General features: G+C 58.2%; 104 protein-coding genes, 4 tRNA genes and 3 pseudogenes (1 of these 111 cut by a window edge). 35 read left to right on the top strand and 76 right to left on the bottom strand.

All coding sequences use genetic code 11. The features are described from left to right. Together ABRP87_RS01435 and polA are read right to left on the bottom strand one after the other, a co-directional pair. Window positions 1-661, bottom strand: partial view of a DNA glycosylase AlkZ-like family protein gene (locus tag ABRP87_RS01435; RefSeq protein WP_349867266.1) — the 5' portion only. The gene continues 278 nt to the left of window position 1, outside the view; only the first 661 of its 939 coding nucleotides appear in the window; its start codon is at window positions 659-661; its stop codon lies off the left edge, out of view. A 4-nt stretch (window positions 662-665) separates the two neighbouring features. Next, on the bottom strand, window positions 666-3,314 hold the full coding sequence (polA, locus tag ABRP87_RS01430; RefSeq protein WP_349867265.1) for a DNA polymerase I: 2,649 nt from the start codon (window positions 3,312-3,314) through the stop codon (window positions 666-668). 144 nt (window positions 3,315-3,458) lie between these two features. Here polA and ABRP87_RS01425 point away from each other — a divergent pair. After that, window positions 3,459-3,532 (top strand) — tRNA-Leu (locus ABRP87_RS01425). A gap of 146 nt (window positions 3,533-3,678) precedes the next feature. Here ABRP87_RS01425 and ABRP87_RS01420 read toward each other — a convergent pair. The 5 genes and pseudogenes from ABRP87_RS01420 to ABRP87_RS01400 form a co-directional block, all read right to left on the bottom strand. Further along, window positions 3,679-4,122: a DDE-type integrase/transposase/recombinase gene (locus tag ABRP87_RS01420; protein WP_349867263.1), complete on the bottom strand. Its 444-nt coding sequence runs from the start codon at window positions 4,120-4,122 to the stop codon at window positions 3,679-3,681. 125 nt (window positions 4,123-4,247) lie between these two features. Further along, window positions 4,248-4,626, bottom strand: a pseudogene (locus ABRP87_RS01415) (transposase). 588 nt (window positions 4,627-5,214) lie between these two features. Further along, window positions 5,215-5,859, bottom strand: coding sequence for a DUF6973 domain-containing protein (locus ABRP87_RS01410; protein ID WP_349867262.1), 645 nt, complete (start codon window positions 5,857-5,859; stop codon window positions 5,215-5,217). 244 nt (window positions 5,860-6,103) lie between these two features. Then, window positions 6,104-6,319, bottom strand: coding sequence for a hypothetical protein (locus tag ABRP87_RS01405; protein WP_349867260.1), 216 nt, complete (start codon window positions 6,317-6,319; stop codon window positions 6,104-6,106). 63 nt (window positions 6,320-6,382) lie between these two features. Beyond that, window positions 6,383-7,577: pseudogene (locus ABRP87_RS01400) on the bottom strand (IS3 family transposase). Between the two features lie 277 nt (window positions 7,578-7,854). Here ABRP87_RS01400 and ABRP87_RS01395 point away from each other — a divergent pair. The 5 genes and pseudogenes from ABRP87_RS01395 (at window position 7,855) to ABRP87_RS01375 (ending at window position 12,953) form a co-directional block, all read left to right on the top strand. Then, a pseudogene (locus tag ABRP87_RS01395) lies at window positions 7,855-9,072 on the top strand (IS3 family transposase). A gap of 447 nt (window positions 9,073-9,519) precedes the next feature. After that, the gene (locus ABRP87_RS01390) at window positions 9,520-10,356 is read left to right on the top strand and encodes a DUF368 domain-containing protein (protein WP_349867258.1); all 837 of its coding nucleotides are present in this window, start codon (window positions 9,520-9,522) and stop codon (window positions 10,354-10,356) included. Then, window positions 10,356-11,243, top strand: coding sequence for an ABC transporter substrate-binding protein (locus ABRP87_RS01385; protein ID WP_349867256.1), 888 nt, complete (start codon window positions 10,356-10,358; stop codon window positions 11,241-11,243). The genes ABRP87_RS01390 and ABRP87_RS01385 overlap by 1 nt, the downstream gene beginning before the upstream one ends. Beyond that, window positions 11,236-12,189 (top strand): amino acid ABC transporter permease, encoded by a 954-nt coding sequence (locus ABRP87_RS01380; protein WP_023026500.1) that lies wholly within the window; start codon window positions 11,236-11,238, stop codon window positions 12,187-12,189. Before ABRP87_RS01385 ends, ABRP87_RS01380 begins: the two co-directional genes overlap by 8 nt. Next, window positions 12,189-12,953 carry an amino acid ABC transporter ATP-binding protein gene (locus ABRP87_RS01375; protein WP_023026498.1) on the top strand — a complete coding sequence of 255 codons (765 nt, stop codon included), beginning with the start codon at window positions 12,189-12,191 and terminating at the stop codon, window positions 12,951-12,953. The genes ABRP87_RS01380 and ABRP87_RS01375 overlap by 1 nt, the downstream gene beginning before the upstream one ends. A gap of 28 nt (window positions 12,954-12,981) precedes the next feature. On the opposite strand, the gene ABRP87_RS01370 is transcribed toward ABRP87_RS01375, so the two are convergent. Genes ABRP87_RS01370 through ABRP87_RS01335 form a run of 8 tightly spaced genes read right to left on the bottom strand, consistent with a single transcriptional unit; the run spans window position 12,982 to window position 20,216 of the window. Beyond that, a complete protein-coding gene (locus ABRP87_RS01370) occupies window positions 12,982-13,728 on the bottom strand; it encodes a TSUP family transporter (RefSeq protein ID WP_349867253.1) in 747 nt (248 codons plus the stop codon). Beyond that, complete coding sequence (coaD, locus tag ABRP87_RS01365) at window positions 13,725-14,198, bottom strand: pantetheine-phosphate adenylyltransferase (protein WP_005280301.1); 474 nt, start codon at window positions 14,196-14,198, stop codon at window positions 13,725-13,727. The genes ABRP87_RS01370 and coaD overlap by 4 nt, the downstream gene beginning before the upstream one ends. Before the next feature lie 15 nt (window positions 14,199-14,213). Next, the gene (rsmD, locus tag ABRP87_RS01360) at window positions 14,214-14,807 is read right to left on the bottom strand and encodes a 16S rRNA (guanine(966)-N(2))-methyltransferase RsmD (protein ID WP_023026493.1); all 594 of its coding nucleotides are present in this window, start codon (window positions 14,805-14,807) and stop codon (window positions 14,214-14,216) included. Further along, window positions 14,808-15,020, bottom strand: a complete 213-nt coding sequence (locus ABRP87_RS01355) for an acyl-CoA carboxylase biotin carboxyl carrier protein subunit (protein WP_023026491.1) — start codon at window positions 15,018-15,020, stop codon at window positions 14,808-14,810. Window positions 15,021-15,039: 19 nt separating this feature from the next. Further along, window positions 15,040-17,172: an ATP-dependent DNA helicase RecG gene (locus ABRP87_RS01350; RefSeq protein WP_349867250.1), complete on the bottom strand. Its 2,133-nt coding sequence runs from the start codon at window positions 17,170-17,172 to the stop codon at window positions 15,040-15,042. A gap of 2 nt (window positions 17,173-17,174) precedes the next feature. Beyond that, on the bottom strand, window positions 17,175-18,527 hold the full coding sequence (locus ABRP87_RS01345) for a DAK2 domain-containing protein (protein ID WP_034659361.1): 1,353 nt from the start codon (window positions 18,525-18,527) through the stop codon (window positions 17,175-17,177). A gap of 10 nt (window positions 18,528-18,537) precedes the next feature. Further along, window positions 18,538-19,176: a uracil-DNA glycosylase gene (locus tag ABRP87_RS01340; protein WP_023026485.1), complete on the bottom strand. Its 639-nt coding sequence runs from the start codon at window positions 19,174-19,176 to the stop codon at window positions 18,538-18,540. Between the two features lie 2 nt (window positions 19,177-19,178). Continuing rightward, complete coding sequence (locus ABRP87_RS01335) at window positions 19,179-20,216, bottom strand: thiamine-phosphate kinase (RefSeq protein WP_034659362.1); 1,038 nt, start codon at window positions 20,214-20,216, stop codon at window positions 19,179-19,181. On the opposite strand from ABRP87_RS01335, the gene ABRP87_RS01330 reads away from it, so the two are divergent. Further along, the gene (locus ABRP87_RS01330; protein WP_349867247.1) at window positions 20,164-21,063 is read left to right on the top strand and encodes a DUF3515 domain-containing protein; all 900 of its coding nucleotides are present in this window, start codon (window positions 20,164-20,166) and stop codon (window positions 21,061-21,063) included. The genes ABRP87_RS01335 and ABRP87_RS01330 overlap by 53 nt on opposite strands. Before the next feature lie 42 nt (window positions 21,064-21,105). Here ABRP87_RS01330 and ABRP87_RS01325 read toward each other — a convergent pair whose 3' ends face one another. Then, window positions 21,106-22,173, bottom strand: coding sequence for a D-alanine--D-alanine ligase family protein (locus ABRP87_RS01325; protein WP_349867245.1), 1,068 nt, complete (start codon window positions 22,171-22,173; stop codon window positions 21,106-21,108). A 22-nt stretch (window positions 22,174-22,195) separates the two neighbouring features. Next, window positions 22,196-23,194, bottom strand: coding sequence for an NAD(P)H-dependent glycerol-3-phosphate dehydrogenase (locus ABRP87_RS01320; RefSeq protein ID WP_023026477.1), 999 nt, complete (start codon window positions 23,192-23,194; stop codon window positions 22,196-22,198). A 149-nt stretch (window positions 23,195-23,343) separates the two neighbouring features. Between ABRP87_RS01320 and ABRP87_RS01315 the strand changes: the two genes are divergently transcribed. Next, window positions 23,344-24,342: an NUDIX hydrolase gene (locus tag ABRP87_RS01315; RefSeq protein ID WP_023026475.1), complete on the top strand. Its 999-nt coding sequence runs from the start codon at window positions 23,344-23,346 to the stop codon at window positions 24,340-24,342. 28 nt (window positions 24,343-24,370) lie between these two features. On the opposite strand, the gene ABRP87_RS01310 is transcribed toward ABRP87_RS01315, so the two are convergent. From ABRP87_RS01310 to leuC, 3 genes are all read right to left on the bottom strand, one after another. Continuing rightward, window positions 24,371-25,159 carry a hypothetical protein gene (locus ABRP87_RS01310; RefSeq protein ID WP_349867243.1) on the bottom strand — a complete coding sequence of 263 codons (789 nt, stop codon included), beginning with the start codon at window positions 25,157-25,159 and terminating at the stop codon, window positions 24,371-24,373. 137 nt (window positions 25,160-25,296) lie between these two features. Next, complete coding sequence (leuD, locus tag ABRP87_RS01305) at window positions 25,297-25,887, bottom strand: 3-isopropylmalate dehydratase small subunit (RefSeq protein WP_349863084.1); 591 nt, start codon at window positions 25,885-25,887, stop codon at window positions 25,297-25,299. 22 nt (window positions 25,888-25,909) lie between these two features. Further along, entirely contained in the window at window positions 25,910-27,331 is a 1,422-nt protein-coding gene (gene leuC / locus ABRP87_RS01300) for a 3-isopropylmalate dehydratase large subunit (RefSeq protein ID WP_284771558.1), read from the bottom strand. Window positions 27,332-27,383: 52 nt separating this feature from the next. On the opposite strand from leuC, the gene ABRP87_RS01295 reads away from it, so the two are divergent. The 4 genes from ABRP87_RS01295 to ABRP87_RS01280 all read left to right on the top strand — a co-directional run bounded on the left by ABRP87_RS01295 (window position 27,384) and on the right by ABRP87_RS01280 (window position 33,667). Next, window positions 27,384-28,067 carry an IclR family transcriptional regulator gene (locus ABRP87_RS01295; RefSeq protein ID WP_349867242.1) on the top strand — a complete coding sequence of 228 codons (684 nt, stop codon included), beginning with the start codon at window positions 27,384-27,386 and terminating at the stop codon, window positions 28,065-28,067. Between the two features lie 214 nt (window positions 28,068-28,281). Next, on the top strand, window positions 28,282-28,575 hold the full coding sequence (locus tag ABRP87_RS01290) for a hypothetical protein (RefSeq protein WP_349867240.1): 294 nt from the start codon (window positions 28,282-28,284) through the stop codon (window positions 28,573-28,575). A gap of 233 nt (window positions 28,576-28,808) precedes the next feature. Further along, the gene (locus ABRP87_RS01285) at window positions 28,809-31,481 is read left to right on the top strand and encodes a YhgE/Pip family protein (RefSeq protein WP_349867238.1); all 2,673 of its coding nucleotides are present in this window, start codon (window positions 28,809-28,811) and stop codon (window positions 31,479-31,481) included. Next, window positions 31,478-33,667: a YhgE/Pip domain-containing protein gene (locus tag ABRP87_RS01280; protein ID WP_349867236.1), complete on the top strand. Its 2,190-nt coding sequence runs from the start codon at window positions 31,478-31,480 to the stop codon at window positions 33,665-33,667. The genes ABRP87_RS01285 and ABRP87_RS01280 overlap by 4 nt, the downstream gene beginning before the upstream one ends. Before the next feature lie 335 nt (window positions 33,668-34,002). Here the strand turns inward: ABRP87_RS01280 and ABRP87_RS01275 are convergent. The 4 genes from ABRP87_RS01275 to gltX form a co-directional block, all read right to left on the bottom strand. Beyond that, window positions 34,003-34,075, bottom strand: a tRNA-Glu gene (locus ABRP87_RS01275). A gap of 225 nt (window positions 34,076-34,300) precedes the next feature. Next, a tRNA-Glu gene (locus ABRP87_RS01270) sits at window positions 34,301-34,373 on the bottom strand. A gap of 38 nt (window positions 34,374-34,411) precedes the next feature. Beyond that, a tRNA-Gln gene (locus tag ABRP87_RS01265) sits at window positions 34,412-34,483 on the bottom strand. A gap of 227 nt (window positions 34,484-34,710) precedes the next feature. Then, on the bottom strand, window positions 34,711-36,204 hold the full coding sequence (gltX, locus tag ABRP87_RS01260; protein ID WP_349867317.1) for a glutamate--tRNA ligase: 1,494 nt from the start codon (window positions 36,202-36,204) through the stop codon (window positions 34,711-34,713). A gap of 233 nt (window positions 36,205-36,437) precedes the next feature. Here gltX and ABRP87_RS01255 point away from each other — a divergent pair, with 233 nt between their 5' ends. From ABRP87_RS01255 to ABRP87_RS01225, 7 genes are read left to right on the top strand one after another with little or no spacing between them, the layout of a single operon-like run. After that, the gene (locus ABRP87_RS01255) at window positions 36,438-38,900 is read left to right on the top strand and encodes a choice-of-anchor M domain-containing protein (protein WP_349867234.1); all 2,463 of its coding nucleotides are present in this window, start codon (window positions 36,438-36,440) and stop codon (window positions 38,898-38,900) included. Between the two features lie 57 nt (window positions 38,901-38,957). Next, window positions 38,958-40,550, top strand: coding sequence for a choice-of-anchor M domain-containing protein (locus ABRP87_RS01250; protein ID WP_349867233.1), 1,593 nt, complete (start codon window positions 38,958-38,960; stop codon window positions 40,548-40,550). Further along, window positions 40,550-42,055, top strand: a complete 1,506-nt coding sequence (locus tag ABRP87_RS01245) for an anchored repeat ABC transporter, substrate-binding protein (RefSeq protein WP_023026430.1) — start codon at window positions 40,550-40,552, stop codon at window positions 42,053-42,055. The genes ABRP87_RS01250 and ABRP87_RS01245 overlap by 1 nt, the downstream gene beginning before the upstream one ends. Beyond that, window positions 42,048-42,938: a choice-of-anchor M domain-containing protein gene (locus ABRP87_RS01240; RefSeq protein WP_349863107.1), complete on the top strand. Its 891-nt coding sequence runs from the start codon at window positions 42,048-42,050 to the stop codon at window positions 42,936-42,938. The genes ABRP87_RS01245 and ABRP87_RS01240 overlap by 8 nt, the downstream gene beginning before the upstream one ends. Further along, window positions 42,925-43,659 carry an anchored repeat-type ABC transporter ATP-binding subunit gene (locus ABRP87_RS01235; protein WP_349863110.1) on the top strand — a complete coding sequence of 245 codons (735 nt, stop codon included), beginning with the start codon at window positions 42,925-42,927 and terminating at the stop codon, window positions 43,657-43,659. Before ABRP87_RS01240 ends, ABRP87_RS01235 begins: the two co-directional genes overlap by 14 nt. Beyond that, window positions 43,656-44,576: an anchored repeat-type ABC transporter permease subunit gene (locus ABRP87_RS01230; RefSeq protein ID WP_349863112.1), complete on the top strand. Its 921-nt coding sequence runs from the start codon at window positions 43,656-43,658 to the stop codon at window positions 44,574-44,576. The genes ABRP87_RS01235 and ABRP87_RS01230 overlap by 4 nt, the downstream gene beginning before the upstream one ends. Further along, window positions 44,573-46,120 carry a choice-of-anchor M domain-containing protein gene (locus ABRP87_RS01225; RefSeq protein WP_349867231.1) on the top strand — a complete coding sequence of 516 codons (1,548 nt, stop codon included), beginning with the start codon at window positions 44,573-44,575 and terminating at the stop codon, window positions 46,118-46,120. The genes ABRP87_RS01230 and ABRP87_RS01225 overlap by 4 nt, the downstream gene beginning before the upstream one ends. Before the next feature lie 24 nt (window positions 46,121-46,144). Here ABRP87_RS01225 and ABRP87_RS01220 read toward each other — a convergent pair whose 3' ends face one another. Continuing rightward, a complete protein-coding gene (locus ABRP87_RS01220; RefSeq protein WP_349867229.1) occupies window positions 46,145-47,251 on the bottom strand; it encodes a CE1 family esterase in 1,107 nt (368 codons plus the stop codon). Window positions 47,252-47,360: 109 nt separating this feature from the next. On the opposite strand from ABRP87_RS01220, the gene ABRP87_RS01215 reads away from it, so the two are divergent. Continuing rightward, window positions 47,361-48,464, top strand: a complete 1,104-nt coding sequence (locus ABRP87_RS01215) for an isochorismate synthase (RefSeq protein WP_349867227.1) — start codon at window positions 47,361-47,363, stop codon at window positions 48,462-48,464. Between the two features lie 10 nt (window positions 48,465-48,474). Here the strand turns inward: ABRP87_RS01215 and ABRP87_RS01210 are convergent, their stop codons facing one another. The 9 genes from ABRP87_RS01210 to ABRP87_RS01170 form a co-directional block, all read right to left on the bottom strand. Continuing rightward, a complete protein-coding gene (locus tag ABRP87_RS01210) occupies window positions 48,475-49,047 on the bottom strand; it encodes a class I SAM-dependent methyltransferase (protein ID WP_502879269.1) in 573 nt (190 codons plus the stop codon). A gap of 52 nt (window positions 49,048-49,099) precedes the next feature. Further along, on the bottom strand, window positions 49,100-49,912 hold the full coding sequence (locus tag ABRP87_RS01205) for a fumarylacetoacetate hydrolase family protein (protein WP_284782948.1): 813 nt from the start codon (window positions 49,910-49,912) through the stop codon (window positions 49,100-49,102). 115 nt (window positions 49,913-50,027) lie between these two features. Continuing rightward, complete coding sequence (locus ABRP87_RS01200) at window positions 50,028-51,047, bottom strand: 3-isopropylmalate dehydrogenase (protein ID WP_349867226.1); 1,020 nt, start codon at window positions 51,045-51,047, stop codon at window positions 50,028-50,030. A 132-nt stretch (window positions 51,048-51,179) separates the two neighbouring features. Next, window positions 51,180-52,766 carry a phosphoglycerate dehydrogenase gene (gene serA, locus ABRP87_RS01195; protein WP_349867224.1) on the bottom strand — a complete coding sequence of 529 codons (1,587 nt, stop codon included), beginning with the start codon at window positions 52,764-52,766 and terminating at the stop codon, window positions 51,180-51,182. A gap of 64 nt (window positions 52,767-52,830) precedes the next feature. After that, complete coding sequence (locus ABRP87_RS01190; RefSeq protein WP_349867222.1) at window positions 52,831-53,742, bottom strand: hypothetical protein; 912 nt, start codon at window positions 53,740-53,742, stop codon at window positions 52,831-52,833. Then, window positions 53,726-55,516, bottom strand: coding sequence for a GmrSD restriction endonuclease domain-containing protein (locus ABRP87_RS01185; RefSeq protein ID WP_349867220.1), 1,791 nt, complete (start codon window positions 55,514-55,516; stop codon window positions 53,726-53,728). Before ABRP87_RS01185 ends, ABRP87_RS01190 begins: the two co-directional genes overlap by 17 nt. 126 nt (window positions 55,517-55,642) lie before the next feature. Further along, on the bottom strand, window positions 55,643-56,656 hold the full coding sequence (gene ilvC / locus ABRP87_RS01180; protein WP_349863125.1) for a ketol-acid reductoisomerase: 1,014 nt from the start codon (window positions 56,654-56,656) through the stop codon (window positions 55,643-55,645). A 102-nt stretch (window positions 56,657-56,758) separates the two neighbouring features. Next, window positions 56,759-57,274, bottom strand: a complete 516-nt coding sequence (ilvN, locus tag ABRP87_RS01175; RefSeq protein ID WP_023026400.1) for an acetolactate synthase small subunit — start codon at window positions 57,272-57,274, stop codon at window positions 56,759-56,761. A gap of 3 nt (window positions 57,275-57,277) precedes the next feature. Next, window positions 57,278-59,128, bottom strand: a complete 1,851-nt coding sequence (locus tag ABRP87_RS01170; RefSeq protein WP_349867218.1) for an acetolactate synthase large subunit — start codon at window positions 59,126-59,128, stop codon at window positions 57,278-57,280. A 303-nt stretch (window positions 59,129-59,431) separates the two neighbouring features. On the opposite strand from ABRP87_RS01170, the gene ABRP87_RS01165 reads away from it, so the two are divergent. From ABRP87_RS01165 to ABRP87_RS01155, 3 genes are all read left to right on the top strand, one after another. Further along, on the top strand, window positions 59,432-59,974 hold the full coding sequence (locus ABRP87_RS01165; RefSeq protein WP_284782927.1) for a PH domain-containing protein: 543 nt from the start codon (window positions 59,432-59,434) through the stop codon (window positions 59,972-59,974). A 51-nt stretch (window positions 59,975-60,025) separates the two neighbouring features. Beyond that, window positions 60,026-61,879: a dihydroxy-acid dehydratase gene (gene ilvD / locus ABRP87_RS01160; RefSeq protein WP_349867216.1), complete on the top strand. Its 1,854-nt coding sequence runs from the start codon at window positions 60,026-60,028 to the stop codon at window positions 61,877-61,879. A 76-nt stretch (window positions 61,880-61,955) separates the two neighbouring features. After that, window positions 61,956-63,227: a glycosyltransferase family 87 protein gene (locus ABRP87_RS01155; RefSeq protein ID WP_349867214.1), complete on the top strand. Its 1,272-nt coding sequence runs from the start codon at window positions 61,956-61,958 to the stop codon at window positions 63,225-63,227. Here ABRP87_RS01155 and ABRP87_RS01150 read toward each other — a convergent pair. From ABRP87_RS01150 to ABRP87_RS01140, 3 genes are all read right to left on the bottom strand, one after another. Next, entirely contained in the window at window positions 63,202-63,519 is a 318-nt protein-coding gene (locus ABRP87_RS01150; protein ID WP_023026394.1) for a transcriptional regulator, read from the bottom strand. The genes ABRP87_RS01155 and ABRP87_RS01150 overlap by 26 nt on opposite strands. Continuing rightward, entirely contained in the window at window positions 63,509-63,964 is a 456-nt protein-coding gene (locus tag ABRP87_RS01145) for a hypothetical protein (RefSeq protein ID WP_023026393.1), read from the bottom strand. Before ABRP87_RS01145 ends, ABRP87_RS01150 begins: the two co-directional genes overlap by 11 nt. Window positions 63,965-64,111: 147 nt before the next feature. Then, on the bottom strand, window positions 64,112-65,002 hold the full coding sequence (locus ABRP87_RS01140; RefSeq protein WP_349867212.1) for a DoxX family protein: 891 nt from the start codon (window positions 65,000-65,002) through the stop codon (window positions 64,112-64,114). 194 nt (window positions 65,003-65,196) lie between these two features. Here ABRP87_RS01140 and ABRP87_RS01135 point away from each other — a divergent pair, with 194 nt between their 5' ends. After that, window positions 65,197-66,294 carry a glutathione S-transferase family protein gene (locus ABRP87_RS01135; RefSeq protein WP_349863138.1) on the top strand — a complete coding sequence of 366 codons (1,098 nt, stop codon included), beginning with the start codon at window positions 65,197-65,199 and terminating at the stop codon, window positions 66,292-66,294. Here the strand turns inward: ABRP87_RS01135 and ABRP87_RS01130 are convergent. Next, entirely contained in the window at window positions 66,263-67,135 is an 873-nt protein-coding gene (locus tag ABRP87_RS01130; protein ID WP_349853145.1) for an ArgP/LysG family DNA-binding transcriptional regulator, read from the bottom strand. The two genes, ABRP87_RS01135 and ABRP87_RS01130, sit on opposite strands and share 32 nt — an antisense overlap. Window positions 67,136-67,204: 69 nt before the next feature. Between ABRP87_RS01130 and ABRP87_RS01125 the strand changes: the two genes are divergently transcribed. Continuing rightward, window positions 67,205-67,930, top strand: a complete 726-nt coding sequence (locus ABRP87_RS01125) for a LysE/ArgO family amino acid transporter (protein ID WP_349867211.1) — start codon at window positions 67,205-67,207, stop codon at window positions 67,928-67,930. A 100-nt stretch (window positions 67,931-68,030) separates the two neighbouring features. On the opposite strand, the gene ABRP87_RS01120 is transcribed toward ABRP87_RS01125, so the two are convergent. The 3 genes from ABRP87_RS01120 to gatB form a co-directional block, all read right to left on the bottom strand. Then, window positions 68,031-69,461, bottom strand: coding sequence for a YkvI family membrane protein (locus ABRP87_RS01120; RefSeq protein WP_349867208.1), 1,431 nt, complete (start codon window positions 69,459-69,461; stop codon window positions 68,031-68,033). Between the two features lie 203 nt (window positions 69,462-69,664). Further along, window positions 69,665-70,717: an NAD(P)-dependent alcohol dehydrogenase gene (locus ABRP87_RS01115; protein WP_349867205.1), complete on the bottom strand. Its 1,053-nt coding sequence runs from the start codon at window positions 70,715-70,717 to the stop codon at window positions 69,665-69,667. A gap of 126 nt (window positions 70,718-70,843) precedes the next feature. Beyond that, window positions 70,844-72,349: an Asp-tRNA(Asn)/Glu-tRNA(Gln) amidotransferase subunit GatB gene (gene gatB, locus ABRP87_RS01110; RefSeq protein ID WP_349867202.1), complete on the bottom strand. Its 1,506-nt coding sequence runs from the start codon at window positions 72,347-72,349 to the stop codon at window positions 70,844-70,846. 57 nt (window positions 72,350-72,406) lie between these two features. On the opposite strand from gatB, the gene ABRP87_RS01105 reads away from it, so the two are divergent. Beyond that, window positions 72,407-73,192 carry a DUF4261 domain-containing protein gene (locus ABRP87_RS01105; RefSeq protein ID WP_239267707.1) on the top strand — a complete coding sequence of 262 codons (786 nt, stop codon included), beginning with the start codon at window positions 72,407-72,409 and terminating at the stop codon, window positions 73,190-73,192. Here the strand turns inward: ABRP87_RS01105 and ABRP87_RS01100 are convergent. The 3 genes from ABRP87_RS01100 to ABRP87_RS01090 all read right to left on the bottom strand — a co-directional run bounded on the left by ABRP87_RS01100 (window position 73,189) and on the right by ABRP87_RS01090 (window position 76,659). After that, window positions 73,189-74,154 carry a bile acid:sodium symporter family protein gene (locus ABRP87_RS01100; protein ID WP_349867199.1) on the bottom strand — a complete coding sequence of 322 codons (966 nt, stop codon included), beginning with the start codon at window positions 74,152-74,154 and terminating at the stop codon, window positions 73,189-73,191. The two genes, ABRP87_RS01105 and ABRP87_RS01100, sit on opposite strands and share 4 nt — an antisense overlap. Window positions 74,155-74,226: 72 nt before the next feature. Then, complete coding sequence (locus tag ABRP87_RS01095; RefSeq protein WP_349867197.1) at window positions 74,227-75,258, bottom strand: ATP-dependent 6-phosphofructokinase; 1,032 nt, start codon at window positions 75,256-75,258, stop codon at window positions 74,227-74,229. A gap of 24 nt (window positions 75,259-75,282) precedes the next feature. Further along, on the bottom strand, window positions 75,283-76,659 hold the full coding sequence (locus ABRP87_RS01090; protein ID WP_349853138.1) for a DHA2 family efflux MFS transporter permease subunit: 1,377 nt from the start codon (window positions 76,657-76,659) through the stop codon (window positions 75,283-75,285). A 47-nt stretch (window positions 76,660-76,706) separates the two neighbouring features. On the opposite strand from ABRP87_RS01090, the gene ABRP87_RS01085 reads away from it, so the two are divergent. After that, window positions 76,707-77,030 carry a hypothetical protein gene (locus ABRP87_RS01085; RefSeq protein WP_349863155.1) on the top strand — a complete coding sequence of 108 codons (324 nt, stop codon included), beginning with the start codon at window positions 76,707-76,709 and terminating at the stop codon, window positions 77,028-77,030. A gap of 77 nt (window positions 77,031-77,107) precedes the next feature. Here ABRP87_RS01085 and ABRP87_RS01080 read toward each other — a convergent pair whose 3' ends face one another. The 3 genes from ABRP87_RS01080 to gatC form a co-directional block, all read right to left on the bottom strand. Then, a complete protein-coding gene (locus ABRP87_RS01080) occupies window positions 77,108-77,641 on the bottom strand; it encodes an META domain-containing protein (RefSeq protein ID WP_349867195.1) in 534 nt (177 codons plus the stop codon). Between the two features lie 104 nt (window positions 77,642-77,745). Then, window positions 77,746-79,233, bottom strand: a complete 1,488-nt coding sequence (gatA, locus tag ABRP87_RS01075; protein WP_349867193.1) for an Asp-tRNA(Asn)/Glu-tRNA(Gln) amidotransferase subunit GatA — start codon at window positions 79,231-79,233, stop codon at window positions 77,746-77,748. Beyond that, window positions 79,234-79,530 carry an Asp-tRNA(Asn)/Glu-tRNA(Gln) amidotransferase subunit GatC gene (gene gatC, locus ABRP87_RS01070; RefSeq protein WP_005280231.1) on the bottom strand — a complete coding sequence of 99 codons (297 nt, stop codon included), beginning with the start codon at window positions 79,528-79,530 and terminating at the stop codon, window positions 79,234-79,236. A gap of 207 nt (window positions 79,531-79,737) precedes the next feature. Here gatC and ABRP87_RS01065 point away from each other — a divergent pair, with 207 nt between their 5' ends. Next, window positions 79,738-80,400, top strand: a complete 663-nt coding sequence (locus ABRP87_RS01065) for an ACT domain-containing protein (protein WP_349867191.1) — start codon at window positions 79,738-79,740, stop codon at window positions 80,398-80,400. Window positions 80,401-80,416: 16 nt separating this feature from the next. Here ABRP87_RS01065 and ligA read toward each other — a convergent pair whose 3' ends face one another. Beyond that, window positions 80,417-82,486, bottom strand: a complete 2,070-nt coding sequence (gene ligA / locus ABRP87_RS01060) for an NAD-dependent DNA ligase LigA (protein ID WP_502879268.1) — start codon at window positions 82,484-82,486, stop codon at window positions 80,417-80,419. Window positions 82,487-82,531: 45 nt separating this feature from the next. Here ligA and ABRP87_RS01055 point away from each other — a divergent pair, with 45 nt between their 5' ends. Genes ABRP87_RS01055 through ABRP87_RS01040 form a run of 4 tightly spaced genes read left to right on the top strand, consistent with a single transcriptional unit; the run spans window position 82,532 to window position 84,738 of the window. After that, on the top strand, window positions 82,532-83,203 hold the full coding sequence (locus ABRP87_RS01055) for a 3'-5' exonuclease (RefSeq protein ID WP_349867186.1): 672 nt from the start codon (window positions 82,532-82,534) through the stop codon (window positions 83,201-83,203). 40 nt (window positions 83,204-83,243) lie between these two features. Beyond that, window positions 83,244-83,741 carry an ArsR/SmtB family transcription factor gene (locus tag ABRP87_RS01050; protein ID WP_349863164.1) on the top strand — a complete coding sequence of 166 codons (498 nt, stop codon included), beginning with the start codon at window positions 83,244-83,246 and terminating at the stop codon, window positions 83,739-83,741. Continuing rightward, window positions 83,741-84,400 carry a serine hydrolase gene (locus ABRP87_RS01045; RefSeq protein ID WP_349867183.1) on the top strand — a complete coding sequence of 220 codons (660 nt, stop codon included), beginning with the start codon at window positions 83,741-83,743 and terminating at the stop codon, window positions 84,398-84,400. Before ABRP87_RS01050 ends, ABRP87_RS01045 begins: the two co-directional genes overlap by 1 nt. Beyond that, complete coding sequence (locus tag ABRP87_RS01040) at window positions 84,286-84,738, top strand: serine hydrolase domain-containing protein (RefSeq protein ID WP_349867181.1); 453 nt, start codon at window positions 84,286-84,288, stop codon at window positions 84,736-84,738. The genes ABRP87_RS01045 and ABRP87_RS01040 overlap by 115 nt, the downstream gene beginning before the upstream one ends. Before the next feature lie 295 nt (window positions 84,739-85,033). On the opposite strand, the gene ABRP87_RS01035 is transcribed toward ABRP87_RS01040, so the two are convergent. Both ABRP87_RS01035 and mnmA read right to left on the bottom strand, forming a co-directional pair. Then, window positions 85,034-85,951, bottom strand: coding sequence for a uroporphyrinogen decarboxylase/cobalamine-independent methonine synthase family protein (locus tag ABRP87_RS01035; protein WP_349867179.1), 918 nt, complete (start codon window positions 85,949-85,951; stop codon window positions 85,034-85,036). Continuing rightward, complete coding sequence (mnmA, locus tag ABRP87_RS01030; RefSeq protein ID WP_349867177.1) at window positions 85,952-87,037, bottom strand: tRNA 2-thiouridine(34) synthase MnmA; 1,086 nt, start codon at window positions 87,035-87,037, stop codon at window positions 85,952-85,954. A 97-nt stretch (window positions 87,038-87,134) separates the two neighbouring features. On the opposite strand from mnmA, the gene ABRP87_RS01025 reads away from it, so the two are divergent. Beyond that, a complete protein-coding gene (locus ABRP87_RS01025) occupies window positions 87,135-87,971 on the top strand; it encodes a spermidine synthase (protein WP_349867176.1) in 837 nt (278 codons plus the stop codon). On the opposite strand, the gene ABRP87_RS01020 is transcribed toward ABRP87_RS01025, so the two are convergent. Continuing rightward, a complete protein-coding gene (locus ABRP87_RS01020) occupies window positions 87,952-89,115 on the bottom strand; it encodes a glycoside hydrolase family 25 protein (RefSeq protein ID WP_349867174.1) in 1,164 nt (387 codons plus the stop codon). The genes ABRP87_RS01025 and ABRP87_RS01020 overlap by 20 nt on opposite strands. A gap of 206 nt (window positions 89,116-89,321) precedes the next feature. Between ABRP87_RS01020 and ABRP87_RS01015 the strand changes: the two genes are divergently transcribed. Continuing rightward, on the top strand, window positions 89,322-90,500 hold the full coding sequence (locus tag ABRP87_RS01015) for an HNH endonuclease signature motif containing protein (RefSeq protein WP_349867172.1): 1,179 nt from the start codon (window positions 89,322-89,324) through the stop codon (window positions 90,498-90,500). Here ABRP87_RS01015 and ABRP87_RS01010 read toward each other — a convergent pair. From ABRP87_RS01010 to rho, 25 genes are all read right to left on the bottom strand, one after another. Further along, complete coding sequence (locus tag ABRP87_RS01010) at window positions 90,497-91,612, bottom strand: cysteine desulfurase family protein (protein ID WP_349867171.1); 1,116 nt, start codon at window positions 91,610-91,612, stop codon at window positions 90,497-90,499. The two genes, ABRP87_RS01015 and ABRP87_RS01010, sit on opposite strands and share 4 nt — an antisense overlap. Further along, window positions 91,612-92,553: an electron transfer flavoprotein subunit alpha/FixB family protein gene (locus ABRP87_RS01005; protein ID WP_349853124.1), complete on the bottom strand. Its 942-nt coding sequence runs from the start codon at window positions 92,551-92,553 to the stop codon at window positions 91,612-91,614. The genes ABRP87_RS01010 and ABRP87_RS01005 overlap by 1 nt, the downstream gene beginning before the upstream one ends. Before the next feature lie 8 nt (window positions 92,554-92,561). Then, a complete protein-coding gene (locus ABRP87_RS01000) occupies window positions 92,562-93,344 on the bottom strand; it encodes an electron transfer flavoprotein subunit beta/FixA family protein (protein WP_349863957.1) in 783 nt (260 codons plus the stop codon). Window positions 93,345-93,370: 26 nt separating this feature from the next. Then, window positions 93,371-94,504, bottom strand: coding sequence for a THUMP-like domain-containing protein (locus ABRP87_RS00995; protein ID WP_349867169.1), 1,134 nt, complete (start codon window positions 94,502-94,504; stop codon window positions 93,371-93,373). Continuing rightward, window positions 94,501-95,328, bottom strand: coding sequence for an NUDIX hydrolase (locus ABRP87_RS00990; RefSeq protein WP_349863952.1), 828 nt, complete (start codon window positions 95,326-95,328; stop codon window positions 94,501-94,503). Before ABRP87_RS00990 ends, ABRP87_RS00995 begins: the two co-directional genes overlap by 4 nt. Then, window positions 95,328-96,146 carry an ABC transporter ATP-binding protein gene (locus tag ABRP87_RS00985; RefSeq protein ID WP_349867167.1) on the bottom strand — a complete coding sequence of 273 codons (819 nt, stop codon included), beginning with the start codon at window positions 96,144-96,146 and terminating at the stop codon, window positions 95,328-95,330. The genes ABRP87_RS00990 and ABRP87_RS00985 overlap by 1 nt, the downstream gene beginning before the upstream one ends. A 50-nt stretch (window positions 96,147-96,196) precedes the next feature. Next, window positions 96,197-97,114: a tetratricopeptide repeat protein gene (locus tag ABRP87_RS00980; RefSeq protein ID WP_349867165.1), complete on the bottom strand. Its 918-nt coding sequence runs from the start codon at window positions 97,112-97,114 to the stop codon at window positions 96,197-96,199. Further along, window positions 97,114-97,422, bottom strand: coding sequence for a thiamine-binding protein (locus ABRP87_RS00975; RefSeq protein WP_034653892.1), 309 nt, complete (start codon window positions 97,420-97,422; stop codon window positions 97,114-97,116). The genes ABRP87_RS00980 and ABRP87_RS00975 overlap by 1 nt, the downstream gene beginning before the upstream one ends. Window positions 97,423-97,432: 10 nt before the next feature. Further along, window positions 97,433-97,717 (bottom strand): Rv1322 family protein, encoded by a 285-nt coding sequence (locus ABRP87_RS00970; RefSeq protein WP_237791990.1) that lies wholly within the window; start codon window positions 97,715-97,717, stop codon window positions 97,433-97,435. Further along, window positions 97,717-98,409, bottom strand: coding sequence for an endonuclease NucS (gene nucS, locus ABRP87_RS00965; protein WP_349853119.1), 693 nt, complete (start codon window positions 98,407-98,409; stop codon window positions 97,717-97,719). Before nucS ends, ABRP87_RS00970 begins: the two co-directional genes overlap by 1 nt. A gap of 21 nt (window positions 98,410-98,430) precedes the next feature. After that, a complete protein-coding gene (locus tag ABRP87_RS00960) occupies window positions 98,431-98,910 on the bottom strand; it encodes a DUF2550 domain-containing protein (RefSeq protein ID WP_005280203.1) in 480 nt (159 codons plus the stop codon). A 182-nt stretch (window positions 98,911-99,092) separates the two neighbouring features. Next, the gene (locus tag ABRP87_RS00955) at window positions 99,093-99,467 is read right to left on the bottom strand and encodes a F0F1 ATP synthase subunit epsilon (protein WP_023026361.1); all 375 of its coding nucleotides are present in this window, start codon (window positions 99,465-99,467) and stop codon (window positions 99,093-99,095) included. A gap of 10 nt (window positions 99,468-99,477) precedes the next feature. Further along, window positions 99,478-100,923 carry a F0F1 ATP synthase subunit beta gene (atpD, locus tag ABRP87_RS00950; protein ID WP_005280201.1) on the bottom strand — a complete coding sequence of 482 codons (1,446 nt, stop codon included), beginning with the start codon at window positions 100,921-100,923 and terminating at the stop codon, window positions 99,478-99,480. Between the two features lie 3 nt (window positions 100,924-100,926). Continuing rightward, window positions 100,927-101,916, bottom strand: a complete 990-nt coding sequence (locus ABRP87_RS00945; protein WP_349867162.1) for a F0F1 ATP synthase subunit gamma — start codon at window positions 101,914-101,916, stop codon at window positions 100,927-100,929. 50 nt (window positions 101,917-101,966) lie between these two features. Beyond that, complete coding sequence (atpA, locus tag ABRP87_RS00940) at window positions 101,967-103,607, bottom strand: F0F1 ATP synthase subunit alpha (protein ID WP_349867316.1); 1,641 nt, start codon at window positions 103,605-103,607, stop codon at window positions 101,967-101,969. A 60-nt stretch (window positions 103,608-103,667) separates the two neighbouring features. Next, a complete protein-coding gene (locus ABRP87_RS00935) occupies window positions 103,668-104,483 on the bottom strand; it encodes a F0F1 ATP synthase subunit delta (RefSeq protein WP_023026358.1) in 816 nt (271 codons plus the stop codon). A gap of 6 nt (window positions 104,484-104,489) precedes the next feature. Continuing rightward, a complete protein-coding gene (locus ABRP87_RS00930) occupies window positions 104,490-105,059 on the bottom strand; it encodes a F0F1 ATP synthase subunit B (RefSeq protein WP_349867160.1) in 570 nt (189 codons plus the stop codon). 43 nt (window positions 105,060-105,102) lie between these two features. Further along, entirely contained in the window at window positions 105,103-105,342 is a 240-nt protein-coding gene (locus tag ABRP87_RS00925; protein WP_005280196.1) for an ATP synthase F0 subunit C, read from the bottom strand. A 104-nt stretch (window positions 105,343-105,446) separates the two neighbouring features. Beyond that, window positions 105,447-106,247 carry a F0F1 ATP synthase subunit A gene (atpB, locus tag ABRP87_RS00920; RefSeq protein WP_349867157.1) on the bottom strand — a complete coding sequence of 267 codons (801 nt, stop codon included), beginning with the start codon at window positions 106,245-106,247 and terminating at the stop codon, window positions 105,447-105,449. Window positions 106,248-106,688: 441 nt separating this feature from the next. Beyond that, window positions 106,689-107,120 carry a Cg1360 family ATP-synthase-associated protein gene (locus ABRP87_RS00915; protein ID WP_023026355.1) on the bottom strand — a complete coding sequence of 144 codons (432 nt, stop codon included), beginning with the start codon at window positions 107,118-107,120 and terminating at the stop codon, window positions 106,689-106,691. A gap of 10 nt (window positions 107,121-107,130) precedes the next feature. Beyond that, complete coding sequence (locus ABRP87_RS00910) at window positions 107,131-108,306, bottom strand: MraY family glycosyltransferase (protein WP_023026354.1); 1,176 nt, start codon at window positions 108,304-108,306, stop codon at window positions 107,131-107,133. 14 nt (window positions 108,307-108,320) lie between these two features. After that, entirely contained in the window at window positions 108,321-108,989 is a 669-nt protein-coding gene (locus ABRP87_RS00905) for an L-threonylcarbamoyladenylate synthase (RefSeq protein ID WP_349867153.1), read from the bottom strand. A gap of 32 nt (window positions 108,990-109,021) precedes the next feature. Continuing rightward, the gene (gene prmC / locus ABRP87_RS00900) at window positions 109,022-109,855 is read right to left on the bottom strand and encodes a peptide chain release factor N(5)-glutamine methyltransferase (protein WP_349867151.1); all 834 of its coding nucleotides are present in this window, start codon (window positions 109,853-109,855) and stop codon (window positions 109,022-109,024) included. A gap of 9 nt (window positions 109,856-109,864) precedes the next feature. Beyond that, the gene (gene prfA / locus ABRP87_RS00895) at window positions 109,865-110,941 is read right to left on the bottom strand and encodes a peptide chain release factor 1 (RefSeq protein ID WP_349867148.1); all 1,077 of its coding nucleotides are present in this window, start codon (window positions 110,939-110,941) and stop codon (window positions 109,865-109,867) included. Next, window positions 110,934-112,802 (bottom strand): transcription termination factor Rho, encoded by a 1,869-nt coding sequence (gene rho / locus ABRP87_RS00890; RefSeq protein ID WP_349867145.1) that lies wholly within the window; start codon window positions 112,800-112,802, stop codon window positions 110,934-110,936. The genes prfA and rho overlap by 8 nt, the downstream gene beginning before the upstream one ends. Before the next feature lie 375 nt (window positions 112,803-113,177). On the opposite strand from rho, the gene ABRP87_RS00885 reads away from it, so the two are divergent. Continuing rightward, window positions 113,178-114,220 (top strand): AMP-binding protein (locus ABRP87_RS00885; RefSeq protein WP_349867143.1); only part of this gene is annotated, 1,043 nt, incomplete at its 3' end.

The raw sequence follows: 114,220 nt of genomic DNA, 5'->3' as shown, positions 1-114,220 counted from the left end.
CCAGCTCCTCGCCTTCCCTACCTATCCGGATGAGGTCATCCGGCAAATTCTCCGCTGCGGGACGAATGAGCTTTTGGGGCAGCTTGGACCACCACGCAAAGTCTTGCAGCGTCGCCGGACCATGGGTGCGAAAATAGCGCGTCATCAATTCCGTCGTGGCGGCCACCGAGTCGCCGTTAAAGAGGGCCTCCAGGCCGTCTAACTCCACCGGAGTAATGAGCTGCTCTTCGCCTGCATAACACGCATGCCCGCTTTCCATGGCGATGCGTACCACGTGCCAGAAAGGTAGCTCGGGCAAGGCCCGGGCGGCGCGTGCTTTCAATTCTGCGCGCGTTAATGGGGCATCGATAAGCTGCAGCACGGCTTCCCGTACCGCTGCATCGCCTTTTCGAGGCTTCGCACATAGCTCGGTTATCCAGCCCATATCCTTGACGGAGGCGGCGAACAGCGTATTGCGCATCGCATAGCCGCGCACGATCTCGGACTTATCCGATTCATCCGTTGCGCGCAGCGCCAAGGACCGGCGCACCGAATGCAGGTCCTGGCCTTGCGTAACGCCAAAGGCGCGAACCGCCTCTGCAGCGGTGTGCCAGCGTTGGGCCGTGAGCCCCTGGGCGGCCAAGCGCATGCGGGCGCGTTCGCGCCGGTTAAGCGTCATCATCGAACTAGTGGGCCGCGGCGTCCCAATCCGTGCCGGCGCCGGCAGAGACTTCGAGTGGCACGTTCAGCTCGATGGCAGAATCCATCTCGCGCTCAAGAATCTCGCGGACTTGATCGGCCTCGCCGGGGGCGACTTCCACCACCAATTCATCGTGTACCTGGAGCAAAACACGAGATTTCATGTCTCGCAACGCACGGTCCACGCGAATCATCGCGACCTTGATGATATCCGCGGCCGTTCCCTGGATCGGGGCGTTGAGCGCAGCGCGCTCCGCGTTTTCACGGGCCAGCCGGTTATCGGAGTTGAGCTCTGGCAGGTAACGGCGGCGGCCAAAGAGCGTGGCCGTATAACCATCCTTGCGGGCTTGCTCCACGACATCATCCAGGTACTTCTTCACGCCGCCAAAGCGCTCGAAGTAGCTTTCCATGATGGACTTGGCTTCGCCCGCCGGGATTCCCAGCTGCTGCGAAAGTCCAAACGCGGACAGACCGTAGACCAAGCCATAAGACATGGCCTTTACCCGGCGGCGCAGCTCAGGGGTCACCTGGTCCACGGGTACATCGAAGACCCTAGAACCAACGAAATTGTGCAGGTCCTCGCCGGCCTTGTAGGCCTCAATCAGCCCGGGATCGGCAGACAGGTGCGCCATCACGCGCATTTCAATCTGCGAGTAGTCCGCGGTCATTAGCTGCTCAAATCCCTCGCCTACGATAAACGCCGAGCGAATCTGGCGGCCGGCCTCCGTGCGCACCGGGATGTTTTGGAGATTGGGCTCCGTCGAGGACAAACGCCCCGTCGAGGTCACCGTCTGGTTAAAGGTGGTGTGAATGCGCCCATCCGGCTGGACGGTCTTGATAAGGCCCTCGAGCGTGGTCTTCATCTTCTGGTACTCGCGGTGGGCCAAGAGGTGGTCCAAGAACGGGTGCGGGTGCTTGATAGCCAGCTGCTCGATTTCCTTCGCGGCCGTGGAATAGCCCGTTTTCGTCTTTTTCGTCTTGGGCATATCGAAGGTCTCAAAGAGCACCTTTTGCAGCTGCTTAGGAGAATTTAGGTTGAGCTTGTCATCGCTAGCAAGTTCCCGCGCGGAACGTTCTTGCTCCGCCACCTGCTCCACAAAGGCATCCTTTTGGGTTTCCAAAATGTCTACATCGACCGCAATGCCCGTAGCCTCCATGCGTGCCAGGATGGTCACCAGCGGCAGTTCCAGGTCGGTGTACAACTCGAACGAGTCGATGTCCTGCAGCTCCGCGGTGAGTTTTTCCGCCAGCTCCATGATTGCCGCCGCCTGTTCTACCAGGGAGGAACTATCGAGCAACGACATCTGCTCCGTGGCGGCGCCGAGGGACTTTTGAAGGTGGCGCTGGTAGACATCGGAAAGCTCGTAGGTGCGCTGGCCTGGGCGCAGGATATACGCCGCCAAGGCCGTATCGTGCGCAAGCCCGTTGAGCTCAATGCCGCGCCCTGCCAGCATGTGGAACGCGGCCTTTGCGGCGTGGAAATACTTAGGGGCCGACGATTCTAGCCACTGGACCAAGGCCTTTTCCTCATCGGCGGAAAGCTCCCCGAGTTCCACCTGCAGGCCATGATGGTTGCGGTCCACAAACGCGATGGCAGAGGCATCGCTTTGGCCCGGGGTACCCTCACCTTGCACATACACGGCTACGTGCTCGCGGTTAGGTAACCATTCGCTCAGGGAGGCGTCATCGATGGTGAGCTCGACATCTGGGGAATCCGCAACTTGCTCAGCGGCCTCAGCGCCATCGTTGGGAATGGCCGCTAAGACACGATCGCGCAGGTTGGTGCCAAACTCTAGCTCATCGAACTTCGCAGCAACATCGGCAACCTTGGCTTCCCTGAATGCCAGATCATCTGGACCGACGTCTAAGTCCATATCTGTAATCATCTGGGTAAGCTTCCGGTTCATCTGCACCTGCTCGATGCGTTCGCGGAAGTTATTTCCCACCACGCCATTGATTTCTTCGGCGTGGTCTACCAATGTAGCCAAGTCTCCGTACTTGACTATCCACTTGGTGGCGGTCTTTTCTCCCACCTTGGGAATGCCGGGGAGGTTATCGGAAGGGTCGCCGCGCAGAGCAGCAAAGTCGGGATACTGCACGGGGGTAAGCCCGTATTTATCCTCGACGGCCTCCGGGGTAAACCGGTGCAGCGTGGATACTCCCTTCATGGGATAGAGCACCGTGGTCGAATCCGTAACCAGCTGCAGATAATCCCGGTCACCGGTGACAATCAGCGTCTCGTAGTCCTGCGCCTGAGTGGCAAGGGTGGCCAAAATATCGTCGGCCTCGTAGTTTTCACGCGAGAGCGTCGTAATACCCAAGGTCTCTAAGGTATCGCGGATAATATCTACTTGGCCCTTAAATTCTTCCGGCGCGGCCTCGCGCTGCGCCTTATACTCCGGGAACATCTCCGTGCGGAAAGTCTTCCGGCCGACGTCAAAGGCAACCGCGATAGCATCCGGCTTTTCCTCAGAGACGATATTGGACAGCATGGATAAAAAGCCATACACGGCATTGGTGTGCTGGCCGCCGGAGGTAGAAAAGTTTTCCACCGGCAGGGCATAAAAGGCACGAAATGCCATCGAATGGCCGTCAATGAGCAAAAGGCGGGTCTTATTGGAAGTCACCTGCCCCATACTAGGCAACACCGTGGACACGGCGATACCCCACCCAACTTCACCGCATTGAGCAGGGCTTTTTACGGGGAGGGGACCCCAATTAGGAATTGCGCCAACCCCTGCGCTAGTATTTCCAACAGTCAAAGGCGCTCGCTTTTGATTGCCCCTGTAGCCCAATTGGCAGAGGCAACGGATTCAAAACCCGTCCAGTGTGAGTTCGAGTCTCACCAGGGGCACATTGCAACCCCGCTTCCTTTCGGATAAAAATCCACGGAGGAAGCGGGGTTTTGCCCGCATATCCGAATTTGTTGAGTTGTGGGGTTCGCGAACTAGACAACATTTAATGTTGGCGCGGTGAGGTTTCCAAGGTTTTCTCTTCTACTTAAACGGAACAGATCCTGGGACACTTCACAATCGCTTGGTTGAGTGCTTGCAGCGGTAATGCCTCGGTGCGCATCGAGTCCGATAATGCCCATCCAACTATCCGTCGGGAGTAAACGTCAGTGACAAACGCGGTGTACACAAAGCCTTTCTTCGTGCGCACGTAGGTAATGTCGGCCACCCACAGCTTATTCGGGCCTTGGGCTTTGAACTCACGCTCGACCAAATCTGGGCGCAGACCCGGCACGTTAGGCTTACGGGTTGTGATTGGTGATCCGCCTTTGCCTGTGCCAGAAACACCGGCCAGGCGCATCAGCCGGGCGGTTTGCTCACGGCCGATATCTATTCCGTCACGGTGAAGCGCGTGCCACATTTTCCGCACGCCGTAGACACCGTAATTATCCCGATGAACAGCACTAATGCGTTCAACTAGAACAACCGTCACGAAGGCGACGAGCGCTTAGCCCACGGGCTTTGGACTGGCGATAACCACGCGAGGTGATGAACCCACCAGCCCGGTTATTTTTCAACGTCTTGCAGATGAACTCGACAGAGAAATGATTCCGGTATTTATCGATTAACCGGATCATTTCCGACGTTTGGGGCCTGGCTCCGACGCGAAAAAGCTGACGCAGCCTTCAGCAACTCATTAGTGTCGCGTAGCTCTTGATTTTTACGGCGTAGCCTGGCATTTTCGGCGGCCAAATCTTCAGGCACTGGTTCTGGGGTGCTTCCTGCACGGCGAGCCTGTTGGGTCCATTGACGAGCTGTGTGCCATGAAACCCCGAGCTTTGGAGCTACTGCCTGGCACGCGGGGTGCATTGACATGTTTTCCGCCAAGATGCGGTCTTCCACGAGACGGACCACGCGGTCCTTTGCATCTTGGTCAAATTTTCTTGGCATGTTCCAGATTTTCCCATCTACTCAAACGGAACAAAACCTGGGACATTTCATTTGGCAACACGTCGTCGATGCGTCTACTTGGTACATCAGCTTGCTCTAGCTTAGCCTCGGCGTGAGCATGGTCGCGGTATTCTGTCCAGTTTAATGGTTACTCTGGCAATGGCTCTGGAACGAATGGAAAGCGTTAGAGAGTCCTTAGCAGTTCCAAAATACGCAGAAACTTAAGTGGAAATAGGTTCTTCTGCGGTTACAGTTAGTCCCTCTAGACTTCAATCTAGAGGGACTAACTGTAATTGGCCTTACAGCGGTTCCATATCTATAGGCTATGCGAAGTTTCCATAGCCAGAAATGGTGCTCACCCATAAGAACGCTGATACGACGAAAGCCGCAGCGAATGTGAAGGCAAAAGCACGCCATGATCGGTCGCTAAGCCGACCCTTTTTCAACATGTAGACAGACATGGCTAATACACCCCACACCACCAATGAAGGTAGAGGTAGCCCATAGAAGACGAAAGGTATTGGAAGCCATGTGGACAGGACCACTCCGCCGTAAAGGGTTGCGACGCCCACGACAATTCCAAAAAGTATTCCCGGAATGATCGTTCTTTCTTTCACAACAAATTCCTTACCAATCAGTTTATCTTGATCAAACCACCGTTTTTAGCCTGCGCATGACATTCATTGATGGCGCCCGCTTCATCTCCTTCGTGTCGCAATCCAATGTCTCGACCAATGGCATTGTTTGTTTGATCCATGTGCCCAGCTTCAGGAGAACCAGGATGGTCTGTTTCGTGGGCATCGCCAATTTTTCGTGCAAAATCTGCGTTAGCCCGGATCGTTGTCAGCGCCTGCCATACACAATGCCTATCAGCGTCCTGAATGTTATCGTTCGTTACTTTGTTTGGAAACGTTTGCGAGGAAATACGTTCCGCGTCCTTGATTGCTGATTTCGCGCGCTTACAATCATAAGGATTGGTCGCGCAGGCTGCCGCTTCATGCCTACCGATGTTGGTTCCATAATTGTCGCCGGAGTCTCGAAGGCCTGTTTTATCCCCTGCAGAGCCGGATTCATTTAAAACTTGCTGTACGATATGGTCTGGAGTCTCAGCCTTCGGATCAATGTGCTCTTTCTCACGCAGTTCAATCGTCGTCTGAGCGATGCGCTCGTAAGAGTCAGTTTCTGCTGGTGTGGCATGTGCTGGCGATGCTGCCAAAGCATTCGCCGTGACGCCAATCGATAGTAGTGCTACTACACCCAAAGCCTTCATAGCCTTCATATTTAGGCCTTTCTCGAATCTTGATGGACTCGGCTAGTGCACCACACCCAAAGCTCCAATACAACCGATAATCATTATTGTTACGGTACCTTTATGTGATTTTATATATCTGTTCACCTTCCACCATCCCGAACTACCTTGGCGAACATGTCAAGCAAACGCAGACCACGAAAGCTCTAGTTTCAATTCAAAAAACGAAACAACCCCGCTGAGTGATACAGCGGGGCTAAATACGTAAGGATTCTTACTTCAAGTCTTGATTGAACCCATTAGGAAGCTTTCGCATGATATTGCTGAACTCATCAGCGTCCTTGGAATCATCCTTGATAGGCGAAAGATCGAGCTTGTAGAGTCCCTCGTCACCTTCAACTCTGAAGTAGAGGTTGTTTGGATTGTTTGGATCGACCGCCACAGCAGTGACATCAGCCTCGTTATTAGGTAGGCCATTAATGCTGATCATATGAGTGATGTCATTACGCCCTCCGGGGGCCTGCCCCCGGAAAGTAGACACGTCGGAGGGTAGCTATGCTACTTGGCTCAATGTAGCTGAATTAAGTGCTTCGAAGTCATCGGGGGCTTGAAAGTTGCACCAGGAGTGTCGTCTGCGCGTGTTGTAGCGTATGCACCACCGGAAGACTTCCTGGCGGCAGCTGATTGGACTTTCGAAGACTTTCCGATCACGCAGGACTTCACGCTTGAAAGCGGCGTTAAACGATTCTGCTAGGGCGTTATCGGCACTTGTACCCACCGCTCCCATGGATTGGCGCACACCAAGCTGGGCGCAGTGGTCCCTAAATGCCTGCGATGTGTAAACACTGCCGTAATCGGAATGGAAAATTGCCCCTGTAAGGCTTCCGCGGACCTTTCCAGCATGAGACAAAGCTTCGATAACCAGCGATACCCGCATGCGATCCGCGAGTGCATGGCCAACGAGCTTGCGCGAGTAGGCGTCGATGACTGTGGCCAGGTACATATTCTTGCCGCCCTTACACGGCAGGTACGTAATGTCGCCTACGTACACGTGGTTGGGCCTGTCCGCAGTGAATTTGCGGCCTACTAAATCTGGCATGGCTCGGTCGCCAGGCTTACGCCGAGTGGTGATGCATCGACGCTGTTTCGAAAAGCCTTTAAGCCCCATGGATTTCATGATGCGTGCGACCTTCTTGTGATTGATTGGGCGAATGCCCGAATCGTTGTTGAGGCTTGCAGCGATGCGTTTAGCACCATAAAGCCCATGCTCATCATCGAAGATGGTCTTTATTCTTGCACCAATAAGACCGTCGGAATGCATCTTTAACCTGCGCTTTTTACGGGTGTGGACCCATTTATAGAACGAGGAACGATTGAGCTTTAACACGTGGCACATCCGTGTGAGGCGAGTACTTTATTCGGTGGTCATCGACGAACTGGAAGCGGATCACCAGTGAGTTGCTTTAAGCAAAATATTTCGCGGCCTTACGCAGAATGTCACGTTCTTCGCGCAGCTTCGCGTTCTCTCTTTCTAACTGACGGATCCGCTCTGAATCAGTCATCACTTGAGCTTCATCGCGCAGGGTCTTCGTGCGGGCACGTTTGCTGGTGCCGTACTGCTTGATCCAAGAATAAAGTGAGGAACGATTGACTCCTAGCTCTGCTGAAGCCACGTGAAGTGAGAGGTCCTCATTATTTTCGTAGAGGGCCACAGCATCACGTTTGAACTGTTCGGAATACCTAGGCATGGTGGAAGATTACCTTTCTTCCCAACCCAACCGGGCTGGATATCAGGTGTCTACCTAACAGGGGTCAGGTCCTTTGCTACTTTTTGCCGCAATGGGGTTCCTTTCTAACTTTGGATGTTTTTATCAGTATTGGTTTTGTGAGATTTTTGGGTATTGGCGTTGTCAAATCGTTGTCGCAAAACGTGACAACATAAATTACTCCCTGGTCAGACCCTTATGAGGTTACCCTGGTTTAGTGGACACCCGATTAGTGCGGATTTTGTGTCCGTAGGAGAGGATGTTCATTGTGAGTCAACAACGCCAGAAATTCACGCCGGAGTACCGGCGTGAAGCCGCGAACCTGGTAATCGAGTCAGAACGCCCGATTGCTCATGTAGCGAAAGAAATTGGTGTCGCACCTGGCCTTTTAGGTCGGTGGGTGAAAAATGAGCGTCAACGCCGAGGATCCTCTGATGGGCTAAGCGAGGCGGATCTTCGTGCTGAGAACGCTCGTCTGCGTCGTGAGCTGGCAGAAGCCAAGATGGATAATGAGTTTTTGTCAAAAGCGACAGCCTTCTTCGCTTTAAGGCAACGCGATCAGAAAAGTTCGAATTAATGCAGCCAGAGAAGGCTAACTACAGCATCAAGCGTATGGCACGCTTGTTGAAGGTGTCTCGGTCTGGATACTACACATGGGCCCATATACAGCAGCAACGCTTATCCGGAAAAGATGATCGGACATCTTTTTACGATGATGTTGATCGCAAGATTCATCAGATCTGAAAAGACTCCGACGAGGTCTATGGTGCCCCGCGAATCACCGCAGAGCTAGGTGAGCGCTACCAGATCAGTGTGAATCGTAAGACTGTGGCTAAGCGGATGCGCCTGATGGGAATTGAAGGGATTTCACCGCGTGCTTTTGTGCCCGTGACAACGATTCAATCTAAACGTAAGTCGAGTCTTCCTGACCTGGTAAAGCGCATGTTTGATACCGGCGAGCTCAACCGGGTATGGATGTCGGACATTACCTACCTGCGCACCGGCGAGGGTTGGTTGTACTTATGCGCAGTTCGCGATGGTCATTCCCGCAGGGTACTGGGCTGGGCTATGGATAGTGTGCAAGACACAAGTTTGGTCGAACGAGAACTGCGGATGGCGCATACGCTGCGTGGTGACGCTCCTGACGGGCTGGTGTTTCACGCCGACCGGGGAACCCAATTCACCAGTGAGAAGCTCTGGGAGGTGTGCCGCAACCTAGGTGTTGCTCAGTCTGTGGGGCGTACCGGGGTGTGCTTCGATAACGCGATGGCCGAGTCGTTCTGGTCGACGCTTAAAACTTAAGTTCTACGACCGGAAGCGCTGGCCAACCCGCGATGCTGCCCGCAAGGCCGTTGCCTACTGGATTGAAGTCGTCTACAACCGTCGGCGCCGGCACTCCGCACTCGGGATGGTCAGCCCCGTCGATTTCGAGAACCACACCAGCCTAACCACCAGCAGAAAAGAAATAGCTGCCTAACCACTAGGTAGCTCCACTACGTGTCCACGATTTGCGGGCAACCCCACTTACATTACGTTAGTTGGTGTGAGTTCGAGTCTCACCAGGGGCACATTTCAACCCCGCTTCCTTCCGGATAAATATCCACGGAGGAAGCGGGGTTTCGTCATGCCACCTTGTTTATCTTGCTGCTGCCTCGATTGTGCGTATATCCTTCCACGAATTGCATATTTACACAACGCTCGAGAAGCATAGCCGTTGCAAAATAACACGTTCTTACCTCGAGACTTTAAGCACAAGCCCATCTCATATAAGGTAGATAACCGTTAAAGTAATGAAAGATATGCAGACTTAAACCACCGCGGGCGATGGTACACCACGCCGTTCGGTCTTGAGCCACGAGTTTTTGGCACCCCGAGTGGCCCGTCAACCGCAGTCATGTCTTATACCCAGGTAGATTTTTAATTTATGCACTATATTTTGAACGCCATTCGTGGCGCCCTCATCGGTATGGCCGAGCTGGTTCCCGGCATTTCCGGCGGAACCGTCGCCCTCATCGTGGGGATTTATGAGCGCGCCGTCCGCAATGCCAATGACCTCATCTCCGGCAACTTCAAAAAGGTCGAGTGGTCCTTTCTGGCCTCCGTCGCCGTCGGCATGCTGATCGCCGTCTTCGGTTTTTCTACGCTCCTGTCTAACTTCGTCGACAACAACGTCTCTGCCTCCAGCGCCCTCTTTTTAGGCATGGTGGTCATTTCCATCATCGTTCCGCTATCCATGTTGTCTAAGGCGGAGCGCACCGCCCCCTCCTCCATCATCGCGTTTATCGCTGCTGCCGTCCTGATTTTCATCGTCACGGGCTTTACCTCCGAGCCGCAAGATGACCCGAGCCTCATCGTGGTCTTCTTTGCCGCGGCGATTGCTGTATGCGCGCTAATCCTGCCGGGCATTTCCGGCTCGCTCATCTTGCTGACCATGGGGCTATACCAGCCGATCATCGGCGCGGTATCGGACCGCGAGTTAGGCACCATGGGCGTTTTTGCGCTGGGTGCCCTGTGTGGTCTCGCCGCCTTCATCAAATTGCTCAACTATTTGCTGAGCACCCACCGCGCGCCCACCCTGGCCGCCATGGCGGGCTTCATGCTGGGATCCCTGCGCGCCCTATGGCCGTGGGGTGCAGACCAGGACGCCTCTTCGGGCGCCATCATTGGGTACTTCATCCTCGGTGCCATTATCGTGTCCATCTTCATCTACGTCGACCGCAGAAACGCGCAAGCCATCGAGGAAAGGACGGCGGAGTATTAATGCCCTGGGCGATTAATCATCGACCACTAACGGCCGCCGTGGTGGCGTGCGTACTCCCCTTGAGCGCGTGCGTGGTCAACGAGGAGGATTCGACTCCAGAGGGGTGGGAGGAGCCAGAAACCAGCGAGGTTCCAGAGATCGCCGCGATGTACCACGACGATGACGGTGTGCTCACGGCAGGTACAAACCCGCCCTATGCCCCATTTCAGCTCAAGGACTCCCACGGCGATCTGCAGGGCGTAGAGCTCGACCTTGCCCGCGCCGTCGCAGGCGTGCTGGGCCTAAAATTCCAGGCCCTAGAGCAAGACTTTTCCATGATCCTGCCCGCGGTCCAATCCGGCCAGATAGACATGGGCGCCTCCGGGTTTACGGATACGGCCGATCGCCGCGATGAGTTCGACTTCGTGGACCACCTCTATGCGGGCATCCAGTGGGCAGAGCTTGTCGATGGCCCCAATAGGGTCGATCCCCAAAACCCTTGCGGTCTGACCGTCGCCGTGCAGCGCACCACCGTGTCAGAGACCGATGATGTGCGCCCCAAGCAAGAAGCATGCGATGGCGATCTCACCGTCTTGTCCTATGACACCGGGGATAACGCCGCGCTCGCCGTCCTTATGGGCCGCGCCGATGCCCTGTCCGCGGACTCGCCGGTGACCGCTTGGGCGGTCAATCGCTCCGAGGGAAAGATGCGCGCTGTAGGCGATATGTTCCAGGCCTCCCCTTACGGCTTCGCGGTCCCGAAGGACTCGGACTTGGCCAAGGCCTCAGCCGCTGCCCTCCAACACCTCATTGATACCGGTGAGTACGCGGAGATCTTGGCCCGCTGGGGAATTGAAGATGGATTAGTAGACCAGGCGATGATTAATGAAAGGCCCATAAATGGTTAACGAGCACAAAGAGGCAGCCGGCCCCACGGCGCAGCAGGAGGCACCAGCCAAGATCGAAGCCCGGCCACTGCGCCACCCCTGGCGGTGGCTCTGCGCAGCCGTGCTACTTATTCTTGGCCTGTGGTTTGTCATTGCCTCCGCGCGCAATGAGGCCTTTGGGTGGGATACGTACTTCCAGTATCTCTTTGATCAGCGCATCGCTATCGCCTCTCTGCACACGATTGCGATCACCATCTTGTCCATGATCATTGGCGTGGTAGGCGGCGCCATCCTCGCCGTGATGCGCATGTCACCCAATCCCATCCTGCGCGCCATTTCCTGGATCTTCTTGTGGATTTTTCGCGGCACCCCGATTTATGTCCAGCTGGTCTTCTGGGGCTTGCTTTCTGCGATTTACCAGTCCATCAACTTGGGCTTTACAGAGATCTCCCTGCAAAGCGTGTTGACCAATGCCTTCTTCTTGGCTGTCATGGGCTTGGGCCTCAATGAGGCCGCCTATATGGCAGAAATCGTGCGATCGGGCATTTCCTCGGTGCCAGAAGGCCAAAAAGAAGCATCAAAGGCCCTCGGCATGTCTTGGTGGATGACCATGCGGCGCACCGTGTTGCCGCAGGCGATGCGCATTATCATCCCGCCGACAGGCAATGAGTTCATTTCCTTGCTCAAGACCTCGTCACTGGTGGTTGCCATTCCCTATACCCACGAGATCTTCGGCCGCGCTACGGACATTTCCGCAGCCCTCTTCCAGCCCATTCCGCTCTTGATGGTCGCTGCCTCGTGGTACTTGGTCATTACTTCCCTGCTCATGGTGGGCCAGTACTTCCTCGAGCGCCACTTTGAGCGCGGCGCCACCCGCGAGCTCACCGGGCGCCAACTTGCCGCGCTTGCCGATGCCGAAGGTACTATCCCCCGCAACGTCTCCGTAATCCAGGAGGGTAAAAACTAATGACTATTCCCATGATCTCCGCGCAAAATGTGCACAAATCCTTCGGTCAATTCGAGGTGCTCAAGGGCATCGACTTAGAGGTCCAGCCCGGCGAGGTTGCCTGCTTGTTGGGTCCATCTGGTTCCGGTAAGTCAACCTTCCTGCGCTGCGTTAACCACCTGGATAAGGCCACGGCAGGCCGCCTTTATGTCGATGGCGAGCTGATTGGTTACCGCGAAAAGAACGGAATCCTGTACGAGATCAGCGAGAAGCAAGCTGCGCAGCAACGCTCCGATATCGGCATGGTATTCCAATCTTTCAACCTCTTTCCCCACCGCACGGTGATTGAAAACATCATTGAAGCACCGATGCAGGTCAAGAAGGTGCCGGAGGATAAGGCCCGGAAGCGTGCCATGGAGCTGTTAGACGAGGTGGGACTTGCGGCCAAGGCCGATAACTTCCCGGTTCAGCTTTCTGGTGGCCAGCAGCAGCGCGTTGCCATCGCCCGCGCCGTGGCGATGGAGCCCAAGCTCATGCTTTTCGATGAACCCACCTCCGCCCTCGATCCCGAGCTCGTTGGCGAGGTTCTCCGCGTCATGAAGGATCTCGCCGCCCTGGGTATGACCATGCTCGTGGTCACCCACGAGATGGGCTTTGCGCGCGAGGTCGCCGATAGAATCTTCTTCATGGACGGCGGAGTAGTCCTTGAATCCGGTACCCCGGCTGAAGTGCTCGACAATCCACAGCAGCCGCGCACCAAAGAGTTCTTGTCCTCGCTTCTTTAGGTAAACCTCGTGCGGTGCCAGCCGCGCCCTAGGCACCGTAGGTGACGATGCCGCGAATCAGTGCGCTGAGAGCGCCGAGGCTAGCGACCGATAGCGACAGTGCGCGCGCGATATCCCTGGACACCGCGTGCGCGATGCGCGATCCCAGCCAGATGCCGATGAACATGCCGGCAATGCCTGCGGGCCAAATGATCCAGGGCAAGCCATCAAATGTCGCGGCACCGAGCGCGGTCTTGGTGATAACGGAAAAGATTCCGCCCACCACAAAGATCGGTTGCAGGGTCGCCGTGTACATGGATTGCGGCCATTTGGCTGCCTGAGCGTAGACGGTAATGACTGGGCCGGCCACTCCCGCCAGAGTATTGGTAAATCCGCCAAGAATGCCCGCGGAGATGGCAGGTCCCTTGCCTTCCATCGGCGGGACGAACCTAGCGCCGTAGGTCACCACTGCCAAGGCGATGAGCAGTGCTGTACCCACCACTATCAATAGCCCTGCGGTATCGATCTTGCTAATCAACGCTGCGGCCGCGAGAGAACCGATAATCATCACTGGCGCGATGAGCCCAAACATTCGCCAGCTAACATTGCGGCGGACAGTCACCGTGGTCAGCAGCGCATTGACCGCTGCCAAGACGTTGATCACGAGGATGCCTTCTACCGGGCCCATCACCAACATGAGAATCGGCCCGCCAATAAGGCCAAGCCCCATGCCGGAGACGCGTTGCAGGGTGGATCCCGCGACAACGACGGCAAAAATAATCAGCGCCAATATCATCGGCGGTATTTTTCCTTCACCGCTTGTACTACCGGATCAGGAAGCATGCCGGTGACCTCGCCGCCAAATTGCGCGACCTGCTTGCACAGGGAAGAGCTGATGTAGCCGTACTTTTCATCGGTTAGCAAAAAGACCGTATCGATGCCGGACAAGCGCCGGTTCATCTGGGCCATCGGCAGCTCGTATTCATAGTCCAGGGAAGAACGCAGTCCCTTGACCAAAACGTCTACGCCGTGCTGCGAGGTATAGTCCACGAGCAGGCCGGACCAATAGTCCACGTTAATGCGCGAATCCACGCTTTGGCGGATGAGATCCATGCGCTCGTGCACGCTAAATAACCCGGAAGGCTTTTCTGGGTTGCCAGTAACAAGCACCGTAACCTCATCAAACATCTGGCTGGCGCGCTCAAAAATATTGACGTGGCCAAGAGTGATGGGGTCAAAAGACCCAGGACATACGGCTGTGGTCATAAAATATCGCTTTCTCTAGTTATCTAAGGTGTCATCGGCATCGTCGGTGCCGGGACGGGTATAGACTGCCATATCCATGCGCGCGATGCCGAAGGTACGCTTCTTTAATTTCTGCCCCGTCGGCACAAACCCTTCTGGCCATTCGGTCTCGGGCGATTCGACGTGGCGTTCAATGACCACCATCGCGCTATCTGTAAGCACTGGCTCTATTGCGGCGATGAGCCCGGCGACATCGTCAAACGCATAAGGCGGATCCGCTAGAACAAGATCGAAGTAGCCGCGCGGGGCACTGGCCAGGTACGTAGATACCTTCCTTTCCTCCACGCGGGCACCAGGATGTTTCACCACGCCAATGTTGTGCTTGATGATGGACACCGCCGCAGGGTTCGATTCCACCAGCACCGCCTCTTCTGCCCCACGGCTTAATGCTTCCAACCCCAAGGCACCGGAACCAGCGAATAGGTCAAGCACCTTGGAACCCTGGAACCCCCAGCGGGCATTCAACGAAGAAAACAGGCCTTCCCTCGCGCGATCGGCGGTCGGGCGCGTACCCTCCGCCGGAACCTTGATGGTCCGCCCCCGCGCTTCGCCTGCAATAATCCGCGTCATTTACGCTTCTCCAATCTCCATAATTAAGTCTCCGCCAATAACATCGCTAAAATCTGCCACCGCTATGCGAGTAATCGTCCCCGGGCCTGGGGACACGACGGGCGATTCCAGCTTCGTCGCCTCAACGGTAGCTAGCTCTTGACCAGTGCTGATCTTCTCGCCTACATCGACATGGCAGCGAACGATGCCCGCGAAGGGGGCGTAGATTTTCATACCTATAGCCTATCCCCTCTTAATTTTTCTCCAAGTATTCCTGCTCGCTTTGACTCAAATTCCGCGTCAACTCTTCGGCCAACTGGGGATTGCGCTGGACCATGGCATACGCATCCGCGTGAGTGCGCTCAACGATATCTTGGTCATCGGCAAGGTTGAGCAACCGCAGCGTCCGGTGCGTACCAGATTGCACCGCACCCAGGATATCGCCCTCATGGCGTTGCCGAAGGTCTAATTCCGCAAGGTCAAACCCAGACGAGGTCTGGGCAATCTGGGTAATGCGCCGATACGAGGCCGAGTTATCCTCCGCTTTCGTATGCATCAGGCAAATGGACGCGTTGCCACCGCGGCCTACGCGCCCGCGCAATTGGTGTAGCTGGGAGACGCCGAAATTCTCCGCCTCGCGGATGAGCATGACCGTGGCGTTGGGAACATCGACGCCCACCTCGATGACCGTGGTGGATACCAAGATATCGATCTCGCCCCGGGCAAATGAGGTCATGACCTCATCCTTATTCGGCATCTTGCCGTGCAAGATATCTACCCTCAGCCCCTTAAACGGGCCAGCAGCAAGCTGTTCCGCCAGTTCAAGCACGCCGCCCTCGCCTTCGATGCGCGGGCAGACGATATAAGCCTGGTGGCCATGCGCCACTTCCTCGCGGATGCGCTCGAGCGCCCGCGCCACCCATATGGGCCGCCACTCCGCCACCACTGCGGATTGAATCGGCTTTCTCCCGCCGGGCAGCTCAGCGAGCGTCGATACCGCGAGATCACCGAAAATCGTCATGGCGATGGTGCGTGGGATGGGGGTTGCCGTCATGACCAAAACGTGGGGGCTTATCCCCTCGCGCGTCTTAGAGCGCAGGCTATCGCGTTGCTCTACGCCAAAGCGGTGCTGCTCATCCACGATCACCAACCCCAAATCGAAGAACTCGACCGATTCTTGAATGATGGCATGCGTGCCGATGACGATATTAGCCTCACCCGAGACGATATCCAGGAGGGCTTGGCGCTTCTCGGCGGTCCGCATGGAGCCGGTTAAGAGCACAACCTTGACGCCTTCTGGCACCGACGTGCCAATAGAGGCCGCGTGCTGGGAAGCCAAAACCTCGGTGGGAGCAAGCAGCGCCGCCTGGCTCCCAGCATCGACGGTCTGCAGCATGGCGCAGGTGGCGATCATCGTTTTCCCCGAGCCCACCTCGCCCTGCAACAAGCGCATCATGGGTAAGGAACCAGACAGGTCATCATCGATCTCAGTGATGACCCGTCGCTGGCCTCGTGTGAGCTCAAAAGGCAGGTGGGTCAATAACTCTTCGCGGAAGCCGCCCAAAATGGCGGGCATCGTCGGCGCCGTGTGCGCGTGCGCATCGCGCTGGCGCAGCGCCATGACCAGGCCAATGGAGAGCGCCTCGTTGTACTTGAGGCGCTGGATCGCGCGCTGCGGGCCAGCCGCGCCGGGCTCATGGATTTCGCGCACCGCTTGATCCAGGCTGATAATCATCTGCTGGTCTAAAGGTTCCCTAATGGTTGGCGTGTGCGCGAGCACGTAGTGGATGGCCCCCATGAGGTACCACGAGGTGATCTTCGCCGTGGCGGGATACACCGGGATCCATTCCCGCTCGAGCAATAATGTATCGAGCCGCCCGAATTGGGACAGGTTGCGCAGGGACCCGGTTGCCTTCTGGGGCTTTCTTTTCCCCGCCGTTGGCGCCTGTTCGCGGTAGGCGGCGAGTTCTCCGTCTGGGCGCCCGAAGGCGTCGATTTCTACGAAGTCCGGCTGCTGCAGCTGGGGCTGCTGGCGGAAATATTTCAATTTTCCGCTCATCATCACCCGCTGCCCACGGTGGAGCATGCGCAAGACGTACATGGCATTAAAAAACGTGGCGATAATATGACCATCGAGCTGGACGTTGATGATGGTCGTCTTGCCCGTATCGCGGGTCGTTATTCCCGTTACGGTTCCGGTTACGGTGACGATATCGCCCTCGGCGGCATCGCCAAGCCCCACGTCTTTATTATGGCGAATATAATCGCGCGGATAGTGCGCCAAGAGTTCCCCGCAGGTCTTATATCCCAGCGCCTTGGTGATCTTCGTGGCGTCTTTTTTATCCAAAACATCGGTCAACGGGCGATCATCTTGCCAGCCAAGCATCGCTATTCCACCCCAATCTCAGTGGGAATATCCGGCACCTGCAGGGCCACAACGTCGACGCCAAGCTCTGCCGCCAATTCTTCCTGCGAGATAGTAAGCGGGCTAATGACCGTGACCTGCTCCCCGCCTGCGGCGAGCAGCTGGCGGCACATCTTAGCGATGGCTTCTTCAGATTCTTCCGCTGGGTGCGCCACCCGCATCGACTGCGCCGCATCGCGCATGGATTCTACTACCGCGGCGGTATCCGCATTATCCGGCTCATAGACGGAGATGGCGGCAAGCCCCGCCGCAAGCGAAGAAATGTCCACGGTATGCGCTGCAGTTGCGTGTTCTTCTAGCCCGCTGGATAAGACGATGTCCTCGCCAGCCGCGTGGATGGTTTCTCCTGGTTCGACCACCGTAACCCCAGCGGACTGCACAAGCTCAGCCACGGGGCCGGCGGGCACTGCGGCATAGACGGTGCGCGTATGACCGGCGCCAGTGTCTCCGCGCGGGGCCGAGGTCTCCGGAAGTGCCTCAAGCCGCAAGTTACTGACCGATCCTGCGGCAAAGGCGGTTTCGATGACCTCACCGGCCTGGGTGGAATGGATATGGATGGAGGCGCTATCCTCTCCTGCCTGCGCGATGACCAGGCTCGTGCCCAAGGGGGCAATCTTCTCCTTCAGTACCGCGCTATCGCCTTCGAAAAAGAAGACCACCTCGAGTTCAGTGACGGTCTCTTCCATGGATTCGGCTGCGTGGCTGGTAGTGCCCTCGATTTCTGCAAGGAGGGCTTCTAAAAGGATGACTAAACCGGCACCGCCTGCATCCACGACCCCGGCTGCACGCAGTTCTGGCAGCTGCGAGGGTGTTTCCGCAAGGGCTTTCTGGGCTGCCGAAATCGTCTCCGCTACGACGCCGTGAAAACTAGATTCGGGTTGCCGCGCGGTGTGCTCCGCCTTTTCTGCCGCACACCGCAATACGGTAATGACCGTGCCTTCCACCGGCTCCGCAATGGCTCGGTCCACGAGCTCTACCGCATGCATAAGCGAAGCCGCAAAGATGGCGCCATCGATGGTGGAATCCACGGTGGCCTCCGCGACCCCGCGCAAGACCTGCGAGAGGACCATTCCGGAATTTCCCCGCGCCCCGCGCACAGCCCCCATGGCTAGCGCGGCCGCAACGTCGCCGCCGCCCTTTTCCACCTCGGCGACGGCGGCTTCCATGGTGTGCGCCATATTCGAGCCGGTATCAGAATCCGGCACCGGAAAAACGTTGAGCGCATTGATTTCGGCGCGCCGATGGGAAAGCTCGCCTACAGCGCGGTGCGCCCAATTGCGCAATCCGTGAGCGTCCAGCGTGCTGGGGTATGACATGCGCAATAGTTTACAAGTCCCACGCGATCTCTCGCGCGCCTTGGTCCCGCAAAAGGGCGTTTGCCCGGGAAAATGGGCGGGACCCAAAGAACCCGCGGCTGGCCGAAAGCGGCGACGGGTGCGGGGAGGTAATGCAGGGCACATCGGGGAGGAAGCGCTCGCAGGTTTGGGCATCGCGGCCCCATAAAATGGCCACCATAGGCGTGCGGTTAAGGGCGCGAATGGCGGCCTCGGTCACCTCTTCCCAGCCGATGCGCCGGTGCGATCCCGCCTGCCCCGGCGCCACGGTCAGCACCCGGTTCAGAAGCAGTACCCCCTGGTCGGCCCAGGCGCTCAGATCGCCGTCTTCGCGCCCGCGAACGCCCACATCGTCATACAGCTCGCGGTAAATATTGACCAAGGACCGCGGGGGTTTAACCCCTGGCTTGGTGGAAAAGGCCATCCCCATCGCGTGGCCGGGGGTGGGATAGGGATCTTGGCCGACGATGAGCACGCGGACATCGTCAAGCGGCATCTGCAATGCCCTGCATACGTCTTCTGCCGGCGGCAGGTAATCCTGATTGTCCAGCGCCTGAGAAATCCGTGGCCACTGCTGCTCCAGCACCGGCGCGAGAACCGGTTCCCACGAGGGATGGTAAGTCGGGTGCATATCTAAAATCCTGCCCACCCTTCTGCATAACGGGGTCGTTGACCATCTACGGTGATGCCGCTGCCGCGCGAGACGGTGCCGATTTCCCGGAACCCCGAAGGCGCCTGCTTTGCGGTGGTTCCAATCAGGGTATGGTCCTCGCCGCCGGCTAGGACCCATTGCCACGGATCGCAGTCAAGGACGGCGGCCGCGGCGTGCAGGAGTGGATCGGGCTGGATGGCATCGGCATCCAAATCAATGTGTACCCCAGAGCGCTGCGCCATGGTTCCGCAGTCTTGGATGAGGCCATCGGAATTATCGGTCATGGCCGTAACCTCAGCGGCGCGGGCGATAACGCCGCGGCCGGGGCTGAGCCACGGGGCGCATTGGGCATCAATGAGCGGGTACAAATCCGCATGCTCTGCCGGCAGGTCGCGGCCAAATCGCTGCAGCAGGGACAAGCCTGCTGCGGCGTGGCCAATCTCGCCGTGGGCCACGACCTTCTGGCCCGCCCGCGCCGCATCAAGGGTCAACGCGGCCCGGCTGCCGCCCAAAAAGCCAATGGCGGTGATATTGATAACCAGCAGGTCCGATTTCGTAATATCCCCGCCCACCAGCTCAGCATTGTAGAAAGAGCAATGCTCGGCGATGCCCTTGGCCACGCCCCTGACGAAACTCACCGGCGTGTCGCTCGGTGCAGCGATGGCTAAAAGGGCCGCCACTGGGCGCGCACCCATGGCTTCGATATCGGCGAAGTTGCGCAGAATGGCCTTTTTGCCAATTTCGCGCGGCGTGGACCATTCCCGCAGGAAGTGCCGGCCATCTACCATCAGATCGGTAGAGGCCACCGTGCGTGAATTAGGTGGTGCCGCGAAAAGCACAGCAGCATCATCGCCATTCAAGCTACTGGGAGCGGCCGCGGTAATTTCTCGAATCACCGCCTGCTCCCCCACGTCCGCGAGAGTCTGACTTAAGTTCACCGGCATCCTTTCGATAAAATGAGCCCCTATGACATCCCAATTTAACCGCACCGCGATCTTCATTTCACTTGGGTTGTCCATAGTGATGGTTCTAGCGGTCCTTTTCGGCGCGAAATACGTATTCACAAACACGGCCAAGTCCCCCGTGGCGGTTTCCCCGGTGGATTCCCCAGAGGCCAACTCGCAGGCGTGCACTGACTTTGTGCACGCGCTTCCCGATGAAGCCATGGGTCAACCGCGCGCCGATGTTGCGGAACCCGTACCCGCCGGCGTTGCCGCCTGGGCCGCCAATTCCCAGGAAAAGGTAACGGCGCGCTGTGGTGTTTCCATGCCCTTCCAGTACACCGATTACTCCACCACGCAAGATATCGATGGTGAGCAGTGGTTCAAGGTAAAGGACGCAACCTCTGGCTCCAACCTTTCTACCTGGTATTCGACCCAGCGCTTTCCCGTCGTGGCGGTAACGACTTTTAATGACGAAGAGCCGAAGGACCTCAACGAGGCCGTTTCTACCCTGGAGAATAAGCCAGCGGAGACCCACCCTGCCCCGTTGCGCGATCTGAAACCGGCCAAAAATGACCGCTGCGCCGCAGTAGAAAAGGCGCTACCGGATGAGATTGCGGATGGCTACCACCGCCGCGATGTAGACGATAAGGACACCTACGTGTGGAGCTCTGAGGGGCACGAGGACATCGTCGCGCGCTGTGGCATCGCCCAGCCGGAAAATTACGAGGCAGGCGTGCAGCTCCAACAGGTCAACGACATTGCGTGGTTTGAGGACACGACCTTGGCGCAAGGCACTACTGCTGGAACCTGGTTTGCGCTAGGCCGCGAGAATTACCTGGCACTGCACGCCCCGCAGGATTCCGCGCAGGCAGCATTGGTGGCCCTCAGCGATATCACCGCGGAGCACATTCCAGAAAGGTAAAACCAGCGTGACTGCCGTACCGCTACGTCACGCGGTACGGGCTTACGCGGTGCGTGCTTGGGCGCGGGCGATGAGCACCTCAAGTAGCGTGGGATAATCCACGCCAGAGGCCGCCAACACCTGCGGGTACATGGAAATCGGGGTAAATCCCGGCAGGGTATTGACCTCATTGATGTACAGGCCTTCTTCGGTGACGAAGAAATCCACGCGGGAAAGGCCGGCGCAGTTGAGCGCCTTAAAGGCCTGAATCGCCATATCGCGCAATTGCTCCGTGAGCTCTTCCGGGAAAGGCGCGGGAATCTGGGCCGTAACCACGTTATCTAGGTACTTGGTCTCAAAGCCATAGAAACCCTCATCGGAATCATCAATGCCCTTGAGCAGGGCCGGCACCGAGGCAATCAGCTCGCCATCCGGGTATTGCAGGACACCGACTTCCACCTCGCGGCCGACGATTTCTGGCTCGACCAAAATTTTGTCATCGTCTTCCAAGGCAATGCGTATGGCTTCTGGGAAATCTGCCCAGTCGCTCACCTTGGATACTCCAATCGAAGAGCCCCCGCGGGCGGGTTTGACGAAGACCGGGAGACCGAGGCTGTCTTTTTCCTCCGCGGTTAATTCCGTACGCCCTTGGACGATAGCCTCTGGTGCCACCGGCAAGCCCGCTGCGGATAGAATCTTCTTGGTAAATTCCTTATCCATCCCCACCGAAGACGCCAATACGCCAGGGCCCACATAAGGGATACCGGAAAGCTCAAAAAACCCCTGCATAGTGCCGTCTTCACCATAGGGACCGTGGAGAATGGGGAAAATAACGTCGACCTGGGCATACAACGATCCATCATTAATCGCGCGGATTTCGCCCTTGCGCGAAGGATCGACAGACAATGCCATTTCCGTGCCGTACTTGACCTCTGGCATGACGCCATCGACGATTTCTAGCCCCTCGGTATCACCGGGCGTCCACGTACCCTCGCGCGTAATGCCAATGGGCACCACCTCGAATTTTTCCGGATCGAGGTGCTTCATAATTGCGCCTGCAGATACGCAGGACACGGAGTGCTCGGTACTGCGGCCACCATAAAGGACGGCCACGCGGGTCTTTTCAGTCATAGGCGATGATTTTACCTTTCTGCTACTCCGACTTCTTGGAGCGACCCATAAGGGCGATAATCATATCGTCTACCGCCATGCCTTGATGGCACACACCGTAGACGGCTTCCGTAATGGGCATCTCTACACCAGCCTGCTGGGCTAAGCGGAAGATGGAATCCGAAGAAAACACACCTTCTGCCACCTGGCCATTGGTGGCCGCCTTCGCTTCTTCTAGGCTGCCGCCTTGACCGAGGCGATAACCGAAGGTTCTGTTGCGCGAGAGCGTAGAGTTACACGTAGCCACCAAATCGCCCAAACCTGCCAAGCCGGAAAAGGTGAAAGGCTCCGCGCCCAATGCCATGCCAAGGCGCGTAATTTCCGCCAGGCCGCGGGTAATCATCGTAGCCATGGTGTTATTGCCCAGCCCCTTGCCTGAGGCCATGCCGCAGGCCAAGGCGATGACGTTTTTGCAAGCACCACCGATTTCGGCGCCGATGACATCGGTATTTGTGTAGGGCCGCAAGTAGGGCGCTGCGATGGCCGCCTGCACCGCCTTGGCACGCTCTTCGTCGGTGCAGGCGATGACCGTGGCCGCAACCTGCCCCTGCGCCACTTCTTTAGCCAAGTTGGGCCCAGAAAGTACCGCCACGCGCTGGGGATCCACGCCCGCCGCATCCACGATGACTTCGCTCATGCGCTTTAGCGTGCTGGTCTCTACGCCCTTGGAAATGGAGACCAGGGTGGAATCTTCAGGCAGTGCGGGCGCCCACCGCTCCACGTTGGCACGCAAGGACTGCGATGGCACGCCGAAGACCACGATATCCGCGCCGGAGAGCGCCTCTGCCTCGTCGTGTGTGGCGCGCAGTGCCGCAGGTAGGTGAATATCCGGCAAATAATCCGGGTTGATGTGCGTTCTATTAATCGCGTCCGCCAATTCGGTCCGTCGCGCCCACAGGGTGACATCATTTCCTGCATCCGCAAATACTTTGGCCAGGGTGGTACCCCAGGAACCAGCACCCATCACCGCTACATTTACCATGGCTTCCTCCAAACGTTTTCCTATTATTTCCACCTTAAGGCATTTATCATTCTGGGCGTGGCAAGGATGCGGCAGGGATCTCCCCCGTGGAACAATGACCATGAGGTTAACGCCAAATTTTCACTTACCGAAGGAAGGCACAAAGAGCTATGCCGAGCGCGAAGAAGATGCACGAGACCGATAAAGATAAAAAGTCCGAAAAATTCATTTCCGGCCGGCATCAAGAAATTCCGGTGGATCCCGCCAAGGAGTTTCCCCGCACTACCCTTGCCGCCGGTGCCGTCGTCTGGCGCGGCGACCCTGCGAACCCAGAAATCGCACTCATCCATCGCCCGCATTATGACGATTGGTCCCTGCCCAAGGGAAAGGTGGACCCAGGCGAATCGCTGCCTACTACCGCGGCGCGGGAAATCGAGGAAGAAACCGGCTTTCACGTGCGCCTTGGCAAGTTGATTGGCAAGGTTACCTACCCTGTACAGGGGCGCACCAAGGTGGTCTATTACTGGGCGGCGTTCTACCTCAACGGCACATATACGCCCAACGATGAGACCGACGAGCTGCGTTGGGTGCCCATTGACCAAGCACAGCAGCTTTTGTCTTATGACGTTGACACCGACGTCGTCGCCAAGGCGCAAAAGCGGCTGCAGCTCGCCCCCACGACGCGCGTATTGTACGTTCGCCACGCTCACGCCCATGACCGTAAGAAGTGGGAAGGCGATGACAACCTGCGACCTTTGGATAAGAAGGGCCGCCGCCAAGCGGAAATGCTCGTGCCTATGCTGGCCGCATACCACCCCACCGCGATCTATTCCGCTCGCCCGCACCGGTGCCAGCAAACCGCCGCGCCGCTTGCCGATGAGCTGGGTAAAGACATTGCCATTAATAAGGACTTTGGCGACGAGGTGTGGGAAAAGAACCCGGCGGCCGCCAAGAAAGCTTTCCGTCGTGTTGTAAACGACGGCGGGGTGCCTGTCATTATCAGCCAGGGACAAACCATCCCCGGCATCATTGAGGACTTAGCGCCGCAATTCCTCAAGAAGCCGCAGGAGGAATTGAAGTTTAAAAAGGCCTCGGTGTGGGTTTTGTCCTTCAATAACGGTGAATTAACTGGCGCCGATTATCTTCCCAGCCCCCTGCCGGTGCGCTAGTCAGACCGGGACGCACGAGCCCCTGCCCCTAGCCGTGCATGCCGAGGTTGCGGCGCACAAAGAGGGTGGGGGTCAAGGCCATGAGTCCCGGCAACACGACGACGCCCACCACGGTTGAGCCCAGCGCCATGTAGAGGATGATGAGCGAGATTCCGACCAGCAAGGTGGTACCGACGTCCCTCTTTGCGATCTCCGCGGAAAACTTAAAGCAGTCCCCTAGGCCTAGGTCAGGGCGTACTGCCTTGACGGCGGGGACCCACCACCAGAAGAACAGGGCGAAAAGTCCGGGAATTACCAGCAGGACTAAGCCGATGCCGATGACCACGCTGGTAACGAGGTAGGCCAGCATGATGCCACCCATGCCCTTGAACGTGAAGAAATCCCTGAATGTTAAATCCTGGCCATTGACCTGCTTATTAGCGGCTTGGTACCAGATTGCATTTGCCCACAGATAGACAATTAACAGGGCTATTACCGCGAGGGCGAGTAACACCACGCCCAGGACGCCGAGGGAACCGTCCAAGGCTGCTCCCTCGGTCGCCGCCTCGATGGAAAGGGAACCGCCACCGGCGGCAAAGACGATGGCAATGATGAGGTATGCGACGAAAAGAACGACCATTTGCACCAGCGGGGCAAAAAGCCACGGTACCCAATTGCGGCCGAAATAGCGGAAACTATCGCCAATAATGCTGACGGTATCAGTATCGCCTGGGCCGGGCGACTCACGAAAATATCCCGGTTGCCCACCTGAGTAGGGCTGTTGGGAGTGGTGGTTGTAGCCATCATGGTCGCGTGATCCGGAATAAGGCGAAGTCATACCGCAGAGAATAATAGATAAACCCAGCTGCACGCTTGCAAAGTTAGTATTGTTATTTGACCGTTACCCCACCACTGCCCCGGATCATGGCGACGGTGGTGTGCGCCCCCGCCAAAGCGTGAGGCGCACCTGCTGGATTAGTCCGCGTGAACCGCAGGTTTGAAGCTGGCGCGGGAGTGCTCGAAGCTCGTGATCGCTTCTTCATTGCGCAGGGTGATGCCGATGTCATCGAGGCCTTCCATCAGGCGCCAGCGCGTATAGTCATCAATATCGAATGAGTAGGTGTTTTCACCAACCTGAACGGTGCGCGCCTCCAGATCGACCGTGACTTGGGTTTCCCCTGCCTCCAACTGCTTCCAAATAAGCTCGATGTCCTCTTGTTCCATCAGCCCTGTTAGCAGACCAGACTTTCCCGAGTTGCCACGGAAGATATCCGCAAAACGCGAGGAGAACACTGCTTTGAAGCCGTATTCGCGCAGGGCCCATACTGCGTGCTCGCGAGAGGAACCGGTGCCAAAGTCGCGCCCTGCAAAGAGAACAGAGCCGTCCTTGAACTGCTCTTGGTTAAGTACGAAGGTGGAATCAGAGCGCCAGTTGGAAAACAGGCCCTCCGCAAAGCCCGTACGCTTGACCGATTTGAGATAGCGCGCGGGAATGATTTGGTCCGTATCCACGTTGGACGCCCGAAGCGGGACTCCGGTGCCGGTATGGGTGATAAATTTCTCCATTATTTCAACCTTTCTCGCGTGCTTATTTCAGGTCAGCCGGGCTGGACAGGTATCCGGTGACGGCGGTAGCGGCAGCAACCTGTGGGGAAACGAGGTGGGTTCTCCCGCCAGGGCCCTGCCGGCCTTCAAAGTTACGATTGGACGTGGATGCAGACCGCTCCCCTGGTTTCAGTTGATCAGGGTTCATGCCCAGACACATGGAGCATCCCGCCGTGCGCCACTCTGCACCGAACTCCTGGAAGATTTGGTCGAGGCCTTCCTTTTCCGCATCGGCTTTAACCACCGCGGAGGAAGGAACCACGATCATCCGCGTATTGGCATCGATGGTGCGGCCCTTGACCACCTCAGCGGCGGCGCGCAGATCCTCGATGCGGGCATTGGTGCACGATCCCACGAAGACGGTATCGATCTTGATATCGCGCAGTGGGGTGCCTGGCTGCAGGTCCATATACTCCAAGGCCTTTTTCACGGTGGCCTTGGAATTGTCATCGCCACAGTCTTCCGGATCCGGTACGGTTTCGCCCAGTGGCAGGCCTTGACCCGGGTTCGTTCCCCACGTCACGAATGGTGTCAACGCTGTTCCGTCGATTTCTACGACGCGATCGAATTCGGCGCCATCGTCAGTAGGCAGCGTCTTCCAGTACTCCACCGCGGCATCCCAGTCGGCGCCCTTAGGAGCGAACTCGCGACCCTTGACGTACTCAAACGTCGTTTCATCGGGCGCAACCATACCGGCACGAGCGCCGGCCTCAATGGACATATTGCAGATGGTCATGCGGGCTTCCATGGACATCTTTCGGATGGCTTCACCGCGGTATTCGATGATGTAGCCTTGGCCGCCACCGGTGCCGATCTTGGCGATGATCGCCAGGATGAGGTCCTTTGCGGAGACGCCTTCCTGCAATTCGCCGGTGACTTCGACGGCCATCGTCTTAAATGGCTTCAAAGATAGCGTCTGGGTAGCCATGACGTGCTCTACCTCTGAGGTGCCGATGCCCATGGCGATGGAGCCGAACGCACCGTGGGTCGAGGTATGCGAATCGCCGCACACAATAGTCATGCCGGGCTGAGTAATGCCCAGTTGTGGGCCAACGGTGTGCACGATTCCTTGCTGCTCATCACCCATCGAGTGCAACCGCACGCCAAATTCTTCGCAGTTCTTGCGCAAGGTAGAAACTTGGGTGCGCGATATCTCATCTTTAATCTCTAAGAGGTTGCCGGATTTAATGCCTTCCGTTGGCACGTTGTGATCCTCGGTTGCCAGGTGCAATTCCGGGTGCCGCATTGTGCGGCCTTGCAGGCGCAGCCCATCGAAGGCCTGCGGACTGGTAACTTCGTGCAAAAGTTGAAAGTCAATATAGATAAGGTCTGGTGCGCCCGCGTCGCCCTGCTGGACAACGTGGTCACGCCATACTTTTTCTGCCAAGGTCAGCTGCTGGTTCATAAACATCACTCCACACTTGAAATCTCATAATTTGGGACGTAGATTTCATTATATGGGAGAGTATAGCGCAGTTTCCGGCATTAAGGTACTAGATCGTGCAATGGCCATCATGATGGCCGCCGCAAACCATCCATCGACCCTTAATGAGTTATGTGAAACCACGGGACTACCTCGGGCAACGACGCACCGACTAGCCACCGCGTTAGAAGCACACCGTATCCTCGTGCGCACCCCTGAAGGAAAGTGGAAGGCAGGTCCAGCACTCCCCGGCAACCGCGATCACATCTTAGAAGTCGCAGGCCCCATCATGGATCAGCTCCTCAACCGCACCGGTGAGTCCATTCAGCTCTATGAGTTCACGGGAACCACCCGCACCTGCATTGCCACTCGCGAACCCAAATCCGGCCTACACAACGTGGTTCCGGTGGGACGACAGCTGCCACTAACCTCTGGTTCTGCAGCACGCATCATCGCCGGCTACGTGGATTTCCCCCTTGACGCCGCGCAATTCAGCACCGCCGAGGTGGAAGCTGCCCGCCGCCAAGGCTATGCAGAATCCATCGAGGAACGCGAAGCTGGCCTAGCTTCCATTTCCGCCCCCGTCTTTGATTCTTCTGGCGTTTTTTGCGCAGCGCTGTCTATCTCAGGCTCCGCTGAGCGCTTCCGCCCCTCGCCCGCCAAGAAATACGCCCACCTTCTTACCTCCGCCGCCCAAGAACTTTCAGAGCTGCTCTAGCTTCCCCAACGCCTAACCAATGCCCTGGACCTCCCACCGGCCCAGGGCATTGTCACGTCTCACCCCTGCATACCCCACCCCATCGTGGCCTATTGAAGAAATATCGAAAATCTCCCGCACGCTATTGAAACCGAACTGAAAACATGATTTAATGAAAACAGAGTGAAAACGAGAAGGTCACTCCCCGACCAAGACACGGAAAGGATTCATGATTATGACTCACGCAACCCACACTGAACACGAGCACGCCCACGGCGAAGGCTGCGGCCACGTTGCTTTCCCACACAAGGACCACACCGACTTCGTCCACGATGGCCACATCCACCGCGAGCACGAAGGCCACTGGGACGAATGCGAGACCAACGAGCACATTGAGGCTGAACCCCACGGCGACCACGCCCACGGTGAGGGCTGCGGCCACGTTGCTGTCCCGCACGGCGACCACGTTGACTACATCCACGACGGTCACCGCCACGCCGCTCACGGTGACCACTACGACGAGCACTAAGCCTCGCCGGCAAGCGCCCTGCAGCGCCCGAGCGTCGCGATAATCCACCGCTTTGGTGCATGGATTATGGCGGCGCTTTTCTACGTATTAGCCCAGCGTGAATTAACCTTTTATTAACCTTAGCCGCAGTCGTTCGCGGAGCACGGTGGCTAAGAGGTAACCAAGCTGTCAATTTCGCGGAATCTGCCCGCTTGACTATTAGTTAACACCGTTTCGGTGCTACGGTCTTTCGAGTGATTACTAGTTGGAAGCTTTTTCTCCAAGACTTCGTCCGCCTGTGGCGGACGCCGCAAGTCTGGGTGATTCTCATTGGTTTGATGATTACCCCTGCCTTATATTCTTGGGTCAATGTCTCCGGTTTTTGGGATCCCTATGGCAATACCGAACACCTCAAGGTAGCCGTGGTGAACGAGGACAAGGGTGCCTCGTCAGATCTCACCGGCGATATTGACGTCGGCGGGCAAATGATGGAAAAGCTGCACAACAATGACAGGCTCGGCTGGCAGTTTATGGACCGCGGCGAAGCTGAACACGCCGTAAAATCTGGCGACGTTTTTGCCTCCATCATCGTGCCGGAAGATTTTTCTTCTGACTTTGTCAGCCTGTTCCAAGGCACTTATTCTCAGCCCACCTTGGAGTACCAGGTAAATGAGAAAATCAATGCCATTGCGCCAAAGGTCACCGACTCTGGTTCTTCTACCCTCGAAACCACGATTAGCGCGACCTTTAATGAAAACGTCGCGAAATCGGTTTCCACCGAGCTGAGAAACTCTGGCGGCGACCTCAGCGATAGGATCAATAGCACCGCGGGCAATACCGCGAATTCGTTCTCAGAGACCGCCGATACCGTGGCCAATTCGCGCAATTCCCTAGCGGATGTCAACGCCACTATCGACGATGCGCGCCCCACTATCGCACAGGCGCGCACGTCGCTAGGCTCCGTGCAGACCACGATTGATGACGCGCAGCAGGCCTTAAACCAGGTCACCTCCTTGACCGACGAGGTGCAAAAGGAAGTAACTTCCTTCGCCGACGATGCAACAGCTGCTTATATCCAAGGCACGACTGCGGTTGCCGATGGCACCGCGAACGCCAATGCCAATATCGGTTCTGTCACCGGTCGGTTAACCGGCGCTCTCAACCGCGTCGATGCCGCCACCGACGGCGCCCAAGGCATCCTCGGCCAGGCGGATAAAGCCATCGACCAATTAGCCGGTGTCGCTTCCTTGCCAGCACTTCCGCCAGAGGTCTCCCAGCAGATCAACCAGTCGGTCTCTGATCTGCGCGACCGCAACAATCAAAACCGGGCGGTGTTAGGAGAGCTGGATTCCCTTAACAGCGATACCAATGCCACCCTTGATTCGCTGAATAAAACCTCGGAATTGCTCAATTCCATGGCGTCCCAGGCCCGCGATGATTCCCACGGACTGCGCGATGACGTGGCCAACGGCCTGCCTAAGCTCAATTCTGCGCTGTCTGATGTCTCAGCTACCGCCGGACGCCTATCTGCCTCGCTCAACAGCCAAAAGGCTCTGGTTGGGCAAACGGACGGGCTTCTCGGGGGCGTCGACGAGCAGCTAACCCACGCCCAAGAAGTGGTAAAGCGCTTCTCGGTTGATCTGGATCGCGTCGAAGAAGGCCTTCGCTCCGCGCGCACCGATGTTATTGCCTTAAGCAACACGGCCAATAACAACACCGTGCTGAAGTCCGTCAACGGTCTTGATACGGACCACGTGTCTTCCTTCCTCTCCTCGCCTGCAGAGATGGAAAGCCATGCGGTCTTCCCCGTCACGCACTACGGCTCCGGCATGTCCTCGCTGTTTATCAACCTCACGCTGTGGATCGGCGCGTTTATGCTCCTAATCATTTTCCGCGCCGAGGTTGACCCACAGGGCCGCCGGGATCTGACCATCACTAAGGCGTACTTCTCGCGCTTCTTGCTGCTCGGCTTTTTCGCCATTGCCCAGGCGCTGATCGTTTCCATCGGTAACTTGGTCATCGGCGTTGAGCACGTCAGCGCCACCGCTTATGTCCTTACCTCCGTATTCATCAGCCTGTGCTACCTCAACATTACCTATGGCCTAGTCTCGACATTCGGTCACGTGGGCCGCGGCATAGCGGTGGTCTTTGCCTTCATTCAGATTCCCGGCGCATCGGGCTTGTACCCCATCGAGATGACGCCGGACTTCTTCCGCGCCGTCCACCCCTTCTTGCCCTTTACCTACGGCATCGACGCGATGCGCGAGACGGTGGGCGGGTTCTACGGCACCCATTACATCCGCGATATCGCCGCGCTGACCGGAATGGCGGTTGTTGCCTACCTCATGGGCACACTCTTAAGGCGCAGCCTGTCCAACGTCACCATGCTGGTCAATGACGAGCTGGCCAAGGGCGGGCTCGTTATCAACGAGCAGGTCCACCTGATTGGCAGCCGCTACCGCTTCACCGATCTTCTGTATGCCTCCGCAGACCGCGAGGGATACCAAAAGAGCTTGGATACCAAGTGGATGACCGCGCGGAAGAATTATTCGCAGCTGATGAAGCTGACCATTGCCATCGGGGTGGCCTTGGTGCTCGCGCTCGTGATTTGCTCCCGGTTCATGCCGGACCAGAAAGCGATCCTTTTCGGCATTGCATGCCTCGTGGCGCTGATTGCGGTCGCGGTCATTTGTTCGCTGGAATACGTTAAACAAAGCATCGCGCACGATAACCGCTTGGCGGATCTCAGCGATGAAGAAATTCAGCAGCACCTAGAGCATCAACGCCAAAACCCCAATCAATATCGGCTAGAAGATGTCCAGTCAGATAAACACCCCGAAATATCTTCTGCCCCACAATCGCAGGGCGATACTACAGATAAGCCCGCCGACGACGGCGAAGAATCCGGAAAGGGAGATAAGTCATGAACAATATCCTGACCATTCTCCGCGATGACCTTAAGGCCATCCGTAGCAACGTAATGACCGCCGTCATCATTTTCGGCCTCGCCATTATCCCGCTGCTTTTTACCACTTTTAACGTGCTCGCCAGCTGGGATCCATTTGCCAACACCAAACAGCTCAAAATCGCCGTCGCCAGTGAGGATGAGGGACACCAAAGCGACCTCGCTTCGCTTAAGCTCAACTTAGGCGATGAGGTTTTATCCCAGCTCAGTCGCAACGACGAAATCAACTGGGTCCTCACCAACAGCGATGATGCCGTAGAAGGGACCAAATCCGGTGAGTACTACGCCGGCATCGTCTTGCCCAAGGATTTTAGCTCCAACCTCCTCACCTTCTATGTGGAAGGAACCGAGCCGAGCAAGCTCAATCTCTACACCAATGAGAAGAAGAACGCGCTGTCGACCACGATTACCCAACGCAGTGCTACCGGTGTGATCCAGAAGATCGATGAGTCATTTACCCGCGTCGTATCCAATGTGGGCCTAGGCGTCATTTCCTCGCTAGACCAGTACCTTGATGAGGGTGATACCCAGGCTGCGCTCAATAACGTGCACAACCGAGTCAATACCGTACAGTCGCGCCTCGATGCGGCCTCTGGCACGGTCATGGCGCTGAGCAACCTGGTAGATTCCACCATTCCGCTCACCCAGGCGGCCAATAACATCCTGAATGAGGCGGGAAACCAAGCCTCCAGCACGACCAATGACAACGGCGATTCCCCCATCGATATCCTAAAGTCCACGCTGGATGAATCCACTGGTTCCTTGGATGCTTCCCTTGCCGCAACGACGCAGAGCTACGAGGTACTATCCTCACAAATCGAGGAATTGCTGAACAACGCCAGCGCCACCTCCGCGCAAACCGCCCAGACCTTCCGCACTGCCGCAGACCGCGTGGGACAGCAAACCGCCGCGTTCCAAGGCGTCAAAGACAGCATCCAGAAGGAAGCCGATAAGGTCGACCTTCCAGGCCCTGTAGCGGCAGGATATAAGGCTATGATGGGGCAGCTGGATGCCAGCATTGCCCAGAGCAATGCGCTGCACGATTCTTTGACTTCTACAGCCGATAACATCGAAAGTGGCGGGGATTCCCAGGACTTTAAGCAGCAAACGCAAGATGCGATCGCCAGCGCCAAGCAGGCCGTCGAAAACGCCCGCAACTCCTATAACTCTAATCTGAAGCCACAGCTAGCGGCTCTGGGAGATAGTGTAGGTACGGTTGCTAGCGATGTTGATGCGGTCAAGCGCGATATCGCGGGCATCCGCAATACCGTCTCTGACGACAACGATGCACTCGTGCGGGTGCGCGATCTAACCGCAAGTCTATCCGGCACATTGCAGCAGCAGGCAGGCCGCTTTGGCGAACTCAGCCAAAAGATCGATGAAATCCGCGACGGCGGTGACCTCAGCCAGCTCGCCGGTCTCATTGGCGATGACCCCGAGCTTCTGGCCTCCCGCATCGCCTCGCCGGTCAATGTGGACCGCCAGCCCATCTACGATGTTGCTGCTTTCGGTGTTGGAATGACGCCGTTCTATCTCACGCTTTCGCTGTGGGTGGGCGCCCTGCTCGCCTGTGTGCTGGTGCACACCAACGCTGAGCGCAAATTCTTGAAGAAGAACGAAGGCCTCGACAAGAAGGACCACTTCACTAGGAACCAAGCCTTCTTGGGCCGCTTCCTTACGTTCGGGCTCATCGGTATCGCCCAAGCAACCCTTGTCGTCCTCAGCCTGATCTTCTTTGTGGAGATCAAACCCGAGCACCCATTCATGATGCTCTTTGCCTCGTGGATAATCTCACTGGTGTTTATGTTGATAATATATTCACTGGTTATCACATTCGATAGCGCGGGTAAGGCCCTCGCAGTCCTGCTTTTGGTTATCCAAGTCTCCGGTTCCGGCGGCGCATATCCCCTGCCGCTGCTTCCGGAATGGTTCCAAAATGTCAGCCCGTGGCTGCCGGCTACCTACGGCATCGACGCGTTCCGCAGCGCCATCGCCGGCATTTACGAAGCCGATATCCTCCACGAGCTCGGCATGCTCCTCCTCTTCGCCATCCCAGCGCTCATCCTCGGCCTGTTCTTGCGCCCAGCCATGGATAACTACCACAAGCGCCTCCAGAAGGCGATTAAGAAGACGAAGGTCATGGCTTAGCTTCCACCTTCGAACAACGCCCAGTGCAGCCTGAGAGGCTCGCTGGGCGTTCTTTCTTGCAGTGGTCGAGCCACCACCCTCCCTTGGCGCTCACGGAGGCCCACAACCCACCCCAGCTCTCGCATAGCCAGTGAGCGCGAAGGGCGGGCTCTGGGGCCATAGCAGGCGCTTTCCGATGCCTCCCTCGCTCACCGCACCCCCACAACGCGATGCTCCATGTGGTGCAGAGAGAGCCGTTTAAACGCCACTTAATCTACTTCTCTAGCCCCCTGGAGACGCGAGAAAAAATGGCAAAAGAAAAGGCTGCGAGCGGTGAACCTCGCAGCCAAAATATGTACCCCGTACGGGATTTGAACCCGTGTTACCGGCGTGAGAGGCCGGCGTCCTAGGCCGCTAGACGAACGGGGCTCGTTCGCACGTAGCATGCAAATCAAAAGAAGTGCTGCTTTCTCACTTGCTTGCTGCGGACTCGTTAAACAGTAAACGATGGGTAAACACAATACAAATCAGCAGATAGTAAGGGACTTCGCGCCGGTAAATCCCCCAGTTCAGACCCACTTTGGTCCCGATTGAGCCGCGGGCGCATATGAAAAATTCCTCCAACCGTGGTGGCTGGAGGAATCATTTTACTTGTACCCCGTACGGGATTCGAACCCGTGTTACCGGCGTGAGAGGCCGGCGTCCTAGGCCTCTAGACGAACGGGGCATAGAACTAGTGAGCCTGCTTTAAAAGCATTTTCACTGCTGGCCTACCAGGACTCGAACCTAGAATGGCGGTACCAGAAACCGCTGTGTTGCCAATTACACCATAGGCCATTTGCTCACTCGCTTGGAACCGCATCCTTATCGGCTGCGCTCCCTTGCTCGCTGCAACGTGTTATAACTATAATGATCGTTATCCAATGCGCCAAATCGCCAGCGCAACCGGCATTTTTAGGCGTTTTTCTTGAGCTAAACTAAAGCGGCAGATGACATCTGTGTAGTTCGATGTTCATCCGCCGCTTTAGCGGGCTGCGCCCACCATGCTTCTGGTGGTGCCAGCCTTACTCGGCCGCAGGAACGTACGGAGTTACCTCGCGGGCAGCACGCAGGCGCGCCAAGGTGGACTCCTTGCCCAAAAGCTCCATGGACTCAAACAGCGGTGGCGAAACCTGGGCACCAGAAATGGCTACGCGCAGCGCACCGTAGGCCTTGCGCGGCTTTAGCTCTAGGTCCTCAATGAGCGCCTTGGATAGCGCGGCTTCAATAGCATCGGTCTTCCACTCCTCTACCGCTTCAAGGGTGTCAATGCCCACCTCGAGGGGTTGGACGGCATCTTCCTTCAGGTTCTTCTTGGCCGCCTTTTCGTCCAAGGTGAGCTCTGCATCGGGCGTGATAAGGAAGCTGAGTAGCCCATAGGAATCGGCAAGCGTCTTAATGCGCGTTTGCACCAGGTCCGCAGCGAAGGCGAATTTCTCGCCATCATAATCGGCCGGGAAGTCGGTGTACTCCGTCAGGTAATTGCGCAGGCGGAAGGCAAATTCCTCAGGATCGAGAAGTCGAATGTGGTCGGCGTTGATGGCCTCGAGCTTCTTCTGGTCAAAGCGGGCCGGGTTACCCAGAACGTCGTTTACATCGAAGCTTTCAATCAGCTCATCCATGCTGAAGATGTCCTGATCCGCGGACAGGGACCAACCCAACAGCGACAGGTAGTTGAGCATGCCCTCGGGGATGATGCCGTTATCGCGGTGATTGAAGAGGTTGGACTGCGGGTCGCGCTTGGACAACTTCTTCTTCCCCTCGCCCATCACGAAGGGAAGGTGACCAAACTCCGGAGTAAATTCCGCGATGCCGATTTCCTTCAGCACGTCATACATTGCCAGCTGGCGCGGGGTGGATGAGAGAAGATCCTCGCCGCGCAGTACGTGGGTAATGCGCATCAGCGCGTCATCTACCGGGTTTACCAGGGTGTAGAGCGGAGCTCCGTTGGAGCGCGCCACCACGTAATCAGGCTGAGTTTCAGACTTGAAGGACATCTCGCCGCGCACGAGGTCGGTCCAGGCCCAATCCTTGTCCGGCATGCGCAGGCGCCAGACAGGTTTGCGGCCTTCAGCCTCAAAGGCCTCGATCTGTTCCTGCGTCAGGTCACGGTCGTAGTTGTCATAGCCCAATTTAGGATCGCGCCCGGCTGCCTTGTGCCGCTCTTCTACTTCCTCCGCGGTGGAGTAGGCGGGGTAGACGTGCCCGGCATCGATAAGCTTATTGAGCACGTCTTTATAAATGTCCATGCGCTGGGACTGCCGGTACGGTTCATGCGGGCCGCCCACATTGACGCCCTCATCCCAGCCCAATCCGAGCCAGGTCAAGGAATCAATGATGGCCTGGTAGGACTCTTCCGAGTCGCGGGCAGCATCAGTATCTTCGATTCGGAAAATCAACTTTCCGCCGGTGTGGCGGGCGTAGGCCCAGTTAAATAGGGCGGTGCGCACCATGCCGACGTGCGGGGTACCAGTGGGAGAAGGGCAAAATCTAACGCGAACTTCAGTCATGGCCACCATCGTAGTGGAGCCGCGGGACACAGTCCGCACCAGCCCAAACCAGCGCCTCACTCTACTACCCAAAAGTGCGTCTTCATTTACTTTCTTACACACAAAAAGGGGTAGATGATAACGAGTTTCATTATAAACCCACAGGTAAACGGGAACGGTTTTCAATCGATTATTCAGTATTGGGAATCATTTTCTATAGTTTCGAGGTGAACTACTGACAACTGCAGAAAGGTAACGCGCTGGTGGCATCTCCTCGTATCCGCTTCATAGCCACGCTCAGCACGATCGCGCTGATCACCCCGGCTACCGCCTACGCCGGCCCAGACGATGGCAAACACATCGCAACCCAAACCCACGTCGACTCCCCCAAGAGCTTTTGGGAAGAAGACAACTTCCTGCTGAAATCCGAATTTTCCGGCCAAACTCCGCTTATCGATGACACCGTTGCTTGGATAGGCAAAGGCTATACCCGCGAAGACGAGGACGGTAAGCGCCACCAGAACTTTATGTATTCCCTGCCTGAAAACGGCACGCAGGACTACATCGGTGACCCAGGCACCACCTACTACACGGCTCCCTACCAGGCCTCCGCCAACCAAGAACCCATCTGGATCGGTTTCGGCGCAGACACTGGGCTTCCCGTGAAAGATTTCCGCGATAACATCGCCTTCCTCGACCTTTTAAGCGTGGATGGCCCGGGCGACGTGGAGCTTTTTACCAACAAGGACGATGAAGACGGCGCCGAGCTCCATCGCATGCTGGGCTCCTTCCAAGACTCACCGCACTCCACATACCTCAATGCCGGTACCCACACTCATAACGCCACTCTCTTTACCAAGCCCGGCCGTTATCGCTTGACCTATCGCACCACCGCGCGCACGGCGGATGGGCAGCTCGTGGCCAGTAAGCCGCAGACCACCAGCTATCAAGTGGGCGGGCAAAAGCCAAAGGATGAAAAGACCCCCAGTCTCAAGGAGCGCTTCGATAGCGCCTCCTCCGGCGATGCCGCCGCCGCCGGATACAGCCTGAGCATGGACAAAAAGCAGAATCCGGAAAAAGACGGTGACGATAAGCTCACCACCATTTCCTTTGATGCGGAAAATAAAGCATCCGGCACGCTTACGCTGCTTATCGATGGCTACTTCCTCACCGATCTGCCCGTCGCCGACGGCCACGCCGAGTGGGATGAGTACATGGGCCCAACATCGTCCAATATCCAGGCCGTCTTTACTCCAGAAGGCGATGCGCCGCGCTGGATTTCGGAGCAGGTGGAGTTTACCCCAGGCTCTCCCGCCCACACCGATTCTTCCGCTGAAGCGGAGGCTTGGGAAGAAAGCTCCAATCCGCGTGAACTGGCCCCCACCGAAGAGGTAACGCTGCAAGAAACCGGCTACACGGTGCGGATGCGCCAGCACGGTAAAGGCGGGACCAAAATCATCATCGACATGGATGATAATAACTTCAGCGGCGTGATGACCGGTGGTCTCTATGACGACAAGAACGACGCGGAACCCACGGCGCCAGTGGAAGCCCCAATTACCAACGGGCACGGAGGGGCTACTTTTACCAATGGCGAGTACTTTGAGAACAAGATTGCCAAAGTAAACGTCTTCCCGCACTCCACGGTCAAGGCCGGCCACGGTAGCACGGTGCTAGCCGAGCCCTTCGAATTCGGTGAAAACTACGAAGCAGAAGGCGAGCTTTCTACCAGCGCGGACGGGAACGCCGCTACTCCAGGCGAAAATCCTGGGGCTGGCGATTCACTTGCGCCCGGCGATACGCCGGCACCAGATCAACCGCCACAGGACGAGGAGGCTCAACGCTGCAGCGAAAAGCAGGTACTTGACCGCGGGCACGTCGATATCAAGGCGCTGCCTACTGACGACGGTTTCCGCACTGTCCTGCGCGATGACACAGGCCAAGTAGATAAGGAGTCGGTAGACCGCTCGCTGGATGACGTGGTGCTCGGCGTGCACAAAAACGCGCTTACTCCCCGCGGCCAGCAGCTGGGTGATAAAAAGTTCGATTTCCTTGGCAATATCGGAGACCGCTTCTACCACCTGCCGCAGACGCAGAACCAAGCCATCATCTGGCCGGGGTATAACACCGAAAAATTGGATTATTCCAAGATGAAAGATGGCACGGTCAATTTGAACCTCAAGCCCACGCACACGCCAGAGGGCGCTGAGTGGGGCGCATACATCGATAAGGCCAGGGGTGTCGGCTATGACGTCCTTGCCAATTCCGCCGAAAACGATCACACGATCGAGACCACTTTCGCATCGCACAAGCATACCCATTGGGCTTTTACCAAGCCGGGCATCTACACGTTTGAGGCAACCTATACGGCAACTACCACCGATGGCAAAGAACTTGCATCCAAACCACAGACGTTGACCTTTGCCATTGGTGATGAGGCGGTGAAGTCCTGTTCTACGCCAGCGCCATCCGATGCCCCATCGGAAAAGCCTTCCGAGAAGCCATCCGAGAAACCTTCGGACTCGGCAAAGCCGTCCAAGCCATCGAAACCGTCTAAGCCTTCCAAGCCATCCGAGCCATCTAAGCCGTCGGCTCCAGCAGGGTCCTCGTTTAATCCTTGGGCCCTGGTCTTGCCCGCGGTCCTTGGCATCACTTTCAAGGCCTTCTACAACTTCTTCCGCGACAACCAAGACCTCATTCGTGAGCGCTTTGGCTGGCGCATCTAACTACTAATCCGCAGCAAATGGGAACCCCAGCCCAAACGCTCTAAAGGAATATCAACCATGGATACCAACACCATTTCACGCACCAGAGCTCACCGGCCTGGCAGCCGCATCATCGCGGCGGTGATTACCGCCCTTATCGCGTTTTTCGTTCCGGCCTCACCGGCCTTTGCCTTCGAGGATGTCTTTGATTCCGGCCATATCGATGCGTTCTACGTCACTGCGCCGGACGGCCAGCTGCACCTATCCATGCAGGAAGATGTCACAGGTTCACACGTCGAGCGCCCTGGCGATGACGTACTGCTCCAAGTCGTGGAATCGGCATGGTCCGATGCCACCGAGGGCGTTCCCGAGATTGGCGAATCGACCTACTTCCTGCCCCAAACCCAGGACCCGAATATCATCTGGCCAGGCTGGGATACTCAGCCGGCGCGCGATGGTGGCTTTACCAACGTTGACTTCGAATTCACCAATATTTCTGGGCCGGGCTCGGTCTATGTCTTTGAAACCTCTGGTTTCGGCAACGTCGGCGCCGTGACCAATTCCGGTTCGATGGAGCTCACCAGCGGCGAGGTGATTAACCAGCCACAGCCTGCACACCGCCACGTCAACTGGGCTTTCAGCGAGGCCGGTACGTATGAGATGACCGTCCAAGCCTCCTCCAACGGCCAAACCAGTAACGCGGTGACCTATACCTGGCAGGTGGGCGAAGGCGGCGATGCCACCTCCACTCACCGCTCCGCGGGCGGCAACGGCGCTGCAGACAACTCCGGTAATGAAGCCGGACATGGCAATTCCGAGAGTGGACAGGGCGGCAGCGCCGCAAGCGATGGTCAGTCCTCGGATCCAGAGTGCCGGCCGGGTATTATCCCGCAGATTAAAGACGATACGGTTTCGCCGCCGCAGTGGCGCGATGCCGATGGCGCGACTTTTTACCTCTCCGATAATTCCAGCGTCGAACTGCCAGAAGATGTTGGTCCCGTATCGGCCGGCCAAGCGTGGATGATCGGTTCTACGCAGGTCGATGGCGTGCCATGGCTCGGTGCAAATACCCAGAGCCCTTCCATGCGCGAGCACATTCCGGGTGACGTCACCTGGGAGCTCGTTGATATGAAGGGCCCTGGCGCCATGATGGTCTACAGCCAGGGTGGCCTGGGCAAGATCGTCGGTGATGAATGGTTCCGCGGCGCAAACGGCGCCGTTGAAGGCAGCTACAATATCGCGCCCAATACCCACGTGCACCCTAACTGGGTCTTCGAAAAGCAGGGCACCTACGACGTCACCATCCGCCAAGTGGCCCAAACCTCCGCCGACAAGCAGGTAGCCGGCCAGGCAACGCTGCACTTCGTCGTGGGCGGCGGCAAGCCAGATGGTGCCTTCGATAATGGCCACTTTGACCTGGGCGCGGAAGTAAACCCGGAGGGCGGCGACTGCGGTGTTGGCGCCGCAGCCGGCGCGGGCTCTAATGGCTCCGGCGCTGGCCAGGATGCCGCTAGCGGTTCCGGTGCGAACGCATCCGGAAAGGGCGGCAACGCGGCTCTCGCCAATACTGGGACCCCCACCATGCCGCTCGGTATCGGCGTGCTCGGTCTGGGCATGCTGTTCCTTGGCCTGGGCATCGCACGGCTCGCTGTCGCGAGGGCAAAGAATTAATGCCAGTGCCCCACTACCGTTTCGTACCGCGCGGGCTGCAGGCCGTCGGGGCGCTCTTTAGCGTCTCCCTCCTTGCGACAGGATGCACGACCTCGGCAGCGGTGGATACCTCGGATCGCTTCAGCGTGGTGGCGACAACGCCGATTTTGGCGGATATGGCGCGCCACGTCGCTGGCGAGGATGCCTCGGTCACCGGACTCATCCCCAGTGGAAAGGACCCGCACACCTTTGAGCCGACGCTGCGCACGGTGCGCAATGTGGCCAATGCGGATCTTGCCTTGAGCAATGGGTACCTCCTGGAACCGCAGTCCCTGATAGATACCTTGCACGAGTCCACGGATGCACCCGTGGTAGAGGTCGCAGATTCGGCCTCCACCCGGGGAGCGACCCTCGTGCCGCTGGTAGAAGATGTCTCCCTGGATGCCATCTGGTTGGGCCTGCGCATCAGCGGCGCCGAACAGCGCAACTCCGGCGTCGACTTCCGCATGGTCTCTGCCGAGGGCCCTGGCGATGTCGCTGCCTACGTGGTCTCCACCTTCGGTACGCCGGAAGTGCTATTTAATAGCGCCGATGGCATCGAAGCTGGCGATGACGCGGTCACCCTCCCTGCTAATGCGCACACGCACGTCTCGTGGGGCTTTTCGGAACCGGGCATCTATAAGCTCGGCTTTCAGGCAGATGGCACGGAGGTAGAGCACCTAACTGTCGCGGTTGGCGTGAACCCGCCGGAAGATATGGATGTCATTGATTCCGGCCACGTGGATATCGCCGCTGATGTAGCAGAGAGATCTATTGATCTGCGCGATCAAGACCAGCATTTTGACCCCGCGCATACCGCGGTGGCGGTCCCCTCCTCGGTCCTGCAGCCCATTCCACCGGATCCTGCTTATCGCTTTTTGGGCACGCCCGGCGCGGATACGTACCTGCTCCCCCAGGCGGTCTTGGGCAAACATATCCACGGCGAGGTGGACCCACACTTATGGCACAACGTGGACAATGCCATTGCCTATGTCGATGTCATCGCTGAAGAAATGGCGAATGCGGATCCGTCGCACGGCGCCGATTACCGCGCCCGCGCCGAGTCTTATATCGCGGAATTGCGCGAGCTGGACGAGTACATAGACCGCGCGATTTCCTCTATTCCGCAGAGCAATCGGCACTTGGTCACCACCCACCACGGCTACGCCTACTTAGAGCAGGGCTACGGCCTTTCCGTGGCCGGGTTCGTAACCCCCAATCCCGCCATTGAGCCTTCACCACGAGAGGTCATTGCCCTGCGCCGAACGCTGGAGAACCTGCACCTTCCTGCGGTCTTTGTGGAACCGGTGGAGCAAGCCAGCGCCAGCACGCTGAAGGAAGCCGCCGCACAACAAAACGTGGAGCTGTGCCCCATTTACGGCGACACGCTTGATGATGCCGTGCCTACTTATATCGACCTCATGAAATTCAATGCTGACTCTCTGCAGCGTTGCCTACATCCTTCGAATGGAGATAACCATGCTTAACCTTGCCTCTCGTACCGTTGCCCGCGCGGCCACTCGCACGGCGGCCTGCATCGTCACTGCGGGCCTCGCCGTATCCGCAACGCCTGCCTGGGCCAGCGACCTCGCGCAGGTGGTCGGCGCGGATGAGACCGTTGCGCCAGAGGGCGAAGAAAAGGTCATCGATGCGGGCCACGTTGATATCGGCACGCTGCTCAACGGGTCTGATGCCGAGCTATTGGCCCGGGATGATGCGGGCGAATCCCCGGTGTGGCGCCACCTCGATGACCTGGTATTTTCGGTAGGCGATGCGGCCCAGCAAACGCTGCCGGATACCGAGGACTTCAGCTTCGTCGGCGCACAATCCGGTGAGGATGTGTGGGTTGTCCCGCAAACTGAGCAGGTCGGCGTTCCGTGGCTGGGGTGGAATACCCAGGCGCCTTCGCTTGTCGATAACGCCGATCGCGGCGTCACCATGGAATTCCTCGGCCACTCCGGACCAGGAGATTTTTCGCTCTTTTTGCAAAACGGCGGCTTTGAGGCACCCCAGCTGCTGTGGTCTACGGCAGAAAAAAGCGAGTCTGAGTTCTGGGTAGATCTCAATACGCACACCCACGCCAACTGGACTTTTACTGAGCCGGGCACCCACCAGGTGGGCATCCGGATTAAGGGTGAAACCACAAACGGCGAGGAGTTTAGTACCGACGGCGTGCTGACCTTCGCTGTGGGCGACGGCGCAGATATCAAGGCCGCCCAGGATGCGGAGTGGAGCCCAGCAGACGCCACGACCGAGGATTCTTCCCTTCCGGTCTGGGTTTATGTTTTGGTCAGCGGCGGAATAATCGTGCTGATCGCTGGTGTTACCGTGCTCGTGAAATCCCGCAAGCGGGGCGATGGCCATGCCTAAGCCGTGCATTCAGGTGCGCGGACTGCAGGTAGCACTATCTGGCCGCACCGTTATTGAAGATGCCAACCTCGAAGTAGGCACCGGTGAATTCATTGGGCTCTTAGGCCCCAATGGTGCCGGCAAAACCACACTGATGCGCGCCATTTTGGGTCTTATACCCTCCTCTGGCACGTGCACCGTCACCGGCTCTGTGGGCTATGTTCCCCAGCGCCACGAGGTGGAATGGGGTTTTCCCATCAACGTGTACCGCACCGTGCTCAGCGGGCGCACCGGGCTCATCGGATGGTTTAAGCGCCCTGGGAAAAAGGATCACGCAGCCGCCGCGGAGGCGCTGCGCTTGGTACATATGGAGGAATTTGCCTCCCGTCCCATCGAGGAGCTTTCCGGCGGCCAGCGCCAGCGCGTATTGATTGCACGCGCCCTGGCCATTCAGCCAGAGGTCTTGTTACTCGATGAACCTTTTACCGGCCTCGACGCCCCAAATACCGAGGCCTTATTAGAGCTTTTCGCCGAGCTTGCGGCGCAAGGAAAATCCATCGTGATGTCTACCCATAACCTGTCGGAGGCGGCGCACACGTGCAAGCGCCTGGTGCTTTTTAATCGGACGGTTATTGCAGATGGTCCCGCCGATGAGCTTTTGGCCAAGAAGGATCCGTGGACCCGCGCGTTTGGCGTCAGTGCCTCTTCCCCGTTGCTCGCTGCGATTGGAGTAGCTGCATGATTGATATCTCATTTATCGATTTCTTGCGGGATTTGACCAATCCCCACCTCGATTTCCTCGCTCGGGCGGTGGGCATTTCGCTCATCGCCGCCATCGTGTGCGGGGTCATCGGCTGTTATGTGGTGCTGCGTGGCATGGCCTTTATTGGCGATGCCGTCTCGCACGCCGTGTTCCCTGGCCTGGCCATCGCCTTTGCGCTGCAGACTTCGGTGTTGCTGGGCGGGGCGGTTGCCGGCGCGGTCGTCGCGGTGCTCATCGCTGCGTTTTCGCAACGCAACCACGTGCGCGCGGATTCCATCATCGGCATATTTTTTGCCGCCGCCTTTGCTTTGGGCATGGTGATTATTTCGCGCACGGATGGCTATAGCGCATCGCTGACCAGCTTCCTCTTCGGATCGCTCACCGGCGTTTCGCGTTCAGATATCACCGTCGCCGCAAGCGTCTGCCTGGTGGTCCTGGCAGTGGTCGTGGCCTTTGGTCCGCAGCTGAACGCCACCTGCTTGGACCGGGAGACCGCCCGCGCCATGGGCCTGCCGGTCTTCGCCCTGGATATCATCCTCTACCTGTGCGTGACCGCCGCGGTGGTCATTTCCGTGAGCACCATCGGCAATATCTTGGTCCTCGCCCTGCTGATTACCCCGGCCGCCACGGCGCGCCTGCTCACGGCCAACCTGACCACGATGATGTTCCTCTCCGCCATCATCGGCACAGTGTGCAGCTTCTTTGGCATCTATTTGGCGTGGGCCATCGATCTTCCCGCGGGCGCAACCATCGTGCTCACGCTCACGGTCCTCTTTCTCATTGTCTGGGCCCTGCATCCCTTCCTACGCTCTCGCCGCAAGCCAGGCCACTCTTCTCTTCGCGTGCCAGCGAACGCTTCCGAGAACACCCCACGAAAGGAAACCATCGAATCATGAAACCCTTGTGCCGTACCGCTCTTGCCCTAGGCACCGCCGGATTCCTCAGCGTGGGAACCCTCACCGGTGTGGGCCTGCCCTCTTCCGTTCTAACCACCGCGCATGCCGCAGAGACCTGCAGCGCTGAGGACTTTATCCGCATTACCGAAGGCCACCAAGACATGGCGTTGAAAGATGATGGCGGGGATATCGACTTTGTGGTCAAAGATGACCACGCACGCAAGGAATACCAGTCGGAAGAATTCGCGGTCGAGGTAGCGGATAAGAACAAGCAGCGTATTTCTGCTCTCGATATCCCATCCTTGCCCGAGGAAGGATGGGTGCTGCCGCAAACCCAGATTGAGGATGTTCCGTGGTTGGGCTTTAATACCCAAGAACTCTCCGAGGACTACCTCGGATCCAAGCAGACCGCGACTCTCAGCATGGCCATCGCGTCCGGGCCCGAAGATGGGCGCATTGTGGCCTTCCAAAATGAGGGCATCGGCGAGCTTAAGGTGCGGATGGATACCGAGGACGGGACCGCCTGGGATTATCCCGGCAGATCCCACGCTCACCCCGCCTTCGCTTTTACCAAGCCGGGCACCTACGCCGTCAGCTTTACCTTTGAGCTTCCCGATGGCTCCCGCCACCACCTGCACGCGGGATTCCTCGTCGGCGATGATGCGGATGCAGCAGAGCTGTGCGGTGTCGACTACGAAGAATCCGACGATGCCGAGGCCAGTGCCCCTTCGGGCGGAACCTCCCGCCCAGAACAGCTGGCCAAGGATATTAAAGGCGTAGATAAGGCCATCGCGGGCCTGGATAAGGAGCTGGAAAATACCCTGAAGGAAGGCCAAAAATTCCTCGAAGGCGATAAAAAGAAAGACAAAGACGCCAAGGATCAATCCGGCAATAAACCAGCGAAGCAGGGCCAATCCGGAGGCTCGAAAGAAGCCAAGAAATCTGGTTCGAAGCAGGGATCTAACCAAGGCTCCAAGTCTGGGTCGAAGTCCGGATCCACCAAGGGCTCTGCTCGCGGTTCTGGCCAGAGCAAGACCAACCAAGCCCACGGTTCTGGGGCCGGCTCTGGTGCTGCGCCGCGCAATTCGGGTGGGGGTTCGTCGAAGGGAGCATCGGCAAGCAGCGGCTCTCGCTCCGGTTCTAAGGCCGCGCAATCCAAATCCGGCGGAAGTTCTGGCCAGAAATCTGCGGGCAAGGCTACCCCACAGTCAAAGAGCAGCAAGTCTAAGGACAGCAAATCTAAGGGCGCTAAGTCTGAGAACCGCAGCTCGGCGCCGGCACCCAACGCGTCTGCGGGTGGCAAGGACCACAACAATGAGGCGCTTTCCGGTGCCGCTTACACCGCCTCACTGACCAAGAGCAGCTTTTGGGCGGGCATTTTGGCGGGCCTCGGTGCATTCGCGCTGGTGCTAGGAATTGGCCTATTGGTCTATGTCCAATTCTTCCGAAAGAAGAAGCTAGCCGGCGAACAGCCTGAGGAGCCAGAACAACCAGTGCCGCCGCAGGCTGATGATGCCACGACGCAGATCCCGCGCATCGACTAGAAGCCTGAAAAGTACCGTCTAGGGCTACACGCGTGTCTTGGTGGAAAGGAAGTCCCACACAACATTTGGGGTATCCGGCTGCCAAAACCACGTGTGTTCGGCAGGCACCTTGACCAATTCCACGTCCTTCTGGCAACCGTTGAAGTTCAGGCGCTCGGCTCCTCCAATATCCGCCTGGGATTGGAAGGTCATATCGCAGCGATTGCGGTTGAGATACCCTCCCAAGACGGTGCGCACAGGTAGATAACCAGCTTCGTGCCGGTCACCGCCTTCATAGGTCATCATCTGGTCGCGGGTGCCGTGCATGATAAGTGTATGCATTGGCGCATCCCCGCAATTGGTTTCAACGGGGTTATAAAAAGCTCCGGAGACCATGGCAACCGCAGCAAACGTATCTTGCGCGTGACAGCCCAATACGGAAGTAAAGCCCCCGCCATTGGACATTCCCATGGCGTAGACGCGATTGCGGTCCACGTGATAGTCCGCATCTACAGCATCCAAGATGCGCTTGATAAAGCGGATATCTTCACCGTCATGAGTTTTGGCATATGGCGCTGCTTCCCAAGCGCGTTCGTAGCCCTCCGGGTAAATGATGATGGCCTCATCGGTGGCTGACGTATTTCCCATTCGGGCGTAACTGGAGAAGTTTTCCGGGGAATCTCCCCAACCGCCAAATCCAAAAAGCACCGGGGATGGTTTCTCGGGCGAGTAATTATCGGGGATACGCACGAGGTAGCGGCGCTGTTTTCCTTCGTGCTCCATCTCGAGCGATTCCATAGTTCCCGGTGCAATGGGCGGATCAGGATTAATGCTGGGATCAGCAGAAGGTGCAGGAGGAGCCGGCTCCGAATTACCCGGAACTGGTGGCTCACCGTCATCAGGCGTGTGCGCCTCAACATCGCGGGGCGTCGATTCAGTGACGCCTTCTGGAAGCAAATGCGAGCCATCTGGTTCTGGAATCACGGGCTCGCCGGAGTGGTGGTCTTGTTCTGGCACAGGCACTGGGTGCGTCGGTTCTACCGGTGATCCGACATCTTCTTGTTCCTGCGCCATTGCCGGCACGCTTAAAGCTGCGCCTATTACTAGCAGTGAGGTCAAGAGATAGGTAAATCGGAGAAAAACTTTAGTCACAATAGCCACTTAAGTAACAATAGTTACATCAGTTGTGCCAGAGGGTATCCACACGCTTGGCGGAGGGTAATTTCTACCAACTTTTAATGAGGCACTAAGCTAGATCCCCATGCACGAAGACAGACCAAGCACCGCCCCCGATTTTTTGCTCTCCCGGGCAACGGGGTCTGTCCGTACCCAAGGTGCGCGGAACACCTTTACCAGTGCCGAGGCTGCGGTTGACGCCCTGCACCGAGGCGAGGCCGAGATGGTCGTTGGCGCCATCCCCTTTGATTCCGATACCCCCGCCGCCCTGACCGTGCCAGAATCAATCATCCGGGAAGACGGCCCGCTAGAGCCACATGCGTTCTACCGCAATCAAACGCTCAAGTCCCGCGTCGTGGGCTTTGATCCAGAACCCGAAGAGCACCTACGCCGCGTGGAGGCGGCCATCGGCACCATCGAAACCTCGAAGCTAGAAAAGGTGGTTTTAGCCCGCGCGGTCGATATCGAATTTACCTCCCCCATCGATCCGCGGCTGGTGGCCGCGCGCCTTATCGATCTCTCCGTCAACCGCGATGGCTTCATTGCGGATCTCTCCCCTGCGGGCCGCCCAGGGGCCATGCTGGTCGGTTCTTCGCCAGAGGTGCTGATCAAGCGCCAAGGCTCGACCGTGTCTGCATTCCCGCTCGCCGGCTCTACCCCGCGCCGGGCCAATAAAGCGGCGGACCACATTGCCAGCCAAGACCTCTTGCACTCAGCCAAGGATCTGCTCGAGCATTCCTTTGTGGTAGATCACCTGCGCAAGGTGCTAGAACCACTGTGCAGCAGCCTCGATATCCCCGATACCCCGCAGCTCATACACACCAATGAGATGTGGCACTTGGGCACGCCGGTTACCGGTACCTTGCGGGATAAAGACCTCACCGCCCTGGAATTGGCAGAAGTTGTCCACCCCACCCCCGCAATCTGTGGCACGCCGACGGAAGCGGCGCAGGCGCTTATTGAGACCGCAGAGACCGACCGCGGCTTCTATGCCGGCACCGTCGGCTGGTGCGATAGCTCCGGCGACGGTGAATACATGGTAGCTATCCGTTGCGCGGAAGTTGCCGGCGATGGCCTCTCCGCCCGCGCCTGGGCCGGCGGCGGCGTAGTGGGTGCCTCCAATGCCCAAGCGGAGCTGGAAGAAACCACCGCCAAGCTCCAGACGATCTTACGGGCGCTGAGCCTTTAAGCGGTGCGACTTAGAGCCGCTTCGCCACGAGGATTACATCGCTGGTGTGGTGGGCTCCCGCGCCGCCAGAAACACGGCGCGGCGATCGCCGAAAGGTCTGCACCGTCAATTCGGTCAGGTTTTCCGCCAGCCATTCCGGCATGGCAATCTCTTCTGACTGCATGTCATGGTGAACATAGAGTAAGGTTCCGCCCTTGGCGACGAGCTTTTCCAGCAGTGCTACTTCCCGTGCGGTGGCACGGACACTGCCGTAATGCACGGTGACTAAATCAAATGGGGCGTGGCTGAATTCATCAAAGGTGGCAACCTCGGCGGGCACTCCCCGCGCCTTGGTCCGAGCCACGGCCGTCGGGGCAAAGTCGATGCCGAGCACCTGCCAGCCACGCTCGTGCAGCCACTGGGCATCGGCGCCTTCCCCGCAGCCGATATCGAGCGCGGTACCGACTGGAAGGTCGCTGGCATAGTCCACCAGCGTGGCATTCGGACTCCCCGACCACACCTGCGCAGCAGACCGATAGCGCTCCTCCATTTCCTGTGCGCTGGGCGCAGACCCGTGGTGGCCTTGATGCGAATGCTCCGGCACGCCGTTCTCCTTCTACCAGTACCTCGCCAGCGGCAGCTGCTTTTGGGTGAACCTACTGCGCCCTAGAGATGGTATTGCGCAAAGTGCCAACCCCTGGAATCTCAATTTCAATGGTATCGCCTGGCACCATCGGGGCGGTTCCGGCGGGCGATCCGGTAGTGATGACATCGCCAGGCAGCAAAGTATATGCGGCAGAAATCTCTTCCAAGATGCCGCCCATCTTGACGATCATCTGATCCGTATTGGAATCCTGCTTCTGCTCACGGGAACCATCGTGGGTCAGGTACGCATTGATCTTCTGATCATCAAGATCCAAGCTATCCAGGTCCGTTTCAATCCACGGACCCAAGGGGCAGAAGGTATCAATGCCCTTGGCGCGCGCCCACTGACCATCCTTGAACTGCAGGTCACGGGAGGAGACGTCGTTGCAGATGGTATAGCCGAGCACGTGGTCTTTCCAGTTCTCAGCCTTGATATTCTTCGATGGCTTGGAAATAACCACGGCCAGCTCGCCCTCAAATTCCACGTTGGTGGCATAATCCGGAATCTTGATGGCCTCATTAGGGCCGATGACCGCAGTCGAGGGCTTCAAGAAGATGGTTGGCGGCAGTTTATCGGAGGACTTCTTAAATACCTCCGCCACGTGGTCGGCATAGTTGCGGCCGAGCGCCACTACCTTGGTGGGCAGGGTCGGCGCCAAGAGCCGCACCTCGCCCAGCTTCCATTCCCGGCCGGTGGGCTCCGGCGGGGTAAACGGGGTGCCGGAGATCTCTTTAGCTACAAGCTCCTCCATCGGGGCGTCTTGTGGCCCGTCAATGATGGCAAAGCAAATTCCTTCTGGGTGTGCAATTCGTCCTAAACGCATAACGGCCATCCTACTAAAAGGTAGCCTTTACATGTGTGCAAAGTTTGCGGTGTTAATTTGCAAAGATTATTCAGTTCGCTGCCAACACCGCATTCACACAAAGGACTCCTCGCGCTTAAGCTTGCAGGCTCGCCGCGATGCGGTCTCCTACCTCGACGGTCTTGATTGGGGCATCGCCGCGCTTGGCGATGTCCTCCGCCACCGCCTTTTCCACCTTCTGTGCATTGGCTTCATCACCCAACTGCCGCAAAAGCATCGCCGCCGACAAGATAGCCGCAGTCGGATCCGCGATGCCTTGTCCAGCAATATCGGGTGCCGAACCGTGCACTGGCTCAAACATGGAGGGGTTCTCGCCCGAGGCATCAATATTGCCCGAAGCAGCCAACCCAATTCCGCCAGTAATAGCACCTGCTAAGTCCGTTAAGATGTCCCCAAAGAGGTTATCGGTCACGATGACATCGTAACGGGCAGGATCCGTCACCATGTAGATGGTCGCGGCATCGATGTGGTTGTAGTCCACCTCCACCTGCGGATATTCCCTCGCAACTTCTTCTACCGTGCGGTGCCACAGATCGCCGGCGTTGACGAGCACATTGGTCTTGTGCACCAGGGTCAGGTGCTGGCGGCGCTGCGATGCCCGCTCGAAAGCATCGCGCACCACGCGCTCTACCCCGAAGCGGGTATTTTGCGAAACCTCGCTGGCTACCTCGTGCGGCGTTCCTTCCCGCAGCGTGCCACCATTGCCGCAGTACAGGCCCTCGGTACCTTCACGCACCACGACGAAGTCAATCTCGCCAGGGTTAGCCAACGGCGAGTGGGCCGTGGGATACAAAATGGAAGGGCGCAGGTTCACGTGGTGATCGAGCGCAAAACGCATCTTCAATAGCAGGCCGCGCTCCAAAACGCCTGGAGGAACCTCGCCTGGCGCGCCGATGGCACCCAGCAAAATGGCATCGTGCTCGCGCAAGCTGGCTAAGTCTGCGTCCGTTAAAAGCTCGCCATTGCGCAGGTATCGCCGCGCGCCCAAGTCATAGTCGGTAGTTTCAATATCGCTGCGCACCGCGCGCAACACCTTCAGGGCTTCCGCCGTTACTTCCGGCCCAATACCGTCGCCGCCAATAACCGCTAATTTCATTGGATAGGATTCCTTTCTCACATAGTGGATTAGGCATTAGCCTACCAAAGAAAACCCGCCCATCGCAGTAAGTCTGCGCGATGGGCGGGCATGAGTACGCGGTTAGGCTAATCGTCCTAGCCTGCGGTGAGGTTATTCATCCATATCGAATTGCTGGCACGTAGCGCCAAGGGCGGAGTTGATCTCCTCGATGAGAGAATCTGGCACCTCGGACTCCACGCGCAAAATGAGCACGGCATCGGATTCCTGCTTTCCCTGCGTCAGGGCTGCAGCGATGATGTTGATACCCGCCGCACCCAGCTTGGTACCCACGGTACCCAGCGCGCCTGGGGCATCGGCATAACGGAAGAACAGGTTGCGGCCCTCGGCCCGCATATCCACGCCACGGCCATTGATGCGCACAAACTTTTCGGTGCCATCGATACCGATGAGCGCACCGGTGAGCGAGGACGTCACGCCCTCTGCGCTAATGACCTTGACCTGCAAGGAAGAACGGTGCCCCTTGGATTCTGGGTTGGTGGAGACCGAAACGTCAACCCCGCGGCTCTCAGCAATCTGCATCGCGTTGACAAAGGTAACCGGCTCCGAGGTCACACCGCTAAACAGGCCGCGTACGGCGGAAAGACCCAGCACGTCCACGTCCTCAGTGGATAGCTCGCCGCAGGCCTCAATTTCCACAGCGACGGGAGCTTGGTCTAGCAGGCGGCCGGCAGTAAGGCCCAGCTTGCGGGCAAGGTCGAGCCAGCCGGCGACCTCTTCGCCCACCGTGCCGCCAGAGACGTTGACCGCATCAGGGACGAACTCGCCGGCAAGGGCCTTGAGTACCGAGGCAGCGACATCGGTACCAGCGCGATCCTGTGCCTCCACAGTGGACGCACCCAGGTGCGGCGACACCGTGACCTGCGGGAGCTTAAAGAGTGGGGAATCCGTGCACGGCTCCGTGGAGTACACATCAAAACCCGCACCGCGGTGGTGACCCGAGGTAATGGAATCTGCCAAGGCCTGCTCGTCTACGAGGCCGCCGCGGGCGGCGTTGATAAGTATCTGGCCTTCCTTTGCCTTGGCCAAAAGCTCCGCATTGAACATACCGGCGGTCTCCGGCGTCTTGGGCAGGTGAATGGTGACAAAATCTGCCTGCGCCATCAGATCTTCCAGCTCGACCAATTCCACGCCGAGCGCTGCTGCACGCGCCGGATTGGCATAAGGATCGTAGGCAATAATCTTGGTTTCAAAGGCACTCAACCGCTGGGCAAAGAGCTGACCGATGTGGCCGAAACCAACGATGCCAATTGTCTTGCCGTAGACCTCTACGCCCTTAAAAGAAGAGCGCTTCCACTCGCCCTCGCGCAAGGACTGATCCGCCGCAGGAATCTGGCGGGCAGTGGCCAGGAGCAAGGCAATCGCCTGTTCGCACGCAGAGTGGATATTGGAGGTGGGAGCGTTGACCACCATGACGCCCTTGTTGGTGGCAGTGTCAATATCCACGTTATCCAGGCCCACGCCCGCGCGGCCCACAATCTTTAGCTTGGGCGCTGCTTCTAGAACTTCAGCGTCGACCGTGGTGGCAGAGCGCACGAGCAGTGCATCTGCCTCAGGAACTGCGGCGAGCAATTCCTCGCGGTTCGGGCCGTCTACCCAGCGCACCTCGGCGGAATCCCCCAAAGCCGTCACTGTGGATTGGGCCAATTTATCGGCGATAAGAACTACCGGCTTCGACATATCATCCTTCGTTTCACTTCGTTGTGCATTACGCGAAAATCACCGCGTGTGAAGGAAGTGTAGTTCAGTTTGGGGTGCCCTGCCGTATTTTTTCCTTAAATTCTTTCACGTGACCGAATTCCGGGCCCAAAGCGATAAGCGAGCCCTCATCGAGCCCTGCCACCATGGCCATACTCCGCTTATCTTCCAGCGGATCTGCCGTCGGCATCACCAATACCGAGCCGCCATAGGCTGCAGCCGTAATGACATTGGCTACTGGACTATCAGCCGTGGCCACAATATTGGGCGCCATCTGACCATCGCGCCGCGACTGTGCCGGAACGGGCTGTAACTTCTTGCCATCGTCCTCGGGCTCGCCCTCATAAGGAATCCAGGCGGGGCGCAATTCAACGTAGGGAGTTTTATCCAGCCGGGCGATGTCTTTGACCATCTGATTCGGCGACGCGACCACCTTGGACTCATATTGGAAGGCCGTGAAATCTCCCAACGCTTCATGCGTACCTGGGTCCTTGATGACTGTGAAATCACCACTGGATTGCGTCCACGGAATATCGCCCACGATGACGAGCCGTTTAACTTCCAAGTCACCTATCAGGTTGAGGACTTCACCGCGCCGCGAGGGATCGTATTCCACTGCCGGCAAGTGCTGGTTAATCGCCAACGTTGCCGCACGCAAGATGGATTTATCGTCAGAGGCAAAGAGCACCATCGAGTCAGAATCCTCGAAAAAAGTCCGGGCAGCGTCAATGCCGCTAGGATCATCGATGATTTCCAGCTTGCCAGCGAATTTGGGATCGATAAGGCGGTTTTGATTCTCTGACTTGGCGCGCTCAAGCTCGACATCGGACTCGGAGAGATCCGACAGCCCACGTTTCACCAGTTTGGGCTCCTGCAAGGCATCGCCACAGCCGACAAGTACAAGGGAGGCTGCGATAACCGCTGCAGCCGCCCGATACCTCTTAGCGGCCAAATGCATGTGGCCCCTCTTCACCGCCGGACAGGTTTGCTTCATCAACATCTCGAATGACGGGAATGCCCAAGGTTTCTTCCACCAGGTTCACAAAACGATGACGACGATCCGCCAAGAATTCCTGAATCTTCGATTCCCTTAGGTTTGCTACATCGAGGTCGTGCGATGCCAAGACAGCATCAAACTCCTCGTCTTCCATGATGGACTTGGATTGCACGCGCGGCAGGTACCGGTTCGGTGCGAATCCATCAAGGACGACCTCTGTGCGCTTGCCCATCGGGGTGAAGTTCATGACCGAATGCGCTAAGACCGAATCCACCCCGTGGCGCTGGCACCAATTCAGTGGGAATACCGGGAAAAACCCTGGTTTCAGCTCTTCAAAGGTGTGCCGAGTAAATTCGCTGCCCGTCCGCCAATCTTTCGCGCCTCGGGCCATGAGCAGGGCATAAATACCGTGCCATACGCCATCGTTTTCATCGACCGACAGCAAGCGGGATTCCCGGAATCCTGCATCCGAGACCGTCTTGGGAACGTCATTGGTGGCCCCAGCAACCCACTCCGTTACCTCGTCCACATCGCGGGCGGCGCGCAGTGGCACCGCGGAAGAACCGTAGAGCTCACCAAAGACGCCACACCAGAACCACTGGTCGATGCGATCCCATGCCTGCTGGCTAGACAGGGCTCCGGGCCGCTTTGCCAAGCGCGCAATGATGACCGCCAGCGGCACGATCTGTTCGGTATAAGGAACTTGATCCAGGCTTAGAATTCGGCGCTGCGCCAAGAATTCGGCAACCTCGTGGAAGGTGATGCGCAGGTCGTGCGCGGCTGCCTTGTACTCGGATAGGGACAGCTTCAAAATGTCTTCGCGTTGACCGCCGGCATTGCCCTTCTCCCCTGTGACTAAGAGAGACACTGCGGAAAGAAATTCATTGCGCCCGATGCCATCGAGCGCGGGTGAATCCCGCAGGTCCTTTTCCACCTGCTGCCAATCGTTAGCAAGGTGGAAGGTCGGGTCTTCGGAAGCAAAGACGGCCGTTAAGAGATCGAAGACATCCATCTGCAGGCCGGCGGAGTTCGCCTGGGCAAAGATAGAACCGATTCCCGAGCGCTCCGTTTCACGGGATAGCCGGATCATCGGGATGTCGTAGCCGGCCAAAGGTCGCACGATGCGGTTATTAAACGCTGCAAGCTCGGCGCTATACTGCTCGTGAGTGGCGGCAAGCTCGAAAAGCATGCTGATGCCTTCCTCACTCAATAGCGAGGCCACAGGAATGCACATATTATCCAGCCCATCCTGGCGGCAGGTAATAGCCCCATCAATATCGGGGCCGAAGTGCGAGCAGATCTCGCCGTTCTGGTCGACGGCGAAAATGGCGTCATCGGCAAGCAAGTCCCCACTGACCGCGGCACGAACGTCAATGAAAAAGCGGCGGTGGACCTTCTTTTTCCGGAAATCGGTGGTCTTGACAAAACCCTCGCCGTTAAAGCAGTGGTACAGGGAGGTAAGGCGCTGTTGACCGTCCAGAAGGAGCAATCCGGGCTCGACGCCAACCTCGGGCGCGCCCGCCAAAACCCGCGGGCGGAAACGCATTTTTTCATTTCGGGTATCCAGGGCCATCAGCGCTCCGATGGGGTAACCACGCAGGACCGTAACGATAAGTGAGCGGATGCGGTCTTCATCCCAGGCGTAGCTGCGCTGGAAATCCGGAAGCTGGATATCGCCCCGGTCGATCCGCGAAAAAAGATCCTTGAGATCATAGCTTGGCGTCGTAAAACCCATAGGGCTAATACTACCCGCAACACCTCGGCGGCACCTCACAGACTAAGGCGATGGGATAAAGCTTTCCAAAGCACAAAAGCGGCCCACGGGGAGTTTCCCGCGGGCCGCAATGACAGCAGCGACTGACTAGGCAGTAGCGTCCAATGGGTTCTTGACCCAGCTCATGAGATCGCGCAGCTTGGTGCCGGTCTTTTCGATTTCGTGCTGCGCAAATTCATCGCGCAGGTCTTCCAGCTCCTTGTTGCCGCCCTCAACGTTGTCGAGCAGGCGCTTGGTAAAGGTGCCGTCCTGGATATCGGACAGGACATCCTTCATGCGCTGCTTGGTATCAGCGTTGATGATGCGTGGGCCGGAGATGTAGCCACCGAACTCAGCGGTATCAGAGACCGAGTAGTTCATGTTGGCAATGCCGCCCTCGAACATGAGGTCCACGATGAGCTTCATCTCGTGCAGAACCTCGAAATAAGCCATCTCTGGCTCGTAGCCGGCCTCGGTGAGGACCTCAAAGCCATTGCGGATGAGGAACTCAACGCCACCACACAGGACGGCCTGCTCGCCAAAGAGGTCGGTGACCGTCTCTGCCTCGAAGGTGGTGGGGATAACGCCGGCGCGAGCGCCACCGATGGCAGCGGCATAGGACAGGGTCAGGTCATGACCCTCGTGCTTCGGATCCTGCTCGGTGGCAATCAAGCAAGGAACGCCCTTGCCGTCAACGAACTGGCGGCGGACCAGGTGGCCTGGACCCTTGGGGGCAACCATACCGACGGTGACGGACGCAGTCGGCTCAATCAGCTTAAAGTGGATATTCAGGCCGTGACCGAACAGCAGTGCGTTGCCGTCCTCCAGGTTCGGGGCGATGTGCTCTTCGAAGATCTCCTTCTGGGAGGTATCCGGCGCCAGCAGCATAACGACGTCGGCCCACTTGGATGCCTCCGCGACGGACTTGACCTCGAAGCCAGCCTCTTCTGCCTTGGCTGCAGACTTAGAGCCCTCGCGCAGACCGATAACAACCTCAACGCCGGAATCGCGCAGGTTCTGGGAGTGGGCGTGGCCCTGAGAGCCGTAGCCGATGACCGCTACCTTGCGGCCCTGGATGATCGACAGGTCAGCATCGTCGTCGTAGTAGGTATCAATAGCCATTTCAAATCCTCAATTCTTTGGTAGGAAAAGCTGTAATGAAGCGTCCTAACGCAGAGTATATATCACTGCGCGGGACAATGTGTTCACATCGTGAGATTTTATTTACTTTTTGGGAGCCGTAGCCTTCGGGCCGCGCCCCAAGGCTACGTGGCCCGATTGCACGAGTTCGCGAATCCCGAAAGGTTCGAGGACCTCGAGCAGCGCCGCGAGCTTGCCCGGCGTACCGGTAGCTTCCACGACGACCGATTCCTTTGCCACGTCGACCACGCGGGCACGGAAGATATTCACCGCATCCACCACCTGCGCGCGGTTGGAATTATCGGCCGATACCTTCACCAACATGATGGCGCGAGCAACGGTGGAATCTTCCTTGAGTTCCACGACCTTGATGACCGGAATGAGCTTATTGAGCTGTTTTGTTACCTGCTCAATGATCACCTCAGAAGCATCCACGACGATGGTCAGCCGGTTAATTCCGGGGGTTTCCGTATGCGCGGACACCAAGGACACCAAGCTATAGCCACGACGGCTAAACATTCCCACCACGCGGGCGATGATGCTTTCAACATCCTCAACTAATACCGATAAGGTATGCCGAGTTACCTCGTTTTGCGTCATGGTTTATGCCTCCTGGATGGTTTCGTCGATCTCAGCTGGGGTCTCCGCGGCGGATTCAGCTTCATCAAAAAGCGGGCGCAGGCCGCGGGCGTACTGGATTTCCTCATTGGAGGCACCGCCACCGATCATCGGCCACACCTGTGCATCTTGGCCGACGATGAAGTCAATGACGACTGGCTTATCGCTAATTGCCTGCGCGCGCTTAATGGCCGGAACGACTTCTTCTTCGCTCGTTACCCGGATGGCTTCACAACCGAGTGCCTCCGCCAAACGGACGAAGTCCGGGGTGAAGGCGTTTTCTTCGCGCAGCTTGGTGTGCGAATAGTGCTGATCATAAAACAGCGTCTGCCACTGCCGGACCATTCCAAGGTTGCCGTTATTAATGACAGCAACCTTAAACGGGAAGCCTTCCAAGGCGGCGGTGGTAAGTTCCTGGTTGGTCATTTGGAAGCAACCATCGCCGTCAATCGCCCATACTTCTTTATCAGGGCGCGCTGCCTTTGCACCCAAGGCAGCGGGAACCGCATAGCCCATGGTTCCGGCGCCACCGGAGTTGATCCAGGAACGCGGGTGTTCAAAGTCCAAGAACTGCGCGGACCACATCTGGTGTTGGCCCACGCCCGCGCAGTAGATAGCCTCCGGCCCTACAGTTTCGCTGAGCTTTTCCAAGACGAACTGCGGGTTCAGCAGGCCATCATCGGTGGGCTCGTAACCGCGCGGGAAACGCTCCTGCATGCCGCGCAGGTAATCGTGCCACTGTTTCACATCGGCGGCAGGCTGCACGTCCTTCTTGCGGTACTCCTTGCCCAACGCGGTCAAGCACTTTTGCGCATCACCGACGATGGGGACCGTAACCTCGCGGATCTTGCCAATCTCAGCGGGGTCAATATCGGCGTGGATAACCTTCGCATTGGGCGCGAAAGTGGAGGTATCACCGGTCACGCGGTCATCGAAGCGGGCGCCAATGGCGATGATGAGGTCCGCGCGCTGCATGGCCGCGACGGCTGGGACGGTGCCGTGCATGCCCGGCATCCCTAGGTGCAGTGGGTGGGAATCTGGAAAGGAGCCCAGGGCCATCAAGGTAGTAACCACGGGGATATTCGTCAGCTCTGCAAACTCCAACAGCTCCTGGGAGGCGTTGGCTTTAATGACTCCGCCACCGACATAGAGCACGGGCTTTTCCGCATGCCCCATCAATTCCACGGCCTGGGCCACCTGTCGGTGGTGCGGCTTGGTGACTGGCTTATAGCCCTGCAGGTCCAGCGCTTCCGGGAAGCGATAATCCACAAAGCCGTTTTGCACGTCCTTCGGGATATCAACGAGCACCGGACCGGGGCGACCGGTGGAGGCCAAGTGGAAGGCGGCCGAAATAGCAGAAGGGATCTCTGCAGGATCCGTCACGATGTAGTTGTGCTTGGTAATTGGCATGGTGACACCGCGGATATCGGCCTCCTGGAAGGCATCGGTGCCCAAAAGGTTACTGCCCACCTGGCCGGTGATGGCGACGATGGGAACGGAGTCCAAGTTGGCATCGGCAAGCGCCGTAACCAAGTTGGTCGCACCGGGCCCGGAGGTAGCGATGCACACGCCCACCTTTCCGGAGGCCTGCGCATAGCCCTCGGCGGCGTGGCCGGCGCCTTGTTCATGGCGAGTTAGCACGTGGCGAAGCTTGGTTGAACCATGCAGTGCATCGTAGAGCGGAAGCACGGCACCGCCTGGAATACCGAATACGAGATCGGTGCCCAGATCTTCCAGCGTGCGGACAATTGCATGAGCCCCACTCATTCGCTCCGTGGGCGCAGCGGTAGTCGCAGCGGCCGCGGAACTAGGCGTGGGCGAGGATGTCGTTACCACGGTGTATGTGCTCCTTGGGTTGGTCTGTCATGGAAACTGATCATCGGAAAACGCCCTAGTTACAACTAAAGCCCCCGCGGGCCGGTGGTCTGCGGGGGCGAAAGCGTCGACGTTCAGGAAACGCCGCGGTCACCGCCGCGCTCGTACCACCTGAAGTCGAATAATGATCATATTTCCAACTATATACCGATAGAATTATATCTGGAAGCAGTTACCCCCTTTTGGGAAAACTTTCTCATACGTTGAAACACGGCGAAAAAATGGTTCGCTTCCCCACCGCATGATCAATTAGGCTGGCACACTATGACCCCACCAGCACAGGACAAACAACCTCGTCAGTCCACCACCCAGGCAGAGGTCTTCACCCCTTCTCGCGACCACATCTTGGGCATTTTAATTTTGTCCACGATCGCCTTATTGAGCATTGGATGGGCGCCCAAATACCTAGGGTGGTTGCTCATTATCCCCGTTATCGGCCTCTGGTGGGTCATCAAGGCCCGCACGCGGGTCTCTGAGAAAGGCATCTCCATTTCTTATGCATTCCGGAAAAACGTTTCCATCGCATGGGATGATTTCGCCGGAATTGGCTTCCAGCGCGCCCGGGCCTTCGCGCAGACTAAAAATGGTGCGAAACATAACCTGCCTGGCGTAACCTTCAACTCACTGCCCCGCTTGGCACAAGCATCCCGCGGGCGCATTCCCGATGCCCTCACCCAGGGCCGCGAGGCAGCCGACGACAAGGTCGTCATCGTACACCGCGACGGGCAGCAGATCCTCTTAAGTAAAGAGGAATACGCTGCATACCTAGAAAAGCACCCCGAGCTTAAAGATTCGGCAGAAAACTAAATCTACTTTCTCCCCTATTTGACCAATCTATAAGGAATAGTGACTTAATCCATGTTCCCACTGCGCTCTAAAGTAACTACCGTCGGACGCCAAGCCTCCGGTGCGCGTGCCTTGTGGCGCGCGACTGGCACCAAGGAAAATGACTTTGGCAAGCCCATCGTCGCCATCGCCAACTCTTATACGCAGTTCGTCCCCGGCCACGTGCACCTGAAAAACGTCGGGGATATCGTCGCCGACGCCGTTCGCGAAGCCGGTGGCGTACCCAAGGAGTTCAATACCATTGCCGTGGATGACGGCATTGCCATGGGCCACAGCGGCATGCTGTACTCTTTGCCCTCGCGCGAAATCATCTCCGATTCCATCGAATACATGGCCAATGCGCATACTGCCGATGCCCTCGTATGCATCTCCAACTGCGATAAGATCACTCCGGGCATGCTCAATGCCGCAATGCGGTTGAACATCCCCACAATCTTTGTCTCGGGCGGACCTATGGAAGCCGGCAAGGCCGTCGTGGTCGATGGCGTTGCCCATGCACCGACTGACCTGATTACCGCTATCACCGCGTCCGCGAATGATAGCGTTTCCGATTCTGGCCTGGCCCAGGTGGAAGAATCAGCCTGCCCCACCTGCGGTTCCTGTTCCGGCATGTTTACCGCCAACTCCATGAACTGCTTGACTGAGGCGCTCGGTTTGGCGCTTCCGGGCAACGGCACCACGCTGGCCACCCACAGCGCGCGACGTGACCTCTTTGAAAAGGCCGGCTCCACCATCGTGGATATGTGCCGGCGCTACTACGGCGAAGAAGACGAGTCCGTCCTGCCGCGCAATATCGCCACCAAGGAAGCCTTCACCAATGCCATGGCCCTCGATATGGCCATGGGCGGATCCACCAACACCATCCTGCACACCCTTGCCGCAGCGCAGGAGGGCGAAGTGGACTTCACGCTGGATGATATTAATGACATTTCCTACCGCGTCCCCTGCCTGTCCAAGGTCGCGCCCAACGGCACCTACCACATCGAGGATGTGCACCGCGCCGGCGGCATTCCGGCTATCTTGGGCGAGCTGCGCCGCGCGGGCCACCTCAATCTCAAGGTGCACACCGCCCTCTATGACAATGCGGAGCAGTGGCTCGATGATTGGGATATCCGCAACCCTCGCGTGACGGATCAGGCCCGCGAGCTCTACTACGCCGCTCCAGGCGGCGTGCGCACCACGGAGCCTTTCTCCCAGTCCAACCGGTGGGATGAACTGGATACCGACGCAGTCAATGGCTGCATTCACGATGCTGACCACGCCTTTTCTTCCGACGGCGGACTGGTGGTCCTGCGCGGCAACTTGGCGCCGGACGGGGCCATCGTCAAGGCCGCCGGCGTTGAAGAAGAACTGTGGACCTTCTCTGGCCCAGCCCGCGTGGTGGAATCCCAAGAGCAAGCCGTGTCCATCATCTTGAATAAAGAAGTCCAACCTGGCGATGTGGTCGTCATTCGCTACGAGGGCCCGTCCGGTGGCCCCGGCATGCAGGAAATGCTCCACCCGACGTCCTTCCTCAAGGGCGCCGGACTGGGCAAGGCCTGCGCCTTGATTACCGACGGCCGCTTCTCCGGCGGCACCTCCGGCCTCTCCATTGGCCACATTTCTCCTGAGGCCGCCCACCAGGGACTCATCGGGCTCATCGAGAACGGCGATACCATTTCCATCAATATCCACGAGCGCGAGCTCACCCTCGACGTGGACGATGATGTTCTGGATCGCCGCCGCGCCGCGCAAGAGCAGCGCGAAAAGCCGTGGACCCCGGTGGACCGCAACCGCCCCATAACCAAGGCGCTGCGTGCCTATGCCGCAATGGCCACCTCCGCAGATCGCGGCGCGGTGCGCGTGGTAGACGGCTTTGTAAATTAAAAAATTAGCTGCTAAATCGCTGTGACTCCGGTGGGGTGCGACCTCCGTATCAGAAAATCCTATAACTTGTACTGCGATGAAACTCGCTCGTATCCCGTTATTCCGATATATCGTGGCCCTGCTGGGGTTCCTTTTCGGCGCCTGGAAGGTCGTTGAAGACACCCGCATCACAGACTTCCCCATCGATATGGTGATCTACCGCGAGGGAGTCAAGGCCTTTCTCGAACACCGCTCCGTTTACAGCGAACCAATGCTTGCCGGCGATATTCAGCTGCCCTTCATTTATCCGCCCTTTGGCGCCTTAGCGATGGTCCCGCTCACGGCCTTCGACGCCATCGACCACAACATGGCCGGCAACATCATGGTTATCCTTTCGGATCTCTTTGTGCTCGTGTGCCTCTACTTCGTTTTCAAAGCGGTGCTCAAGCAGACGGACTTCCTCTTGCCCGTTACCGCCATTACCTGGGCGATTGTCTTGCACTTTGAGCCGGTTGACCTCAATAACAGCTTTGCCCAGATCAATATCGTGATCATGGCGCTGGTAATCCTTGACCTCGTACCGCGCAAGCGATTCCTGCCGCAGGGAATCCTCATCGGCGTGGCGGCCGCCATCAAGATAACCCCTCTGGCGATGCTGCTTTACTTCCTCGTGCGCAGGGAATGGAAGCAGATTGCCACCGCGCTGCTCTCCGCCGTAGTGGCCACGCTTCTTGCTGCAGCCTTCCGCTGGGACCCGTTCGTTGAGTTTTTTAGCTTCAAACTCCTCGAAATGGGCTCCGGCAGCGACTTCGGCGTGGGAACCGAGTATCAGTCAAATAGCTCCATCAAAGGCGCCATTCAGCGCGTGTACCCATCCGCTGAATCCATGGAAGCGAATGGCCTGACGATCGGCCTCGCGTGGCTCGCGGCCTCCGTTATCGTCGTCGTCCTTGCGGCTTGGCTCATTAAGCGCTTGTGCAGGGAGCATTTGCTTGTCGATGCCCAATTGGTCACCGCCCTCACCGTCCTGCTCATCTCCCCTGTATCTTGGTCCCATCACTGGGTCTGGCTCACGCTCGTTATTCCGGTGTTCATCTACCGCGCGTGGAGCTGGCTTTCTACCGGATGGGCTGCCCGCAGCCTCGTGGCCGTCCTCATCGCCTGGTCAGGCCTACTATTGACCGTTCCACCGAAGTGGTGGTGGGGCGATCAAGTCAATGTCCATGCCATGAACCACGTCCAAAAGTTCTGGGTGGATGACTTTGTCTGGCTTACCGTGCTTACCGTCGCGCTGTACGCGACCGCGTTCTGTGCGGCCCAGTGTCCTCACGCCACAAGCAACGCTACTCCTGCTCCGCTAGCGACTTAAGCGCGGCGAGGTGGGCATCGAATGCGGACTTGCCGGTAGCAGTGAGCATCACCCACACGGTGTCCTTATCGCGGGAAGATCCGTACTCACGGAATCGGCTGACATAGCCTTCCTTTTCCAAGGCGGTTAATTGTTTGGATAAGGTGGCGGCCGATTGCCCTACCTCTTCCCGCAGCGCCGCGAAGCGCATTTCGCGGCGCACCGTCCCTTCAACCGCACCCCGCGCGTTCAAAACTGCGCAGATTTTGAAGCGATTGAGCGGATAGATAACGGGGTCAATATCACTGAGCACTACGGCCCTCTCCTTGCCGCGCTGCAAGGTCCAAGGCACGAGATTGCAGCACCCACACCATTGCCGCTGCCCACAAGACCACGAAGATTACCAGGGCCCACGTGTGCTCACGCAGCATGTTCGTAATAAACATCGGGATAAGGATTATTGCCATCCCCGCATAGTATTTCTTATCGGCCTTGGGCTGGGTATACGGATCCTGGCGATAGCTGGTCCGCACCTTATTTTGGTAATGAAGCAGCGCCCACACAATGAATCCTATAAGGACAAAGTAGAAAATGAGAAACGCGACGGGGTGCATGACCTCCGCGAATACAGTCATTCCCACGTAGAACGCTGCCAAAGCGATCACTATAAGGATATTTTGCACCAGCCGCTTACGCTCAGCGCCTTTATCCTGCAGGCTGTCATTAAACTCGAGCGACTTCTTTAGCTCATCTTCCATCTTCTACCACCATCTCCAAAATCCAGGATTCCATACTTTCCTTTATGGCAATTCTTTCACTTTCCAAAGTGAAAAGCAAGGGTGGAAAGAAAATCCCCACCGCATTGACTGCGGCGGGGATCCACTCAAGCGGTAGCGAATAACAGGCTAAGCAATGGGGTTTACTGCCGCACCAAAGAACCACACGGCAACCAAGATGGCGATGCCAACCACCACAAAGACCCACGACGTACCCAGCGGGCGCCGTGCCCAAGAGCGGCCAAAGTCCAAGGAAATGAAACCGGGACCGGTAAATTGCAGGCCAATCGCGATAACGAAAAGTACCAGGGACAGCCATACCGAGTCCGGCCAGTCAAAGACCTGGAGACCGGCACCCGATTCCGCCAGCTCGTGCAATGCGGTGAAACCTGTAACGACCAAGCCAAGCATTGCCGCCAGCGGGCTAATCAGGCCCAAAAGGAGGAACGCGCCCGCGATGAGCTGAACGGTTGGTACAGCAAGGGCAAACGAATCAGCCCAAGCATACTGGGAGTAATCGCTTTCCAGCCCGGAGACACCTGTGTCATTGCCCAGCGAGAAGAAGGTGGATATTCCGGCAATAATAAGGTAAGCACTTATAGCCAAGCGGACGAAGAAGAGGCCGAAGTCGATGGTGCCGCGGCGCCCATAGCGCTTATAGCCTTCCTTATCCTCCTGTTCCTGCTGCAGCTGACGCTCTTGTTCCGCCTGCTCCTCTGGGGTCAGGGCAGCATCTTCATCCGCGAAGCCTTCGGTCTGCGCCGGTGCTGCGGGATCCAATACCGCGGTATCCTCACCCGTGGATTGTTGGCTCCCCTGCTGTGCAGCCCCATTGGCATCAGGATTGGGCATAACTTCCGTTTCCGCTGCCTCTTTCTTGCGCGGCCGAATTTCTTGCGGTTCGGCGCGCCCTGCGCGCGCAAAGACATCGGGGTTATCCCGTTGCACGGAATCGTAGGCAGGGACGTTGAGATCCTCGTCTAAGGGATTAGCTTTATCCGGTTGCTGCTTATCGCTCATAAGACCAATTTAAGACACTTGCCTGCAGTTTTGCGGTACCGTTAACGGCGCGCCGCAATTGTTCCCCGCACCTCCCTTCCCCTGACTTGCAACGTGTTGTAACATCAACATTGTCATGTAGTTGACATATAAACATTAATTGCCAGCGGGACACTTCCCCGCCTTATTAATCCACCAAAATTGGGAGTGAATCGATGACTTCACACGACTCCGATTGGGCAGGAGATGCCCGCAATGCTTCACCAGACGGCGAGTTTATTCGCGATACCACCTATATCGAAGACCGCATTTCACCTGCGGTATCCGAGGTAACCTCACAAGACGATGGCACTTTTTATTGGCCGATGGAGGCTGGCCGCTACCGCTTAGTCGCCGCCCGCGCGTGCCCGTGGGCGCACCGCGCGGTCATCGCCCGCCGCTTATTAGGTTTAGAAGATTCCATTTCCCTAGCCCTCGCCGGGCCCGTGCACGATGCGCGGTCCTGGACATTCGATTTAGATGAGGGCGAGGTAGATCCGGTTTTGGGCTACAAGCGCCTGCAGGAAGCCTACTTCGAGCGCTTTCCGGACTATCCCCGCGGTATTACCGTGCCAGCCTTGGTAGAAGAATCTACGGGCCGGGTGGTGACCAATGATTATCCCTCTATGGTGCGCGATTTTATTGAGCAGTGGACGGACTTCCAGGCAGGAGGCGCCCCCGATCTCTTCCCAGAGCAGCACCGCGAGGAAATGGAAGAACTCAATGAGTACATCTTCCACGGCATCAATAATGGCGTGTACCGCTGCGGTTTTGCCGGTTCGCAAGAAGCCTACGAAGAGGCCTATGACCAGCTGTGGGAGGCGCTCGATTGGGCCGAGGAGCGCCTGGGCACCCAGCGCTATATGGTCGGCGATCACATTACCGAGACCGATATCCGCCTATTTGCCACCCTCATACGCTTCGACCCGGTGTATTACTCGCACTTCAAGTGCTCGCGCCACAAGATTCAGGAACTGCCCAACCTGCGCGGCTACCTGCAAGAACTATTCCAGCTACCGGGTTTTGGTGATACCACCGATTTCACTGAGATAAAGCAGCACTACTTTGCCACGCACACCGAGATCAACCCCACCCGCATCGTCCCGGTAGGACCGGATATGTCCTGGTTAGCAGAGCCGCACGACCGCGATCGCTTTGGCGGCCAGCCCTTTGCCCCTGGCGTGCAACTGCCAGGTCCCATTCCCTCCGGCGAGGAAGTAAAGAATCCAGAAGACTTCCAGCTTAAGCTCTTCCCAGCGCCGCAGCCGCGTTAATCACAGACCGTGTCAGATCGCTTAAGACCTCGGATTCTAGGCGCCAGCGCTGCCAGTAGAGGTCAATGTCGAGCTGGTGGTCATCGAGAAGCAGCAGCTCTTGCGATTCTACCAGCGGCTGGGCCTGGGCCTGCGGCAAAAGTCCCCATCCCAGGCCCACGCGCACGGCCTCCAGGTAGCCTTCCGAAGAGGGAATCTGCGAAACCCGCGCGCGCACGACGTGGGAGTCAATAAAGCGCTCCCGCATAGCATCATCGAGCACCTGGTCATTGGGGCCATAGCCCACCAGCGGCATCGTCTCCCAGGTAAGCTTGCCCGCGTGGAAGCGCTCCGCGATGTGTGGGGCGGCGACGGCGAAATAGCGCATGGTCCCCAAAAACGTGGAATCGCACCCCGAAACCGGTGAATGTTCCCTCGTCACGGCTCCTAGGACATCGCCTCGCCGCAGCATAGCTAGGGTGCGCGCCTCATCCTCGATGCGGATGCGCAGCGCAACGTCGCCCCGCTGCGCGGTATCGCTTAACACTTGCGTAAACCATGTAGCCAGCGAATCGGAGTTGATGGCCACCGACAGGGGCACGCGCGCTAGGCGCTGGCCCAACCGGGCATCGGTTTCTGCCTGCACCAACGCCATGCGCCGGGCTGCTTGCACCAAGATCTCCCCGGCCTCCGTCGCCCCCACCGGATTCGCTCTCCGTACTAAAACGCGACCGGTGCTCGCCTCCAATGCCTTGATGCGCTGGCTTACCGCAGACGGAGAAATTCCCAGGACCGAAGCGGCAACCTCAAAGCTCCCTTCTTCCACGATGGCCAGCAAGGTTTCCAAATGTACGGGGTTCATGAAGCTATTCTAAACCATATGAAGATGGATTAACTGGACTTATTTACGGCTTGGACTCACACTAGAGGCATGTCCATCGTGCTAGCTGGTTTTGTGCTTGGTTTATCCCTCATTGTGGCCGTCGGCCCCCAAAATGCGATGCTGTTGAAATACGGCATCCGCCGCGATCACATCGGGCTCATCATCGTGGTGTGCGCGCTTTCCGATGTCATCCTTATCACCTCCGGCACCGCCGGTGTCGGCTACTTGGTGGAGCGCTTTCCCACTGCGCTTGAGGTACTTAAGTACATCGGCGCGGCCTACCTCGCGTTTTTTACCTTCACTTGCTTCCGCGATGCCTTCAAAACCAAGGGCGAGGCCATCGACGTGGAATCCACTTCTCCCAATGCCACCGAGGAAGTTGCGACCTTTGACGGCGACGGGGACTCCTCGGGTGGGGCTGGCACCGGCCATGGCTCTGTAGCCACCGCTACCACCACCCAGCGCCAAGAGATAAAGCGCTCGCCCTCTTGGGTCAAGCCGCTCCTTACCGCGCTCGCACTGACCTGGCTCAATCCTGGCGCCTATGTCGATGTTTTGGTCATGCTCGGGGGCATCGCCAACCAGTATGGCAACCCTGGACGGTGGCTTTTCGCCGGCGGCGCCATCGCCGCCAGCTTTACCTGGTTCCCCGTCATTGGCTTTGGCGCAGCCCGCTTCTCCCACGTCCTCTCCCGCCCCGAGGTATGGCGCTGGATTAACGTTGGCATCGGCGTCATCATGATTGGCCTGACCCTCAAACTCCTCCTGCTTTAATCCCCGGCCCAAGCGGTTTAGGGGCATCGGCAAGCACAAGGCATAGAAAATCCCTCCCCGGGAAATCCTGGGGAGGGATCCTTACTGCTCTAAGGCGAGATTACTTCTGGGAATTTTCCGCATCGGAAGGCTCATCGTCTTCCTCTGGGTCACCGATAGCACCGGTTTCTTCTATCCACTGTTCAATCTCTTCCGGCGAGCGGTCGTGCTCTACGCCTTCGCGCTCGACGTAGTAAGTGTGATCGTCCTGGTTTTCCTTCTCAAATTCTTCCTTATCAAAGTCCACGTCGTCATCACCGTCGAGCTTCTCCGTCACCTCGGTCACGAGCTCTTCATAGAGGGCCTCGCTATCCATATTGGAATCCTCGAGGTGTTGGCCAATCTCATCGTCGTAACGCTCTGCGTCATAATCCTTATTCGGATTCAGCTTGAGGTGCATCAGCGAACGCACGCGCTCGCGGCGCAGTGCCTCGTCCTGAATCTTGGACTGGCTGCGGAACCACGCGAATACCAAGACGGCCACCATCGCAATGCCCATGTAGCCAATGACCGGGTAGACGTACTGCATCAAGGTCTTGAAGCCGAAGAAGGAGACGCCGAAACCTGCGAGACAGCCTGCGACAAAGATAACGCGGAACTTGGCCTCGTTACCTGCGGAGAGGCGCTTACCCAATGCGTAGAACATACCAATGGCGGTATTGAAAATCATCAGGTAAATAATGATGGCCATGATTGCGCCCAAGACGGGGTTGACGCTATCGACCAAGGACAGCATCGGGATATCGGAGCCCTCGATCTCCTGGGCGTTCATCAGCAGCGAGAAGCCTGCCAGGCCCATCATGACGGAGTAGACGATGCCGCCTACGACGCCGCCCCAACCGGCCTCACGGGGGCTAATGTTATCGCCGCCGATAACCAGCGACATCGAAACCGCCAGCATCAAAGCTAGGCCGTTGTAGTTCAGTGCGGAGACCAACCAGTTGCCAATCGGGGTATCGATTTGGCTGGAGGCTTCCATTGCCGCGCCGATATCATCCGGCATATTGAACATGGTGTAGATGGCCACACCAATGACGGCGATGATGATGGACGGGGTGAGCATACCGATGACCTTGGACACCTTATCGACGTCCATCATGCCGACGGCAATCACGAGCCCCAACATCAGCGTCGAGCCGATCCAAGCTTGCCAGCCAAATTGCTGCTCCATATTGGAACCGGCACCGGCCAGCATCACGAAGCCGATGGCAAAGAGCGTGATGATAACGGCGACGTCCAATAGTTTGGACACGATAGGGTGGGTGACTTTGCGGAAAACCGTGTTGTGCTCCGTGGCGTGGAAATAGCTGCCCAATTGCAAGAACACGGTGCCCGCCAGCGTCATAATGGCCGCTGCGACCACGATGCCGGCAATACCCCAGGTGCCGAAGGCGGTGAAATATTGCACGACCTCTTGGCCCGTAGCAAAGCCTGCGCCTACCAGCAGGCCCACGAAGGACATGGCCATGGCGAGAATATTTTTATAAGACACAGTTGCCTAACTTTTGTAGCGGATAATTTTCACACACCAGTGCGCGCGTCCCAAGCCCCCTCCTTATCCCCCCGACACGTGCGGGGAGGCGCGGCGCAGGAGTGTGCTCCTGTGCACATGGTACGTAAGCTAATAACGAAATCCTACTTGCACGTGCGTGAAATACAATACATCATCTTTTGGTGATGAAGTAGCTTACATACTTAATTCGCGAAAGTTTCCGTATCGATGACGAAACGGAACTTCACATCGCCGGCGACAACCCGCTCATAGGCTGCGTCAACGTCATCAACGCCCACCTTTTCGATGACCGCGCCAATGCCATGCTCCGCACAAAAGTCCAACATCTCCTGGGTTTCCGCAATGCCGCCGATATTGTTTCCGGTCAGCACCTTGCCACCACCGACAAGGTTGCCCATCGTGATTCCCAGCTCCTCTGGGGGCAGGCCGACCACGGACATGATTCCCCGCGGCTTCAACAGCTGCAGGTAGTCATTGAGGGAATAGGAGGCGGAAATGGTAGACAAAATCAGATCGAACTCGCCCTTGTGGTTGGCAAAGAAATCGGGGTCCTCACCCGTTGCCGGCACCCGCTTCGCGCCGAGCTCATAGGCTTCTTGTTCCTTGCGCAGGGACCGGGAAATGACGGTGACCTCAGCCCCCTTGGCGGCGGCGATCTGCACACCCATGTGGCCCAATCCGCCAAGGCCAACGATGGCTACCTTATCGCCCTCCTTGACCTGCCACCGGGCCAAGGGCGAGTAGGTGGTAATACCAGCGCACAAGAGCGGGGCGGCGACATCAAAGTCGAGACCTTCTGGAATCGTCAACACGAAATTCTCATTGACCACGACCTTTTGCGCATAGCCACCCTGGGTAATGGTTCCATCAACGTCTTCAGAGTTATAGGTTCCCACCGAGCCGTTCAGGCAGTTTTGCTCCTGGCCATTGCGGCACTGCTCGCACACCCCGCAGGAATTGACCAAGCAGCCCACACCCACGCGGTCGCCCACCTTAAACTTGGTGACCTTGTCCCCTACCGCTTCGACCACGCCGGCGATCTCGTGACCCACCGTCAGCGGGAAGTGGGCCTCGCCCCACTCATTGCGAATGGTGTGAATATCCGAGTGGCAAATTCCGGCCGCCTTGATGTCGATGACAACGTCATCTTCGCGCGGATCGCGGCGTTCGATTTCTACGGTGCGAAAGGGTGCATCTGGGCTCGTTTTTTGCAGAACTTTAGATTTAATTGGCATGTCACATAGTCTACGCTTTACCGCCTTGACCTGCCCAAATGAAAATTATGGTCAATTTAAAACCGAAAAAGCCAGCCTCCGACCCCTTTAGAACCGGGGACGAAGACTGGCTCGATCAGTGGCGTATTAGCTCAGCTTCTCCGCGATCAGCTTATTAACCTGGCCCGGATCCGCCTTGCCCTGCGTCGCCTTCATCACGGCACCGACAATCGCGCCGGTCACCTTCTTATTGCCGGCGCGGTACTTCTCCACGATATCCGGGTTTGCGGCCAAGGCATCATCCACGGCCTTTTCGATGGCCCCATCATCGCGCACGACCTCGAGACCGCGCTTGGCGACGACCTCGTCCACGTCGCCCTCGCCCGCCAGCACGCCATCGACGGCTTGGCGCGCCAGCTTGGTGGTCAGCTTGCCTTCCTTGACCAAGGCGATGACGCGGGCGATGTGGGCCGGGGTGATATCCAGCTCAGCCAGGGTCTTGTCCTGCTCATTGGCCTTACCTGCAAGATAAGACACCCACCAGGAACGAGCCTCGTCCGGCTTCGCGCCGACTTCGACCGTCTCCACGATGAGGTCCAGCGCGCCCGCGTTGACCAGGTCGCGCATCTCCTCGTCCTTAATGCCCCACTCCTTTTGGATGCGGGCGCGGCGGCCCCACGGCAACTCCGGAAGGGTTGCGCGCAGCTCTTCTACCCACTCGCGCGGGGCAATGACCGGAGGCAAATCCGGGTCATTAAAGTAGCGGTAGTCCTCCGCGGTCTCCTTCGGCCGGCCCTTAGAGGTCGAACCATCAGTCTCTTGGTAGTGGCGGGTCTCCTGCTCGATGCTGCCGCCATCCTCCAGCACCTGTGCCTGGCGCTGCATCTCAAAGCGCACGGCCTGCTCGACCGAGCGCATGGAGTTGATATTCTTCGTCTCGGTACGGGTACCGAATTCTTCTTGGCCGATAGGGCGCAAGGAAAGGTTGGAGTCCACGCGCATGGAACCTTGGTCCATGCGGGCATCGGACACGCCCAATGCCGCGACGAGCTCGCGCAGCGCCGATACATAGGCCTTCGCCACCTCGGGGGCGCGCTCGCCGGCACCGATGATGGGCTTGGTAACGATCTCAATGAGCGGGATGCCCGCGCGGTTGCAGTCCACCAGGGATGCGGTAGCGCCGTGGATGCGGCCATCGGCGCCGCCCAGGTGGGTCAGCTTACCGGTGTCTTCTTCCATGTGGGCGCGCTCGATTTCCACGCGCCATTCCGTGCCGTCTTCCAGCACGACGTCGAGGTAGCCGTCATAAGCAATCGGCTCATCGTACTGGGAGATCTGGTAGTTCTTTGGCTGGTCCGGGTAGAAGTAATTCTTGCGGGCAAAGCGCGAGGATTCCGCGATGGAGCAATTGAGCGCCAGGCCGATCTTGATTGCGCCCTCCACGCCCTTGGAATTAACCACGGGAAGTGCCCCGGGAAGGCCCAGCGATACCGGATCGGTATTGGAGTTAGGGGCTGCGCTGAAGTTCGTGGCAGAAGTGGAAAACATCTTGGTTTCCGTATCCAGCTCCACGTGGACTTCCATGCCCATTACCGGTTCATACTTGTCGAGGACCTCGTCAAAGTCCATCAGGTCATACATCGCAGCAGTCATGCGTGCCATCTTAATACGTCCGTGCACTCTCGCGCGCTAGCCCCTAGGGTGACTGTCATGACGACTCCACATACCGTAGACACGTCGCTTGTCGATGCCCCACTCATCAACATCGCGGTCTTTTCCACCGCCCCTACTACCGATGAGATCAAAGACGCCGTCAGCGGCATCTTTTCTGCGCGCGTCGGCGAAATCACTCCCGGCAAGAACCCAGGCAGCCTTGTAGTTCCTATCGATGGCGCGTTTCTCTTGCATTACCAGACCATTGATTCTGCACCCACCCCAGATAGTTACGGCCTCCACCCCATTTTGAGCGCCGATGCCTGCGACCTCAACACTGCGGGATCCCAGGTGCTCGTCTCGGTCCTTCCTGATAACAAGGAACACGACCTTTCCCATCAATTTCGCGAGCCGCGCCGCGAGCACCTCGATCTGCTGTCCCAGGCGACGTCCGCCGTAGCCCAGCACCCCAATTGCCTCATCATCCACAACCCGCGCGGGAACGTCTCCATCTCCCCGGCGATGTTTAATGACGCCGTGCGCAATAACCTCGCACCCATGCACATTGCACCGGTGTGGATTACCCAATCGGGCGGCGAGCTCCGCGGCTACTCCATGGGCCTAGTCCAAGCGGGTCACCCGGAAATCCAGGCACGCACCAGCTCGATGGATCCCACGGACCTCTATTACAAGCTGGCAAATATCGCCGACCACATCCTGCAAGGCGCCACCGTCAAAGGCGGCGATACCTTAGCCTTCGAGGAAGGCCAACCCCCGCTCACCATTACGGAAGAGCCCTGGTTCGTAGACCAGGACTTCCCCGCTGTCACCATTAATTTTTAGCTGACTGCACCCTTGCGGGCATCGCTAAAGCGGCACAGCGCTGCCAAAATCGCGCCGGACAGGTTGTGCCACACGGAAAAGACGGCGCCGGGCAAGGCGGCCAGTGGGCTCATGTAGGAAGAGGCAAGGCTGGTAGCTAGCCCGGAATTTTGCATTCCCACCTCCACGGCCATGGTGCGGCGCACCGGAACCGGCTGGCGGGTAAAAAGGCCCGCGAGATAGCCCAGCCCATAGCCGCACGCATTGTGAATGACCACGGCGGCAAAGACCAGCGCACCGGCGGTGGCGATATTGTCATGCGCGCCGCCGACCACGATGCACACGATCAAGGCAATCGCGGTTACGGAGATCCACGGCAAAGCCGCTTGAACCTTTGCCACGAGCCGGGGAAGCAGCATGCCGATGACGATGCCCGCGATGACCGGGACGAGCACCACCTTCACGATGGACCACGCCATCGATGCCGCGGAAACCGGCATGTATTCACCCGCCAGCCACAAGGTCAACAGCGGGGTGAGGATGGGAGCCAAGAGCGTAGATATGGAGGTCATGGTCACCGAAAGCGCGACATCGCCGCGCGCTAAGTAGGACACCACGTTAGAGCTCGTGCCACCTGGGGCGCAGCCGACCAAAATCACACCAGCCGCAACCGCCTCTGGCAGATCCATGACTGCCACCACGGCGAGCGCGATAAGCGGCATGATGACGAATTGCGCTACCACGCCGAGCGCCACCGGCAGCGGTCGGCGCACCACGAGTGCAAAATCTACGGGCTTGAGGGTAAGACCCATGCCGAACATGACGATGCCCAGCAGCGGCGTTACCTGCGGGGCAAAGGATGCCGCGGTGTCAGGGGCAAGATAGCCAATAATGCCGCCGATGATTACGAGTATGGGAAAACCCAGCGCCGCGATGAGCGCTTGTCGTTCTTCCTGTTTTTCTGTAGCGCTATCGGTACTCATATACAAAAGAGTACCCTCCCACCATGTGAGAGGGCGATCTTAATATTCGAGACAGCGGGGAGCTAAAAAGCTTTAGCCGAAGAGCGCTTGCGCATTGCGGTAGCGGGCATCTGGCACCGTCTTTAGTGTGCCCACGGCCTCTTCTAGTCGCACGAGGTCGATATCTTCGCCGTGCAAGGCCACACACATTCCTGAATCCCCATTATGCGCCGCCCGGGCGGCATGCACGCCATAGCGGGTCGCCAGAACGCGGTCATACGCGGTGGGCGTGCCGCCGCGCTGAATGTGCCCCAAGACGGTGGTGCGCACGTCATAGCCGGTGCGCTTATTGATTTCATCCCCAATGACCTGGCCAATCCCGTTGAAGGTTTGGTGGCCAAATTGGTCGACGCCGCCGGCTTCGAACTCCATGGTGCCCTCCTTCGGCAGGGCGCCTTCGGCCACGCAAATGATGCCGTACTTCTCGCCCATCTGGAAGCGGCGTTCCATCGCCTTGGTGATTTCCGCGATATCGAAGGGCTCTTCTGGGATCACCGTGTAGTGTGCGCCGCCGGCCATGCCGGCATGCAGAGCAATCCAGCCTACGTGGCGGCCCATGACCTCCACGATGAGGATGCGGTTGTGCGACTCCGCCGTCGTGTGCAGGCGGTCGATCGCATCAGTTGCCACCGATACCGCAGTATCAAAGCCGAAGGTATAGTCCGTGGCATTGACGTCATTGTCAATGGTCTTCGGCACGCCCACGACGGGGATGCCATTATCGTTAAGCCACTTAGCGCCCTTGAGCGTGCCTTCGCCACCGATGGCGACGAGGGCATCGACTTCGGCCTCGCGCATATTCGTCTTGATCTGCTCCAAGCCAGCCTTGAATTTATCGGGGTGCAACCGACCTGTGCCCAAAATGGTGCCGCCGCGCAGAAGAATCCGGTCGATGCTGGCATCGTCGTAGAGATCGCGCCGACAGTCTTCTAAAAGGCCAACCCACCCGTCTTCATAGCCCACGACGGTATCGCCAAATTCGTTGGATGCGGTTCGCACAACCGCACGGATTACAGCATTCAGGCCGGGGCAATCGCCACCGGAAGTCAGTACAGCTAGACGCATGATCCCCAATTTAGCGCAGGATTTTTATCCATGCAGCGTGTCCACGTAGCGCAGCGAAGAGATAAGCCCCACCACCAGCGCGATAACAATCACGAGAATCGAATTGATGATCGCCGTGGTGGGATTACCCGTTTGCATCACAGCGGAGACTAGTGCCACGCCTACCACGGATCCCACCTGGCGGGAGGTGTTATACGCTCCGGACGCGGCACCCATGTGATGAGGTGAAATATCGCGCAGCGTCGTTGCCGCGTTGGATCCCCAGATAAAGGACTGGCCAATTCCTAGGGCTGCGATGGGCAATGCCAGCCACCACGGATTGGCATCGGCATGCATGACCCACCAAGCCAAACACAGCGAGGCGATCATGAGGCTAAATCCCACCAGCCCCATCAGACGCGGATTCACCGCGTCCGTAAGAATGCCCGCGATAGGTGACATCAGCATAGAGACCAGCGCCATGGGAGCCACGATAATGCCGGCCTCCCCGGCGGATAACCCCTTAACCGATTGCAACCACAACATCACCGGCAACATGACCGAAGCCGCCATAAAGCCCATGGTCAAAATGCCCACGGAACCGGCCGCATAATTGCGGTTGTGGAAGAGCTCCACCGGAAAGAGCGGCGTAGAGCCACGATCCTGCGCGCTAGCCTGCAGGCGCACGAACGCGATGCTTGCAACTATGCCAATGGCAAGCACCACCAGCACCCGCCAATCCCAATCCAGCTCTGGGCCTTGTTGGATACCAAAGACGATGGAACCAAGCGCAATGAGCGAGACCACGGCAGAAGGCTTATCGATGTCCTGGGCTGTCGTCGGCAGCTTCGGTATCCACAGCAGGGCCAGCACGATGGCGGCGATAACGAATGGAATATGCACCCAGAAGGCCGCCTGCCAGCCAAAAGAAGCCACGAGGAACCCGCCGATCAGCGGCCCGGCCAATGACGCCACGGAGCCGATGATCCCCCACACCCCGAGCGCGCGCCCACGCCGCTCGCGGGCGAATACCCGGTTAATAACGGACATCGTCTGTGGCATCTCCAGCGAGGCCCCTAGGCCCTGCACGATGCGTGCGACGATGAGCACTTCTATCGATGGCGCCAGCGCACACGCTACTGCGCCGATCCCAAATAGCGCCACGCCGATGCAAAACAGGGCGCGCTGGCCGAGGACATCACCAAGCCGCCCCGTAAAAAGCAGCGGCACCACCACGGCAAGCAAAAAGGCGGCGGAGACCCACATGATTTCATTGACCGTGGCGCCCAAATCCGCTTGAATATCCGGCAGGGCGATGGCCACCATCGATTGGTCCAACAGGGATACAAAGAAACCGAGGGATAGGGCGAACATGGCGAGCCATGCCTGGCGCTCCGATGGCAGGTTAGTCTCCACAGTCATGGCAGGAATTCTAGCGGGGCACACAAATCAGGCCTAGACTGGCCACCATGTCCATGATTGATATCAAAAAGCCACAAGACGTATCCACCGCCACCACCGTTACCCTCGGCCTAATCGGTGGTTGGGTCACCGCCCGCGAGACCGGCATTCGCCCGCTCGGCGGCGTCATCCTCGGCGCAGCGGGCCTGTGGGCCGGCCGCTCTTGGGCCAAGAAGACCACCCCAGCCACGACAGCGGGCCTATCCGCCCTGTATGTCGGCGCGTTCGGCGCCTCCCACCCATTGGCAAAGAAGATTGGCTCCTGGCCAGCAGTCCTCACCGTGACGGCCGCCTCTGCAGGCGCCGCCTACGCGCTTTCCGATGCCAAGTAGTCCACCCCGCCACATAAACAACAGCACCATGGTCCCCCGCTAAGGAGGATCATGGTGCTGAGTGGTTTTGTGAGTATTTACTCGACGACGTTGAAGACAACGGCATTGTCTTCAGTGCCCAGTGCGGCCTGGCCGTCAGGCAGGGCATAGAAGGAAGGCGCGGACTCGAGGACGTCACGCAGGGAGTCAGAAAGTGCCTGGGTGTGGTCATCGCACGTCACCTTGGTGGAGGCGAAGTCGCCTACGTGAATGGTGCCATCCTTATCCACATCGTAGGAGGTGGTGTAGGTATTGCATCCATCATCGAGGACCAAGGACTGATCCTTGGCGAACTCCACGGTGAACTGGCCGTCTTCCTTGACGGACTGCAGCTCACCGGTGATGGTCTGCCCCTCGATGTTCGGCACCAGCTTGTCAGCGTCTGCCGGCAGGGATTCCACCAAGTCGCTCTTGGCGGTGGAGTCTGCTACCTCGGTACCGGGCTCAACCGGTGCGGGGTTTTCTGCGGGCTCGGGGGTTGCTGCGGGTTCCTCAGCGTGTGCTACGCCCATGGCCATGAGCGCAGCGGCGGAAGCGGACATCGTCGCGGTTGCAATCTTTTTCAAAGTCATACCCAATAATTTACCCCTGTCGGATGGGTATCCAACAGGGGTGTAAACGAATCGTTATCTAATCCGCAGCTATTTCACAGTGACAACGATTTTAGATAGCGCGGCTAGCTTTGGCGCTTAGCTTCATAGGCTGCACCCACCTTGTACAGGCGGTCATCCTGGAAAGCCGGTGCCATGATCTGCAAACCGGTAGGCAAGTTGGTATCGGCGGCCAGGCCGGAAGGCACGGACATGCCGCACAGGCCAGCCAGGTTTAGCGGCAAGGTGCACAGGTCGAAGTTGTACATCGCCATGGGGTTTTCGGCCTTCTCCCCCAGCTTGAACGCGGTGGTTGGGGTGGTAGGCGAGACTAGTACGTCAGCCTGCTCAAAGGCGCGGGCAAAGTCCTGGGCCACGAGGGTACGCACGCGCTGCGCCTGCAGGTAGTAGGCATCGTAGTAGCCCACGGACAGCGCATACGTGCCCAGCATGATGCGGCGCTTGACCTCGGGGCCGAAGCCCTCTGCACGCGACTGGGACATGACCTGCTCCGCGGAATGGGATCCGTCATCGCCAGCGCGCAGGCCGTAGCGCATGCCATCGAAGCGGGCTAGGTTGGACGAGACCTCACACGGCATTATCAGGTAGTAGGCGGCCAATGCCTCATCGAAGTGCGGGCAGTCCACCTCGACGATTTCCGCGCCCTGCTCGCGCAGCTGTTCCACGGCGGCGTGGTAGTTCTCCATCACGCCGTCCTGCCAGCCATCGCGCTCGAATTGCTTGATGAGGCCAACCTTGACGCCGCTCAGATCACCCTTCGCGCCTTCGCGGGCGGCCTCCACCACGGGGGCTACAGGCTTGTCCACAGACGTGGCATCGAAGGCATCGTGGCCAGCAATAACCTCGTGCAAGAGCGCGGTATCCAGAACGGTACGGCCACAGGGACCCGCCTGGTCCAGCGAGGACGCGGCTGCAATCAGGCCGTAGCGAGATACCGTGCCGTAGGTGGGCTTTACGCCCACGGTATTGGTCAGCGCCGCCGGCTGGCGGATGGAACCGCCGGTATCGGTACCAATACCCAACGGAGCTTGTCCCGAAGCGAGCGCCGCTGCGGTACCGCCGCCGGAACCGCCCGGGGTGCGCTCGGTGTCATAAGGGTTGTGGACTGGGCCAAAGGCGGAGTTCTCATTGGACGAACCCATCGCAAACTCATCCAGGTTCGTCTTGCCCAAGATCGGGATGCCGGCCTCGCGCAGGCGCTTGGTCACCGTCGCGTCATACGGAGACATGTAGCCTTCGAGCATCTTGGATGCGGCGGTGGTGGGGGCATCGGTAGTAACCAGCAGGTCTTTCAAGGCCAGCGGCACACCGGCCAATGCCGATGCGGGCTTTTCGCCGGCGTCGAGGGCCTTATCCACGGCATCGGCAGCCGCCAATGCTTCCTCCTGCCCCACGTGCAGGAAGGAGTTGAGTTCCGGGTTAGTTTCTGCGATGCGATCCAAAAAGGCCTGCGTAACCTCGCGGGAGGTCACCTCGCGCGCGTGAATCTTGTCCGCCAGCTCGGCGGCGGTCAAAGAGGTCAGCCCCTCCGCAGGTACGACAACGTTGGTCATTTACTCTCCTCCCAAAATCTGCGGCACGACGAATCGCTCATCTTCCACGGCCGGCGCTTGGTCCAAGGCCTGCTCAGCGGTAAGGGTGCGCACGATGACGTCTTCGCGCATCGGTGCATCCACGGAGTGCGGGTGGCTCATCGGTTCCACGCCTTCAGTGTCCACGTTCCTTACTGCGGAAACGGAATCAACAATTTCATCAATCTGGCTTGCGAATTGGGCTAGCTCTTCATCGCTTAATGCCAGGCGGGAAAGCTTGGCAAGGTGGGCTACCTCATCACGCGAAATCTCAGACACGCGAACTCCATCCTTTTTCCATAATCGACGCACAGGTGAAAATCATTTTCCCGCGCGTACTATGTAAATTGCTAAGGCTCCATGATACTGCACCAACCCGCGCGGTTGCCGAGTCACCCCGAATTATTGCCCCTTGAACGTCGCACTGTGACCCAGGTATCGTTATTGGGACTATAAGCTTATAAGCTACTGAAAGCGTGCGACTTAATGTCTTACCTAATCCGTGTCCTGCTTCCCGATACCCCTGGTAGTTTGGGCCAGCTTTCGGAGGCCTTCGGGCTGGTTGACGGCAATATCCAATCCGTTGACATCGTAGAATCCTTCCCGGATGGCACCGTCATGGATGACATCGTCATTGAGCTTCCCACAGACGCGATGGCCGATGCCCTCATTACCGCCGCCGCCTCTGTTCATGGCGTGGAAGTAGATTCCATTCGGCCCTTCAGCGGCCGCGTGGACCGGCGCGGGCAGATCGAATTATTAGCGCGCGTTGCCGCCAATGCCTCCAATGTCACGGCAGCGATGGAGGAAGTCGTCGCGGCTATTCCGAAGGCTGCGACCTCCACGTGGGCCATCGTCATTGACAATAATGAGCCCATTCACCGCGTCGCCTCCTCGAACGCGGCCCCTGCCGATGACGATACGATTCCGGTCGATCTCAACATCGACAGCGCGCGCACCTTGCATCCCGATAAGGACGAATGGGTGCCAGAAAGCTGGGCGCTGCTCGATTCCGCCCTAGCCGCCGCTCCCCTGGGAGATACCGGGATGGTCATCGCCATGGGCCGCACCGGCGGGCCGGAATACCTGGCCTCTGAGGTCGAGCACCTCGGCCACATCGGCACGATTTTGGGTGCTTTCCTCAAATAAGCCCGGCGCGGCGCGCCTATACCTCCCCGGTGTCCAAGAGCGTGTGGAATTGCTCCTCGTTCAAGATAGGCACGCCTAGGTCGCGGGCTTTATCCTTCTTGGAGCCGGCATTGGCTCCGGCGACGAGGTAGGAGGTTTTCTTCGATACGGAGCCGGTTGCCTTTCCGCCGCGGCTGATGATGGCTTCCTTGGCGGAATCGCGCGTGAAGTCTTCGAGGCTGCCGGTGACAACGATAGTCAGGCCCTCTAGGGTCTGTTCTTTCCTGTCCTCTGCGGCTACCTCCATGGCTAGGCCAGCCTCCGCCCATTTCTCAACGATGGTGCGGTGCCAGTCCACCTCGAACCAGGCGTGGAAGGATTCCGCGATGACCGCGCCCACGCCGTCTACCTCTGCAAGATCCTCGGTTTTGGCCGCGCGCAGCTTTTCCATGGAGCCATAGCGCGCTGCCAAGGCGCGGGCGGCAATGGGGCCGACGTGGCGAATGGATAGCGAGACCAGCACGCGCCAGAAATCGCGGTCTTTGACCTCTTCTAAGTTCTGCAGCAGGTTCTTGCCCGCGGTATTGACCTTGGCGTTGCCCTCTTTTTTGCTACGTTTATCCTTCGTATCGCGCTTGGCCGTATAGACATCGGAAGCAAGCAGCTTTTCTTCCGTTAGCTCAAAGAGCTCGGATTCATCGGTGAGGATGCCGTTTTCGATGAGATCCATAGCTCCCTTCTCCCCCAGCGCCTCGATGTCGAGGCCCTTGCGGGAGGCGAGGTATTCCAGGCGCGCGGAAAGTTGGGCTGGGCAGGATTGGGTATTGGGGCATCGCCAGTCAGCATCGCCGTCCTTTTGCGGGGCGAGCGTCGTGCCGCAGGCTGGGCACTGCGTGGGAAAGGACCATTCGTATTCGCTGCCATCGCGCTGTTCGCGCACGGGGCCTAGTACCTCAGGAATGATTTCCCCGGCCTTGCGGATAATAATGGTATCCCCGATGAGCACGCCCTTGCGCTTGACCTCAGACTGGTTGTGCAGGGTGGCCATGGATACCGTGGAGCCGGAGACAAAGACCGGTTCCATGATGGCAAAGGGGGTAACGCGCCCCGTACGCCCCACGCCGACCTCGATGTTTTTCAGCTTCGTCGTGACCTCTTCCGGCGGGTACTTATAGGCAATGGCCCAGCGCGGTGCACGGGAGGTCGCCCCGAGCTGGCGCTGTGAGCCCAAGTCGTCCACCTTGACCACGAGCCCATCCATTTCAAAAATCGCATCGTGGCGGTGTTCGGCCCAATAAGATACTTCCTCTTGTACTTCTGCGGCGGAGTGGACCTGCTTGGTATAGGGCGAGACGGGCAAGCCCCATGCTGCGATGGCCTTATAGGCATCGTGCTGGGAGGAGGGGGAAAATCCCTCGCGCGCGCCTAGGCCGTGACACACCATGCGCAGGCGGCGCTTTTTCACCTCGGCGGGATCCTTCATGCGCAGCCCGCCGGCCGCAGCGTTGCGGGGATTGGCAAACCGCGCTTTGCCGTCTGCCGCGCGCTCCTCATTGATTTCTTCGAAATCTTCGGGACGCATATAGACCTCACCGCGGATTTCAATAAGGTCCGGGACTGGGTACTCTTCGGTGCCCGTAAGTTCGTGCGGGATATCAGAAATGACCCGCGCATTGGCGGTAATTTCCTCACCCACGGTGCCATCGCCACGGGTAGCAGCGGTATCCAAACGTCCATTGCGGTAGACCAAGTCAATGGAGAGGCCATCGATCTTCAGCTCCGTCAGGTAGGTCTTGGCGGGCGTCCTATCCAACCAGTCCTGCATCTCACCGGCGCTAAAGACATTGTCTAGGCTCATCATGCGCTCGAGGTGTTCAATGTCCTCACCGGCGTTCGGCACAGCACCTACCTGCTGGGTGGGCGAATCCGGAACCGCCAGCTCCGGATGCTGCTTTTCTAGGTCCATCAGGCGCTGGAAAAGCGCATCAAAGTCGGCATCGGGAATCGCGGGTTCACCGTTGTAATACAGGTTGCGGTGGCGGCGCACTTCCTGCGCTAGGTCATTCCATTCACGTTGCACATCAGCTGGATTAGTCACGGTATCCAAGTCTAGCGATCCCCCATGTCCGGGCTAGCTACTAAGGTATGGACCATGAACTTCGACGCCTCCCGCATGCTCGCCTTCGACCTAGAGACCACCTCCGCCAACCCCAAAGACGCTCGTATCGTTACCTCTGCCTTGGTCCGCATTGACGGCCGCGATGTCCAGAAGGTGGAGTACCTTGCGGATCCCGGCATCGAGATCCCCCAAGCCGCAACAGACGTGCATGGGATTACAACTGAAAAGGCCCAGGCTGAAGGCCGCCCACACGAGGAGGTCCTCAAGGACACGGTTGATGCAATCAAGTCCGCGTGGGACGACGGTCTGACGCTCATTGTGTATAACGCGGCCTTCGATCTCACCGTCCTGCGCAGCCTTACCGGCGATTTCACGGTCACAGGCCCTGTCTTTGATCCGTACGTCATTGATCGCGTGAGCGATAAGTGGCGCAAGGGCAAGCGCACCCTTGGCGCGGTGTGCGAGCACTACGGCGTGGAATTGGGCAATGCGCACGAGGCTACTGCCGATGCCCTCGCTGCCGCCCGCGTGGCCTGGAAGCAGGTGCGCCAGCACTACCCTAACCTCGCGCAGATGGACGAAAGCGAGCTCATGGAGTTCCAAGCGGTCAAGTGGTACGAGGACCGCGTCGCCTTCAAGAAGTACCTAGAGGGCAAGGGCCGCGATGCATCTGATGTCTCGACGGCGTGGCCGCTAATTTCCTAATTCCCTTGCCATATTTCTAGAGTTTTGGAATTCTAGAAATATGGATTCTTTAGAATCGCGCATTGCCCACCTTGAGGCTCGCGTCACCAAACTCGAAAACCCCGCCCCTGATCCCATCGAATCATCCGCAAGCGAGTCCACCATGTGGCTTGCGGATGCGCTTGAACCTTCTGACCAGCTTCCTGAGGGGTCCGTCATTTTTGGCGGCAACATCACCACCGGCCTAGGCTCCTATGTCTACCAATGGCAGCGCCCAACAGACACAGTGACCGGTGGAGACTGGTCCGATAATCTCGAGCGCCTCGCCGCATTGGCGCACCCCGTGCGCGGTGAAATCCTGCGCCGCCTCCTCAGCTCACCAGCCACTGCCACAGACCTTGTGGAAGAGGAAATCGTCACCTCCACTGGTACTGCGTACCACCACCTCAGTGCGCTGACTAATGGTGGCTGGACCACCAAGACAAACGGGGAATACTCAATCCGCGCGGCCCGCGTCATTCCTCTGCTCACGATCATTACCGCAAGCGAGGATCACTAATGCGAAAGCGAAACATGGCGCTAGCCATCACCGTCACCACCATGTCAGCGGCCCTCTTACTCGTGATTGGACCCCAGCGGATCGCTGTGGCCACCACAGAAACCGGCGACGCCGAACTTTCCGCCACACTGCGCAAACACACCGAGGCGGGTTTCAATAATCTCACCGCCTTCACGCTGCACGATGGGAAAGCCACCTTCGCAGGACTTGGCACGGATGAACACACCGAGGTGGAAATCGGTTCGGTGACCAAGATGTTCACCGCAGAATTAGCTCATCAGCTTGTGGAAGAAGGAAAGATAAGCCTTGACACCACCGTGGGCGATGTACTGGATGTTGGCCAAGCACCCATTTCCGAGGTCACGGTGCAAGAGTTGCTCAACCACACCTCAGGATTACCCCGGCTAGCACAAGGGAATATTTTCGCTGATGTAATCGCGGCCGTCACTGGTGCTAATCCCTACGCAGGAAAACAACCCAAGATATCCTCGATACCGCCACCGAAGCGGATCTTAAAGATCGTGGAACAGAGACTTATTCCAATATGGGATATGGACTGCTCGGCCACCTCCTGGAAACGGCTGCCGATACACCCTATGAAGAACTGCTCCACGAGAGGATCTTGCAACCCGCCGGAATGGCGGAGACCTACCTCATGACCCCAGGGGCGGTCCCCGATGATGCCCCACGGGGCCTTACTGCCACCGGCCGGGAGGCCGATCCATGGGAGATGGGAGGCAGCAATGCCGCAGCGGGCGCACTACGGTCAACCGCACATGACATGGCAGCTTTCGCTGAGTGGATTATGGATAACGGCGATATGGCCTATGGCTGGCAAAAAAGTGAAGACAACCAAAGCTTCTGGCACGACGGCGGAACGGGTGGCTACTCCACAATGCTCATCATAGATCCGGAAAATAAGCGCGCAGCCTTCGCCAATAATGACACCCCGATGTGGACTAGTGACCTCGCCCAAGCGCTATTCGATGACATTTAAGGAATTCCAATGATTACCACCCTAATCCTTGCCGCCATCACCGCATCCGAAGTCTGGGGCACGTGGAAAGCGCTCAAAAACCATCTTCCCCGGGTATGCTTATCGCGTCAGCGATTATCAGCATCGTCATAATCGCCTTCATTGGTAACGCAGTTCCGTGGTACAGGGAAGTCAACTACGGATGGTGGTACGCTCTCGTAGCCGCTTGCTCCCTACACATGGGCACCGTCGCCTGGCGTATTTACACAGACCGCAGTGAAAAGTCTCCGAAGACAGATAGCCTCGGGCGCGCCACTTAAAGGTCGCCCGCATCGCGGGTGAGGATCGCGGCGGTCTCGGTTACAGAGCGCAATGAGCTTGCCGATGCCCGAGCCGGAAACACGTCAAAGTGGTCCACGAGCAGCTCACGCGGCATGCCAATGCGGTCCAAGTGGCGGGCAAGCGAAATCGCCTCGTCCCGCGCGTTAGTGCCGGAAAGTGGAACGCCGACCCGGCGGCCTTCGGACAAGTGCTCGCCCATCCCGTCGAAATGCTTAGGGGTAGAAAGGCGGTCGCGGTAGCGCGCATCAACGAGGAATGTCTTCGCGGACCTAGCCACCGACCACAGCGGCGGAGCGTGGAGATAATCCACCTCAAACCGCAGGAGGGTCTCGAGTGCCACCTCATCAGGGACGGCGGGGATCGAATCAAAGTCGGTGGTTCCTGGAATGCGGCCGGCGATGACATCGGCAAGCAGCGGCTCATCCAGTTGCACCACGACCTCGCCGTGGAAGCGGCGTGCGACGTCGGTGGCGTGGGTGCGGATGCCGTGCAGCAGGGCATCGGAAAGCTCTGCAAAGGCACCGGGATCGGTGAGGACGCGGTGGCCATCGGCAAGTTCGATGCTGGCCGCCAGCGACCATGGGCCAAGCGCCTGCACCTTGATGCGAGGGACGGTCTCTCCCCAGACCTGCTGCACCTCATCGAGGTCGCGCTCGAGGCGATCCCACGCGCGGCGGGTAAGCAGCTGGGGCCGAGCCGTCATGCGCCAGGAACGGGGCCCGCGGTCAATGGTGATGGCCTCGAGCATGCTGGCGGTGCGCCCTACCGAATCGGAGCCCAGCCCGCGTTCCGGCAGCTGCGGGATGGCGGGGAGCTCGGTCTCGCCAATGATGATGTCCGCTGCCTCCGCCATGGACGTGCCGGGCAAGGGGCCGAGTGCGAATCCCGTCATCTACAGGGTCTCGCAGATGGTGCCGGAACCGATGACGATATCGCCGAGGTCATCGGGGGAAGGCAAGTACAGCACCGCGGCCTGTCCACGGGCAACGCCAGACAGTGGCTCCTTGAGTTCCAAGCGCATCGAATCAGCGGCGCGGTCCACGTGAGCGAGGCACGGCACTACGGAACCGTGCGCACGAACCTGCACCTCGCACTCAAAGTCGCCGTCCATGCCAGGGTGCAGGTACTTCAGGCGATCGGCATGGATGGCGGTGACCGCTAGGTCCTCGCGCGCGCCGACGGTCACCGTGCCCGATGCAGCATCGATATCGGTGACGTAGCGCGGGCGGCCATCAGCAGCTGGAGCTTTAATGTCCAAGCCCTTGCGCTGGCCGATGGTGTAGTTCCACGCGCCATCATGTTCCTTAAGCTCCGTGCCCTCTTGGTCCACGATCATGCCGGGGCGAAGCCCGATGCGCGATCCCAAGAACTGCTGGGTATTGCCGTCTGGAATGAAGCAGATGTCGTAAGAATCCGGCTTCTTCGCCGTGGAAAAACCGTGCGCCGCAGCCTCTTCGCGGATCTGCGGCTTGGGGGTATCACCGATGGGGAAAAAGCAGTGCTCCAGCTCCTCGGCAGAAATGACGCCGAGCACATAAGACTGGTCCTTATTCTCATCCTTTGAGCGGCGCATATAACCGTCATCATCAAGCGTGGCGTAGTGTCCGGTCGCAACGGCATCAAAGCCTAGGGCCATGCCCTTTTGCAGCAATGCGCGGAATTTAATCTTCTCATTACAGCGCAGGCAGGGATTCGGGGTTTCACCGCGAGCATAAGAATCCACGAAGTCCGTGATGACCTCTTCCTTGAATTCCTCCGAAAAGTCCCAGACATAAAACGGAATGCCCAGCTTATCGCAAATGCGGCGGGCATCGGCGGAATCCTCCAGCGAACAGCAGCCGCGGGCCTTTTCGCGCGTTTGCTGCGCGTCCTTATGCAGCGCCAGGTGCACGCCGACGACATCGTGGCCAGCCTCCACCGCCCGGGCGGCGGCGACAGATGAGTCCACGCCGCCAGACATTGCTACCAATACTCGCATTGCATTCCCCTTTTAAATACCTCGACTACAGGCCCGAAAGTGTACTCCCTTGCCCCAACGCAGCTTAAATCGATTCCATTCCCTAAGCTTGAATCCCATGGGTAGAAAGCGAGCCGCGAACAGGTCAAGCATTACCGGCACCTACGAGATCTCCACTGGCACCGCCGAGGTCGTGCCGGATGAATTCCGCGACGGGGCCTATATCCTTAACGTCAATGGCGTTCCTAGCAGCCATATCGTCCTGGGCGAGCCGCAGGAACTCGACTTTGAATACATGCGTTGGATCGCAGCTGCGGTAGAGCAGCTTAATACGGTCTCGCCCAATAAACTCCGCGTTACCCACCTCGGCGGGGCCGGCTGCTCACTTCCACGCTACTTCGCCGACCTGTGGCCGGACAGCCGCCATACGGTGGTCGAGCTCGATGCCAAGCTGGGCGAATTAGTCCGCGAGCTTTTCGATGTCCCCCGTTCCCCCACCGTCAAGATCCGCCCCGGCGATGCCCGAAAGGAAACCGAAGGCTTTCTGCCCGCTAGCCGCGATATCATTATCCGCGATGTATTCGCTGGGGATAAAACCCCGAAAAATCTGACGACGGTGGAGTTTTTCCGCGCGGTGAAGTCATCTCTTTCAGCTGGCGGCCTCTACGTGGCCAACTGCGGCGACTACTCGGATCTCCAGCTGGCGAAGCAAGAATTAGCCGGGCTCTCTGAGGTCTTCGACCACCTCGCCGTCATCGCTGACCCGCCCATGCTCAAGGGACGCCGGTATGGAAACATCATCTTGCTGGCCTCAGATACAGAACTGCCAGCTGAGGGCTCGATACAAGCCGCTCAGCTGGCAAAGGCACTCTTAGGTGGGGCCGTTCCCGCACACTTTAAGGATGAAAGCTGGACCCGAAAATTCTTTGCGGGAGCTACTTCAGCACACGATTGAGCAGCTCGGCCACCTGATTAGCGTCGAAGTCGGGGACATCGGCACCGGCCTTCTTCGCGGCATCCTTGGCTTCTTCGACTTGGGCGCCGGAGACCTCGCCCTTGTCGACGCCATTGACATGGCCAGCGTTTTCTAGCAGCATCGCCAAGTCGCTCACGGTGAAGTCACCAACCGCCATCTTGCCAAGTTGCTTGAGAGGTAGAGCGTCCTCGTCTTCCAAAGCCTTCACAAAATCTGCCAGGCCCTCAGCAGCCTGGGCATCGAGCCCGGCGTCTTTGGCGGCATCGGCAAACTGGGGCATTGCGATGAGACCAGCCGCAAGGGCGAAGATTGCACCAATCAGCGGCGTGCTATCGGAGCTCAGGTCCACACCATCGTCGAGGACGAGGCTATCGAGCGCGCCGCCAATATCAACGTAATTGCCGCCGCTAAAAGACTCTAGCTGCTGCTTCGAGCCATTAAAGAGGTTCATGTCCACGTCGGTGGGAATACCAGCGACCTTGCCTGATCCGGATCGCTGCCAGAAGGACAGGTTCTGCCACCCACCCACTGGATCCGGGGCTTCATCCTGGTATGCCGCCAACCACAGTGGCATATTGGAGAACTTCTGGGAGTTATTCATCTCGCCCATCCAGAAGTACTTGTAGGTATAAATCATTGGGGTGCGGTTGGTCAGATGTTTGAGCTCGGAGGTAAATTCCTCGATCCAGCTCTCCAGCTGGGAGGCCGACTTGCCTTCGGAGACCTCGATATCAAGCACCGGCGGCAACGTCTGGTTCGGCGCCAACGCAATCTGCGCCGCAAAGTTAGCAGCCTGCGTCTTCGCATCGCCAGCCGGGCGCGCATAATGGTATGCGCCAGTCTTCAGGCCGTGCACATTGGCCGCCTGAATATCCTTAACGTAGTGCGGGTTAATCCAGTCTCCACCCTCGGTTGCCTTAACAAAGGCGAAGGACTGGCCGTCAGATTTCACCTTATTCCAGTCAATAGGCATGCCACCGGGGTGCTGGTGGGCAGCAATATCAATGCCTTTCGGTGCGTTGGTTCCCAGTGCTGCCTGCGCGGCAGCGGTCCCGCTCACCGTGACTGCAACTGCAGTGATAATCGCGATGATGCTCTTGCGGAATGCCCTCATAGTTGTCATGCGCGAGAGTCTAACAACCATTCACACTAACCACATGTGCAACACACGCATCATGGAGACAAATTTTTCACTCGCGTAGACAGTATCGCTGGAAATGTACCATCTAGAACATATATTCGCTTTTCAGCTTGCGCGGGTCTAGTGGTTGCCTTATGGTAAATCTATGGAAATTAGAAACTTAGTGCGAAATTCGGGGGATAATCGCCGTGGAACCCTACTACCTCATCACCGACCCACACGATGACATCGCGGTTAGTGCCACCTGCAATAGAAAGTCCGACTACCTGCTCTGGAAGGAAATTAAACCCAGCCTAGAAGACGATTTCGATATCTCGTGCCATACCTTGGCCGGGCGCACCGGCTCAAGCGAACGGCGCACGAGGGATATCACCATGGCCCTGTACCGCTTAGAAGAGTTGCCGCGCACCCAACTACTGCAGGAAACCTACTACTTCCTCGACTTCTCTCGGCTTATCACCATCGACGCCGTCTTAAGTAAGCTAGGCGAAGTAGACAGCGGCACCCTTCAACGCATAGACGCCGAATTAGAAAAGTACCTCACCCCTACAAAACCGGGCCAAAGTTTTCCATCAAATGCTGCCTTGCGCCGCAAGCTCAACGGGCTCATCACGATGGAATCCCCGGACTCTACGGGAGACAAGGACTCCGAGGAAGAGGACGCGCGTAATGAATCCTATTTCATCTACCCCACCGCGGGCGGACGAGCAGGGTTAAACGTAGAGTTCGACGAAGACGCGCTCATCCTCATTGACGAGGTTGTTCAGCGCACGGCGGAAGAACACGGAATCAGCAAGGCCGATGCCCTAGCCCAGCTGATCCTCGGAACCGTCGAAGATAAATCTCAGGTGCATCTATATATGTACCGCGCCAGCGATATAAAAGCGGCTCCCGGTTTTATCCAGGGCTATGGATGGGTACACCCTGATACCGCAGACCGGCTAACCCCGACTACGACAAGGGATATGGACCAGGCGGCAACAAGGGTAAGCCCGGCCTACTCCACGCCGCCGCTCATCGGTGCCTATGTGGAAGGTCGCGATGGTGTGTGCCGTTGGCCAGGGTGCAACCGCCCAGCATACCAGTGCCAGAAGGACCACAGGATTGATTTCTCAGAGGGAGGAAAAACAACGGCGGGAAATTTGGCCTCGTTGTGCCAGCACCATCACAATGTAAAAACGGATAAAAGCGCCTTTTACATCATGGATCCGCACAGCGGAGACATTATCTGGCTCTTCCAAGACGGGCGGTGGGAATACGACGAACCGCAGGGGCCGCTAGCGGCGAAGAATAAGAACTGGGCGCTCACCGTTGCCCAGGCAATCGCCGCCCGGCGCAATGCTGCCAAAGAAAGGGCTGATACCTAAACCGTGCGGGCCCGAGCAACGACATCTGGCAAGTGCGCGAGCACGTAATCCACATCGTCTTCGGAGGTAAGGCGCCCCAAGGTAAACCGGAGGGATCCGATTCCTTCTTCCTCGCTGACACCCATTGCAGAAAGCACATGGGACATGCGGTTGACGCCTGCGCTGCAGGCGCTGCCAGTCGATGCCTCAATCTGCAGCGAATCCAGCAGCATAATGAGGCTGTCGCCATCGGTGCCGGGGAAAGAAACATGTAGGTGCGACGGCAAGCATGGCTCGGTGGAATTCACCACGACGTTGTCAATGGAAGAAAGGATCCCATCCCGCAGCTTGTTCCGGAGTCCAGTGATGCGCTTGCCCTCGGCAGCGCTTTCGGCGATGGACTCCTCCAACGCAGCGGCAAGCGCGGAGGCGCTGGCGACGTCCACCGTGCCTGGGCGAAGTCCGCGCTCTTGGCCGCCGCCATAGGATATCGGGTGCGGCGCTGGGGTGCGCTTGGCCAATAGCACGCCGATACCGCGCGGGCCGCCAAACTTGTGGGCGCTGGCGGCGAGCGTTGTGATGCCCAATTCCGCAAAATTGATGGGCAGCTTGCCCGCTACCTGCACCGCATCCACATGCATGGGAATACCGGATTGTTGCGCGAGGGAGGCCAGCTCCTCGATGGGCTGAATCGCACCGGTTTCGTTATTGGCCCACATGCAGGTAGCAAGATCGGCAGGCTCCGCGAAGGCGCCCCCGTCGCTGATGTGCCCGGTGCGGTCTACGGGGAGCAGGTCCACGGTGGCGCCGGCTTGGGCAAGCTTGCCAACGGTATCGCGCACGGCTGGGTGCTCAATATCCGTCGAGATGATGCGGTTGGTGTTTCCCGCCGCATAAAGGCCCTGAATAGCGATATTATCCGCCTCGGTGCCGGAAGAAGTAAAGATGACCTCGATGGGTTCGCAGCCGAGGAGGGAGGCGACTTTCTCGCGGGCATCGTCAAGCACGGAGCGTGCCCTGCGGCCAGAGGCGTACTGGGCGCTGGAATTGAGCGATCCGGAGGCGGCAACCCATGCGTCGATGGCGGATTGGCGCATCGGCTGGGTTGCTGCGTAGTCGAAATAGTGCGGCATTACTGGCGCGCCTTCAATTCCTCGGTCAAAGCTGGGGCGATCTCGTGCAGGTCACCGACGACGCCGAGATCGGCGATCTGGAAGAACGGTTCATCCTGGTCCTGGTTAATCACCACGATGGTGCCGGAGGTCTGCATGCCCGAGGTGTGCTGAATGGCACCGGAGATGCCCAGGCCGATGTAGAGATCTGGCGACACGGTCACGCCTGTCTGACCCACCTGGTGGGTGGCATCGTAGAAGCCTTCATCGACGACGTCGCGGGTTGCGCCGACGGCGCCACCGAGGGCATCGGCAAGCGGCTCTACGATCTCGCCGAATTTATCGCCGACGCCGCGGCCGCCGGAAACCACGACCTTGGCTGCGGTGAGCTCGGGGCGGGCGGACTTTTCGGCCGGAGTAAAGGAATTAACCTTGACGTCCTTCTCGGTTTCCGCAGGCAGTGGCATTGGGGCCGCCTGGGTTTCCACCTGCTGGGGCTCCGCCGCAACGGAACCCGGCTGCAGGGTATAAATCGGGCAGCTGCCAGAAGCCTGCGAGGTGGTCTCGTAAGTGCCACCGAAAATGGTCATGGTTGCAGAGCCATCCGCCTTGATGGAATCCACATTCGCGAGCGCGCCGGAAGCCAAGCGAGCGGACAGGCGGCCCGCAATCTCGTTATTCGTCGGGCTGGCGGCCAGAACGATGGGTGCCGGATTGGCTGCGCCCAGGGCATGCAAAGCATCAACCTCAGGGGTCACCAGGCGCTGGTCATAATCCTCCGCCGTTGCCTGCACCAGCTGGGCGGCACCGAGCGCGGCTAGTTCGGCATCGAAGGCATCTGCCTGCTTGCCGACGACCACCGCAGACACCGTCCCCAATTCGCGTGCGGCGGTAATGAGCTCACCGGTAACGGGGAGAATGCTGTCTGCATCGTGTTCAACAAGTACGTAAACGTGAGACATTTCTACTCCTAAATCAAGTTCTTTGCGGCTAGGAAGTCAGCAATCTTCTTCGCAGCATCCTGCGGCTGCGGTTCAGAGATAACCTCGCCAGCCGTGCGCGGCGGGCGCTTGGAAGATTCAGTGACCGTTGTGGTCGGCGCAATGGCATCAATGCCCAGGTCGGCCACGCTCAGAGTGGTGATCTCCGCCTTCTTAGCGGCCATAAGTCCCTTGAAGTTGGGGAAGCGCGGCTTATCCGCCTTATCGGTGACGGAAACAATCGCAGGAAGGGCGGCCTCGAGCTCCCAGGTTCCGCGGGCGTCTTCGCGGCTGCCTTTTACCGTGCTGCCCGAAAGCTCCACCTGGTGCAGCTCGGTCAATGCGGGCAGTTGGCGGTACTCAGCGAGCAATCCGGCAAGCGTTCCGGTCGAGGCATCGGAAGCCTCATTGCCCAAGGTGATCAATTGGACATCCTCTAGCGTGTTAATCGCCGCATTCAGCGTCCATGCGGTAGACAATGCATCCGCGCCGGCTAGGGCGTCATCGGATACAAGGACCGCGTCATCTGCGCCCATCGCAAGCGCCTTGCGAAGGGCCTCGTCTGCTTGTGCGGGGCCCATCGTTAAAGCGACTACACGGTAGTTTTCATCCGGATTATCATCGCGCAGGCGTAACGCCTGTTCCACGGAGTATTCATTAATCTCATCAATGATGTTGTCCACGGAGGTGCGATCCAGGGTGTGGTCATCCTCCAAAGATTTGGTGGACCACGTATCCGGTACATGCTTGACCAGAGCCACAATCGTTGGCATTAGGGGCACTCACCTTTCCGATAGATTTATGTTGCGTAATTATCTTCGGACGATAATACTCGGGGTTGGCAGAGCAAAGCGATACCCTGTGAGCCAATTCGCGTAATGATGACCGCGAAAGGCCGCGATCCCTTCAACTTCATCTGTTTTCTTAGCTGGTCAGGGTCAATATCGACGCCGCGCACAAGGATTTCTAGGCTACCTGCATCATAAGATTTTAATACCGATTTTAGGCGCTTTAGGGGGACCCTTTCTATGAATGGAAATCCCGACAGTCCCCGCGGGATACGTTCACCCGTCAGGTACGCAATCCGCGGATCGATCTGCCGCAATCCCTCGCGCGCCGCATAGTGCTGCACAAGTCCCGCGCGCACCACTGCCCCATCTGGATCAATGAGGTAGGTGCCGATTTCGCCAGCCTCAGGCAGGTTCTGCTCTTCATCCGTGAGAACGTCAACTGACTCGCCCTGAATCATCACCGCGTGCCTGCCCGTTCCGAGGCCTGGTGTGTAAAGGCACGCTTCCTTAACTGCCCCATCGACGCTGCTGACGGTGACCAACCCGTCCCAGTCACTAAAATCAAGGCCGGGTGCACACTTGATGGCCACGTGTGCGTCCCTGTGCGCGGCAATCAGGTCCGGCAGCGGTGGCAGCAAATCCTCCGGGCGAGAAATCCGCCGCCCTGCCTTCCTGCGGGCGGGATCGGCGATAATGACATCCGCCTTAGAGGTGGTGGTGAGTGCATCTGCTTGAAAAAAAGAGTCAGAATCTAAATTATGCCGGGCCATGGCAAGGCGGGAGGCATCGATATCGGAACCGAAGTAGTCAAGGCACGATGCATAGCCTTCGGTGCCGATGGAACACGTGACATCGTGGACAGTGCGCATTCCCCGCTGCTGCAAGAACTCGGAACGATATCGTGCGACGGGTAGCGGGGTGGCTTGCTGCGCGGAATCGGCATCCATTAACCAGGTCTCAGGCAACTTTCCGCCCCGCCGAGCAGTAAGTAGCTCCATGGCACAGCGCGCATAATCGCCGTAGGCTGCTTTCAGCTTTTCCAAATCCTTCAGCTGCGAAGCCTTGCTCAGCTCCAAGTCCCAGCTAGCCAGTTCGGCGTTATGCTCGCTTAAGAAACGGACTTCATCGAGGTTAAAACTCATATGCGCTCTGTAGGGGTGGTGGCGAAATATTCCGCATATTGCGGATCGTCGCGGAGGTCGCCGATGACGGGGCGAAGGTCGGACGAGGAAGCATCATCAAGCACCTCTTGGACGGTGGAGTACTTGCATAACCGTTGCATCTGCGCCCACGTGGGAACTACGAGGCGGACGAGTCCAGCACGCCAGCCCTCCAAGATAAGCTGCGGCGAAAACCATCCAGCGTCATCGGCCTCGTGGGTGTCCCCGTCCGGCTCCTGCCCGCTCGGTAGCAGACCGACGAAGAAAAAAGTATCGAACCAATGGTTTTTACTTTGTCCGACCCACCGGGCCCATGGGAGGAGCATATCGGCATCGACGCGCATACCGTTATTGCTAAGGAACTCGGTAAAGGAGATGGTGTGGTCTTCTAAGAGCCGACGCTCGCGGTGGTATCGGCGCGCATTAGAAATCGTGCCGTCATCCCGGATCGCAAACAAAGTACCGGATTCCTCGAAAAGCTCGCGGGCCGCAGCGAAGACAAGGGCGTGGGCTTTGTACTTGGTCACGCCCATCCGCCGAGCCATAGACACGACGGACTTTCCGGCCCACAATTCGCCGGAGTCCCACGAACGCGGTGGGAAATCGCGCGGGTCTACCCCACCGCCCGGGAATACGGCATGGCCCGGGTAGTTACGCATGGTGCTCACGCGTTCTTGGACCCAGACCTCGAGCCCGTCGGGGCCATCGCGAAGCAAGAGCACGGTCGCCGCCATGCGCCCACCGTTAAACCCGGTGGTATCGCTGGCGTCGATCGCATCGAGTCGGTCATGAATCTGGTTGGTCATTAAGATATCCGGCGGGCAAAGTAACGCTGCCCAATGCGATCTACTTGGATGGGTTGGTGAAAGGCCTGGGATAGGTTCCCCGAGGTCAGCACGGAGTTAATGAGCCCCTTTGCTACCACTTTTCCTTCATCCAGAAGCATCGCGTGGGTAAAGCCGTACGGGATTTCTTCCACGTGGTGGGTAATCATGACAATGGCTGGGGCGTCCGGATCCATCGCGAGATCGCCCAAGTATCCCACGAGATCTTCGCGCCCGCCAAGGTCCATACCGGCAGAAGGCTCATCGAGGATGAGCAGCTCCGGATTGGACATCAAAGCGCGGGCGAGGATGACGCGCTTCTTCTCGCCTTCCGAAAGCGTCGTCCACGTCCGGTCCTTTAGGTGGCGAACGCCAACCTGGGCCAGGATGTCATCGGCGCGGGAAAAGTCCATGTCTTGATACTCTTCGCGCCACCGGCCCAAAACCGCGTAACCTGCGGAAATGACGAGGTCATAGACCCGCTCATCCGCGGGAATGCGCGATTGCACGGCAGCAGAGGAAAGACCAATCAGCGCGCGCAGGTCACGCATATCGGTCTTGCCAATTTGCTCGCCCATCAAAAAGGCCGTGCCCTTGGAGGGAAATTCCTCCGCGGCCGCCATGCGCACCAGGGAAGTCTTTCCGGCACCATTCGGCCCGATGATGACCCAGCGTTCATCGAGTTCGACCTGCCAGTCCACGGGCCCTACCAAGTTCTTGCCACCGCGGCGAAGCTCCACGCCACGGAAGTCGATGAGCCAGTCTTGATCAGTTGGGGTTACGTCGTTCACGCCTTCCATTGTGACTGATCTATTCACCGCCCGCAGTAATTGACACAGCTCCGCCGGCTTTAATACAGCGCGCTTGCCAGCTTCGTACGCGCTTCAAGAACGCGCGGATCATTGCCGGCAAAGAGGCCAAAGAGCTCGAGCAGGCGTTCCCTGAGCTGGGCCTTCTCATCGCCGGCGGTAACCTTCATGGCCTCGATGAGGCGGTCAAAGGCCTTTTCAGGGGCACCTGCGACGACTTCGGCATCGGCGGCACGCAGCTGCTTGCCGATGTCCCCCTTATCCCCATCCGCGGCAGCAATCGGGTCCTCGGATTGATTGGCTGGGTCCAGCCGCTTGAGAAGCTTCGTTGTGTCCCGCGCCTGCTTAATCTGGGTATTATCCGGTTCCGCTTCCAAGATGGATTCGTAGACCTTAATAGCGCCATCGAAATCGCCCGAGTTCAGGAAGGATTCTGCCTCCTGCAGGCGAGGGTCGTCCTCTTCTTCCTCCTCCGCTGCGGCCGGTGCAGACTCGAGCCCCTTAAGCTGCGGTCCAACGTTTTCTACCAAGCTATCCAGCCACTGCTTAAGGGCCTCCTTCGGCTGGGCTCCCTCGAAATTGGTCAGCGGTTGGCCGGCGCCAATGGCCACCACGGTAGGCAGGTTTTTCACGCCGAAGGCCTGCGCGACCTGTGGAGTGGCGTCCGCATCCACGTAGCCTACGAGGAAGCTTAGGTTTCCCACCGCGGCTAATTCCTGCAGGTCCTGCTTCAGCTGGTCGGATTGGGTAGAGCGCGGGGTGCCGATAAGGACGACGACCGGCACCTCAGTGGAGCGGCGCACCACCTCGGTCTCGAAATTCGCCTCGGTGACGGTAAAAAATGGCTGGACTCCACTAGCCTGCGGCTGCTCCTGCGCCTGCTGGCGGGCTTCCGCACGCGCCTTGACCTGGCTAAGATCGAGGGCGCCGCCTACATAAGCATTATTCGCAGAAGTCATTAATCCTCCTTAGCTAAACGACGATTCACGGCGTCTACTTTATCTGTCAATTGATTCGTCACGCCTTCGCGGATATCGGCCTTGATCACTAACGAGGTGCGCGGCGATACCGCACGCACTGCTTCGGTGGCTTTCTTAATCGTGCCGAAAACCTCGTCCCACTCGCCTTCTACAAGGGTAAACATGGCGTTGGTTTCATTGGGCAGGCCGGATTCCCGCACCACGCGGACCGCCTCCGCCACGGCATCAGCCATCTCGCCGGAGTCATTATCCACCACTGCGGGTGCTACTGAAAATGCAACAATCATGCCCGCAAGTCTACCTTCGCTCCCAGCAATGCCGGTGCCAATGGCGGCGGTCATCGCCCTGCCTTCCGGTATCGCGCGGCCAGGCGACGATGTGGGCCACCCCAGGCGGAATATTTTGGTTACACCCAGGGCAGATATAGAATTTTTGCGCCCGCGCGGAACCGATGTGCCGCATAATATAGGGCTCCCCGTGCGTCCAGCTGGGGCCCTCGACCGTCTGCGAACCAAAGAAGGTGGAGCCGTCCTTGGGCAGCGGCCGGAATTCCTGTGGTTTTCGCCTATTTCGCCGTGGCATTAAAACAACCGCAATTCTTTCGACTCGAGTCCGCGCAGCTCTTGGTAATCCAAAACCACGCAGCGGATGCCGCGGTCTTCGGCCAGCGTTCGGGCCTGTGGTTTGATCTCTTGCGCCGCAAAGATGCCAGATACAGGCGCGATTAACTCATCGCGATTCAATAGCTCAAGGTAGCGGGTCAATTGTTCTACTCCGTCGATGCCACCGCGACGCTTGACTTCTACGGCGATATTCCGGTTATCCGCATCTTTAGCCATGATGTCCACTGGGCCAATGGCCGTGGGATACTCGCGGCGCACGAGGGTGAAATTGGAGCCCAGCGTGTCGATCTTTTCGGCCAAAAGCTCCTGTAGGTGCGCCTCCACGCCGTCCTTTACTAGGCCGGGGTCTTCGCCCATGTCATAGGAGATATCCTCGTGGATTTCCGCGATTGTGATGCGCAATTGCTCACCCTTCGGGTTTTCCACTAGCCACAAGACCTCGCCGGTGTCATTGCCATCCACGTCCTCGATGGCGGATTCTTGCACCGTACACGGCGGCGTCATCCAATTCAGCGGCTTATACGCGCGGTCATCGGCATGAACCGATACCGAGCCGTCTGCTTTGACGATGAGCAGGCGGTCCGCCAAGGGCAGGTGGGCGTCGAGCCGTCCCACGTAATCAACTGAACAACGGGCGATTACTAAGCGCATGGCTACTACCCTAGCCTGTTGCTATTGGCGCTTGGACTGCCGGGTGGCTCGCTCTCGCAACTGCTTGTAGTCGAAGCGTTGTTGCCGCTTGGACGGCGCCGCCTCTACCCAAGCTTCGAAGGCCATGATCCCGCGGGCATCGGAAGCCAGCTCGTATTCCGCATCCCCGGTGCTAAAGTGCACCACCTCGGTGGCATCAGACATGAAAGAAGCCTCGTCATCATCCAAAGAACGAGAGTTCAAAATGGTGATGTCGAGGCGATTAAACCACAAGTTATAGCGTGGGAATACGGAGCGCAGCTTGAAGTATTCTACAACTTCTCCGGTATAGCGCAGCACGCCGTGGCGCCAAGAAAAGCTATCCTTCGCCGGCATTGAGCGCAGTAATACCGCGGTTCCCCGCGAGCGCAGAGTAAAAAATCGCAGGGCCGCCAGCAGGACTACCAGCAGTACCACCAACGCTAAGGCCCACAGGACCACCGAGATAACCGTTGAATTCATGGGCTCCACACGCCATCCTTGGTTAGTGAAAGAACATTTATTTGGATTGTAGCGCCTGATTCCGCTTCTGCGCCAATAAGAAAAGGCAAAGAAAACGTGAAAAGCGCACCGGATAAATTCCGGTGCGCTCTTCTGAGAGCAGGAAGGGCGGCTATTGCTGCCCTCTCCTACCAATCCAAGGTTTATTCAGCCTTTGCTGCGCGGCGAAGTGCACGCAATGCAGCCTCACCGCGGGACTTGGTGAGCTCATGAGCCGAAGAGGAGTCCTCTTCCGCCTTGGCCTCATCCACCTCATCGGACCAGATGGCCCAATCAGCGAGGACGGTAATCTTGTCCTGGGTAACGGAGAGGAAGCCACCCTGGACGGCGGCAACGCGCCGCGCGCCATCAACTGGGTGGATGGTCACTACGCCATTGTCGATCAACTGACCGATCACAGGCTCGTGACCGGGAAGCACGCCGATCTCACCCTCGGTGGTCTCAGCCGTCACTATGGAGGCCTGACCAGACCACAATGAGCGCTCGACGGAAACCAATTCGGCGGTGATGTCAGCCATGTGCCTCTCCCTACTTCTCGTTCAACTTCTTGTATGCAGCTTCGACGTCGTCCAAGCCACCCAAGCCGTTGAAGGCCTGCTCTGGGTAGTGGTCAAACTCACCGTTGCAGATGCGCTCGAAGGCATCGATGGTGTCCTGCAGCGGCACGTAGGAGCCCTCCAAGCCGGTGAACTTCTGCGCAACGAAGAAGTTCTGGCCCAAGAAGCGCTCGATACGGCGGGCACGCTGCACGGTCACCTTGTCTTCTTCAGACAGCTCGTCCATACCAAGGATGGCGATGATGTCCTGCAGTTCCTTGTTCTTCTGCAGAATACCGATGACACGCTGTGCTACCTCGTAGTGCTTCTCGCCCACGATGCCTGGCTCGAGGATACGAGAGGTAGAGGTCAGCGGGTTCACTGCCGGGTAAATACCCTTAGAAGCAATGGCACGGTCCAGCTCGGTCGTCGCATCCAAGTGAGCGAAGGTCGTGGCTGGGGCCGGGTCAGTGTAGTCATCGGCAGGCACGTAAACGGCCTGCAGAGAGGTAATGGAACGACCCTTGGTGGAGGTAATGCGCTCCTGCAACACACCCATTTCATCAGCCAAGGTTGGCTGGTAGCCCACGGCGGAAGGCATGCGACCCAGCAGGGTGGATACCTCGGAACCGGCCTGGGTGAAACGGAAGATGTTGTCAATGAACAGCAGCACGTCCTGGTTCTGCACATCGCGGAAGTACTCCGCCATGGTCAGGCCGGACAGAGCCACGCGCATACGAACTCCTGGTGGCTCGTCCATCTGGCCGAAGACAAGTGCGGTATCTTGCAGAACGCCCATCTCTTCCATTTCCAGGAAGAGGTCGGTGCCCTCACGGGTGCGCTCGCCGACGCCGGCGAAGACCGACGTACCGGAGAACTCGCGGGCAATACGGGTAATCATTTCCTGAATCAGGACGGTCTTACCCACACCTGCACCACCGAAGAGGCCGATCTTGCCGCCCTTAACGTATGGGGTCAGCAGGTCAATGACCTTAATGCCGGTCTCGAGGATTTCGGTCTTGCCTTCGAGCTGGTCGAACGCTGGTGGCTCGCGGTGGATGCCCCACTGCTCGCCATCGCGGCCGAGGCCCGGCTCATCGAGGCAGTCACCGAGGGCGTTAAAGACGTGGCCCTTGACAACGTCGCCGACGGGAACGGAGATAGGCTCTCCGGAGTCGACTACCTCGGCGCCACGGACAAGGCCATCGGTAGGTGCCATGGACACGGTACGAACGAGGTTGTCACCGAGGTGCTGAGCGACCTCAAGGGTGACGGTCTTTGCCACAGCTTCGAGCTTAATCTCGACGTGGAGTGCGTTGTACAGGGCCGGAAGTGCCTCGCGTGGGAATTCCACGTCCACCACCGGACCGATGACGCGCACGACACGACCGGCGACTGCCGAAGACTGTGCATTCTGCTCTTGCAGAGCTGTAGTCATAATCTAGTCACTTTCTGCGCTGTCAGATAGCGCGCCAGCGCCACCGACGATCTCTGAAATTTCCTGGGTAATCTGTGCCTGACGGGCCTGGTTGGCCACACGAGATAGGTCATTGGCAATCTCGGTTGCGTTGTCAGTAGCAGATTTCATAGCTGTACGGCGTGCAGCGGACTCGGAAGCCGAAGCCTCCAAGAACATAGCAAACAGGATACGCGAGACGTACTGCGGAAGCAGCGCTTCCATCAGGGTATCCGCGTCCGGCTCGAACTCGAAGTCCGCGGAAATGTTATCTGCTGGCTCCGGATCCTCCAGTGCGGAGTCACCCATCTCGTACTCCTCGCCCTGCACTACCGGCTCAACAGGCAAAAGCTGCTGCGCACGCGCGGTTTGAGTCAGCATCGACTCAAACTCGGTGTAGACCACATGCACCTGGTCAAAGCCGGTGACACCTGCGCCTTCACCTTCCGCGTGCAGGCCCTCGCGGCCCTTGGTAGTGCCCTTAGAACCAGCAACGAAGCCATCGATCATGTGGCGACGCACATCGTGGGTGCCCTCCCAGGTTGGATCCTGAGAGAAACCATCCCAGCTGCCCGCTACCTCTTCCTCGCGGAAGTTGTAGTGGCCGATGCCCTTGCTGCCGGTGACGTAGCGAACTACCTCGTAGCCCTTACTTTCGAGGAGGGCCTTGAGCTGGGCTGCCTTCTTGAAGACGTTGTTGTTGTAGCCACCGCACATGCCTCGGTCAGAGGTGATTACGAGAATCGCGGCGACGTTGCCGTCTTCACGCTCGCGCAGCATAGGGTGCTCTAGCGTCGACGCTGCAGCCAACCTGTTCATGACATTGGTCAGCTCAATCGCGTACGGCTGAGAGGCTTCCACCCGAGTCTGCGCTTTGGTAATGCGCGAGGTAGCAATGAGCTCCTGGGCTTTAGTGATCTTCTTAGTCGAGTTCACGGACCGGATGCGGTCGCGTAATTCGCGAAGATTAGCCATCGTTTCTCCTCCCTTCTTTCATATAGACGGTTAATTACGAGAGCTGAACTCTACTTAGCCGTCTTCCGGGAGACGTTGAGCTCGGTGCTTTTCACGTCGTTTTCGTCCAAAGGATCTACAGGCTCTTCGGTGCCCAAATTGTGGCCCTCGGAGGTGCGGAAGCTAGGAGCGAACTCCTTGGCTGCGGCCTCGAGTGCTTCCTTGGACTCATCGCTAAGCGCCTTGCCGCCGGCGATCTGCTCAAAGACCTCTGGAGTATTGGCGTTGAGGTACTCGTGCACCTCGACCTCGAAGCGGCGAACGTCTTCGACGGGAACGACGTCGAAGATGCCTGCCTCGGCGAGGTAGATAGATACCATCTGGTATTCCACCGGCTGCGGCGAGGATTCGGACTGCTTCAGCAGCTCGACCAGGCGGGAGCCGCGCTCCAGCTGCGCCTTGGACGCAGAGTCAAGGTCGGAGGCGAAAGCTGCGAATGCCTGCAGGTCACGGTATGCAGCCAGGTCGAGACGGAGGTTACCCGCAACCTTCTTCATACCCTTGGTCTGGGCCGCACCACCAACACGGGAGACGGACACACCGACGTTAATAGCCGGGCGAACACCCTGGTTGAAGAGGTCGGACTCCAAGAAGACCTGACCGTCAGTAATGGAAATGACGTTGGTCGGAATAAAGGCACTGACGTCATTAGCCTTGGTTTCGATGATGGGCAGTGCGGTCATAGAACCGGCACCCATGTCATCGGAAAGCTTGGCAGCGCGCTCCAGCAAGCGGGAGTGCAGGTAGAAGACGTCGCCTGGGTAGGCCTCGCGTCCCGGCGGGCGGCGCAGCAACAGCGAAATTGCGCGGTACGCCTCAGCCTGCTTGGTCAGGTCATCGTAGATAACCAGGACGTGGTTGCCCTGGTACATCCACTGCTGGCCCAATGCAGCACCGGAGAACGGTGCCAGCCACTTGTAGCCGGCGGAATCAGAAGCTGGGGCCGCCACGATGGTGGTGTAATCCAGCGCGCCGTGCTCCTCAAGGGTACGGCGCACGCTGGCGATGGTCGAGCCCTTCTGACCGATGGCGACGTAAATACAACGGACCTGCTTGTCCTTGTCGCCAGACTCCCAGTTAGCCTTCTGGTTCAAAATGGTATCGATGGTCACCGCGGTCTTACCGGTCTTACGGTCACCAATGATCAGCTGACGCTGACCACGGCCAATCGGGGTCATCGCATCGATAGCTTTGATGCCGGTCTGCATTGGCTCTTCAACCGGCTGGCGCTGCAGCACCGAAGGTGCCTGCAACTCGAGGACGCGCTCCTCTTCGCTTTCGATTGGGCCCAAGCCGTCGATGGGCTGGCCCAGTGGGTTAATAACGCGGCCGAGGAAGTCCTCGCCCACGGGGATGGAAAGGACCTCGCCGGTCCTCTTAACCTCGTCGCCCTCCTTGAGGGACTCGTAGTTACCCAGCACCACGACACCAATGGAATTGGTGTCAAGGTTCTGTGCGACGCCAATTACGCCGCCGGGGAACTCGAGCAGCTCATTCGCCATAACGGATGGCAGGCCAGAAACCTGCGCAATACCGTCAGCTGCCGAAATGACCACGCCGACCTCCTCACGGGAGGCCTCCGCGGAGTAGCTCGAGGTGTAGTTCGCAATCGCACTACGGATCTCGTCGGAGGAGATCGTCAGCTCCGCCATGTTCTTCCTGCTCTCGGTAGTATCTTCCAGCACTTACTTAAATCGTTTCTGTCGTTTCGGCTACACCATCTGGGCGCGGAAGCGGGCAATCTTGCCTGCCGTCGAACCGTCGATGATTTCATCGCCGACGCGGATGCGCATGCCACCGAGGAGGCTGGTGTCAACCTCAGAGTGAATGGACATCGCACGACCATAAATTTTGCCCAGCTTCTCAGCGAGTACTGCCTGCTGGCCTTCATTCAATTCACCCGCAGCGACCACGCGTGCGATGGTGCGATCCTGCAGGGCTGCTGCAGTATCGGCCAATCCCGCTACGTCATCAATGGGGTTCTGCTCTGGGCGGCTAATGGCCTGCAGCGCGAGCGCTTCAGTAAACATCGTCACCTTGCCGTAGAGCACGTTTGCCAGCAATCCGCGCTTGCGTGCGGATTCAGCAGTTCGATCGGAAAGCAGCTGGGTAAGCTCGCCCTCGCGGTCCAGAATCTGCGCCAAGCGGAAAAGCTCGTCTTCGACCTGGCCCAACTGGCCCTGCGCCTCGGCGGCGCGCAGCAATGCGCGGCGACCCAAGGATACAAGCCCGTTGACGAAGTCCTTTGGCGAAGACCACTGGTTCGCCGCAGCTTCCTGCAAGATGCTCAAAGCACCGGCAGAAACCTTGGAGCCAAAGAGATTCTCGGCCAAGGACTTGCGTGCTTCGGCCGGGGCCGCAACGTCAATGAAGGACACACGCAATTCGCGGTCCCCATCGAGAACGTCGACGACCTCAAAAATGTCCAGGCCCGCTTGGACTGCACTAGCGACGTTCTTATCGCCAGCGAGGATTTCATCCACACGGGATTGTGAGTTCGCGAGTGCTTCGCGGCTAGCTGCCTTCATAGTTGCCTACTTTCCGGCCGGTGCCACAGAGTCGAGCTCGGACAAAAATCCATCGATGGTAGAGGACTTCTTGGAGGCGTCAGATAGCTCGCCGCCCAGAATCTTTTCTGCCAAGTTGATGGAGTTCTGCCCCATTTCGGAACGCAGCTCAGTAACAACCTGCGAACGAGAAGCTTCCAACTGCTTTTCGCCATTGGCGACGATGCGGCGGGATTCCTCTTCCGCTTGGCTCTTCGCATCAGCCTCGATCTGCTTGCCGCGCTCGCGCGCCTGCTCGCGGATCTCGGCTGCCTCTGCGCGGGCATCAGCCAGCTGAGCATTGTACTTTTCTAGAGCAGCTTTAGCCTCGGCCTGTTGAGCCTCAGCGCGCTTCATGCCGCCCTCAATCCGGTCTTCACGCTCTTCGAGCAACTTGGTGTAACGAGGAAGTACGAACTTCCAGAACAACCAGAGAATTACGATGAAGCACAGCAAAGACCAGAAAATGTCATAGTTCTTGGGCAGAAGAACGGAGAAGCTACCCGAACCTGGGTTCTCCTCGCCCTCTGCTGCAAGCAAATAAACGACGTTATTCATAGGTCTCCCGTCTTAAAAGTTTCGGTTTGGAAAACTCGTACTTTTAGAACAGGAAGCCGGCGACAAGGCCGATAAGGGCCAAGGCCTCGGTGAAGGCGATACCCAGGAACATGGTGGTACGCAGCTGACCGGCCATCTCCGGCTGGCGAGCCATAGCCTCAACGGTCTTGCCGGCGACGATGCCGATACCGATACCAGGGCCAATAGCAGCCAGGCCGTAGCCGATGGTGCCGAAGCCTTCGAACGTCGTAGCAGCATCCTGTGCCAGAATGATTTCGTTCATGGTGAAAGTCGTTCCCTTTCGTAAAAATCTTCAGTCCGAACCGGACCGAATGTCAGTGTTGTGTAATTAGGTGGATTACTCGGTCGCGCTCGTCGACCTCGTCCTTAGTGCGAATCAGCGTGCAAGGACAACTCAATGTACACCGCCGTCAACAGGGCGAAGATGTACGCCTGCAAGAAGATGACCAAGATCTCGAACAGGCTCATAGCCAAGCCCAAGACCACGGTTAGCCCAGACAGGACGGTCCAACCATTTAGCTGCCAGAAGAAGAAGTTCGTAGCAGAGAAGAGAAGAACCAGGATGATGTGTCCAGCAAGGAAGTTCGCCATGAGACGAATTGCAAGGGTAACCGGTCGCAGAATGAACGTAGAGAAGAACTCAATCGGTACCACCAAAACGTGCAATAACGGTGGCAAGTTCGGAATCACTACTGAGGAGCGAATGAACTTACCAAAGCCATAGCGCTTGGCACCGGCGTAAATCATGACGATGTACGAAACGGCTGCCAAAACAATTGGCATACCAATACGACCGTTGGGCGAGACGTTAAGCCCCGGAATAACGGTCGCGACGTTCATAAACAGAACCGCGAAGAAGATGCTAGCGATAATTGGCAGGAATCGCTTTCCCTCCTTCTTACCCAAAATGTCCTCGGCGATATGGACGCGGACGAAATCGACCGCATTCTCGCCAACATTCTGAATGCCAGAAGGAACCAACTTAGGGTTCTTAAAGGCAGCCCAGAAAAGGATCACCACAATTAGCGTCATCAAAATGCGAATCAGCATCAGGCGATCAAGCGCGAACCATCCATTGGCGAAGTCGCCAAAAAACAGATGGTCGGCATCAATTTGCCCCGGGAAGAATTCTTCACCTAGATCGGGCGTATGGAAGTGCCCTTTCATAGCCAATGTTGTAACGCTCAGCGTTCTCTCCCGTGTTCGGGCCACACAGCCAATTGCTGGCTTCTGTGGTGCGATGGACGTCTCAAACTCTCTGCCTTGAACACGGACTCCGTCGCACATCAGCGTGAACAAGACAGGGATTTACCGTTGCAGGATTTAAGCGCAACACTTAACCCCGCGGTAACCCGTTGCAAATCGTATCAGCTGGATCAACAGTTTTTGCACGTGGGGGCCCCATAGGCCACACCCGATAGCGCCATTTCCACCTTTTGCCATACAAAACCGCGCTATTCCTGCCCAATTCACAAACGTGCAGTTGATCACACCCTCGGACCAACACACCCCCTCGGGGGTGGACTACTTCCATTAATGCCAGCATGCGGGCACAAAAAGGCCGCCGAGCAATCCCAATGCGCGACGGCTTAACTCTTTTTGCCCTACTCAGGACACGTAGGTAATCCTGGAGGTGACCACGGCCCAGACCTCAGAGCCTAAGGTAACGATGAGTGCTACGACGACGGTAAGAAATAGCGCCCACGTGTCATAAAAATCCATGTCCCGAATAATGGCTAGGACGCCAATCAAGACGATCAGCTTGATTAGCCAACCGCCCAATACCACCGCGATGGTGGTGGAGGGCGTCGAGTGGGCGGTAAAGAGCACCGAGAGCGCGGTAAACAAGACAAAGCCACCGCCGAGGGCAGCGCCGACGATAACGCCCCAGAGCCCGGCGACACCCTGTGCCCCACCCCAGACGGCGAGAGAAATGATGGTAAAGATGCCGAGGGCGGTAGACCCTTTCTTTACGGCACGCTGCAGCGGCAGGCGCGGGTCATCGAAATTAGCATTTTCCGTTGTGTCACTCACGGACATTCACCCTACCTCACGCGCTCGGTGAGTCACGTACTACGCAGTCATCCGACGACCTGAGACCAATCTTGCCCTGCCGCAGTGGAATCAGCGTCGCACCAAAGGCAACTAACAGCGCCATGATGGACAGGCCGATCGCCACTGGGGCTGGCACGATGGAAAACGACACCGCTCCAAAGGCCACCGCGGAAACCCAGAGGTACAACACCAGCACGGTGCGCCGGTGCGTATGCCCCAGAGACAAAAGGCGGTGGTGGATATGCGCCTTATCCGCAGAAAATGGCGAGCGCCCCTGTGATAGGCGGCGAATTACTGCCCAGACAAGGTCTAAGACTGGAATAAACACCGCAGCGATCACCACGAGGATAGGTGACATAAGCGCCACCATGTCCACGGTGCCGTAGAGGGACATGTTGATCTTGCCGGACGCGGAGGTGGAGGCCGCGGCGAGCAAGAGCCCGATAAGCATAGAGCCGGAATCGCCCATGAAAATTCGGGAGGGTTCAAAGTTATGGGGCAAAAAGCCTGCACACATTCCCACCAAAGCGGCGCTGATAATAGCAGGTGGATACGCCGATACCGCTCCGCCTTGGTCATGCAGGACGGTCAGCGAGAATATTAGAATAGCGCCGCCCGCGATGAGCCCAAGGCCTGCGGCTAGGCCATCGAGGCCGTCAACGAAGTTGATGGCGTTGATGAGAAGGACCGTGAAGAAAGCGGTAAGGAGGGTGCTTTGAATCTGGTCGAGCACTACCGTGGTGCCGCCACCGAAGGGGATAAAGAGCAGCGTCCACGTCAGACCCAGACCACTCATAAGGGCGGCGGCAAAGAGCTGCCCAAAAAGCTTGATGAGGGCCCCGAGTTCCAAGTAGTCATCGGCAATACCCAAAAGCACGATGGCCAGCGCCGCCCACAACACCGCACTCATCTCTGGAGTCACCGGCATAAACCCGCGAGTCAAGGCTGGAAGCTGGGCGGCGAGGAATATCGCCGCGCCAAAACCGGTAAACATGGCGAGCCCACCCATGCGGGGCGTCGGCTGGGAGTGGGAATCGCGCAGGCGGATTTCTGCCACCCGGCCCGTGCGGACCAAAAAGGATCGCACCACTCCGGTGGTCAGGTAGGTAAATGTCGCTGCAACGAGGATGACCAAGGCCAACTCGCGCAGCGGTACGCCAGTGCCGCTCACGCGAAATGCTCCTTCTATCCTTGGGGCCGGGTGCGCAACGAGTCAGCAGAGACGCCGAGGACCTCGCCAATCTCCTCCGCGGATAATGCACCTTCGCGCAGCAGGAATGGATGGTCACCGGAAAGGTCGATGATGGTGGAGGGCTTGCCGATGGCCGTCTCTCCCCCGTCCAAATACACGGTGACGGCCTTGCCCAATTGGCCCTTGGCCATTTGCGCCGTGGTTGGTGGTTGGTGTCCAGAGATATTCGCAGAAGAAACCGCCATCGGCCCCACCTCGCGCAGCAGCTCGATGGCAATCGGGTGAAGGGGCATCCGCAGCATGACGGTACCGCGGGTATCTCCCAAGTTCCACGGCAGGGACGGCGCCTGCGGCACCACGATGGATAGTCCGCCTGGCCAAAAGGCTTCGACGAGGTCACGGGTGGAATCGGGGTACGAGGCGACGAGGCCGCGAACGGTGTTCCAGGAGCCGACGAGCACGGGAACCGGCATATCCGGCCCACGCTGCTTGGTGGCAAGCAGATTAGCTACCGCGTCATTGTCGAAGGCATCGCAGCCCAAACCGTACAGCGTATCGGTGGGCATGACCACAAGCCGCCCAGACTTGGCGGCCTTGGTGGCGATGCTCACGCCTTCCTCACGCTCGGCGTCATCGGCGCAATTATAAATTTTTCCTTGCATCAATAGTCCCCTTCTTGCCCGACGGTGATGCCTTAGTCTACCGCGCGCCGCGCGGTAATAAAGCGCGGCGTGCCTGTTAGGTCCCTAAGCGGCGCGATATGGGAAAAGCCACCGTGGTCACGCACCGCATCGCGCACTGCATCGCCAGTCGTATCGTCGTGTTCAATCGCCATGACCCCACCAGGCCGCAAAAGCCTGGCGATGGTGGGAATCAACCCGCGGATTACTCCCATGCCGTCATCGCCACCGAAGACGGCCACGTGCGGATCGTGATACACCTCCGGTTGCAAGTTCGGATCTTCCGGTACATAAGGCGGGTTGCTCACTATGAGATCGACCGTGCCATTCCAGTCCGCCAGAGTCTGACTGTCGGTCGCGTCCGCTTGCACCACCTCTACCCGAGTGCCGTGGGCATTGGCGCGGGTGAATTCGAGGGCGGCATCGGAAAGCTCGACCGCCCTCACTTCCGCCTGCGGTACGTAATGCTGCAGGTAGAGCGCCAGCGCGCCCGAACCTGAGCACAAATCCACCATGCGCCGGCCTGGTGCGTGGTGGACCGCCCAGTCCGCCATCACCTCCGTTTCCGGGCGCGGAATGAACACGCCTGGGCCCACCTTTAGATCTAGGGGCCCAAACCACGCCGTGCCCAGCACGTATTGCAGCGGCTCGCGCTGTTCCCGCCTGCGCAAAAGCGCCTCGAAGGCAACCTGGAAGCCGGGCATGGGTGGCTCATGCAGCGGAATATCCAAATGCCCGCAGTGAATGAGGTGCGAGATGAGGATGCGCGTATCCCATTCGGGGCTTCCTACTCCAGCAACGCGAAGGCGCTGCACCCCATGGCGCAGCGCCTCACCGTACGAATCCATCGACCGCTCTTATTTCTCAGCCTCAAGGCGCTCGGCGCGCTCCTGGTCCTGCAGGGCCTTGATGAGATCCTGCATATCGCCGTTCAACACGGAATCCAGGTTATTGGCCTTGTAGCCAATGCGGTGATCCGTAATGCGGTTTTCCGGCCAGTTATAGGTGCGCACGCGCTCGGAGCGATCCATGGTGCGCACCTGGGAGGCGCGCTGCTCGCCAGCCTCGGCCTCGCGAGCATCGCGTTCCATCTGGTCCAGGCGAGCCTGCAGCACCTGCAGGGCACGGGCCTTGTTCTGGATCTGCGAACGTTCCTTCTGGCAGGTAACAATCAACCCCGTGGGCAGATGGGTAATGCGCACCGCCGAGTCGGTGGTGTTCACGCCCTGGCCGCCCTTACCGGAGGAACGGTACACGTCGACGCGGATATCCTTGTCATCGATATTGACCGATTCGACCTCTTCGGGCTCCGGGTACACCAGCACACCGGCGGCAGAAGTCTGAATGCGCCCCTGCGATTCCGTAACCGGCACGCGCTGCACGCGGTGCACGCCGCCTTCGAATTTGAAGACGGACCATGCGCCATCGCGCGTCGGAGACTTAGCGCGGAAGGAGATAGTCATGTCCTTCACGCCGCCCAAGTCGGATTCGTTAAGGCCCAAGACCTCCCACTTAAAGTCGATCTTATCGGCAAAACGCTCGTACATGCGGGCCAAGTCGCCGGCAAAGAGCGCGGCCTCTTCGCCGCCGGCACCGGCCTTGATCTCCATGATGATGTCTTCCGAGTCCTGCTCATCGCGCGGGGCGAGCAGGTCAGCCAACTTTTCTTCCAGCTCTTCCACAGACTCGGCTAGGCGGTCCGCTTCTTCCTGGAAGTCATGGTCTTCATAAGCCATCTCCTTGGCGTCCGCGAGATCCTCGCGCGCCTGGGTCAGCTCATCGTTGACCATGATGATGGGGCGCAACTCCGCGTACCGCTTGGACAGCTTGCGAAAAGCCTGCTGATCGCCGGCGACTTCTGGGTCGCCCATCTGCATTTCAATGCCCTGGTATTCCGACACAATGTCATCAACCATGGAAACTTGATTAGACATAGTCTTCCTCGTCCTTATCCGCTGCCATCGGTGCAGAAGAAGCTACCTGCATGAGGAACTCGCCATTCGAGCGGGTCTTCTTAAGCTGCTTGATCAACAGGTCAATTGCCTGGTGGGAATCCAGAGCCGACAGGATGCGGCGCAGTTTGGTCATGATGCGCGCCTCTTCAGGCACTAGCAGGAGCTCGTCCTTGCGGGTACCGGAGGGGTTGACGTCCACAGCCGGGAATACGCGGCGCTCCGAGATCCCGCGGTCCAGCTTCAGCTCTGCGTTACCCGTCCCCTTGAATTCTTCGAAGATGACGGTATCGCCGGTAGAACCGGTCTCCACCATCGCGGTGGCGATGATGGTCAGCGAACCGCCCTCTTCGATATTGCGGGCAGCGCCCAAGAAGCGCTTTGGTGGGTAGAGCGCATTGGAATCCACACCACCAGACAAGATGCGGCCCGATGCCGGGGAGGAGTTGTTGTACGCGCGGCCCAAGCGGGTGATGGAATCCAGCAGCACCACGACATCCTTGCCCTGCTCCACCAAGCGCTTTGCGCGCTCGATGGCCAGCTCGGAGACAGAGGTGTGCTCTGATGGCGGGCGGTCAAAGGTCGAAGAAATGACCTCGCCCTTCACGGAACGCTGCATGTCCGTGACCTCTTCAGGGCGCTCATCCACCAGCACCACCATGAGGTAGCACTCGGGGTTATTGGTAGCAATCGCATTCGCGATGTTTTGCAAGATCGTGGTCTTACCGGCCTTCGGCGGCGAGACGATGAGCGCGCGTTGACCCTTACCAATCGGCATAATCAGGTCGATGACGCGGGTGGTCAGGATCTTCGGGTCCGTTTCCAAGCGCAGGCGCTGATTGGGATACAGCGGCGTGAGCTTATTAAAGTGCGGGCGCTGCTTTGCCTCTTCGGGATCGATCCCATTGACGGTATCGACCTGCACCAACTGGTTGTACTTGCGGCGGTTGCGGCCATTGCCGTGCGTGTGGGTAGGCCCAGCCACCTTGACCTGACCGGTAATGGCATCGCCAGAGCGCAGGCCCAAACGGCGCACGATGTTCTTATTAACAAAGACATCCGCATCGCCCGCGCGGTACCCAGTGGTGCGCAGGAACGAGACGTTATTGTCTACGACATCTAAGATGCCGCCGACAGCCTGCAGCTCATCGCCCTCGCGTACCTGCAGGTCATTGCCGCCGCCGTGGTTATCATTATTGCCCCGGCCACCCCGGCGGTTCCGGCGGTTGCGACGGCCGCGGCGGTTGCCGCGGTCAAAATTATTATCGTCATTGCGATTATTGCGGTGATTATTATCGCCGTTCTTATCGCTCTGCTTGTCTCCCTGGTTATCGGAGCCATCCTGGGAGTCCTCGCGGCGGTCCTGGTGGCGATTCTGGTTCTGCTCCTGCGCATCACCCCGGTTATTCTCGCCCCGGTTATTGTCGCCCTGCTCTTGGCGCTCTTGACGGCGGGCGCGATTGCGGCGCGCGCGGCGGGCCTGCGACCGCGACTCATAGCGCTGGTCGTCGCCGTTGTCCTTGCGGTCTTTGCCGCGATTGTCCTGCTGCTCGCCGAACTTGCCGTTATCGCTCTCGCCGCGATCATCCTTCTTGGACGGCTTATCTTTCTGCTTGGCAGACGCCGCATCCTTCGCGGGTTTCTCGGCCTTTTCTGCCTTTTCTGCCTGCTCTATTTTTGCCTTCGCCTTTGCGGGAACCTGACCGGTCTTAATGGCGGTAATGAGATCCCCTTTGCGCAGGGCAGAAACGCCGCGAAGGCCGCGTTCGGCGGCCATTTTGCGCAATTCCGGCAGCTTCAGGGATGCGAGATCCTTTGCCGCGGTGTTGTCCGTATCGCTCACGGATATCCTTTCGTTGCTTGACCAGGTCCATAGTTAGGATCCGCCCTCCCCCACTTCAGGGAAGCTTGGGCGGGTGCACTGGAAGCCGATGTGTATTTTTCTTATCTTTTCGCCCTCGTGCCAAGGCGCTAAAGCGCCTTGCCGGGGCAATAAGCATGAGGCCTCTTCCGGTTACCTTAAGGGAAATCCCCCTTGTAGCCAGTACGCGGGGGCGGAAGAATTCAAGAAACGACTGTGGGCAATGTATAACGATGGGACCTGTCACTGGGCCCGATTGCATAGGATTGGGAAGATTTTCCCGCTTTCCTATCAGCCGAAGGCAATTATAGCGCATTCGCTTCGCGGTGAGTACTTGGACACCGCTACAGTGGAAGCATGCTTTCCACGATGATGGATATTCCCCTGTCTTTAACCCGTATTTTGGAATACGGCGCGTCAGTGCACGGCAATACCACTGTTACCACTTGGCACGGCGAGGGAACCGGGTCCGAGTTTGGCCCCGCAGAAAAGGTTACCTTCCGCGATATCGCTGCACGCGCAGCAGCCTTTGCCCATGTTTTACACGATGACCTTGGCATCACCGGCGATCAGCGCGTGGGTAGCTTCATGTGGAATTGCGCTGAGCACCTCGAGGTCATGTTTGGCTCTGCCTGCAAGGGCGCGGTTTTCACCCCGCTGAATAAGCAGCTAATGAATGACCAGATTCGCCACATCATCAGCCACGCCGAGGTCTCCGTCATCGTGTGCGATCCCCGGCTCGCCCCGCAGTTGGGCACGGTTTTAAACGGCGCGCCATCTGTGCATTCGGTGATTTTTACCGGTTCCCAATCGCCGCAGCGCTTTGCCCACCATTTCCCGCGCGGCATCGAGTTTTATTCCTACGAGGCGCTGCTGGATGGCCGCTCTACCATCTACGATTGGCCCGAGCTCGATGAGCGCACCGCCGCCGCATTGTGTTATTCCACCGGCACCACCGGCGCGCCGAAGGGCGTTTTATATTCCCATCGCTCGCTTTACCTCGAGGCCATGCAGCTGCGTTCCTCGGATTCGCTGTGCATTACCCACGGCGAGACCTTCCTGTGCTGCATTCCCATCTACCACGTGCTGAGCTGGGGCGTTCCCTTTACGTGTTTCATGACGGGCACCCCGCTCGTGCTTCCCGATGCCGATGTCTCCGCCCCCACCCTCGCCAAGGTCATTGCAGCCACGTCGCCGCGCGTGGCCCACGGCGTGCCCACCATCTGGATCCAGCTCTTCGTGCACTACATGCACAATCCGCCAGAGCGCATGACGCTGACGGAAATTTTCGCCGGCGGCTCCCCTGTGCCGCCGCAGCTTATCAAGATGTGGGAGGAGCATTACGGCGTCGACGTCGTGCACGTCTGGGGCATGGTGGAAACCTCAACGGTCGGCAGCGT

Origin of the sequence: Corynebacterium sp. KPL2830 (assembly GCF_040225635.1) — a bacterium.
GTDB lineage: Bacteria > Actinomycetota > Actinomycetes > Mycobacteriales > Mycobacteriaceae > Corynebacterium.
The sequence above is the reverse complement of the archived record's forward strand: the minus strand, read 5'-3'. Positions and strand labels throughout refer to the sequence as shown.

What these genes read in the sequence shown, in the direction of transcription:
- atpA (WP_349867316.1), bottom strand. Translation starts at nt 103,607, where the DNA reads ATGGCGGAGCTGACGATCTCCTCCGACGAGATCCGTAGTGCGATTGCG.
- ABRP87_RS01280 (WP_349867236.1), top strand. Translation starts at nt 31,478, where the DNA reads ATGAACAATATCCTGACCATTCTCCGCGATGACCTTAAGGCCATCCGT.
- mnmA (WP_349867177.1), bottom strand. Translation starts at nt 87,037, where the DNA reads ATGCGAGTATTGGTAGCAATGTCTGGCGGCGTGGACTCATCTGTCGCC.
- nucS (WP_349853119.1), bottom strand. Translation starts at nt 98,409, where the DNA reads ATGCGCTTAGTAATCGCCCGTTGTTCAGTTGATTACGTGGGACGGCTC.
- ABRP87_RS00915 (WP_023026355.1), bottom strand. Translation starts at nt 107,120, where the DNA reads ATGTCCGTGAGTGACACAACGGAAAATGCTAATTTCGATGACCCGCGC.
- ABRP87_RS01140 (WP_349867212.1), bottom strand. Translation starts at nt 65,002, where the DNA reads ATGAGCGATAAGCAGCAACCGGATAAAGCTAATCCCTTAGACGAGGAT.
- ABRP87_RS01215 (WP_349867227.1), top strand. Translation starts at nt 47,361, where the DNA reads ATGCACGAAGACAGACCAAGCACCGCCCCCGATTTTTTGCTCTCCCGG.
- ABRP87_RS01345 (WP_034659361.1), bottom strand. Translation starts at nt 18,527, where the DNA reads ATGTCATACCCCAGCACGCTGGACGCTCACGGATTGCGCAATTGGGCG.
- ABRP87_RS01200 (WP_349867226.1), bottom strand. Translation starts at nt 51,047, where the DNA reads ATGAAATTAGCGGTTATTGGCGGCGACGGTATTGGGCCGGAAGTAACG.
- ABRP87_RS01205 (WP_284782948.1), bottom strand. Translation starts at nt 49,912, where the DNA reads ATGCGTTTAGGACGAATTGCACACCCAGAAGGAATTTGCTTTGCCATC.
- ABRP87_RS01040 (WP_349867181.1), top strand. Translation starts at nt 84,286, where the DNA reads ATGGGATATGGACTGCTCGGCCACCTCCTGGAAACGGCTGCCGATACA.
- ABRP87_RS01115 (WP_349867205.1), bottom strand. Translation starts at nt 70,717, where the DNA reads ATGCCAATTAAATCTAAAGTTCTGCAAAAAACGAGCCCAGATGCACCC.
- polA (WP_349867265.1), bottom strand. Translation starts at nt 3,314, where the DNA reads ATGGGGCAGGTGACTTCCAATAAGACCCGCCTTTTGCTCATTGACGGC.
- ABRP87_RS01165 (WP_284782927.1), top strand. Translation starts at nt 59,432, where the DNA reads ATGACCCCACCAGCACAGGACAAACAACCTCGTCAGTCCACCACCCAG.
- ABRP87_RS01335 (WP_034659362.1), bottom strand. Translation starts at nt 20,216, where the DNA reads ATGGACAACCCAAGTGAAATGAAGATCGCGGTGCGGTTAAATTGGGAT.
- ABRP87_RS01310 (WP_349867243.1), bottom strand. Translation starts at nt 25,159, where the DNA reads ATGACTTCGCCTTATTCCGGATCACGCGACCATGATGGCTACAACCAC.
- ABRP87_RS01370 (WP_349867253.1), bottom strand. Translation starts at nt 13,728, where the DNA reads ATGATATTGGCGCTGATTATTTTTGCCGTCGTTGTCGCGGGATCCACC.
- ABRP87_RS00925 (WP_005280196.1), bottom strand. Translation starts at nt 105,342, where the DNA reads ATGAACGAAATCATTCTGGCACAGGATGCTGCTACGACGTTCGAAGGC.
- ABRP87_RS01330 (WP_349867247.1), top strand. Translation starts at nt 20,164, where the DNA reads ATGACATCCCAATTTAACCGCACCGCGATCTTCATTTCACTTGGGTTG.
- ABRP87_RS01135 (WP_349863138.1), top strand. Translation starts at nt 65,197, where the DNA reads ATGACTTCACACGACTCCGATTGGGCAGGAGATGCCCGCAATGCTTCA.
- ABRP87_RS01080 (WP_349867195.1), bottom strand. Translation starts at nt 77,641, where the DNA reads ATGACTTTGAAAAAGATTGCAACCGCGACGATGTCCGCTTCCGCCGCT.
- serA (WP_349867224.1), bottom strand. Translation starts at nt 52,766, where the DNA reads ATGTCGAAGCCGGTAGTTCTTATCGCCGATAAATTGGCCCAATCCACA.
- ABRP87_RS00975 (WP_034653892.1), bottom strand. Translation starts at nt 97,422, where the DNA reads ATGATTGTTGCATTTTCAGTAGCACCCGCAGTGGTGGATAATGACTCC.
- ABRP87_RS01235 (WP_349863110.1), top strand. Translation starts at nt 42,925, where the DNA reads ATGGCCATGCCTAAGCCGTGCATTCAGGTGCGCGGACTGCAGGTAGCA.
- ABRP87_RS01245 (WP_023026430.1), top strand. Translation starts at nt 40,550, where the DNA reads ATGCCAGTGCCCCACTACCGTTTCGTACCGCGCGGGCTGCAGGCCGTC.
- ABRP87_RS01380 (WP_023026500.1), top strand. Translation starts at nt 11,236, where the DNA reads ATGGTTAACGAGCACAAAGAGGCAGCCGGCCCCACGGCGCAGCAGGAG.
- ABRP87_RS01410 (WP_349867262.1), bottom strand. Translation starts at nt 5,859, where the DNA reads ATGAAGGCTATGAAGGCTTTGGGTGTAGTAGCACTACTATCGATTGGC.
- ABRP87_RS01130 (WP_349853145.1), bottom strand. Translation starts at nt 67,135, where the DNA reads ATGAACCCCGTACATTTGGAAACCTTGCTGGCCATCGTGGAAGAAGGG.
- ABRP87_RS01350 (WP_349867250.1), bottom strand. Translation starts at nt 17,172, where the DNA reads ATGCTTGGCTGGCAAGATGATCGCCCGTTGACCGATGTTTTGGATAAA.
- ABRP87_RS00990 (WP_349863952.1), bottom strand. Translation starts at nt 95,328, where the DNA reads ATGACCAACCAGATTCATGACCGACTCGATGCGATCGACGCCAGCGAT.
- ABRP87_RS01050 (WP_349863164.1), top strand. Translation starts at nt 83,244, where the DNA reads ATGGATTCTTTAGAATCGCGCATTGCCCACCTTGAGGCTCGCGTCACC.
- ABRP87_RS01320 (WP_023026477.1), bottom strand. Translation starts at nt 23,194, where the DNA reads ATGGTAAATGTAGCGGTGATGGGTGCTGGTTCCTGGGGTACCACCCTG.
- prfA (WP_349867148.1), bottom strand. Translation starts at nt 110,941, where the DNA reads ATGTCTAATCAAGTTTCCATGGTTGATGACATTGTGTCGGAATACCAG.
- ABRP87_RS01325 (WP_349867245.1), bottom strand. Translation starts at nt 22,173, where the DNA reads ATGACTGAAAAGACCCGCGTGGCCGTCCTTTATGGTGGCCGCAGTACC.
- ABRP87_RS01145 (WP_023026393.1), bottom strand. Translation starts at nt 63,964, where the DNA reads ATGGAAGATGAGCTAAAGAAGTCGCTCGAGTTTAATGACAGCCTGCAG.
- gatA (WP_349867193.1), bottom strand. Translation starts at nt 79,233, where the DNA reads ATGACCAACGTTGTCGTACCTGCGGAGGGGCTGACCTCTTTGACCGCC.
- ABRP87_RS00905 (WP_349867153.1), bottom strand. Translation starts at nt 108,989, where the DNA reads ATGCAAGGAAAAATTTATAATTGCGCCGATGACGCCGAGCGTGAGGAA.
- ABRP87_RS01095 (WP_349867197.1), bottom strand. Translation starts at nt 75,258, where the DNA reads ATGCGTCTAGCTGTACTGACTTCCGGTGGCGATTGCCCCGGCCTGAAT.
- ABRP87_RS01225 (WP_349867231.1), top strand. Translation starts at nt 44,573, where the DNA reads ATGAAACCCTTGTGCCGTACCGCTCTTGCCCTAGGCACCGCCGGATTC.
- ABRP87_RS01005 (WP_349853124.1), bottom strand. Translation starts at nt 92,553, where the DNA reads ATGTCTCACGTTTACGTACTTGTTGAACACGATGCAGACAGCATTCTC.
- ABRP87_RS01055 (WP_349867186.1), top strand. Translation starts at nt 82,532, where the DNA reads ATGAACTTCGACGCCTCCCGCATGCTCGCCTTCGACCTAGAGACCACC.
- ABRP87_RS01190 (WP_349867222.1), bottom strand. Translation starts at nt 53,742, where the DNA reads ATGCATTTGGCCGCTAAGAGGTATCGGGCGGCTGCAGCGGTTATCGCA.
- ABRP87_RS01385 (WP_349867256.1), top strand. Translation starts at nt 10,356, where the DNA reads ATGCCCTGGGCGATTAATCATCGACCACTAACGGCCGCCGTGGTGGCG.
- ilvN (WP_023026400.1), bottom strand. Translation starts at nt 57,274, where the DNA reads ATGACGCAAAACGAGGTAACTCGGCATACCTTATCGGTATTAGTTGAG.
- prmC (WP_349867151.1), bottom strand. Translation starts at nt 109,855, where the DNA reads ATGGATTCGTACGGTGAGGCGCTGCGCCATGGGGTGCAGCGCCTTCGC.
- ABRP87_RS01240 (WP_349863107.1), top strand. Translation starts at nt 42,048, where the DNA reads ATGCTTAACCTTGCCTCTCGTACCGTTGCCCGCGCGGCCACTCGCACG.
- ABRP87_RS01125 (WP_349867211.1), top strand. Translation starts at nt 67,205, where the DNA reads ATGTCCATCGTGCTAGCTGGTTTTGTGCTTGGTTTATCCCTCATTGTG.
- ABRP87_RS00985 (WP_349867167.1), bottom strand. Translation starts at nt 96,146, where the DNA reads ATGGAAGGCGTGAACGACGTAACCCCAACTGATCAAGACTGGCTCATC.
- ABRP87_RS01230 (WP_349863112.1), top strand. Translation starts at nt 43,656, where the DNA reads ATGATTGATATCTCATTTATCGATTTCTTGCGGGATTTGACCAATCCC.
- ABRP87_RS01390 (WP_349867258.1), top strand. Translation starts at nt 9,520, where the DNA reads ATGCACTATATTTTGAACGCCATTCGTGGCGCCCTCATCGGTATGGCC.
- ABRP87_RS01025 (WP_349867176.1), top strand. Translation starts at nt 87,135, where the DNA reads ATGGGTAGAAAGCGAGCCGCGAACAGGTCAAGCATTACCGGCACCTAC.
- ABRP87_RS01065 (WP_349867191.1), top strand. Translation starts at nt 79,738, where the DNA reads ATGTCTTACCTAATCCGTGTCCTGCTTCCCGATACCCCTGGTAGTTTG.
- ABRP87_RS00930 (WP_349867160.1), bottom strand. Translation starts at nt 105,059, where the DNA reads ATGAATAACGTCGTTTATTTGCTTGCAGCAGAGGGCGAGGAGAACCCA.
- ABRP87_RS01035 (WP_349867179.1), bottom strand. Translation starts at nt 85,951, where the DNA reads ATGACGGGATTCGCACTCGGCCCCTTGCCCGGCACGTCCATGGCGGAG.
- ABRP87_RS01375 (WP_023026498.1), top strand. Translation starts at nt 12,189, where the DNA reads ATGACTATTCCCATGATCTCCGCGCAAAATGTGCACAAATCCTTCGGT.
- ilvC (WP_349863125.1), bottom strand. Translation starts at nt 56,656, where the DNA reads ATGGCTATTGATACCTACTACGACGACGATGCTGACCTGTCGATCATC.
- atpD (WP_005280201.1), bottom strand. Translation starts at nt 100,923, where the DNA reads ATGACTACAGCTCTGCAAGAGCAGAATGCACAGTCTTCGGCAGTCGCC.
- ABRP87_RS01020 (WP_349867174.1), bottom strand. Translation starts at nt 89,115, where the DNA reads ATGACAACTATGAGGGCATTCCGCAAGAGCATCATCGCGATTATCACT.
- ABRP87_RS00970 (WP_237791990.1), bottom strand. Translation starts at nt 97,717, where the DNA reads ATGCCACGGCGAAATAGGCGAAAACCACAGGAATTCCGGCCGCTGCCC.
- ABRP87_RS00945 (WP_349867162.1), bottom strand. Translation starts at nt 101,916, where the DNA reads ATGGCTAATCTTCGCGAATTACGCGACCGCATCCGGTCCGTGAACTCG.
- rsmD (WP_023026493.1), bottom strand. Translation starts at nt 14,807, where the DNA reads ATGACGCGGATTATTGCAGGCGAAGCGCGGGGGCGGACCATCAAGGTT.
- ABRP87_RS00995 (WP_349867169.1), bottom strand. Translation starts at nt 94,504, where the DNA reads ATGAGTTTTAACCTCGATGAAGTCCGTTTCTTAAGCGAGCATAACGCC.
- ABRP87_RS01295 (WP_349867242.1), top strand. Translation starts at nt 27,384, where the DNA reads ATGGGAGAGTATAGCGCAGTTTCCGGCATTAAGGTACTAGATCGTGCA.
- ABRP87_RS01085 (WP_349863155.1), top strand. Translation starts at nt 76,707, where the DNA reads ATGTCCATGATTGATATCAAAAAGCCACAAGACGTATCCACCGCCACC.
- ABRP87_RS01100 (WP_349867199.1), bottom strand. Translation starts at nt 74,154, where the DNA reads ATGAGTACCGATAGCGCTACAGAAAAACAGGAAGAACGACAAGCGCTC.
- ABRP87_RS01105 (WP_239267707.1), top strand. Translation starts at nt 72,407, where the DNA reads ATGACGACTCCACATACCGTAGACACGTCGCTTGTCGATGCCCCACTC.
- ABRP87_RS01315 (WP_023026475.1), top strand. Translation starts at nt 23,344, where the DNA reads ATGCCGAGCGCGAAGAAGATGCACGAGACCGATAAAGATAAAAAGTCC.
- atpB (WP_349867157.1), bottom strand. Translation starts at nt 106,247, where the DNA reads ATGAAAGGGCACTTCCATACGCCCGATCTAGGTGAAGAATTCTTCCCG.
- ABRP87_RS00935 (WP_023026358.1), bottom strand. Translation starts at nt 104,483, where the DNA reads ATGAAGGCAGCTAGCCGCGAAGCACTCGCGAACTCACAATCCCGTGTG.
- ABRP87_RS01340 (WP_023026485.1), bottom strand. Translation starts at nt 19,176, where the DNA reads ATGCACCCGACTTACCATCCCTCGTGGGAACCGGTTCTCGCGCCGGTG.
- ABRP87_RS01045 (WP_349867183.1), top strand. Translation starts at nt 83,741, where the DNA reads ATGCGAAAGCGAAACATGGCGCTAGCCATCACCGTCACCACCATGTCA.
- ABRP87_RS01290 (WP_349867240.1), top strand. Translation starts at nt 28,282, where the DNA reads ATGACTCACGCAACCCACACTGAACACGAGCACGCCCACGGCGAAGGC.
- ABRP87_RS00955 (WP_023026361.1), bottom strand. Translation starts at nt 99,467, where the DNA reads ATGGCTGACATCACCGCCGAATTGGTTTCCGTCGAGCGCTCATTGTGG.
- coaD (WP_005280301.1), bottom strand. Translation starts at nt 14,198, where the DNA reads ATGACCACAGCCGTATGTCCTGGGTCTTTTGACCCCATCACTCTTGGC.
- gatB (WP_349867202.1), bottom strand. Translation starts at nt 72,349, where the DNA reads ATGACTGCTGCGATGTATGACCTGATGGACTTTGACGAGGTCCTCGAC.
- leuC (WP_284771558.1), bottom strand. Translation starts at nt 27,331, where the DNA reads ATGAACCAGCAGCTGACCTTGGCAGAAAAAGTATGGCGTGACCACGTT.
- ABRP87_RS01405 (WP_349867260.1), bottom strand. Translation starts at nt 6,319, where the DNA reads ATGATCAGCATTAATGGCCTACCTAATAACGAGGCTGATGTCACTGCT.
- ABRP87_RS01250 (WP_349867233.1), top strand. Translation starts at nt 38,958, where the DNA reads ATGGATACCAACACCATTTCACGCACCAGAGCTCACCGGCCTGGCAGC.
- ABRP87_RS00980 (WP_349867165.1), bottom strand. Translation starts at nt 97,114, where the DNA reads ATGACTTCTGCGAATAATGCTTATGTAGGCGGCGCCCTCGATCTTAGC.
- ABRP87_RS00960 (WP_005280203.1), bottom strand. Translation starts at nt 98,910, where the DNA reads ATGAATTCAACGGTTATCTCGGTGGTCCTGTGGGCCTTAGCGTTGGTG.
- ABRP87_RS01000 (WP_349863957.1), bottom strand. Translation starts at nt 93,344, where the DNA reads ATGCCAACGATTGTGGCTCTGGTCAAGCATGTACCGGATACGTGGTCC.
- ABRP87_RS01090 (WP_349853138.1), bottom strand. Translation starts at nt 76,659, where the DNA reads ATGACTGTGGAGACTAACCTGCCATCGGAGCGCCAGGCATGGCTCGCC.
- ABRP87_RS01155 (WP_349867214.1), top strand. Translation starts at nt 61,956, where the DNA reads ATGAAACTCGCTCGTATCCCGTTATTCCGATATATCGTGGCCCTGCTG.
- ABRP87_RS01355 (WP_023026491.1), bottom strand. Translation starts at nt 15,020, where the DNA reads ATGAAAATCTACGCCCCCTTCGCGGGCATCGTTCGCTGCCATGTCGAT.
- ilvD (WP_349867216.1), top strand. Translation starts at nt 60,026, where the DNA reads ATGTTCCCACTGCGCTCTAAAGTAACTACCGTCGGACGCCAAGCCTCC.
- ABRP87_RS01010 (WP_349867171.1), bottom strand. Translation starts at nt 91,612, where the DNA reads ATGCCGCACTATTTCGACTACGCAGCAACCCAGCCGATGCGCCAATCC.
- gltX (WP_349867317.1), bottom strand. Translation starts at nt 36,204, where the DNA reads ATGGTGGCCATGACTGAAGTTCGCGTTAGATTTTGCCCTTCTCCCACT.
- ABRP87_RS01185 (WP_349867220.1), bottom strand. Translation starts at nt 55,516, where the DNA reads ATGGGTTTTACGACGCCAAGCTATGATCTCAAGGATCTTTTTTCGCGG.
- leuD (WP_349863084.1), bottom strand. Translation starts at nt 25,887, where the DNA reads ATGGAGAAATTTATCACCCATACCGGCACCGGAGTCCCGCTTCGGGCG.